A 115,343-nucleotide genomic window follows, 5' to 3' on the forward strand; every position below is an offset into this window, starting at 1 on the left:
CGTCGATGTGACGTAGTCTCTTGGTTGGACCGGACCAGTCCGTACCGCTGGTTCGGCGAGTGACGGAAAGGCCTGCGCAGTGGTGATGCCCGTACATCTGAGGGACAGTCAGGTCCCCAAGCACGAACAGCTTCGCGCAATTCTGTTGCACCGTTGCACGAAGGAGTTGCAACCCGGCGATCTCATGCCCAGCGAGCGAAAGCTGATGGAGGACTACGGCGTCAGCCGCATCACCGTTCGCGAGGCCATCGGTCAACTCGTCAACGACGGACACCTGGTGCGGGTCCGTGGCAAGGGCACGTTCGTGGCCAGTCGCACCGTGCAGTCTCGTTTGCACCTGGCGTCGTTCTCGGAGGAGATGCGGGCGCAAGGATTGACGCCGACGACGGTGGTGCTGTTCGCGCGGCTCGAAAGCCCCTCGGCGGCAACGACTCGCGCTCTCGGACTGGCCGACGAAGAACAGACCTACCACGTCAAGCGTCTTCGGTTGGCCGATGCCGAACCGGTCAGCGTCGACGACGCGTGGTACCGGGCTTCCTTGCTCCCCGGCCTGATCGAACACGACCTGAGCAAGTCCGTGTACGAGGCCGTTCAGATTCACTACGGGTTGACCATCGACCGGGCCGAGCAGACCGTCAAAGCCACTGCGGCCGACAGTGATACGGCCACCCTGCTCGGCACCAAGCGCGGTGCTCCCGTGCTGTACTTCGACCGTGTCTCCTTCAGCGGAGACGAGCCGCTCGAACACACCGAGAGTTGGTACCGCTGCGATCGGTATCAACTGTCGATGGAAGTCGAAGGCGGGCGACGCACCTCGCAGCGTCGGTGAGATCAGGGCAGCTCGAACAACAGGTCGCCCACCGCCACGGTGTTGTCGATGCTGGCACTCGTCACCGAATCCGGCTTCGAGTCCATCAGAACCACGGGAACGACATCCGAGTAGCCTGCCGCCGCGATCGCCGCCGGATCGTAGGTGACGACGAGATCGCCGGCCTCGACTCGATCACCCTCTGCTGCGAAGAGTTCGAAGCCTGCGCCCTTCATCTTCACGGTGTCGATACCGATGTGCACCAATACGCCCGCCTTGTTCTCGGTGAAGACGACGAATGCGTGTGGATGGAGTTTGAGGATCGTGCCCGCGACCGGTGAACGAACCTCGACCGACCCGTCGTTCGGGGCCGGGCGCAGTGCGACACCGGAGCCGACCATCTGCGCCGAGAACACCGGGTCCGGCACGTCTGCAAGCGAAATCACCTGGCCGGCAACAGGGCTGAGGATCGCACCGGCGTCGCTCACAGGATGTCGCCGATGTCTTCTGCGAGCGTGTCCGCTTCGGGGCCGACGATGACCTGAACTGCGGTTCCCTTGTGGAAGACGCCGTGGGCACCTGCTGCTTTGAGTGCTGCCTCGTTCACCAACGACCCATCCTTGACCTCGGTGCGCAGCCGGGTGATGCACGCTTCGATCTCGACGATGTTGTCGGCACCGCCGAGGCCTTGGACGATCGCGTCCGCTTTGGACATGTGGGTTCTCGCTTTCTGTGGGCGTACATCTGTCGGGTGGATCACATGTCCGGGTTGACATGTGCTCGCCACCTGGCCAAACTACAACTGGTAATGACCGGACAGTACCCCTGATGGCATCCGGTCACAACAGCGAAAAGCCCCCGAAGGACCAGCCCTCGAAGAGAAGGTCGCCATGACCCCGAAGAAGACTGACTCGGTCGACACCGAGCCGAAGAAGGAATCTCGATCATTGGCCGGGCTGCAGCGCTTCGGTCGCAGCCTCATGCTCCCGATCGCTGTTCTGCCCGCCGCCGGAATTCTCCTGAGACTCGGGCAGGACGACCTGCTGGGTCGATTCAGCGCACTGGAGACCACCGCCGCGGTCATCTCCGCTGCAGGTCAGGCAGTGTTCACCTGGCTTCCCCTCATCTTCGCAGTCGGTATCGCCATCGGCTGGGCCAAGAAGTCCGACGGTTCGACCGCGCTCGCAGCTGTGGTCGGCTACATGGTGATGAACGGAGTCTTCACGGCCATGTCGCCGGTCGTGCTCGACGGAGAGGTCGACGCCAACGGTGACCCCGCCGTGATCGACTACGGCGTCCTGGCAGGCATCGTCATCGGATTGCTCTCGGCGATTCTCTGGCAGCGTTTCTATCGCCAGAAGCTGCCGGACTATCTCGGCTTCTTCAGTGGCCGTCGTCTGGTACCGATCATGACGGCAATCACCGGTCTCGTTGTCGCCGTGATCATGTCGTTCGTCTATCCGCTCTTCTACAGTGCACTCCAGTGGGTGGGCAACACCGTCGCCGACCACAGTGTGGTGGGCAGCGGCATCTACGGCTTCGCCAATCGCATGCTCATTCCCACTGGGCTGCACCACATTCTGAACTCCGTCGTCTGGTTCCTGGTGGGTGACTACCAGGATGCAGGTGGTCAACTGGTCCGCGGCGATCTGAATCGGTTCTTCGCCGGTGACCCGTCCGCGGGAGTGTTCATGACCGGATTCTTCCCGATCATGATGTTCGCTCTTCCCGCTGCGGCATTCGCGATCTATCGCAACGCGAAGCCGTCACAGAAGAAGCTCGTCGGCGGAATCATGTTGTCCACGGGCCTGACTGCGTTCGTCACCGGTATCACCGAGCCGCTCGAATACTCGTTCATGTTCGTCGCCTGGCCGCTCTACATCATCCACGCGGTGTTGACCGGAACGTCGATGGCCCTGTGCAATGCCCTCGGGATCCACGACGGTTTCTTCTTCTCCGCCGGCGGCATCGACTATCTGCTCAACTACGGAATCGCAACCAAAGCGTGGCTGCTCATCCCGATCGGCCTGGTGTACGCGGTGATCTACTACTTCTTGTTCAGCTTCGTCATCAAGAAATGGAACCTGCGCACCCCCGGACGTGAGGACGACGCAGTGCTCGAACCCGATCGGGCATGACCGCATCCACCACGACCACTCACCGCGGGCGGGTCGTCACGCGCGACCAGGTGATCGAGGACGGCGTCGTCGCATGGACGGGAGACCGGATCTCGTGGGTCGGACCGGCATCGGCATGGCCCGGTCGGGCTGTACCGCAGACCGATTCGACGATCCTCCCTGGTTTGGTCGATCTGCACTGCCACGGCGGGGCGGGGGCCTCTTTCCCGGATTCACCTGCCGTCGACCTCATGACGGCGGTACGGCATCACCGCTGCCGCGGGACCACGACGATGCTCGCATCACTGGTGTCGGCACCGCCGGAACGGCTGATCACGCAGACGTCGCTGTTGGCCGATCTGTACGAGACCGGTGATGTCGCCGGGGTCCATCTCGAGGGGCCGTTCCTGTCGGTCGACCGCTGCGGCGCGCAAGACCCCGCGTCGCTGCGCAGCGGCGATCCCGGACTTCTCCGCGACATACTGAGCGCGGGCCGGGGCGCGGTGCGGTCGATGACCCTTGCACCCGAGATCGACGGCTTCGCCGCTGTCGCAGAGATGTTGCGAGAGAACGGGATACTGCCCAGCATCGGCCACACGGACGCCGATGCGCTCACCACCCGACGCGGAATCGAGTCGCTGGGGGACGGTCCGATCACGGCCACACACCTGTTCAACGGAATGCCAACCTGGCATCATCGGGCGCCGGGCCCGGTGAGCGAGTGTCTGGCCGCTGCGGCGCGCAACGCGATGGTGCTCGAATTGATAGGCGACGGAGTGCATCTCGCCGACGAGACCGTCCGCGCGGTGTTCGATCTCGTCGGTGGTGCACACATCGCGCTGGTCTCCGACGCGATGGCCGCGGCCGGAATGTCGGACGGTCGCTATCGACTCGGACCACTGGATGTGACCGTCCGACACTCGGTAGCGCGGTTGTCCCGCGACACCGACAGCGAGACCGCTCCGATCGCGGGCGGGACCGCAACCGTCCTGGACCTGCTACGCCGCGCCGTGCTGAACGCCGGCGTGCCATTGGTCGAAGCGGTACTGGCCGCGTCGTCGACTCCTGCCGCGTCGATCGGTCTCGACTCCGACGTCGGTCACCTCGAACCAGGCATGCGAGCCGACGTATTGGTGGTCGACGAGGCCTTCGAACCACTGCGGGTGATCAGAGGCGGAACTGCAATCGGAGAGGACAGCTAGATGGAGGTCGTGATCCTCGACGGGGCCGACGCGGTGGACCGAACAGCCGCCGACGTCGTCGAACGAGTCGCACGAGCCGGCTCCACTCCGGTACTGGGACTGGCAACCGGGTCCACCCCGGTGGGCACATATCGCGAATTGGCGCGACGGCATCGGGACGACGGCCTGTCGTTCGCGCGATGCCGCGCCTTCCTGCTCGACGAGTACATCGGACTGGCGAAAACAGCAGAGCAGTCCTATTTCTCGTTCATTCGCGAGAACTTCGTCGACCACGTCGATCTGGACGACACCGCGGTGTTCTCGCCCGACGGCGAAGCGGACGACATAGCTGTGGAGGCGCAGCGGTACGACGCGGCGATCGCCGCCGCAGGCGGCATCGATGTTCAGATACTCGGAATCGGCACAGACGGGCACATCGGTTTCAACGAGCCCGGATCGTCGCTGAGATCTCGAACGCGGGTGAAGACGTTGACCGAACAGACTCGCGTCGACAACGCCCGATTCTTCGATTCGCCCGAGGACGTGCCGCATCACGTACTGACCCAGGGGCTGGGCACCATCGACGAGGCGCGTCACCTGCTGTTGATCGCAACAGGGCAGTCGAAAGCGGACGCGGTGGCGGCGGCCGTGGAAGGACCGTTGTCGGCGCACTGCCCGGCGTCGGCGATCCAATGGCACCCGCACGCAACGGTGCTGCTGGACGAGGCCGCGGCGTCGTCGCTCGCACTCGCGGAGTACTACCGGTACGCCTATGCCAACAAGCCCCGGTGGCAGCACCTGTGAGTCAGCTGCGCGAGAACTCCGATGCGCGCGCGATCTGTTCGTCCGACGGCCGAACTCCGGTGTAGAGAACGAACTGTTCTGCAGCCTGGAGCGCGATGACCTGAGCGCCGGTGATCACGGGCTTGTTCGCCGCCCGAGCGGCAACGATCAGCGGCGTTTCCGACGGCATGGCGACGACGTCGAACACGGCATTCGCTGCATCGATCTGCTGCTCGGTGAACGGTGCCGAATCGGCGTCCGGCCCTCCGGCCATACCCACCGGGGTCACGTTCACGAGCAGGTCTGCGCCCACCGCTTCGGCCGACCAGTCGTAGCCGTAGGTCTCGGCGAGGGCAGGGCCGGTGTTCGCGTTGCGGGCGACGACGGTGCCCCGGGTGTAGCCCGAATCCCGAAGTGCGGCAACGACGGCCTTGGCCATCCCGCCGCTGCCGGTGACGGCCACCGAGTAGTCGGTCGAGAAGCCACTCGCGGCGAGCAGGTTCGCGACGGCCTGGTAGTCGGTGTTGTAGGCGTGGAGGACGCCGTTCTCGTTGACGATCGTGTTGACGGATTCGATGGCGCTTGCCGACTCGTGCATCACGTCGACCAGTTCGATCACGTCTTCCTTGAACGGCATGGAGACGGCGCAGCCTCGGATGCCCAGGGCGCGAACGCCCCCCACTGCGGCGGCGAGATCGGTGGTGGTGAACGCCTTGTAGACGAAGTTCAGGCCCAACTCGTCGTAGAGATAGTTGTGGAAGCGAGTTCCGATGTTGCTCGGTCGGCCGGACAGGGACATGCAGAGCTGCGTCTCACGGTCGAGGACGCTGCGCGGGTGTGCTGTTGCCATCGCTCAGACGTTACGCCGCGCACGTCGAGGCGACCGAAGCGAGAACACCCTGATCGGCCTGGGTGATCGGTAACTCGTACTGCGCAGCGACCGACAGATACTTACCCGCATAGAAGCAGTGGTAGGCCGCGTTCGGTGGCAGCCATTGCGAGGGTGTCTTGTCGCTCTTGCTCTGATTGTCCGCTCCGTTGACTGCGAGCAGATTGAACGCCACGTCGTTGGCGAACCGAACGCGCTTGTCGGGCAGCCACATGTTCGCGCCCATGTCCCATGCAGCGGACAGCGGGTAGACGTGATCGATCTGAATCTTGCCTGCATCGGACTTGGTGAACTGCATGCGCTCGCCCGAATACGGGTCTGCGAGCGAACCCGACAGCACGACGCAGTCGCGGGTGCCTGCGCGGAACTCGACCTCGGTCATCGACAGCGCCAGGACGTTGTCGCGGGTACCGCAGCCGTCGTGACCACCCGGCCCGTCGTAGTCGTCGGTCCACGCCGGGCCGAACACACACCCTTCGCCGCTCTTGCACCCGCGCTCGTAGCCGAGGGCATCGGGCCTGGCCGCGACCACGCGAACCTGGGCGAGCAACTGCTCGATCTGAGTACGCGTGGGACTGCCGGGAGCGGGTTGGGCGGGTGTGAAACCGGGGATGACGGACCGCTCGCACGAGCCGAACACGGCCATCACTGCCGCAGCGAGCACCAGCAGTACCGCGACCCACAGTTTTCTCACGCACGCCCCATCGTCGATCTCAGTACTCGGTCATCGGTCCTCGCGACAGCAGTGTGCCGGAAGGTACCGACAGTGATCCCCGCACCCGTCTCGGTGTCAGCGAACTTCGACGACGACCTTGCCGAGCACGTGTCCGTTCTCCACGAGGGCGAGAGCCTCGCCCGCACGCTCGAGGGGGAAGGCATGGTCGATACGCGGACGAATGACGCCCGACGCGGTCAGGTCCGCCAGCCGCGCGAATGCTGCGGTGGTGCGGTCCCGATCGACTCCGGATCCGTCCCACTGCGCCGCGAGCATCGGGTCTGCGACGCTGACGATCGGTACCCCCGCCGTCAGTGCGGTCGCCGCGGCGCGCAAGGTCTCGCCTCCGACGAGATCGACGATGCCGTTCACCGGTCGCGAGATCGAATCGACGAAGTCGCCGCCGGAGGCGACGAATTCGGCTCCGAGGCTCTCGATCCACTCCTGTTTGCCAGTACTCGCAACTGCGAGAACGTCGATACCGTCGGCTCGCGCGAGTTGCAGAACGGCCGAACCCACGCCGCCACCCGCACCGAGCACCAGGACCGAATCGCCCGCGCCGACGGCCAGTCGGCGCAGCGCGTCGTACGCGGTCCCGGCAGCCACCGGCAGGGTGGCCGCCGCCGCCCACGAGACGGCCTCCGGCTTGTGGGCAGTGCTCGATGCGTTGAGCACCGTGTACTGCGCGTACCCTCCGTGTCCCGAGGCGGTGGCCCCGAACACATGGTCGCCCACCGAGAAATCGGCCACACCCGCGCCGGCCGTCACGACGGTGCCCGATACTTCCCGACCCAGAACCGCGGGCAAGGTGATCTGCACGGTGTCCTTGCGATTGCCCGCCCGCACCTTCCAATCCGCAGGATTGACCCCGGCGGCGTGGACCGCCACGAGAATCTGCCCCGGTCCCGGCTCGGGGACGGGTAGGTCGAGAAGGTACTCGGTGTCGGGTCCGCCGTATTCGCTGAAGCCGTACGCGATCATGCATCCACTGTGCCTCACCGAGCGACTTGCTCGGGAGTGCCTCACCCGAGGTGTGTCGGTGCTTGCTGGTTGGATGGACCGATGCTGCACGGTCTCTGGTCTCCCGGTGCCGGGCTGATGCTGTGGGACGACGAGATCTCCACCGGCGACGAACCCGATCTGCCGCCGACACACGCGCACGTCCTCACCCGACCGTTCCGGCACCGTGCTGCGGTGTCGTTTCCGGCACCCGGGCGCAGTGCCACCGCGCAGGCCCCGGTGCAGGTTCCGGCCATCGCGCTCGCCCCGCACGACGGTGCCGATCTGCTGTTGCGGACGCCGTCCGAGCACGCTTCGATTTCCGGCGATCTCCGGTACCTGGCGCACGTCGCCCGCGGAATCGAACGCTGGGTTCGCGGCGGTCGTGTGGTTCCTGCTCTGAAGTTGATGGACGGGCAGTGGTGGCCACGGTGGCGTCTGGTCGGGGGTGAACGTCAACGGGCCTGGCTGAGCGAACTCGCCGTCGCGATGCCGTCGGTGCAGCGTGCGGGAGAGCGGCCCAAGAAGATCCTCGACGACATGGTGGAGGAGCTCACCGATCCGATCGTCAGATCGGTTCTGGGTAGGCCCGACTCAGAGCATCCGCTGTTGTCCGCTCTGATTCGCGACGACCCGTACGTGGATGGAACCCAACAGATGTCGACGTTGCTCGACAACTGGCGCGCAAGCCTCACCGTCGACGAGCCGTCCCTCGTGCTACGCCTGCTCGAACCCGATGACGACGATGGCGTCGTCGACAGTTCCTCCGAGGAATCAGCGGAGTCGTTCTGGACGCTGCAGGTGTGTCTGCGAGCGGATGGTGAAGCGCCGCGGCCGGTCCCGATGAGCCGTAAGGTCGACGCAACCCTGCTCTCGATCGCCGTGCGCAAGCTCGGTGAGGCCGTGGCGGCGTACCCGAGACTGCGTGATCTGCCGTCTCAGGAAGGCACCCTCGATCTGTTGCTTCCGACGTCGGTGGTCATCGACCTCGTCGAACACGGTGCGACGGCGCTGCAGGCCACCGGAACGACGGTCCTGCTTCCTCGGGCCTGGACGAGGTTGGATCCGTCGATGAGGCTGCGCGTCGATTCGCCTGCGGTGACGAAAGCGGCCGCCGATCGGGCGGTCGGCATGGACGAACTGGTGTCGTACGACTGGCAACTCCAACTCGGCGACATGGTGCTCACCGAGGCGGAGATGAACAGACTCGCCGTCTCGAAGGGCGATCTCGTTCGACTCCGCGGTCAGTGGGTACTGGCCGACGGCGGTCAGCTCGCACGAGCCGCCAAGTACGTCGCCGAGCATCACGGCGACGGGACTGCCCTGAGCACGCTGATGCGCGAGATGACGCTGGCCGACCCGCCGCCGGCTCCGGTCCAGGACATCAGAGCCACCGGATGGGCAGCGACGTTGCTCGAGCCCGGTGCGGTGCCCGAGACGATCCCCGTACCGGCCGGTGTGAACGCAACCCTGCGGCCGTATCAGCAGCGTGGGCTCGATTGGCTCGCGTTCATGAGTCGGCTCGGTCTCGGGGCTGTACTCGCCGACGACATGGGGCTCGGCAAGACGTTGCAGGTGTTGACACTGCTCGCGCACGAGAAGAGTTCGACGCCGACGCTGCTGGTGGCACCGATGTCGGTGGTCGGCAACTGGCAACGTGAGGCGGCGAAATTCACCCCGGCACTGCGAGTTCTGGTGCACCACGGCCCGGCTCGGTCGAAGGGCGACGAGCTGGACCGGGCGATCGCCGAGCACGATCTGATCGTCACCACCTACGCGTTGATGGCCAAGGATCGCGCGCAGCTGTCCGAGCAGACGTGGCGTCGGGTGGTCCTCGACGAGGCGCAGCACATCAAGAACTCGGGCACCGTGCAGGCCAAGGCGGCGCTCGCGATCCCTGCGGATCACAAGTTGGCACTCACCGGAACACCGGTCGAGAATCGTCTGGACGAGCTGAGGTCCATTCTCGACTTCGCCAATCCGGGCATGCTCGGTAGGCCGTCGGACTTTCGGAAGCGATTCTCGGTTCCGATCGAGCGCGAGAACGACGAGAGCGCGGTCTCGCGTCTGCGCGCCATCACCTCGCCGTTCATTCTGCGTCGTGTCAAGACCGATCCGACGGTCATCTCGGATCTGCCCGAGAAGAACGAGATGACCGTGCGCGCCAACCTGACAGCCGAGCAGGCCGCGCTGTACAAGGCGGTCGTCGACGAGATGATGGCGCAGATCGCCGACGCGAAGGGTATGAAGCGCAAAGGTGCGGTGCTGTCCGCGCTCACTCGTCTCAAGCAGGTGTGCAACCATCCCGCCCACTTCCTGTCCGACGGCTCGCCGGTGCTCAAGAGGGGGCAGCATCGCTCGGGCAAGATCGGTCTGGTGGAGGACATGCTCGACTCGATTCTGGGTGACAACGAGAAAGCGTTGCTGTTCACCCAGTTCCGGGAGTTCGGTGAGCTCGTGGCACCGTACTTCGCCGAACGATTCGGGACCGACCTGCCGTTCCTGCACGGCGGCGTGAGCAAGTCCAAGCGCGACGAGATGGTGGAGAAGTTCCAGAGCGGGAACGGTCCGCCGATCATGATGCTCTCGCTCAAGGCCGGCGGTACCGGCTTGAACCTCACAGCCGCCAATCATGTCGTTCATCTGGATCGTTGGTGGAACCCGGCGGTGGAGAACCAGGCGACGGACCGGGCCTTTCGCATCGGGCAGCGCAAGAACGTCGAGGTGCGAAAACTGCTGTGCGTGGGCACCGTCGAGGAACGGATCGACTCGATGCTCGTCTCCAAGCAGGATCTGGCGAATCTGGCGGTGGGCACCGGCGAGAACTGGGTGACCGAGATGGACACCGCGGAGCTGCAGGAACTGTTCCGCCTCAGCGAGGACGCGGTGGGGGAGTGATGGTCGACTTCTCGCAATACGGGAAACGGCGAAAAGCCAAGGGCGGCATCGAGTCCAGGAACAAACGCGGTGCATTCGGGCAGACGTGGTGGGGCAGGCATTTCGTGTCGGCCATGGAAGACCTCGCGGATCCGGGTCGGATAGCGCGTGGCAGAACGTATGCGCGCCAAGGGCAGGTGCTCACTCTCGGTGTCGAGCGCGGGCAGATATACGGCGAGGTGCAGGGCAGTCAGCTCGAGCCGTTCTCGGCCTCGGTCACCGTCGACCCGCTCACGCAGGGTGAGGTTGCCGCGCTCGTCGGCAGGGTGCGATCGAACCCCGGCATGCTGGCCGAGCTGGCCTCCAATGCCATTCCGCAGGCACTGGCGTCGGTATTGCTGCCGCACGACAAGGGGCAGCTCGATTTCGACTGCACCTGCCCCGACGACGGCTGGCCCTGCAAACATGCGGCGGCTCTGATGTACATCGCTGCCGAGCACATCGACGCGTCCGCCGCCACCATCCTGACGCTGCGTGGCGTCGATCTCGATCAACTGATCGAGGGTGTCGGTGACGGGGACGACGAGTTCGACCCCGACGACTGGTTCGCCGATCGCGCATCGTTCCCGGAACTTCCCCAGGTGTCGTTCGCTCCAGCGGTCGACGATCTCGATCCGTTGATCCTGCGCCGGATCTTCCGCGCCGACGGCTCCATCGAGGCCGAGGTCAGTCGTGCCGTCGCCGATCTGAGGCAGTTCTACGACCGGATGTGACCACTCCTGGACTTACGTGGACATCCGACTATAGGATGGGCGTACTTCACTTCCACGCTCGAGGACGGACAAATTCCATGGCTCGCGAACTCACGCACTTCATCGGCGGCAAGCATGTCGCAGGCACCTCCGGAAAATTCGGGGATGTCTTCGATCCCAACACCGGCGAGGTTCAGGCCCGGGTTCCCCTGGCCGACGTATCCGAGGTCGAGGCCGCGATAGCCGACGCCGAACAGGCGCAGCGTGAATGGGCAACCTGGAACCCGCAGCGTCGCGCCCGAGTGTTGATGAAATTCCTCGCGCTGGTCACGCGCGACACCGAAGAGCTCGCTCGTCTGCTCTCCTCCGAGCACGGTAAGACCATCGCCGACGCCAAGGGCGACATTCAGCGCGGCGTCGAGGTCGTCGAGTTCGCCGTCGGTGTCCCACACCTGCTCAAGGGTGAGTACACCGAGGGTGCGGGCGGCGGAATCGACGTCTACTCGATGCGTCAGCCACTCGGCGTCGTAGCCGGAATCACCCCGTTCAATTTTCCCGCGATGATTCCCCTGTGGAAGGCCGGCCCGGCCATCGCCTGCGGAAACGCGTTCATTCTCAAGCCCTCCGAGCGTGACCCGTCCGTTCCGCTCAAGCTCGCCGAACTCTTCCTCGAGGCAGGACTTCCGCCGGGTGTGTTCAACGTCGTCAACGGCGGCAAGGATGCCGTCGACGTGCTCCTCACCGACGACCGCGTCAAGGCGATCGGCTTCGTCGGTTCGACCCCCATCGCGCAGTACATCTACGAGACGGCAGCCCAACACGGCAAGCGAGCGCAGTGCTTCGGTGGAGCCAAGAACCACGCCCTGGTGATGCCCGACGCCGATCTCGACGAGGTCGCCGACGCACTGCTCGGTGCCGCCTACGGTTCTGCAGGTGAGCGTTGCATGGCGATCTCCGTCGCGGTACCGGTCGGGGAGGAGACTGCCGACGCGTTGGTCGCCAAACTGACCGAGCGAGTGGCGAAGCTGAAGATCGGCCGCAGCGACGACGAGAGCGCGGACTTCGGGCCGCTCGTGGGCAGCGATGCGCTGAAGAGGGTCAACGACTACACCCAGATCGGTGTGGACGAGGGTGCCGAACTGGTCGTCGACGGACGCGGTTTCAGCCTCGAAGGCCATGAGAACGGATTCTTCGCCGGCGCAACGCTGTTCGACAAGGTGACCACCGACATGCGGATCTACAAGGAGGAGATCTTCGGACCCGTCCTGATCGTCGTCCGCGCCAAGGACTACGAGGATGCTCTGCGCTTGCCCACCGAGCACGAATACGGCAACGGGGTCTCGATCTTCACCCGTGACGGCGATACTGCCCGCGACTTCTGCTCCCGTGTCCAGGTGGGCATGGTCGGCGTCAACGTACCGATTCCGGTGCCGATCGCCTACCACACCTTCGGTGGTTGGAAGCGTTCGGGATTCGGTGATCTGAACCAGCACGGGCCCGATTCGATTCGCTTCTACACCAAGACCAAGACGGTCACCCAGCGCTGGCCGTCGGGCACCAAAGAAGCAGTTGCACAGAATCACTTCGTCATTCCGAACATGGACTGATCCGGCGATGTTCACCTTGAACGAGGACGAGCGAGCGATCAACGACACCGCTCGCGAATTCGCCGACGAGTTCCTGGCACCGGATGCCATCGAATGGGATCAGCAGAAACACTTTCCGGTGGACGTGCTGCGCAAGGCAGCGGGACTGGGAATGGGCGGCATCTACATTCGCGAGGATGTGGGTGGATCGGGTCTGACCAGAGTCGATTCGGTGCGGATCTTCGAGCAGTTGGCCACTGGTGACCCGTCCATCGCGGCGTACATCTCCATTCACAACATGGTCGCGTGGATGATCGACACCTACGGCAACGACGAGCAACGGCAGCGTTGGCTCCCGGGCCTGTGCGCGATGGATCAGCTGGGGAGCTACTGCCTCACCGAGCCGGGCGCGGGATCCGACGCCGCGATGCTCGGCACCAAAGCTGTGCGTGACGGTGACGAATATGTGCTGGACGGCGTCAAGCAATTCATTTCCGGCGCAGGCACATCCGAGGTGTACGTCGTGATGGCGCGCACCGGTGCACCAGGGCCGCGCGGCATCTCGGCGTTCATCGTGCCGAAGGACTCCGCGGGACTCTCGTTCGGAGCCAACGAGAAGAAGATGGGCTGGAATGCCCAGCCCACCCGGCAGGTCGTTCTCGAAGGAGTCCGCATCCCGGCCGAGAACCTGCTCGGCAACGAGGGCGACGGGTTCCGTATCGCGATGAACGGACTCAACGGAGGGCGCATCAACATCGCGGCATGTTCGATCGGCGGCGCGCAGTCCGCTCTCGACAAGGCCGTTGCCTACCTCGCCGAGCGCAAGGCGTTCGGGGCGCGGTTGCTCGATGCGCAGGCGCTCCAGTTCCGACTCGCCGATTTCAAGACCGAACTCGAAGCCGCCCGCACGTTGCTGTGGCGGGCCGCCGACGCGCTGCAGAACGACGCGCCGGACAAGGTCGAAATGTGCGCCATGGCAAAGCGTTTCGGAACCGACACCGGATTCGAGGTCGCCAACGGAGCGCTGCAACTGCTCGGCGGCTACGGCTATCTCAGCGAGTACGGCGTCGAGAAGATCGTTCGTGACCTTCGGGTGCACCAGATTCTGGAAGGGACAAACGAAATCATGCGGGTGGTTGTCGCTCGGTCGATCGTGGGTGCCGCATGAGCGACGTGATCCTCGAGGTCTCCGGCGGTATAGGTCGAATCACCTTGAACCGCCCCAAAGCCATCAATGCGCTCGACCATGCGATGGTTCGCGAGATCGCACCGGCGTTGGCGCAGTGGGCAACCGACGACACTGTGGACGTCGTCCTGCTGACCGGAGCAGGTGAGCGCGGACTGTGTGCAGGCGGCGACATCGTCTCCATCTACCACGACGCCAAGGACGGCGGCAGTGGTAGCAAGGACTTCTGGCGCGAGGAGTACATCCTCAACGCCGCGATCGCTCGATTCCCCAAGCCGTTCGTGGCCATCATGGACGGCATCGTCATGGGCGGAGGGGTCGGACTCTCGGCACATGCGAACACTCGCATCGTCACCGAACGATCGAAGATCGCCATGCCCGAGGTCGGGATCGGTTTCGTTCCCGATGTGGGTGGCACGTACCTGCTCTCGCGTGCACCGGGCGAGATCGGCACTCACTTCGCGCTCACCACGGCGCGGATGAATGCCGCCGACGCCATTGCGGTCGGCTTCGCCGATCACTACATCCCGTCCGACAAGCTCGAGGACTTCTACTCGGCACTTGAGACGGTCAGCGTCGGAGAGGCCGTCGCGACGTTCAGCGAGCCGGCACCGGAGTCCACGATTGTCGGTCAGCAGGGGTGGATCGACGAGTGCTACGCCGGCGACGACGTTCAGGGCATCGTGGACGCGCTTGCCGCCAGCACAGTGCCCGAGGCGCAGAAGTCGGCGCAGGACATCGCGTCCAAATCACCTGTGTCGCTGGCTGTGACACTGAGATCGCTGCGTCGTGCCGCGACGCTGCCGACGCTGGAGTCGGTACTCGACGAGGAATACCGCGTGTCGGTCGCGTCGCTGAGCAGCCACGACCTCGTCGAGGGAATCCGAGCACAAGTGGTCGAGAAGGACCGCAACCCGCAATGGCAACCGCGTTCGTTGGCAGACGTCACGCCCGAGGACGTCGACCGGTACTTCGCGCCCCTCGGGGACGCGGAGCTGGGCCTGTCGAACGCACACACAGAAGGTGAGCAGTCATGAGCGAGAAGACGATCGGCTTCATCGGCCTCGGCCACATGGGTGGACCGATGGCCGCCAATCTGGTGGCGGCCGGCTACACGGTGCAGGGCTTCGACCTGGTTCCCGCCGCGCTCGAGCAGGCCACGAAGGACGGCGTCACCGTGATGGAATCGGCCGTGGCCGCCGTCGCCGATGCCGACATCGTCATCACGATGCTGCCCAACGGCAGACTGGTACTGGGGTTGTACGCGGACCTGCTGCCCGCTGCCGCGCCGGGTACGTTGTTCATCGATTCCTCGACCATCGACGTCGCCGATGCGCACACCGCCCACAAGCTGGTGCACGAGGCAGGACACCGCAGTCTGGACGCGCCGGTTTCCGGCGGAGTCGGGGGAGCGGCCGCAGGAACACTGACCTTCATGGTCGGCGGTTCCGAGGAGGATTTCGCCTCTGCTGCAGAGGTTCTCGACGTCATGGGTCGCAAGGTGGTGCACTGCGGTGCAGCAGGCAACGGCCAGGCCGCCAAGATCTGCAACAACATGATTCTCGGAGTGTCGATGATCGCCATCAGTGAGGCCTTCGTGCTGGGGGAGAAGCTGGGGCTGAGCAATCAGGCACTGTTCGACGTGGCGTCGACTGCGTCGGGTCAATGTTGGGCACTGACGACGAACTGCCCGGTGCCAGGACCGGTCCCGACGAGCCCTGCCAACAACGAGTACAAGCCCGGCTTCGCGGCGGCTCTCATGGACAAGGACCTGGGTCTGGCTGCCAATGCACTGCGCGACAACGGTGTCGAGGGTGTCCTCGGCCTACGGGCGGCCGAGTTGTACTCTCGGTTCAAGGAAACATCCGGGGGCGGCACCGATGTCGACTTCTCCGGCATCATCAACGACATCCGCGAGCGCTCGAACGGAGCAGGCCAGTGAGTGACTACGAGACGATTCTGCTCGAGCGTCGGGGACGCGTCGGCATCATCACACTCAACCGTCCCAAGGCGCTGAACGCGCTCAACTCCGAGCTGATGCGCGAAGTGGTTTCGGTGGTCGAAGAACTCGACGCCGACTCCGGCATCGGTGCGATCCTGATCACCGGCTCCGAGCGAGCCTTCGCGGCCGGCGCCGACATCAAGGAGATGCAGCCCAAGTCCTACATGGACGTGTACCTCGACGACTTCTTCGCGGCGTGGGATCGACTTGCGTCGGCTCGGACGCCGTTGATCGCAGCGGTCTCCGGTTACGCGCTCGGCGGCGGGTGTGAACTCGCGATGCTGTGCGATGTCCTGATCGCCTCGGACACCGCGGTATTCGGACAACCCGAGATCAAGCTCGGCGTCATCCCGGGAATCGGCGGGTCGCAGCGCCTGACGCGAGCGGTGGGCAAGGCCAAGGCCATGGAGATGTGCTTGACCGGTCGCAACATGAAGGTCGAGGAAGCCGAGCGAGCCGGACTGGTCTCGCGCATCGTGCCGGTTGCCGATCTGCTCGACGACGCCATCGCGACCGCGACCACCATCGCCGAGATGTCGCTACCGGTTGCCCAGATGGCGAAGGAAGCGGTGAACCGATCGTTCGAGTCCAGTCTGCGCGAGGGTGTTCTGTTCGAGCGCCGCGTGTTTCACTCGACTTTCGCCACCGAGGATCAGAAGGAAGGTATGTCGGCCTTCATCGAGAAGCGGACGCCGAACTTCCAGCACCGGTAGCGGCGGGCTCCACTCTCGGTGCCGTCCTACCTGTCGGGGGACAGGAGGGCGGCCCCGCGGGCCGAGACCAGCTCCGGCATCGACGGCACCAGCGTCGTCAGACCGGTACGCAGCTCGAGAGAACGCGCAATCGAGGTGATGTTCGCACCGCCGCCCACCACGACGATGGACTGCGGTCTGGCACCGGACAATTGGATGGTCTGCTCCACCAGCATGCCCGCATACCGCACCGGTCCTGCGATCAGATCGTCGAAGTCGCGCCGAGTGAGCACATGCCGCGCAGTACCGGACGGATCGGTGGTGCTGACGACGGAGTCCACGCTCAACTGCTCCTTGATGGACCGGCTGGCGTCGATTCCGACGCGAACGCCGTTGGACGAGAGCAGCCTGCGAACCGAGTGATCGAGATCGTCGCCGCAGAACGTGGCAGTGCGCCGAGTCATGAGGGTGCGAGTGGATGCGAGATCGATGACAGTGACCGTGGTGCCGGTGCTACCGATATCGCACAACACGGTGACGCCGTGATTGGGTACCAGCCCGATGAAACGCAGATACCGCACTTGCGCAGCAGTTTCCGGCACGAGCGACGCGGTGCGGGCCGTACCTCGGGTGGCGACTGCGCCTGGATCGGTGGCAACTCGATAGGCGATGGCCGAGAACTGCACCGGCAGCGACATCGTCGCTGCGATCGAGTGGATGGCGTCGACACCGGTGGCGATCGTGGTGGACAGCGACTGCCCGGGCGTGCGGCGCACCGTCCGCGACACGATGGGGGTTCGATGGGGACTGTCCAGATACGTCAGAATTGCGCGTGCACCGTGCGCACCCGCCCCGACCCCCAACACCAGCACCCCGCCCCGCCCTTCAGCAGATCGACTCCGCCCTGTTCCCAGTGCAATTGGACCACGAACGGTACGGGTGTGCCATTGTCTTGTGACGAGTCACCATCGAACTCAGAACGATGTGGTTATGTCATCACTGTCGAAATCGCCTGCATCCGAACGCAGTTCCGCCAGGATCCGAACGAGCGCCATCAACTTGTCACGCGCCAGCCCGGGGCGTGCGAACACCAGTGAGTTCAGGCGCTCGGTGGCCTCGACCGCCAACGTGCGTCCCTGCTCGGTGATTTCGACCAGCGTGGTGCGCCGATCGCTCGGATGCGGGATGCGTCGAACGTATCCCACCGACTCGAGGCGATCGACAGCGTTGGTCACGCTCGTGGGATGCACCTGCAGACGTGCGCTTGCCTTCGCCATCGGAAGAGCGCCGTTCTTGGTGAAGGTCAACAACGTCAGCAATTCGTAGCGCGAAAAGGTCAGTCCCGTCGGCTTCAACGCTTCCTCGACCCGTGCCAGCATGATCTGCTGCGCACGCATCAACGACGTCACTGCGGCCATACCGTCGGCGGCCTCGGACCAGCCGTGCTTGGTCCACTGGCGGTGTGCCTCTGCAATGGGATCGAGGGGAAGCGGGGACGGTGCTGGCATACCGACCATCCTCCCACGGTGCCCGCTTCCGGCGTCTACCGAATCACGACGCGAGGTACTGCGAGCGGAACTCGATCCGTGATCGCCACGCGGGCGAGCGAGATCTGCTCTCGGGCTTCGACTGTGCGGGCGGTGTCGGTGTCGCCGGATGCCAGCGCGCGGTCCAGCAGGTCCAGCTGGGTCAGTACGGCATCGACGTTCTCGGAGGACTGTGCCGCGCGACCCACTCGTTCGGCCAGACGTATGCCTGCCTGCACCACCATGGGGCTGCCGGTGCCGTAGATCCGCACGGCATCGAGGGCATGGTCGATCAACGACGGAACGGCAACGCGGCGGGTGATCACCCGCACGGTGCCGTCGGAGCCGCGACGAGCACGATAGGGCATGGGGCGCTGGACGACTGCGACGAGTCCGACCGTGAGATCGTCGATGGCATTGCGTGCCGTGTACGGATCGTTGACCCCCGTCGACAGAGCGCGTACCGCCATTTCGGTCATCTGCTCGACTGCGAAAGCGATGTCGTGTCGGGGTGTTCGACTGGTGCCGATGTCGAACGACCCTCGAACTCGTCCGATCGCGTCCGCCGAGATGTCTGCCGAGCGATCTGCCAGGACGTCGGCGAGCGGTTCACCGGCAACGACATGGTCACCGGGTACTCGATGAATGTCGATCAACGTGTCGGTGTCGGCAGCGATGTCCAACAAGCCGTTTTCGTCGATGTCGATGATCACCCCGGACTCCTCGGCCAACACCGTCGTGTAGACGGGCGGCTTGACGATGCCCTCCGCCGATGCCGCATCGGCGGGCTGCTCGGGTGGGTAGAGCGCGTCGACGGACTCGGACAGTTCGTCCCGGACGCGGGCGGACAGCGTCGCCACCTGGATCGACTGCGCGATGTGATGGATGAAGTAGACGAGCACACCCACGTCGACCACCGCGAGCGCCACCGCGACGTTCACGGCGATGTCCGGCACGAAGACCGACCCGTCGGATTCGATCGAGCGAATCGACCGCAGCACCATCAGCGAGTACAGGAACGTGGCACCGAAGATGCCGAGCACCACCTGGTTCCCGCGATCGGCCATGAAGTTGCGCACCAGGCGGGGGCCGTACGAGGAGCTGGCGGTGGCGAGGACCGAGATGGTGATGGAGAACGACGTCGCCGCCACGCCGAGCATCGACCCGCCGATCGCACCGAGGATGTCGCGGCTACCGCTGGCACCCACGTGATAGAGCAGCGAGCCCGTCAGATCCACGCGGGTGTCCAGCAGGTAGCGATCGAGACTCACCAGTGCCTGCGCGAGCACGAGTGCGACAACTCCGAGGACGGCAGGAATGAACCAGAACGATTCTCGCAGCTTGGCCAAGTGTTCCTTCATGACGCACAGTCTTCCCCTGGGCGTCCGAACCAACCCTCGGGGTTCGAATCACGGCGATCGAAACTGTGGGCTGAGCCCACTCGATACGGCATCGTCATCGGTGATGCGGGTGTGGCCGAGTGGCTAGGCACCGGCCTGCAAAGCCGTTCACACGGGTTCGAATCCCGTCGCTCGCTCTGTTCGATCGAGGCCGACCAGCAATGGTCGGTCTCGATTCGTTTCGCATCAGGCCAGCAGAGCGGGCTTGCGTGCCACGGTGACGGCCCAATCCGCGTCGACGCGCCAGGGCCGCAGATCCCAGGTCGCGAATCTGTGTTCGAGGACGAAGCCGGTCGCCGCCAGATCCGCGTCGAGCATGTCGACGGTGTACTCCCGATCGGTGGCGAATCCGGCGACGAAGACCCCGCCACCGGTCAGGTGTGCCCAGATGCGTTCGAGCGCTGCGCGTTCGGTTCCGGGTTTCATGAAGACCAGTACGTTGCCCGCGGCCACGGCCGCGTCGAAGGTCCGGCCGAGATCCAGCGTCGTCAGATCGGCGACGTGCACGTCGAGTTCGGAATGTGCGCGCGCTGCCTCGGCCAGAACCGGATCGAGATCCACTGCGGTCACCCGGTGTCCGCGTCGGGCCAACTCCGCGCCGAGTCGGCCGGTACCGCATCCGGCATCGAGAATGCTCGACGCGGGGGAGACCACCGCGTCGACCATGCGGGCCTCGCCGTGCAGATCCACGCCACGTTCGGCCAGGCGGTCGAAACGCTCGATGTAGCGTGCGGAATCGTCTGCGGAGTTCTCGGCCTGCCAGCGTGTGGTCACCCCGACAGGGTAGGTCAGCTCAGTTCCTCGAGGGCGGACTGGGCTTCGGCGACGCGAGCGCGGGCCGCCTCGAGTACCTCCGCCGTCGACTCCGCCTGTAGGACACTGGCCTCGTTCGCTTCTCGCGCAGCCTGCGCGGTGGCCCTGGCTGCCTCCAACTGGAACTCGATTCGCTCTACTTCTGCTGCAGCACTGTGTAACTCGGACGCTTTTCGTTCGGTGTCGGACCGGGCGTCCTCGGCTTCGGTTCGTGCGGCATCGAGATCGGATTCGGCCGACTCGAGTTCGGCGAGCAGCCGGTTCCGTTCGGCTTCGTCCGCTTCCTGCCGGTCGTCCTCGATCTCCGAAGACGGCGAGTCGGACTCGTCGGACTCGGCACCGTCATTCTCGTCGGGCGGGTCGGGAACGAGGGAGAGCAGCGCAGGTCCGAAGCCGCTGTACGTTTCGGCCACTACGGTTCGGCCGGCACGCACGCGGTCGCGTATCTCGGCATCGGCCATCGCTGCGTTCAGGGTGTTGGAGATCTCGCGGGCAGCGTTGTCGCCGACGGTGGTCCCGGTCTCGCGTCCCAGCGAGACTGCACGATCGGTCAGGGCGCGTATCGAAGTGCTTCGAGCAGTGGACAATTCACGCAGCCGGGGGCCGTCGCCGCGCTGCTGGGCTCGTTCGAGTTGCTCGCCCAGATCGAACAGTTCGGCCAGAGCCGATTCGTCTCGCCGAGCGAGTGTGTTCACCAACCACGCCACGACCGTGGGCTTGCGGAGGGCACCGATGCGGGTGGCACCGGCTTTGTCGCCTGCCTTCTTGAAGCGGGAAACGTATGCGGTGCGGTGCGAGACGAAATCGGTGGGAGGGAGCGAATACAGATCGTCGACGACGGTGTCGATGTGGGGGAGATCCTCGGACATCGAAGTCCACCGTCTCGTTCGAGCAGCCACCGTACGACAGTGAACTGCGTGAAAGATGTGTGCCCCCGGCAGGATTCGAACCTGCGGCCTTTCGCTCCGGAGGCGAACGCTCTATCCCCTGAGCTACGGGGGCGCACCGGCGAACCGGTGTGCCTGTTGGGCTGTACGAAAGACTAGCGCATCCGGGACGCGAGTCGAAATCACCCCTCGGGCAGCGGCTGCGCACCCTTCTCGGCGAGCATCTGCTTCATCAGCGTCGACTCGCTGGTCTGGGTGGCAACCATGGACTTCGCCAGATTGATCACCGCAGGTGACTGCGCGTGCGTCTGCGCGTACTCCATCATCGCCAGGCCGCCCTCGTGGTGGCGCAACATGAGCTGGAGGAACATCACGTCGACGTCCGAGCCGGTGGCTTGGCGAAGCGCGGCGAGTTCGGCCGAACTGGCCATTCCCGGCATGGCCCGGGTGGGATCAGAGGATCCGGGATCCATGGACATCCCGCCCATCGAGTGACCGTGCGAGTCGTCCTCGGCCATCCAGGTCATGTAGCCGTCGGTCGAGATCGGTGCGCGATCCCACAGGGCCAACCAGCCCTGCATCTGTCCCACCTGGTTCTGCTGCGAGGTCAGCATGTCGAACGCCAGGTTCTTGACGGCCTGATCGGAGGCGTTGGTCAGCGCCACCGCGGCCATCTCGATGGCCTGGTTGTGGTGCACGGTCATGTCCTGAGCAAAGCCGACATCGACCGAGTCCGCGGCCGGTGCACTGTCGTCGCCGCCCAGTGGACTCTGCACCAGGAAGCCCACGGCGAAGCCGATCGCGAGGACGGCGATCAGCGCGAGGGCCACCAGCGCGGTGCGCTGGCTCGGCTTGGTCGCGGACGTGGTGGCCTCCGCATTCTCGGTCGGTGTCGGTGCGGTCATCAGTTCGCGGGGATCTGGAGATCGCTGGGCAGCTGCATCCCGCCGGCGCCACCGGCCTCGCTGGCGTCGGGAGTGATCCCGGCACCGTCCATCGGCACCGCGTCCGCGCCAGGAGCGGAGGCATCGAAGAGTGGCGGGTTGTCGGGATCGAAGCCGTCACCGCTGGTGTTCGGGACGGACGCGCAGCTGGCACCGACCTCCGGGTAGGCGAAGCGATTGAGTCGAAGTGCAGAGATGAACTGTCCGATGCGTTCGTCGTCCACGCTGTCCAGCTTGAGCTGGTGGCCCCACGACTGCAGCGAGACCGGGGAGTCGAGGCCGGGGTACGGCGACATCATCATCTGCGTTTCACCGTCGACGCGATCGGCCAGCGACTGGATCTGGTCCGCGTTCAGGTCGTCGGGGTTGTAGGTGACCCAGACGGCACCGTGCTCGAGGGAGTGCACGGCATTCTCGGTGCGAATGGCTTCGGGATAGACGATTCCCGTGCAGGTTGCCCACACGGCATCGTGCGGTCCACCGAACGGCGGCGACTGGTCGTAGGCGACCCGCTGCGTGCGCCCGACGTGTAGAGCCGCGGGGTACTCCTGCACGGTCACACCCTCGATGCCCGTCGACGGATCCTGATTGGCCTCGCTGGGTGCGAACTTCTGCGCCTCGGCTCGGTCCTGGTACTTCGGATACAGATTGATCCCGAGGCCCGCTACGAGACCGACGACAACGACGACACCGGCAACCGTCAGCCAGGGAATCTGCCTGCCCGTGGCGGTGGGCACACCGCCCTTCTTCTTGCGAGCTGACTTCTTGTTGGCTGCATTGATGGCTTTGTCTGCCTTCGCAGCCGACTTGTTCTGACTGCCTTTGTCGGGACCCGTTGGCATCGCTGTAGTTGCTCTCTCAGTCGAGGAAAGGTGGTGGTCGGTTGCGCTGGTGCTGCGTATCTGCTGGTGACGGCATCATTGGATGAGCGTCGGCGCAGAGCGTCCTCACTGTACGTTCTCTGCCTGAGAGCGTGCTCAGAGCCTGCGCGGACCGCGTCGGCCGAGGCTGCTCGCGGGCAGACGGGCAGTGGATGCGAGGACGCCGCGCACCAGCCAATAGGATAGCTACCTGTGACTCCCGCCGATCTTGCCGAACTGCTTCACGCGACCGCCGCGAAGGTGCTTGCCGACCGCGGCCTGGATGCATCCGTCCTGCCTGCGAAGCTGACCGTCGAGCGTCCCCGAAATCCCGAGCACGGCGACTACGCAACCAACGTGGCACTGCAGGTCGCGAAGAAGGCCGGAGCCAATCCCCGCGACTTCGCCGGCTGGCTCGCCGAGGCTCTCGCCGCCGACGCCGCCATCGCCGATGCCGACGTCGCAGGGCCCGGATTCCTGAACATCAGGCTGGCCGCCGCAGCGCAGGGCGAGATCGTCGCCCGCGTACTCGCCGCAGGTGCGGCATTCGGCAACGGTTCCACGATGGCAGGCAAGAAGGTCAACCTCGAGTTCGTCTCGGCCAACCCGACCGGCCCGGTGCACCTCGGTGGTACCCGGTGGGCCGCCGTCGGCGATGCACTCGGCCGCATCCTGACCGCCCACGGAGCAGAGGTCACCCGCGAGTACTTCTTCAACGATCACGGCGCTCAGATCGCGCGCTTCACTCACTCGCTCATCGCCGCAGCGAAGGGTGAGCCTGCACCCGACAACGGCTATGCGGGTGAGTACATCGCCGACATCGCAGCGCACGTGCTGGCCGAGCGACCCGACGCGCTCGCACTGGACACCGAGGCCAGGGAGGAGGCGTTCCGGTCCATCGGCACCGAGTTGATGTTCGATCGGATCAAGGCGAACCTGCACGAGTTCGGTGTCGACTTCGACGTCTACTTCCACGAGAACTCGCTCTTCGAGTCCGGGGCCGTCGACAAGTCGGTCGAATACCTCAAGACCTCGGGGAGCCTCTACGAGAAGGACGGGGCCTGGTGGCTGCGCTCCACCGACTTCGGTGACGACAAGGATCGCGTCGTCATCAAGAGCGACGGCAACGCCGCCTACATCGCCGGCGACATCGCCTACTTCCAGAACAAGCGGCAGCGCGGCTTCGACCTGTGCATCTACATGCTCGGAGCAGACCACCACGGGTACATCGGACGGCTCAAGGCGGCCGCGGCTGCGTTCGGAGACGACCCCGAGACCGTCGAGGTGCTCATCGGCCAGATGGTCAACCTCGTCCGCGACGGCGTGGCCGTGAAGATGAGCAAGCGTGCCGGAACCGTCATCACCCTCGACGACCTGGTCGAAGCCATCGGCGTCGATGCTTCCCGCTACGTGATGATCCGTTCGTCCGTCGACTCGAGCATCGACATCGACCTCGCGCTGTGGGCGAGCGCGAGCAACGAGAACCCGGTGTACTACGTCCAGTACGCCCACGCCCGCCTTGCCTCGCTCGCACGCAATGCCGCCGAACTGGGAATCAGCGCTCAGCAGCCGGATCTGAGCCTGCTCACCCATGAGCAGGAAGGCGAGTTGATCAGGACGATCGGCGAGTATCCACGAGTGGTGGCCAGCGCCGCCGAACTACGCGAACCACACCGGATCGCCCGCTACCTCGAGGAGCTGGCGGGGGCGTACCACCGCTTCTACGGTGCGTGTCGAGTACTTCCACAAGGAGACGAGGAGCCCGGACCTGTGAACACCGCACGACTGGCGTTGGGGAACGCGACCCGGCAGGTCCTGGCCAACGGCCTCGAACTGCTCGGCGTCAGCGCACCGGAGCGCATGTGAGCGCACATCCGGCAGGACCCAAACATGCCGATTCCCCCGCGAAAGAGTCGATGTCCCATCGCCCGGCCGACGCGTCGGAGATGACGACGCTGCCCGAGCAGGTGTGGCCCCGCAACGCCGAGCGCGGTGAGGACGGCACCGTCCGTCTCGCCGGAGTGTCGGTCACCGAGCTCGCAGAGCAGTACGGCACACCGTTGTTCGTCGTCGACGAAGACGATTTCCGTTCGCGCTGCCGTGAAATGGCGGCAGCGTTCGGGGCACCCGAACGAGTTCACTACGCCTCCAAGGCTTTCCTGTGCGGAGAGATCGCACGTTGGGTGGCCGACGAAGGACTCTCGCTCGACATCTGCTCCGGGGGAGAGTTGGCCATCGCGTTGGCTGCCGGATTCCCGGCCGATCGAATTGCCATGCACGGCAACAACAAATCGGTCGCCGAGCTCGAGGCGGGCGTGCGCGCAGGCGTCGAACATGTGGTACTCGACTCCAACATCGAGATCGATCGACTAGACGACGTCGCCGGAGCGGCCGGTGTGGTGCAGGACGTGCTGATCCGCATCACCGTCGGTGTCGAAGCGCATACGCACGAGTTCATCGCCACCGCGCACGAGGACCAGAAGTTCGGCTTCTCGCTCGCCGACGGCTCGGCGCTCGACGCCGTCCGGCGCGTGTTCGCTGCCGACAACCTTCGCCTCGTGGGACTGCACAGTCACATCGGTTCGCAGATATTCGAGGTCGACGGCTTCGAGCTGGCAGCGCACAAGGTCATCGGGCTGCTCCGAGACATCGTCTCGGAGTTCGGCGTCGACAAGACCTCCCAGATCTCGACGCTGGATCTCGGTGGCGGCATGGGTATTTCGTACGTGCCGACCGACGACCCGCCGCCGGTGGAGCAGCTCGCGGCGAAGTTGACTGCCATCGTGGAGACGGAATCCGCCGCAGTAGGACTGCCTGTCCCGACGATCGCCGTGGAACCCGGCCGCGCCATCGCCGGACCGGGCACCGTCACGCTCTACGAGGTCGGCACCATCAAGGACGTCACCGTCGACAAGACGACGCGCAGGCGCTACATCAGCGTCGACGGCGGCATGAGCGACAACATCCGAACCTCGCTGTACCAGGCCGAATACGATTGCCGGCTGGTCTCGCGCACGAGCGAAGCCGAGGCGCTCGTGGCTCGGGTGGTCGGAAAGCATTGTGAGAGTGGCGACATCGTCATCAAGAACACGTGGATGCCGGCGGACGTCGGCCCGGGTGACCTGCTCGCGGTAGCGGCCACCGGGGCCTACTGCTACTCCATGTCCAGTCGCTACAACCTGCTGACGCGGCCCGCTGTGGTTGCGGTCAAGGACGGGCATTCGCGCCTGATCCTGCGGCGGGAAACCATCGAAGATCTGCTCAGCTTGGAGGTTCAGCCATGACATCGAAGCCGATAGGCGTCGCCGTACTCGGACTCGGAAACGTCGGCAGCGAGGTCGTTCGAATCCTCACCGAGAACGCCGAGGACTTCGAGGCGAGAATCGGTGCGCCACTCGAGATTCGGGGCATCGCTGTGCGTCGGGTCGACGGTGATCGTGGAGTTCCGCCCGAGCTGCTCACCGACGATCCGGCCGAACTCGTCGGCCGCGACGACGTCGACATCGTCGTCGAGGTGCTCGGTGGAATCGACATTCCCCGCAAGCTGGTGCTCTCTGCCCTGGAGAAGGGTAAGTCCGTCATCACGGCCAACAAGGCCTTGCTGGCCGAGTACACCGGAGAACTGGCCGACGCGGCCGAGAAGTCGCGCGCCGACCTGTATTTCGAGGCCGCCGTGGCCGGAGCCATTCCCGTGGTTCGCCCGCTGATGCAGTCCCTCGCAGGTGACCGCGTGAACAAGGTCGCCGGCATCGTCAACGGCACCACCAACTTCATCCTCTCGGCCATGGACGAGACCGGAGCGGACTACGCCGAGACCCTCGCCGAGGCAGGGCGTCTGGGCTACGCCGAGGCCGACCCGACCGCCGACGTCGAAGGCTACGACGCTGCATCGAAGGCCGCGATCCTGGCGTCCATCGCGTTCCACACGCGGGTCACGGCCGGTGACGTCTACCGCGAGGGCATCAGCAAGATCACCGCGGACGATCTCGAGACCGCGAAATCCCTGGACTGCACCATCAAACTGCTGGCCATCTGCGAGCGAATCGTCACGCCCAAGGGCAAGGAGCGAATCTCCGCTCGGGTCTACCCAGCGCTCGTTCCGCTGAACCACCCGTTGGCAGCGGTGAACGGTGCGTTCAACGCCGTGGTCGTCGAAGCGGAGGCGGCCGGCCGCCTGATGTTCTACGGCCAGGGTGCAGGCGGTGCGCCGACCGCGTCCGCGGTACTCGGCGACCTGGTGATGGCCGCTCGCAACAAGTTCTACGGCGGACGGGGTCCACTCGAATCCAAGTACGCCAAGCTCAAGGTGGCCCCCATGGGTGACATCCTCACTCGCTACTACGTCAGCATGCAGGTCGCAGACAAGCCAGGTGTTCTCGCCACGGTGGCGGCCGAGTTCTCCAAGCGCGACGTCAGCATTTCCACGGTGCGTCAGCAGGGCTCGGGTGACGGAGCCAGGCTCGTCGTCGTCACGCACCTCGCGGCCGATTCCGCACTGTCCGACACCGTTGCATCCCTCGAGCAGCTCGACGTCGTCGTCAACGTCGCCAGCGTTCTCCGATTGGAAGGCACCACCGTATGAGCGTCCACACCCCCTGGCCCGGTCTGATCGAGGCATACCGCTCCCGTCTGGCGATCGGCCCGGATTGGAAGACCGTCACGCTGCGCGAGGGCGGAACGCCGTTGTTGCCTGCCGGGCACCTGTCCGAACTGACCGGGTGCACAGTGCATCTGAAGGTCGAGGGACTCAACCCCACCGGTTCCTTCAAGGACCGAGGGATGACCATGGCCGTCACCGACGCGCTCGCCCGAGGCCAGGAAGCCGTTCTCTGCGCCTCGACCGGCAACACCTCGGCCTCCGCGGCAGCGTACGCGGCCAAGGCCGGAATGAGCTGTGCCGTACTGGTTCCGCAGGGCAAGATCGCCATGGGCAAGCTCGCTCAGGCAGTCATGCACGGAGCCAAGATCATCCAGGTGCAGGGCAACTTCGACGATTGCCTCGAACTGGCCCGCAAGACGACGGCCGAGTTCCCGACCATCGGCTTGGTCAACTCCGTCAACCCCGTCCGCATCGAAGGGCAGAAGACCGCAGCCTTCGAGATCTGCGACGCCCTCGGCGACGCACCGGACATCCACGCACTGCCGGTCGGCAACGCGGGAAACATCACCGCGTACTGGCGTGGCTACTCGGAGTACTTCCGTGACGGTCTCACCACGCGCAAGCCGCGGATGCTCGGAGTCCAGGCCGCGGGCGCGGCTCCTCTGGTTCACGGTGCGCCGGTGAAGGATCCGGAAACGATCGCCACCGCAATCCGGATCGGTTCGCCCGCGTCCTGGAACGGTGCCGTCAATGCCAAGGAAGAGTCGAACGGAGCATTCCGCGCAGCGACCGACGAGGAGATCCTCGAGGCGTACCGGTTGATCGCGAAGACCGAAGGTGTGTTCGTCGAGCCCGCCTCCGCGGCCAGTGTCGCCGGACTCCTGGCAGCTCGAAAGGAAGGCTGGCTGGAGCCGGGCCTGACCGTCGTGTGCACGGTCACCGGAAACGGCCTCAAGGATCCCGACACTGCGCTGTCGGGAATGCCTGTCGTAGAGCCGATTTCGGTCGATCCCGTCGCTGTCGCGGCTGCGCTCGAGCTGGCCTGAGTTGACGGAATCTCCGGCCATGACGACGACACTGCCCATCGGGCTGACGGTCACCGCGCGCGTCCCGGCGTCGAGTGCCAACATCGGGCCCGGATTCGACAGTCTCGGAATCGCTTTGGGGCTGTACGACGAGATCGAGGTCAAGACCACCGCGTCGGGACTTCGGATTCACGTCGACGGTGAGGGTTCGGCGGACGTGCCGTGGGGCCCGACGCATCTGGTGGTGCGCGCCATCGAGCGGGGACTCGAAGCGGCCGGAGTGTGGGCCGACGGCCTGGATGTGCACTGCCGCAACGTAATTCCCCATTCGAGGGGGCTCGGATCCTCGGCGTCGGCTGTGGTCGGGGGCCTGGCGGCTGCCAATGCGCTCGCTGCGAAGGTGGATCGGTCGCTCGCGCTGTCGGAGGGCCAGCTCGTCCAGCTGTCGTCGGAATTCGAGGGTCATCCCGACAACGCGTCCGCGAGTTGCCTCGGCGGTGCGGTCGTGTCGTGGAGCGAACCGCCCAATGCCAGTGTGACGGCGCGCAAGTACGCGGCCGTTCGGCTCGAGGTGCACCCGAGCATCAAGGTCGTCGTGCTCGTACCGTCCGAGCGCTCGTCGACATCGCACACCCGGGGACTGTTGCCCGAGTTGGTGCCCCATCGCGACGCGGCCTTCAATGTCAGTCGAAGTGCACTCGCGGTGGTGGCGCTGACCGAGCGTCCGGATCTGTTGATGTCCGCGACGGAGGACCTGCTGCATCAAGGTCAGCGTGCTCAGGCGCTGCCCGACACCACGCGCTGGATCGCCACCTTGCGCGCGCGGTCCATCGCAGCCGTGGTGTCCGGCGCGGGCCCGACGGTCATGGCGCTGTGCACCGACGAGTTTCCGGCCGATCTGCGCGAGGCCGCGTCGGCCGAGGGGTGGCGAGTGCTCGACCTCGACGTGGCCGACGGAGTCACCGTCGCGTGACGAACACCGAGTAGGGTTCTTGCCGAGTGGGGACAACGGCGCTATGGTGAACCCTGTCCGTACATCGTGCGCTTCAGACGCCGGTTTCGTCAGGGCAATCAGGTCGCTGTATTCGGGGGATTCAAACGTCCGAGTGATGTGACGCTCCTGACTCGATCCTCCCCGTGGTTCTCTGCGGTCGAGGATCGATGGTGTCGTCGACGGAGTGCGTCGAACATGAACGGCAATATCCGAGTTCGGCAGAACGCCGAACTGCGGAACGAACCCTCGGCTGCGCATCGAGCGAGCGAGGGAAGGAAAGGACCTCCGTGACCGATACGGAACTTATCTCTGCGCCCGAAACGTCACGCCGACGTGCAGGCCTGTCCGGAATGGTTCTCACCGAGCTGCGCAGCCTCGCTGGTGAACTGGGGATCAAGAGCATTTCCGGCATGCGCAAGGGCGATCTGATCGCTGCGATCTCCGAGCGTCAGTCGGGCAGTGCACCGGCCAAGTCGGACGCGCCGAAATCCGATGCACCGAAGTCCGACGCACCGAGGTCGCGTCGTGCCGCTGCATCCGCGCCTGCCGTCGAAGATCGGCCTGCAGTGGAGGCGGCACCGAAGCAGTCGACTCCCGAAGCGCCGTCCGCGGACGCACCCGCGACGCAATCGGGCGATGCTGCCGATTCCGCCCCCGAGACGGGTCGCCGCACCCGCGGCCGTCGGGCCGCGGGTCGCCGCGCAGGTGCCCCCGATCAACTGCCACTCGACGACAGCAACGATTCGGCCGGATCCGCTCCCGCGGCCGCCGATTCGGCTGCAGCAGCGCCGCAGGCCGAGAAGCCGGACGAGACCGGGGACAACGCCGCCACCGAGCGCCCCCGTCGTAGTCGCGGCGAACGCAACCGCCAGGACGGGTCGGAGCGCGAACCGCGTGACGCCGACGGCAACCGCGACAACGCCAACCGTGACTCCGGAAGCCGGAATCAAGGCGACCGGGACGGCTCCAACCGCGAGAACGGCAACCGAGACAACGGAAACCGCAATCAGGGTGATCGGGACAACTCCAACCGTGACGGCGGCGGGCGCAATCAGGGCGGGCGCAATCGCAATCAGGGCGACGGTCGCAACGACAACCGCAACGAGGATCGCAACAACGGCCCGCGCGACAACCGCGACAACAACCAGGACGACGACGGCGAAGGCCGCGGACGTCGGGGACGTCGGTTCCGCGAACGCCGTCGCGGTCGCGACCGTGGCGACGGCAACGACGGTGGCGGTGGCCGCGAGCGCGACACCGAGATCCGCGAGGACGACGTTCTTCAGCCGGTAGCCGGCATCCTCGACGTTCTCGACAACTACGCGTTCGTCCGGACCTCCGGCTACCTCGCCGGACCGAACGACGTCTACGTCTCGATGAACCTCGTCCGCAAGAACGGCCTTCGACGCGGCGACGCGGTCACCGGTGCGGTTCGCGTGGCACGCGAAGGCGAGCAGTCGAGCCAGCGGCAGAAGTTCAATCCGCTCGTGCGACTGGACACCGTCAACGGGGGAGAGGTCGAGGCCGCGCGCAAGCGTCCGGAATTCGGCAAGCTCACCCCGCTGTACCCCAATCAGCGACTGCGCCTCGAGACGCAGCAGAACATCCTGACCACGCGCATCATCGACCTGGTGATGCCGATCGGCAAGGGCCAGCGCGCACTCATCGTCAGCCCGCCCAAGGCAGGTAAGACGAGCGTTCTGCAAGCCATCGCCAACGCGATCGCGATCAACAACCCCGAGTGCTACCTGATGGTCATCCTCGTCGACGAGCGTCCCGAGGAAGTGACGGACATGCAGCGCTCCGTCAAGGGCGAGGTCATCGCCTCGACGTTCGATCGGCCGCCGGGCGACCACACGGCGGTGGCCGAGTTGGCGATCGAGCGGGCCAAGCGTCTGGTCGAGGCCGGCCAGGACGTGGTGGTTCTGCTCGACTCGATCACTCGTCTGGGGCGTGCGTACAACAACAGCTCGCCCGCATCGGGCCGAATCCTGTCCGGTGGTGTCGACTCGACCGCGCTGTACCCGCCGAAGCGATTCCTCGGTGCGGCTCGAAACATCGAGCACGGCGGATCGTTGACGATCATCGCCACGGCCATGGTCGAAACCGGATCCACCGGTGACACCGTGATCTTCGAGGAGTTCAAGGGCACCGGTAACGCCGAGCTCAAGCTCGATCGCAAGATCGCCGAACGCCGCGTGTTCCCGGCAGTGGACATCAACCCGTCGAGCACCCGCCACGACGAGCTGCTCCTTGCTCCCGACGAGGCTGCCGTCGTGCACAAGCTGCGGCGCGTGCTGTCCGGACTGGACTCGCATCAGGCCATCGACCTGCTGGTCGACCGTTTGAAGAAGAGCAAGAACAACCTCGAGTTCCTGATGGAAGTCTCCAAGACTGCGCCGGGCGGGGCGAACGACTGACGGTTGTTCCCCGGACGTCGCGTCCGGGGAACAAGCCGACAGGTGCGCGCGTTGTAAGGATCTGTCGGCACAGAAGTACCGGCGATTAGCAGGTCAGATGCACGCTCTGGCATAATCAACGGCCGAGTCCGGTTCCGGTTCACGTCTTCGATCGGCGAAGACGACCCGGCGACCACTAGAGAGAACGGTAAGGACACCATGAAGGCAGGAATTCACCCCGACTACACACTGACGACAGTCGTCTGTGGTTGCGGCAATACTTTCGAGACCCGAAGCACCACCGACAAAGAGCGCATCAGCGTCGAGGTCTGCTCGCAGTGCCACCCCTTCTACACCGGCAAGCAGAAGATTCTCGACACCGGCGGCCGCGTCGCTCGCTTCGAGGCTCGCTACGGCAAGCGCGCCGGCAAGAAGGCCGACGCAGACAGCTAGCTGTTTCGCCGACGCCCGTCCTGTGCATCACAGGGCGGGCGTCGGCTTTTTTGTGTCCACATTCAGTTGCACCCGCGTTCGAGAGTGAGTCACCACCATGGCGAGAACAGACAAGCCTTCGGCCATCGACGACATCCTCGCCGAACACTCCGGACTCGAGCAGCAACTCGCCGACCCGGCACTGCACAACGATCCGTCCGCGGCCCGCAGAGCGGGCAAGAGATTCGCCGAACTGGCCCCCATCATGTCCGCGCACACCAAGCTGACCTCCGCGCAGGACGACCTCGAAGCCGCACGGGAGTTGGCAGCCGACGATTCGTCGTTCGCGGCCGAGATTCCCGACCTCGAAGCGACGGTGCTGCAGCTCGAGCAGACTCTGACCGACCTGCTGGCACCGCGCGATCCGCACGACGGCGACGACATCGTGATGGAGGTCAAGTCGGGTGAGGGCGGCGAGGAGTCGGCGCTCTTCGCGGCCGATCTCGCACGGATGTACGTGCGCTACGCCGAACGCCGCGGGTGGCGCGTGGAGGTGCTCGACGCGAACGTCTCCGACCTTGGCGGGTACAAGGACGCGACGTTGTCGATCAAGACCAAGGATCCCCTCGACGGCGTCTGGGCACGGCTGAAGTTCGAGGGCGGAGTCCACCGCGTCCAACGGGTACCGGTGACCGAATCGCAGGGGCGTGTACACACCTCTGCGGCAGGCATCCTGGTGTACCCCGAACCGGACGAAGTCGAAGAGGTCCAGATCGACGAGTCCGACTTGCGTATCGACGTGTACCGCTCGTCGGGCAAGGGTGGACAGGGCGTCAACACCACCGACTCCGCAGTCCGGCTCACGCACCTGCCCACGGGCATCGTGGTCACCTGCCAGAACGAGCGCTCGCAGCTGCAGAACAAGGCGCGCGCGATGCAGGTTCTCGCCGCTCGCCTACAGGCGGCCGCGGAGGAAGCGGCCAACGAAGAGGCCTCGGCCGGTCGAGCCAGCCAGGTGCGTACCGTCGACCGCTCGGAGCGGATCAGAACCTACAACTACCCCGAGAACCGCATCACCGATCACCGCATCGGCTTCAAGGCACACAACCTCGACGCTCTGCTCGACGGGGAAATGGATGCGTTGCTCGACGCGCTCGCCAAGGCAGACCGCGATGCGCGCATGCAGGCAGAGTAGCTGCGGCGCAAAGCTTTACAGATTTCGCCGGGCTGATTCACGGATAGGTGCGTTACCCTGGCGGCCAGGTTCGACCCCGTAACAGCGCCCGAGAGGCACACCAGAGATGAACCAGGCCCTGACCCCTGCAGGCGAGAACGCCGTGTCCGAGCTGTCGGCGCGCTACGGCGTCTCGACCGACGCCGTCCGCACCATGCTCGACGCCGTCAACAACGGCCGCGGCAGCATGGCGCAGTTCAACATTCCCGAGCTCGGCGGCAGTGGGCAATGGATGCGCGGCGGAATGACCATGGTGGGCAACATGTTCGATCACGGACTCAAGAGCCGGGTCGACGGCCTCTGCCGCGATCTGTCTGCGGTGCTCTCGCAGCATCAGGTGTACCCACCCAGAGAGACCGGCAGCGGCTCGTTCGGTGGCAACTCGTTCGGCGGCGGATCGTGGTGGCCGTCGGATCTCGGTACGCCGAGCTCGAGCGGTGGTCAGAACGGCTCGCAGTACGCCGTGTTCCCGGGTTCTCGACGCCTCGCCGTGTCGGTCGGCGGCGAACTGGCCGTGTACGACACTCTCGATCACTCCATCGGCGGGGTTCAGCAACAGCAGGGCGGTGGACCGGGCTCGCTGGAGTTCACCAGCCAGTACGGCACGTTCACCGCCGGCAGCCTGCCTCGCGTCGACCAGCAGTCGAGTGGAACGAACTCGCAGAACCAGCCGGCACCGCAATCCGCCTCGCCGCCCCACGCGCACGCGTCGTCCTCGGAACCGTCCTCGAACCAATCGCTCCGGAGCAACCCGTCGGGTGTTGACATCTCCGACATCACGGCGGCGATCGAGGCGCTGGCGGGTCTGCACGCGAAAGGCTTCCTGACCGACGACGAGTTCCACGCCAAGAAGTCGGAGTTGCTGGGGCGCTTGTGACCGGGCTGTCGGAGCCTCGTGGCAGTCTGTACGAGTGAGCCGCAAGCCGTTACGTCTGGCCATCCTCGAAGCAACATCGATGCTCGATGCTGCCGGTGTGCCGAGCCCACGGGTCGATGCGGAGCTGCTCGCCGCACACCTCGTCGGAGTCGATCGCGGCCGTCTCGGTCTGGTGCCGCTCGTGGAACCCGAGCTCGTCGAGGCGTACTTCCGAACCGTCGAGCAACGCGCGAAACGCATTCCGCTGCAATACATCACGGGAACCACGTCGCTGGGCAACATCGACGTCGAAGTAGGACCGGGCGTGTTCGTGCCCCGACCGGAAACCGAATTGTTGTTGGCCTGGGCTCTGGCGTTCCTCGAAAACGTCGACCACCACCCGCCGGTGATTCTCGATCTGTGCACGGGCTCGGGGGCATTGGCACTGGCGATCGCAAACGCTCGGCCCGACGCCGTCGTCCATGCCGTCGAACTCGACCCGTCGGCATTGGCGTGGGCCCGGCGCAATGCCGATCTGCGCAGTGGCCTCGGTGATTCCCCGATCGCACTGCACCACGGCGACGTCACGACCCGTGACCTGTTGACCGAGCTCGACGGTGCAGTCGACATGATCGTCGCCAACCCGCCCTACATCCCTGAGGGGGCAGAACTCGATCCCGAGGTGATCGACCACGATCCACACATGGCGCTGTTCGGCGGTGCGGACGGACTGTCGGTCATCGAACCGATGATCGCCAACATCGCCCGCTGGCTTCGGATCGGCGGTTGCGTCGCGATCGAACACGACGACTCCAATGGCAGCGAGGTTGCGGCGTTGCTGTCCAGGCGACGAGTGTTCACCGAGGTCACCGCGCATCCGGATCTGGCGGGTAGGCCCCGGTTCGTCGTCGCCGCACGGGCACACCCGGCCTCGGCCTGACGACGGGAACGGCAGGCGGGCGACACCTGACATCACTTCGTTATCGAAGGTGGAAGGATAGGTGCCGTGAGTACCGTCTACGACTGCCGTGAAGCCGACGCGCGCGCTGCCGGATTGACCGCTGCCCGCGGTGCCCTCAAGTCCGGCCGACTCGTCGTGATGCCTACCGACACCCTGTACGGGATCGCCGCCGATGCATTCGACGGCAGCGCCGTCACGGATCTGCTCCGCGCGAAGGGTAGGGGACGCGACATGCCCGTGCCCGTGCTCGTCGGATCGTGGAACACCATCGACGGACTGGTCCAGAGCGTCCGACCACGCACCCGAGATCTCATTCGTGCCTTCTGGCCCGGCGCACTGAGCATCGTCGTGCAGCAGGCTCCATCCCTGGCCTGGGATCTGGGCGACGCCCAGGGCACCGTCATGTTGCGGATGCCGCTGCACCCGGTTGCACTCGAGCTGTTGCGCGAGGTCGGCCCACTCGCGGTGTCCAGCGCCAACATCTCCGGCAGTCCACCCGCCACCACCGTGACGGAGGCACGAGAACAACTGGGCGGCTCGGCCGCTGTCTATCTGGACGGGGGACCGGCCGATCACGCGGTGGCGTCGACCATCATCGATCTGACGAGCGATCGAGCTCGAATTCTGCGGGTCGGTGCAATCCCCACCGAGAAGATTGCCGAGGTTCTCGGTGTCACCGCCGAAAGCCTGGTCCCGGGAGCGTCCTGACATGCCTGTCCGCGCCGCATGAGCGTCGAAATGCTGGCTCAGTCGAACCTGGGTGCAGGTGTTCCGATCCGCGAGCTGCTGCTGGTCTTTCTCACTGCCGCAGTGGTCACGTTCTTCGCCACCGGCGGGGTCCGCGTAGCCGCCGTCAAGTTCGGGGCCGTCGCCGTTCCACGTGATCGTGACGTCCACGTACAGGCGACCCCGAGGCTCGGGGGAGTGGGCATCTACGTGGGCATGCTGGCTGCGCTGCTGTTCGCGTCGCAGCTGCCCGCTCTGGCACGTGGATTCGATGTCGCCTACAACCGCGACATCCCGGCCGCGCTGGTCGCGGGCTTCGTGATCGTGCTCGTCGGCGTCATCGACGACCGATGGGGCCTGGACGCCCTCACCAAGTTCGTCGGCCAGGTAACGGCAGCGGGCGTGCTGGTGATCATGGGTGTCAGTTGGGTCGTCTTGTATCAGCCGTGGGGAGGCGAGCCCGGTCAGCCGGGCAGCACCCTGGTTCTCGATCAACTGCAGGCCGGATTGGTGACGGTTCTGATCACCGTCGTGATCGTCAATGCGATGAACTTCGTCGACGGTCTCGACGGTCTGGCGGCCGGTCTCGGGCTCATTTCCTCGGTGGCCATCTGCATCTTCTCGGTGGGGTTGCTGCAAGAGCAGGGAGGCGACGTCGGCGTCTACCCACCGGCGCTGATCGCAGCGGCGCTGGCGGGCGCGTGCCTGGGGTTCCTGCCGCACAATTTTCAGCCCGCGCGCATCTTCATGGGAGATTCGGGCTCCATGCTCATCGGGCTGACGCTGGCCACGATCTCGACGAGCGCCTCGGGGCGGATCCCGCTGACGGCGTACGGTCCACGAGATCTGTTGGGTTTGCTGTCGCCGCTGCTGCTGGTCGGGGCGGTGATGCTTATTCCGATCCTCGACCTGCTGCTGGCTGTCATCCGCCGCACCCGAGCAGGGCGCAGTCCCTTCAGTCCCGACAAGATGCATTTGCACCATCGGCTGCTCCAGATCGGACATTCGCACCGCCGGGTGGTGCTGGTGATCTATCTGTGGGTCGGTGTCCTCGCTTTCGGGGCGGTGGGGTCGTCCCTGTTGGATCGGCGAATCGTGGTGCTCCTGGTCGCGGCCGGCCTGGTGTTCGCGCTGGTCGTCACCGCTGTACCCACACTGAGGGTGGATCGATCGCATGGGTCGCGGGTACGAAGCGCTCGACGGGGCGGTTGATCCCGTCGGCTGTTCGCGGTCGCGTGCTGGGTACCCTCGACAACTGTGACCTTCACTCCGCAGTCCATGCCCGATCAATTCGCGCCGCTGCGTGCCGCAGTCCGATACGGACTCATCGGACTGGTGGTGCTGACCGTCGTGAGTGTGGGTATATCCGTGGCTGCGGCCGGAACGCCCGGCCTGTGGGGATCGATCATCGGCGTGGCCATCGGCGGAGGCTTCGTCATCACGACGGCGTTGTCGGTTGCTCTGACCACGCGTTTCCCGGCCTCGGCGGTCGGAGCCCTGTTGTTGGGCGGTTGGTTGGTGAAGATGGTGATCGCCCTGATCGTGCTGGTCGCACTCAAGGATGCCGACTTCTACAACCGTTACTCGTTGGGACTGACCATTCTGGGAGCACTCGTCGTCGTTCTCGGTGCGGAGGTCTTCGGGGTCGTCAAGACCAAGGTGGCCTACGTGGACAGCGTCCCCGCCGAGGACAAGACCGACGATCGGTAGTACGACAGCCTGTCGTAATCGGTTAAGCTGAGGGCCGCCTACACAACGTCGTAGTTCTGTTGATAAAGTTTGCATCAAGCGGCGGGCAAGACCGGGACGAAAGAGACTTTTTCCCCGGACTCGACCCCCGCAGGTAGCAGTCAGCGTGAGCTTCCTTACAGTAGGCCCGGAGTCATCGACTTCGGCAACGTAAGGTTCCGCCCTGAGAGTTGCCGAGTCGACGTGAGTCGCCGACACCCGACAGACGCTTGGCCGATGAAGACCGGGCCTCAGCCTCTGACGATTGCGAGCCGATTTTCGTCGACTTGATAGATCGTCATTGTCCGATCGAACCGCAGTCGCTACCCGGCTGCGGCCCGAACACGGGAGAGACCGCTGAGCGTCACCACCCTGGCTGCGGAATACAGTCCGCCGTCACTATCCGATTTCTTTCCTCCCGCGGTGCTGTTCGAGGGGACCCCGTTCGAGCTCGACAGGCTGATGCTCATCCGCATCCTGATGTCGGCGATTCTGATCATCTTCATGGTGGTTGCCCTCCGCAGCCCGAAGATCGTTCCGCGTGGTCTTCAGAACGTCGGAGAGATCGCTCTCGATTTCGTTCGGATCCACGTCGCAGAAGATGTGCTCGGTAAAGAACAGGGTCGTCGGTTCCTGCCCGTCATCATGACCATCTTCTTCACTGTGTTCGCGGTGAACGCGAGCGCCGTCATTCCGTTTCTGAACATCTCGTCGAATGCCCGCATCGGTCTACCGATCGTGCTCGCCGCGGTCGCGTACGTCGCGTTCATCTACGCAGGTGTCAAGAAGTTCGGAGTCGGAAAGTTCGTCAAGGGCACCATCGTCATCCCGGGCATTCCGCCCGCGATGCACGTGCTGCTGATCCCGCTCGAGTTCGTCTCGAACTTCGTACTCCGTCCGTTCACTCTGACGGTGCGTCTGCTCGCCAACATGCTGGCCGGCCACATCATGCTCGTGCTGTTCTTCAGCGCGACCCAGTTCTTCCTCTTCGAGGCGTCGGCCGGGCTGAAGATCTTCGCTGCACCCTCGCTCATCATGGGCTTCTTGTTCACGATGTTCGAGATGCTGGTGATCTTCCTCCAGGCCTACATTTTCGCGCTGCTCACGGCGATCTACATCGATCTGTCGCTGCACGCCGACTCGCACTGACCGACCAACTGACCGAACCAGCTACACCGCCACTTCCGACACCCGGATGTGGACCGAAGAAAGGGAACGGAAAACCCAATGAGCCTTGAAGTTCTGGCCCAGGCGCAGGAAATCACCGCAAGCGGATACGGCGCCATCGGCTACGGCCTCGCAGCGATCGGCGGTGGCATCGGCCTCGGCCTGGTCGTCGCCAAGAACATGGAAGCAACCGCTCGTCAGCCCGAGCTGGCCGGTCAGCTCCGTACCACCATGTTCCTCGGCATCGCATTCACCGAGTCCCTCGCCCTGATCGGCCTCGTCGCCGGCTTCATTCTCTGAGAGCGCGATGACAAACGCGATTACGTTGCTGGCGGCGGAGGGGGAGGAATACAACCCTCTTCTGCCCGCAACCTACGACATCGTTTGGTCGATCGTCTGTGTCGCGGCAATCGGCTTCCTCTTCTGGAAGTACGTGGTGCCGCGCTTCACCAAGGTTCTCGCTGAGCGTTCCGAGCTCATCGAAGGCGGAATCAAGAAGGCCGAAGAGGCACAGGCAGAAGCCAAGGCTGCACTCGAGCAGTACCACGCTCAGCTGGCCGACGCCCGTTCCGAGGCCGCGCAGATCCGTGAGGAAGCGCGCACCCAGGGGCAGGCGATTCTCGCCGAGATGAAGGAAAAGGCGCAGGAAGAAAGCGACCGGATCGTGGCTGCAGGTCACAATCAGCTCGTTGCTCAGCGTCAGCAGATCGTCACCGAACTTCGTGGCGACCTCGGACGCACGGCCGTCGAACTCGCCGAGAAGGTCATCGGAGAGCAGCTGTCCGACGACGCGAAGCGTTCCAGTTCGATCGATCGCTTCCTCAACGAGTTGGATTCCGTCACCGCGGACTCCGCATCCGGAAAGTGAGTCGAACCATGTACGCAACTTCTCGTGAGGCACTCGCTCGCACGCGGTCGGTCGCCCACGAAGCTCTGGGGTCCGCGTCGGCAGGCGAGGCAACAGCCGTCGCTGCTCAGACCGGTGCCGAGTTGTTCGCCGTCGTCGAGACTCTCGACGCGCAGCGCACGTTGCGTACCGCTCTTGCCGACTCGTCGGTCGAGGGCGTTCGGCGAAGCGATCTGGCCGGAGAGGTCTTCTCCGGCCAGGTGTCGAGTGCAACGGCGACGATCGTCAAGGCCGCGGCAGGCGAAAGCTGGTCCAACGCCCGTGACCTGCTGAACTCGCTGGTCGAGCTGGGTCGTGAAGCTCTGCTTCGCGCCGCGGCCGATCAGGATCAGTTGGACACGGTCGAGGACGAACTGTTCCGGCTCGGACGGATCATCGCTGCCAACCCGCAGCTCGAGCAGGCCCTGTCGGATCGCTCGAAGCCTTCGCAGGCCAAGCGCGAACTGCTCGGTCGTCTGCTCTACGGCAAGGTCACCGCGGTCACCGAGGCGCTCGCAGTTCAGGCTGTGACGCGTCCGGGGAAGGCGGCCCCCGCCGACGTACTCAACGGTCTGGCCGATCTGGCCGCCGAACAGCGCGACCGCGCGGTGGCACACGTCCGGAGCGCAGCACCACTGAGCGACAGTCAGCTCGAGAAGCTGACGGCCACCTTGACCCGCACGTACGGCAAGCAGGTCACGGTGCATGTCGAGGTCGATACCGAACTGCTCAGCGGACTTGTCGTTCGTATCGGCGACGAGGTCATCGACGGTAGCGGGGCAGGCCGCCTCGCTGCATTGCGAAAGACGCTCAAATAGTCCGACACGGACACAGTAACGAGAAGAAGCGTCTCGACTTTCGAGACATTTCACCCCGCGATCATTTGAAGGAAGAGCAGGAAACACTATGGCGGAGCTGACGATCTCCTCCGACGAGATCCGTAGCGCGATCGATAACTTCACCGCGAGCTACTCACCGGAGTCTTCCCGCGAGGAGGTCGGCACGGTTACGGACACGAGCGACGGAATCGCTCACGTGTCCGGATTGCCGTCGGCGATGTCCAACGAACTGCTGGAATTCCCCGGCGGAGTCCTCGGTGTCGCGCTGAACCTGGATGCCACCGAAATCGGTGCCGTCATCCTCGGTGACTACGAGCACATCGAAGAAGGCCAGGAAGTCAAGCGCACCGGAGACGTGCTGTCGGTCCCCGTGGGCGACGGCTACCTCGGCCGCGTCGTCGATCCTCTGGGCAAGCCCATCGACGGCCTCGGCGACATCGAGTCCTCCGAGACCCGCGCCCTCGAACTGCAGGCTGCCTCGGTGCTCGAGCGTCAGCCCGTCGAGGAGCCGCTGCAGACCGGCATCAAGGCGATCGACGCCATGACCCCGATCGGCCGCGGCCAGCGTCAGCTCATCATCGGCGACCGCAAGACCGGCAAGACCGCGGTCTGCATCGACGCGATCCTGAACCAGAAGGCCAACTGGGAGAGCGGTGACGAGAAGAAGCAGGTTCGCTGCATCTACGTCGCCATCGGCCAGAAGGGCTCCACGATCGCAGGCGTCAAGGCTGCACTCGAAGAGCAGGGCGCACTCGAATACACGACCATCGTCGCGGCTCCCGCGTCCGATTCGGCCGGCTTCAAGTGGCTCGCCCCTTACACCGGCTCGGCCATCGGCCAGCACTGGATGTACCAGGGCAAGCACGTCCTCATCGTGTTCGACGACCTGACCAAGCAGGCCGAGGCATACCGCGCCATCTCGCTGCTGCTGCGTCGCCCGCCGGGCCGCGAGGCATACCCCGGTGACGTCTTCTACTTGCACTCCCGTCTGCTGGAGCGTTCGGCGAAGCTGTCCGACGAGCTCGGTGGCGGATCGTTGACGGCCCTGCCGATCATCGAGACCAAGGCCAACGACGTCTCGGCGTACATCCCCACCAACGTCATCTCCATCACCGACGGCCAGGTCTTCCTGGAATCGGACCTGTTCAACAAGGGCGTCCGTCCCGCGATCAACGTCGGCATCTCGGTGTCCCGAGTCGGCGGCGCGGCACAGACCAAGGGCATGAAGAAGGTCTCCGGATCTCTTCGCCTCGAGCTCGCTCAGTTCCGCGAGCTGGAAGCCTTCTCGGCGTTCGCTTCCGACCTCGACGCGGCCTCCAAGGCACAGCTCGAGCGCGGCGCACGTCTGGTCGAACTGCTCAAGCAGGATCAGTATGCCCCGGTTGCCGTCGAAGATCAGATCGTCTCGATCTGGCTCGCAGGCCAGGGTACGTACGACTCGGTGCCCGTCGGCGACGTCCGTCGCTTCGAGACCGAGCTGCTCGAGGATCTGCACCGTAACGCCGGCGGCGTCTACGACAGCATTGCCGGCGGCAAGGCCCTCGACGAGGACAACCAGAAGGCACTGACCGAGGCGACCGAGAAGTTCAAGGCCGGATTCGTCGATTCGGACGGCAACCGCGTCGTCAACGAAGCGGAGGCCGACACTCTGAACGCCGATGAGGTCAGCCAGGAGCAGGTCAACGTCACCCGCAAGACAGTCAGCAAGTAGGCCGGCGATGACAGGTGACAAGACGAGTACAGAAGGGAGCGTGAACAGCTAAATGGCAAGCATTCTCGAGCTTCGCTCCCGCATCAAGTCGGTCAACTCGACCAAGAAGATCACCAAAGCACAAGAGTTGATCGCGACATCGCGAATCACCAAGGCTCAGGCTCGCGTTGCCGCATCGAAGCCGTATGCGGAAGAGATCACCAAGGTGCTCTCCGCGTTGGCGAGTGCATCGAGCTCGCTCGATCACCCGCTGCTCAACGAGCGACCCGAGCCCAAGCGTGCTGCGGTTCTGGTCGTGACCAGCGACCGCGGTATGTGCGGCGGCTACAACTCCAACGTGCTCAAGGAAACGGAGGAGCTGTTCCAGCTGCTCCGTTCCGAGGGCAAGGATCCGGTCATCTACGTCCTCGGCGCAAAAGGCCTGGGCTACTACACATTCCGCGAGCGGGATGTGAAGGGTGCCTGGACGGGCTTCTCACAGGAGCCCGGCTATGCCGACGCGGCCAAGGCGAGCAGGCACCTGGTCGAGCTGTTCATGGCCGGCTCGGGCACCGAGGTCGACGCTCCCAACGGTGAAGGCACCGTCGAGGGCGTGGACGAGTTGCACATCGTCTACACCCGCTTCGTGTCGATGCTCACGCAGAAGCCCGAAGTTCGCCGTATGGCACCGCTCGAAATCTCGTACACCGACGAGGAATTCGAGATGGGTGCAGATGCGCTGAGCGACTCGCCGAACGCAGATGTGCAGGCACAGTACGAGTTCGAGCCGGAAGCAGGAACGCTGCTCTCGGCGCTGCTGCCCAAGTACATCAGCACCAGGATCTACGCGTCGTTGCTCGATGCAGCAGCGTCGGAGTCCGCGGCGCGTCGTACCGCCATGAAGGCAGCGACGGACAACGCGAACGAATTGGTCGAGACCCTGAGCCGCCAGGCCAACCAGGCTCGGCAGGCCCAGATCACCCAGGAAATCAGCGAAATCGTCGGTGGCGCCAACGCGTTGGCCGACAGCGCAGGAAGTGACTAAGCAATGACCGCAGCAGTAGCCCAAGAGAACGCGAGCGGAGCGGACACACAGTCCGGCCGTGTCGTTCGGGTCATCGGCCCCGTTGTGGACGTCGAGTTCCCGCGCGGCTCGATTCCCGCACTGTTCAATGCCCTCAACGCAGAGATCACTCTGCCGACCGTGGCCAAGACCCTGACGCTCGAGGTCGCACAGCACCTCGGCGACAACTTGGTTCGCACCATCTCGATGCAGCCCACCGACGGACTCGTCCGCGGCACTGCAGTCGTCGACTCGGGCAAGCCGATCTCGGTTCCCGTCGGTGACGTCGTCAAGGGCCACGTGTTCAACGCCCTCGGTGACTGCCTGGACACCCCCGGACTCGGCCGCGACGGCGAGCAGTGGGGCATCCACCGGAAGCCACCAGCCTTCGATCAGCTCGAGGGCAAGACAGAGATCCTCGAGACCGGCATCAAGGTCATCGACCTTCTGACCCCGTACGTCAAGGGCGGAAAGATCGGATTGTTCGGTGGTGCCGGCGTCGGCAAGACCGTTCTGATCCAGGAAATGATCACTCGTATCGCACGCGAGTTCTCCGGCACCTCGGTGTTCGCAGGAGTCGGCGAGCGCACCCGTGAGGGCACCGACCTTCACCTCGAGATGGAAGAGATGGGCGTCCTCCAGGACACCGCCCTCGTCTTCGGCCAGATGGACGAGCCGCCCGGCACGCGTATGCGCGTGGCGTTGTCGGCACTGACCATGGCGGAGTACTTCCGCGATGTTCAGGGACAGGACGTTCTTCTGTTCATCGACAACATCTTCCGCTTCACCCAGGCCGGTTCGGAGGTGTCGACCCTTCTCGGTCGCATGCCGTCGGCCGTCGGTTACCAGCCCACGCTGGCGGACGAGATGGGTGAGCTCCAGGAGCGCATCACCTCGACCCGTGGACGCTCGATCACCTCGCTGCAGGCGATCTACGTTCCCGCCGACGACTACACCGACCCGGCCCCGGCCACGACGTTCGCGCACCTCGATGCGACCACCGAGCTCTCGCGTCCGATTTCGCAGATGGGTATCTACCCCGCTGTGGACCCGCTGAGCTCCACCTCACGCATCCTCGAGCCCGGCATCGTCGGCGCGGAGCACTTCCGCGTCGCCAACGAGGTCAAGCGGATCCTGCAGAAGTACAAGGAACTGCAGGACATCATCGCCATCCTCGGTATGGACGAGCTTCAGGAAGAGGACAAGGTTCTGGTCGGCCGCGCACGTCGCCTCCAGAAGTTCCTCGGCCAGAACTTCATCGTTGCCGAGAAGTTCACCGGCGAGGCCGGTTCGGTCGTGTCGCTCTCCGACACCATCGAGGCATTCGACAAGGTCACCAAGGGTGAGTACGACCACCTTCCCGAGCAGGCCTTCAACAGCTGTGGCGGTCTCGACGATGTCGAGGCAGCCGCGAAGAAGATGGCCGGAAAGTAGACCGACGTGACTTCTTCCGAGAAGAGCGGCATGGAGGTCTCCCTGGTCGCTGTGGAGCAAAAGCTGTGGTCCGGTACCGCGACCATCGTCAGCGCCCAGACCACCGAAGGTGAGATCGGCATCATGCTGGGCCACGAGCCCGTCCTCGGTCAGTTGATCGAGGGTGGCACGGTGTCGATCACGACCACGGACGGCGAGAAGCTCATCGCGGCCGTCCACGGTGGATTCCTGTCGGTGACGGGCAAGACGGTCACCGTGCTGGCAGAATCGGCCGATTTCGCCGACGACATCGATGTCGAGGCGGCACGGGCTGTAGTGGCAGAGAACGGCGACGACGTCGAGGCCATTGCGGTGGCCAAGGGTCGTATCCGCGCTGTCGAGCGGTCCTAGGTTCACGAGAAGCCGCGACGAGACCTGCGATGCACTACGGATTGATTGTTCTGATCATTCTGGTTGTGCTGCTCGCAGGGCTCGTCGCGGCTTTCGCGTACCGTCTGATGGTTCTTCGCCGCGGTGGAACCGCGGCGATCATGCGGGTGTTGCCGTCGGACGGCGGCGCAGGTTGGCGTCACGGCATCATCCGGTACGGCGACAACACGCTGGTCTTCTTCAAGCTGTCTAGTCTTCGCCCCGGCCCTGATCACCGCCTGGGTCGGCAGGACATTCACGTGGGTGATCGACGAACCCCACGGGACACCGAGTTCGACATCATGACTCCCGACATCGCGGTGTTGGAACTGTCAGACAACGGCAAATATTTCGAGATCGCCCTGGACAGAAGTGCGTTGACCGCTTTCCTGTCCTGGGTCGAGTCTCGGCCCTCCGGCCGCTCGCGTCGTCGCAGGCCTGCGGCCTGATCAGCTCTCGTCGGTAGCCGGTTCACCCGGCGTGCGGCTCGATCCGGGGATCCACTGGACGTCGCCTTCGGGGTTGGCGTAGCGGCTCAGAATGAACAGTAGGTCCGAGAGTCGGTTGAGGTATTTCGCGGGCAAGGCACTCGTTGTCTCCGGGCTTGCGTGCACAGCAGCCCACGCCGACCGCTCCGCGCGTCGGGCCACCGTTCGCGATACGTGAAGCAGCGCTCCCAGCGGCGTTCCGCCGGGCAGGATGAACGACGTCAGGGCGGGAAGATCCTCGTTGAACTCGTCGCACCACCCTTCGAGGCGGTCCACGTAGCTCTGATCGATGCGCAGTGGCGGGTACTGCGGATTCTCGACGACCGGAGTCGACAGATCGGCGCCCGCGTCGAAAAGATCGCTCTGGATCGTGCGGATCACCGAGTGGACCGATTCGGGCGGGTTGCCCAGTGCGAGAACCACACCGAGGCTGGCGTTGGTCTCGTCGCAGTCAGCGTAGGCAATCAGTCGTTCGTCGTTCTTGGACACCCTCGAGAAATCGCTCAGCCCGGTGGTCCCGTCGTCGCCGGTTCTCGTATAGATGCGGGTGAGGTGGACGGCCATGGGCGCTACGGTACCGCGCGGGTGTCGGCCGGTCCCGCTGGCTACGCTGTCGACGTGAGTGAACGCTTTTTGGTCAACGGTGGTAATCGCCTCGTCGGTGAGGTGGCGGTCGGTGGTGCGAAGAACAGCGTCCTCAAATTGATGGCGGCGGCGCTGCTGGCAGAGGGTACGAGCACGATCACCAATTGCCCCGACATCCTGGACGTGCCACTGATGGCAGAGGTGTTGCGTGGGCTCGGCTGTGAGGTCGAGTTGGAGGGATCGGTCGTTCACATCACCACGCCTGCCATGCCGAAGTATCACGCCGATTTCGCGGCAGTTCGCCAGTTCCGAGCGTCGGTGTGCGTGTTGGGACCGCTGGTTGCGCGGTGCAAGCGAGCAGTTGTGGCACTGCCGGGTGGTGACGCGATCGGGTCGCGTCCCCTTGACATGCACCAGTCGGGTCTTCAACTGCTCGGGGCGCGCAGCGAGATTCAGCACGGGTGTGTCGTCGCCGAAGCAGACGAATTGCGCGGCGCGAACATCAGACTGGCTTTTCCGTCCGTCGGTGCCACCGAGAACATCCTGATGGCCGCAGTCCTGGCCACCGGGGAGACGGTCATCGACAACGCCGCGCGTGAGCCGGACATCGTCGACGTGTGCAACATGCTCAACGAGATGGGTGCCGACGTCCGTGGTGCAGGCACGTCGACCTTGACCATCCGTGGTGTGAGCGCGCTGAAGCCGACGACCCATCGGGTGATCGGCGATCGCATCGTTGCTGCGACCTGGGGAATCGCCGCTGCCATGACGCGTGGGGATGTGCGAGTCCGTGGTGTCAATCCCAAGCACCTGTCGTTGGTGTTGGACAAGCTGAGATCTGCCGGTGCCGAGGTCACCAGCGAGCCGGACGGCTTCCGCGTCGTTCAGCGCGAGCGGCCGCGGGCGGTCAATTTCGCGACGCTTCCGTATCCAGGGTTCCCGACCGACCTGCAGCCGATGGCCATCGGGCTTGCCACCGTCGCCGACGGCACGTCGATGATCACCGAGAACGTCTTCGAGGCTCGATTCCGATTCGTCGAGGAGATGATCAGGCTGGGGGCCGACGCGCGTACCAATGGACACCATGCGGTGGTTCGCGGTGTGCCGCAGCTGTCCAGTGCGCCGGTGTGGTCCTCCGATATCCGAGCCGGAGCGGGTCTTGTGCTTGCGGGATTGGTGGCCGACGGCACGACAGAGGTGCACGACGTGTTTCACATCGATCGCGGTTACCCGAGATTCGTGGAGAACCTGAGTGCACTCGGTGGCAGCATCGAGCGGGTCAGCTGAGTAGCGCGGCTTCCAGCGCCTCGACCAATATGCTGATGGCATAATCCAATTCGTCGTCGGAGACGGAGCCGTACCCGACGACGATCCCACCGCGCGCTGTGGGCGAGCGGGTCGAGTGCTCGAGCGTCGGTACGTCCACACCCTTCGTGGCGCAGGACGTAGCGACGGCACGGGCTGCGTCGGAATCGAGTACCAACACCGTGTGCAGTCCGGCTCCTACTCCCCGGAGGTCGCCGAACCTGGCCAGCGCTGCGGCGACCATGCGGTCGCGGGTGCGATAAAGCCGTCGCGCCGTTCGAACGGCTCTGTCCCATTCGCCGTCCCGCAGCATCGACGTCATTGCCTGCTGAACGGGAACCGATGGAAGATCGCCGATTGCGCGGCGCGTTGCCGAGATGCGGTCGACCATCGACCGGGGTGCCACCATCCAGCCGAGACGTATCCCGGCACCGAGGGTCTTGGAGACGGTGCCGAGGTAGACGGTTCGGTCGGGTGCCAATTCGGCCACAGTGGGTAAAGGTGCTGCACCGTAACGGAATTCGGAGTCGTAGTCATCCTCGATGATCATCGAATCGTTGTCGCGGGCCCAGTCTGCCAGGGCGCGCCGGCGGCCGATGGGCATGAAGGCCCCGGTCGGGTACTGGTGCGACGGCGTGACGTACACCGCTGGTGTCCGCGGGGGAGCCGAGCCGAGCTGTTCGACGATCAGGCCGGCACCGTCGACGGAAACGTCGTGTACCGACCATCCGCGGTGCGTCGCAAGCGCAGCAGCGGACTTGTAGCCCGGATTCTCCAGTGCCAGAACATGTTCTATCGACTCGGCAACCGAAAGCGCACCCAGGGCGAGATCGAGACCATGGATGCTGCCCGTCGTGATCACGATCGACGCCGGGGTGGTGTGAAGACCGCGTGCGCGGCGCAGAAGCTCGGCGACGCGAGTTCTGAGCTCGAGCGTGCCGGCCGAATCGGGATAGTCGCCCGGGGGCGGTGTGCTGCCGACGTCGCGCCATGCGCGCTTCCAGGCATCCGACGCTGAGGGTGGAGTCCACGGGATTCCCGGACGGAGAGATATGCGCGGGGGAGTTCGTGATGGTGCTTGTGCGCTCGGCGACACCGCCACCGACCGACCTGCGCGGGGGATACGTCGGACATAGTTGCCCGAACCGCGCCGGGGATCGAGCCATCCTTCCGCGACGAGCTGTTCGTAAGCCTTCTCCACGACCGCACGCGCAATGCCCAGATCGACGGAAAGTGCTCGGGTACTGGGTAATCGAGAATCGGGTTGCAGCTCTCCGTCGTCGATTGCGGATCGGATGCGATCGGCCAACTGGACGGGAAGCGTCCGAGAGTCGGCGCGGTCGATGGTGATCGACAGAGAGATCGGGAGCATGGAGCTTCGGTATCCCTTGGCTTTCTCGACGAAGTGGCCTGAACAAGTTTGCCTTGATTGGACCATGACAGAAGGCCACTTGTCCGGCATCTTGTGAATCATGACAGTCGACGACGTGCCTCTTTCCCCGACAGCGCGAACCGTGGTGATGCGGAGTAGCAACCGTGCCAGCCTCGAACGGGCAACGTTGCTCGACGTCCTATGCTCGGCGCGCATCTGTCATGTCGGCGTGGTCGTGGCTGGATTGCCTCGCGTCGTACCGACGGTGTTCGGTGTGGATCCCAACGGTCCGGACAGCGAGGGCACGCTGTATCTCCACGGGTCAGTGGCATCACGCAGCATGAGCGATGCTCCCGAGCAGGACATCTGCGTCACTACGACCGTCGTCGACGGACTCGTCCTTGCTCGATCGGCATTCCACCATTCGATGAATTACCGAAGTGCCGTCGTGGTCGGCCGGCCCCGCAGAGTGGAGGACGCCGATGAACGGATTCGGGCGCTGGACGCGATAGTCGATCAGGTGGTCCCCGGAAGGAGCGCGCATCTGCGTTCGCATACGAGGAAGGAGCTTGCTGCGACCGCGATACTGGCGCTTCCGATGTACGAGGCGTCGGTGAAATCGCGGGCCGGTGGACCCGCCGACGACGACCACGACATTCGACAGAGCGACGTGTGGGCGGGCGTCGTCCCGGTGTGGGAGGCGATCGGTGACGCCGAACCTGCCGAGAATCTCGCGGAAGAAATACCGGTGCCGGACCATGTAGATGCTCTGGGCCGGAACGCATTTCGGCGGTGAACGCTGTTGCAGGAGAGGCAGATCGGGCTGTGGCTGTCATCACATGCGGCTGTTGCAGCGCGAGGCGGGACCGATGACGTGACGCTACGAGGTCGAGCTGCGTAAATGCCCCAAGACCGTCGGTCGACCTGCCGATTTGCGTTGGTGTGGTTGGTGGCGTAACTTTTGTCGAGTCAGAGCGACGGACACCGACCCGGTCTTCACGGACTGGGTGAACGAGGTTGGACGTGTGGCTCGGCAGGTTGTGTCCCCCAAGAGTCGGGCCTTGTGTCCGAGACCAAGCTGGGATACGCTGGAACAGTTGCCCTCGAGGCCGACGGACTGTGTGTTCGTGGGGTGAGAGTGTGTGCGTGTTCTTTGAGAACTCAACAGTGTGTCGATGAATGTCAGTGCCGAATTTATTTTGGTGAATGCATTCGATGTATCAGCCATCCGCTTGTGGTGGTTGTTGTCGGGTGTTGTTTGAAATGCTAGTTGAGTTTTTTTGCTAGTGATTTGACTTGATGTCTTTGACTGATTCACGGTCCCTTGTGGGGTCCGTTGTTTCGCAGGTCTTTTACGGAGAGTTTGATCCTGGCTCAGGACGAACGCTGGCGGCGTGCTTAACACATGCAAGTCGAGCGGTAAGGCCTTTCGGGGTACACGAGCGGCGAACGGGTGAGTAACACGTGGGTGATCTGCCCTGCACTCTGGGATAAGCTTGGGAAACTGGGTCTAATACCGGATATGACCGCATGCCGCATGGTGTGTGGTGGAAAGATTTATCGGTGCAGGATGGGCCCGCGGCCTATCAGCTTGTTGGTGGGGTAATGGCCTACCAAGGCGACGACGGGTAGCCGACCTGAGAGGGTGACCGGCCACACTGGGACTGAGACACGGCCCAGACTCCTACGGGAGGCAGCAGTGGGGAATATTGCACAATGGGCGGAAGCCTGATGCAGCGACGCCGCGTGAGGGATGAAGGCCTTCGGGTTGTAAACCTCTTTCAGCAGGGACGAAGCGTGAGTGACGGTACCTGCAGAAGAAGCACCGGCTAACTACGTGCCAGCAGCCGCGGTAATACGTAGGGTGCGAGCGTTGTCCGGAATTACTGGGCGTAAAGAGTTCGTAGGCGGTTTGTCGCGTCGTTTGTGAAAACCCGGGGCTCAACTTCGGGCTTGCAGGCGATACGGGCAGACTTGAGTGTTTCAGGGGAGACTGGAATTCCTGGTGTAGCGGTGAAATGCGCAGATATCAGGAGGAACACCGGTGGCGAAGGCGGGTCTCTGGGAAACAACTGACGCTGAGGAACGAAAGCGTGGGTAGCAAACAGGATTAGATACCCTGGTAGTCCACGCCGTAAACGGTGGGCGCTAGGTGTGGGTTCCTTCCACGGGATCTGTGCCGTAGCTAACGCATTAAGCGCCCCGCCTGGGGAGTACGGCCGCAAGGCTAAAACTCAAAGGAATTGACGGGGGCCCGCACAAGCGGCGGAGCATGTGGATTAATTCGATGCAACGCGAAGAACCTTACCTGGGTTTGACATACACCGGAAAACCGTAGAGATACGGTCCCCCTTGTGGTCGGTGTACAGGTGGTGCATGGCTGTCGTCAGCTCGTGTCGTGAGATGTTGGGTTAAGTCCCGCAACGAGCGCAACCCTTGTCTTATGTTGCCAGCGCGTTATGGCGGGGACTCGTAAGAGACTGCCGGGGTCAACTCGGAGGAAGGTGGGGACGACGTCAAGTCATCATGCCCCTTATGTCCAGGGCTTCACACATGCTACAATGGCCAGTACAGAGGGCTGCGAGACCGTGAGGTGGAGCGAATCCCTTAAAGCTGGTCTCAGTTCGGATCGGGGTCTGCAACTCGACCCCGTGAAGTCGGAGTCGCTAGTAATCGCAGATCAGCAACGCTGCGGTGAATACGTTCCCGGGCCTTGTACACACCGCCCGTCACGTCATGAAAGTCGGTAACACCCGAAGCCGGTGGCCTAACCCCTTGTGGGAGGGAGCCGTCGAAGGTGGGATCGGCGATTGGGACGAAGTCGTAACAAGGTAGCCGTACCGGAAGGTGCGGCTGGATCACCTCCTTTCTAAGGAGCATTCTCCAGAACATGTACCAGCACACAGGTGCTCGGATGATGGTCTGGCAGAGCCCGTTTCGTTCCCACACGTGGAACGGCGGGAGCTCACGGGTGGAACACTGACAACGAGATCCTGCAGAACGCGAAACCATGTTTCGCCGGCAGGGACTATATCGATGCACTGTTGGGTCCTGAGAGAACACGTGAGTGTTTCTTTCTAGGCAAGACATATACGGGCAAGAGATTGTGTTTACATCGCATCGCTTCGGTGGTGGCTGGTAGCACGTGTGGTTTCTTGGTTGTGTGTTGTTTGAGAATTGCACAGTGGACGCGAGCATCTTTGTTGTAAGTAATGAAGAGCGTACGGTGGATGCCTTGGCACCAGGAGCCGATGAAGGACGTAGGAGGCTGCGATAAGCCTCGGGGAGCTGTCAACCGAGCTGTGATCCGAGGGTGTCCGAATGGGGAAACCCAGCACGAGTGATGTCGTGTTACCTGCACCTGAATATATAGGGTGTGTGGAGGGAACGTGGGGAAGTGAAACATCTCAGTACCCACAGGAAGAGAAAACAATAGTGATTCCGTGAGTAGTGGCGAGCGAAAGCGGATGAGGCCAAACTTTGTGCGTGTGATACCCGGCAGGGGTTGCGTATGGAGGGTTGTGGGGTTTGCATTGTCGATTCTGCCGGATCGGCCGACAGTGAGAAATTGTGGTGTTAGTCGAAGTGGTCTGGAACGGCCTGTCGTAGAGGGTGAGAGTCCCGTAGACGAAAACATTGCAACTGTCGTTGTGGATACCCAAGTAGCAGCGGGCCCGTGAAATCTGCTGTGAATCTGTCGGGACCACCCGATAAGCCTGAATACTCCCTGGTGACCGATAGCGGACTAGTACCGTGAGGGAAAGGTGAAAAGTACCCCGGGAGGGGAGTGAAATAGTACCTGAAACCGTGCGCTTACAATCCGTCAAAGCCGGTGCATGATTCGTCATGGCTGGTGATGGCGTGCCTTTTGAAGAATGAGCCTGCGAGTTAGTGGCATGTCGCGAGGTTAACCCGTGTGGGGTAGCCGTAGCGAAAGCGAGTCCGAATAGGGCGTATCCACCTTGTGTGGTGTAGTGGCGTGTTCTAGACCCGAAGCGGAGTGATCTACCCATGGCCAGGTTGAAGCGACGGTAAGACGTCGTGGAGGACCGAACCCACTTAGGTTGAAAACTGAGGGGATGAGTTGTGGGTAGGGGTGAAAGGCCAATCAAACTCCGTGATAGCTGGTTCTCCCCGAAATGCATTTAGGTGCAGCGTCACGTGTTTCTCACCGGAGGTAGAGCTACTGGATGGTCTAGGGGGCCTACAAGCTTACCGAAATCAGCCAAACTCCGAATGCCGGTGAGTGAGAGCGTGGCAGTGAGACTGCGGGCGATAAGGTTCGTAGTCGAGAGGGAAACAGCCCAGATCGCCAGCTAAGGTCCCTAAGCGTGTACTAAGTGGAAAAGGATGTGGGGTCGCGAAGACAACCAGGAGGTTGGCTTAGAAGCAGCCACCCTTGAAAGAGTGCGTAATAGCTCACTGGTCAAGTGATCCTGCGCCGACAATGTAGCGGGGCTCAAGTACACCACCGAAGCTGCGGCACTCACACAACAGCCCCATGCAGGTCTGCGGATCTGTGTGCAGGTGTGTGGGTGGGTAGGGGAGCGTCGTGCAGCCATGGAAGCATCGGAGTGATCCAGGTGTGGAGGCTGCGCGAGTGAGAATGCAGGCATGAGTAGCGAAAGACGAGTGAGAAACTCGTCCGCCGAATGACCAAGGGTTCCTGGGCCAGGTTAATCCGCCCAGGGTGAGTCGGGACCTAAGACGAGGCCGACAGGCGTAGCCGATGGACAACGGGTTGATATTCCCGTACCCGTGTAACCGCGCCCATGGTGAATCAGTGATACTAACCACCCTGAATCTCGCTTACTTCACGCCTTCGGGTGTGCGGGGGCGGGTGGATGCGTGGGACCTGATCTGGTAGTAGCCAAGCGATGGGGTGACGCAGGAAGGTAGCTGGGCCAGTCAGTGGTTGTACTGGTGTAAGCCTGTAGGGCGAACGGTAGGCAAATCCGCCGTTCACTAAGCCTGAGAGGTGATGCGTAGCCGATTGAGGCGAATTCAGTGATCCTATGCTGCCGAGAAAAGCCTCTAGTGAGTTGTTACACGGCCCGTACCCCAAACCGACACAGGTGGTCAGGTAGAGAATACTAAGGCGATCGAGATAACTATGGTTAAGGAACTCGGCAAAATGCCCCCGTAACTTCGGGAGAAGGGGGGCCCCTGCCGGTGATCACTCTTGCAGTGTGAGCTGGTGTGGGCCGCAGAGACCAGTGAGAAGCGACTGTTTACTAAAAACACAGGTCCGTGCGAAGTCGTAAGACGATGTATACGGACTGACGCCTGCCCGGTGCTGGAAGGTTAAGAGGACCGGTTAGCCAGTGATGGCGAAGCTGAGAATTTAAGCCCCAGTAAACGGCGGTGGTAACTATAACCATCCTAAGGTAGCGAAATTCCTTGTCGGGTAAGTTCCGACCTGCACGAATGGCGTAACGACTTCTCAGCTGTCTCAACCATAGACTCGGCGAAATTGCATTACGAGTAAAGATGCTCGTTACGCGCGGCAGGACGAAAAGACCCCGGGACCTTCACTACAGCTTGGTATTGGTGTTCGGTTCGGTTTGTGTAGGATAGGTGGGAGACTGTGAAGCGGTGACGCCAGTTACTGTGGAGTCGTTGTTGAAATACCACTCTGATCGTATTGGATACCTCAACCTCGGACCATGATCTGGTTCAGGGACAGTGCCTGGTGGGTAGTTTAACTGGGGCGGTTGCCTCCTAAAATGTAACGGAGGCGCCCAAAGGTTCCCTCAGCCTGGTTGGCAATCAGGTGTCGAGTGCAAGTGCACAAGGGAGCTTGACTGTGAGACTGACAAGTCGAGCAGGGACGAAAGTCGGGACTAGTGATCCGGCACCGGCAAGTGGAAGCGGTGTCGCTCAACGGATAAAAGGTACCCCGGGGATAACAGGCTGATCTTCCCCAAGAGTCCATATCGACGGGATGGTTTGGCACCTCGATGTCGGCTCGTCGCATCCTGGGGCTGGAGTAGGTCCCAAGGGTTGGGCTGTTCGCCCATTAAAGCGGCACGCGAGCTGGGTTTAGAACGTCGTGAGACAGTTCGGTCTCTATCCGCCGCGCGCGTAAGAAACTTGAGGAAGGCTGTCCCTAGTACGAGAGGACCGGGACGGACGAACCTCTGGTGTGCCAGTTGTTCCACCAGGAGCACCGCTGGTTGGCTACGTTCGGAAGGGATAACCGCTGAAAGCATCTAAGCGGGAAGCCTGTTCCAAGATGAGGTTTCTCACCCCCTCGAGGGGGTAAGGCCCCCGGCAGACCACCGGGTTGATAGGCCAGAACTGGAAGCCCAGTAATGGGTGCAGGTGACTGGTACTAATAGGCCGAGGACTTACCACAAAGAAGCTACGCGTCCACTGTGCAATATCTGAAACAACACACGTTTCAGCACAACAATTGAATGAACCCAGTACGTCACCGATCCAGATCCGGTGGCACCGCTGATGTTCCGTGTGTAACTGTTTCGCAGAGTTACGGCGGCCATAGCGGAGGGGAAACGCCCGGTCCCATTCCGAACCCGGAAGCTAAGCCCTCCAGCGCCGATGGTACTGCACTCGACAGGGTGTGGGAGAGTAGGACACCGCCGAACACAATTTCCCAGAACACCCCCAGACCACCCGGTCCGGGGGTGTTCTGCATTTCGAAACCACAACCACAACAACCCATATCCCCGCGACAAACGCGCACGCAAACGCCGTGCGCGCACACAATCGCACCCCGGACACCCACCAATCCCCGCGCACCCGACGAACGCGCGCGCATTCGCGGAATGGCGAGCACCGCACAGCAGCGCGCGCCTACCCGATCTCGACCCAACCACCACCACCACCACCACTGCAGCCGGCATCAGCCCACATCCCCGCGACAAATGCGCGCGCAGTCGCCATCCGTGCGCACAATCGCGGCCCGGACACCCACCATTTCCCGCGCACTCGAGGAACGCGCGCGCATTAGCGGTCCGCCGAGGGTTGAACCCGGGTGCCGCCGTCCGCAGAGCTACCCGTCACTCTGACGAGGCTCAGCGAAATTCCCCAACCGCGCTCACCGAAATTCCCCACTCGTGAGCGAACTTCACTGTAGTGGTTGGCGGGTTCCTGTGGTGGCTTTGCGGAGCTTCTCCGATCTGGCGTTGTGGTCTCGGAGACGGTAGGAATCACCGTCGAGGTTGAGCACGACGGATCGATGCAGAAGCCGGTCGAGCATGGCTGCTGCGACGGTGTTGTCACCGAGCACTTCACCCCACGATCCCACGCCACGGTTGGTGGTCATCACGATCGACGTCTTCATATACCGTTGCGAGACAACCTGAAACAACGCCGACGCTGCCTCGCCGGGCAACGGTAGGTAGCCGAGTTCATCAACGACGAGAAGTGTCGGTCCAGCGTAGAACCGCATCGTCGTAGCCCACCTTCCTTCGAGAGCGGCTCGATGACAGCGGGCAGCGAGATCAGCTGCGGTGGTGAAATACGTTCGATAGCCGGCATGAGCTGCGGCACGCGCCAGCCCGACCGACAGATGCGTTTTGCCGACCCCGGGCGGGCCGATGAGCAGCACATTCGTCGCTGTCTCCAAGTATCGGCAGGTCGCCAACTCCTCGATCAACTTCCTGTCGACACCAGCGGCTGCGTCGTAGTCGAAGTCCTCGAGCGATGCCGGTGTCGGCAGGCACGCGAATCGGAGTCTGCCGTTCAGTCGGCGGGCTTCGGTGGCCTCGACCTCGATCGAGAGCAACCGGTCCAACGCCGCGGTCATCGACAGTTCTTCGGCGGCTGCTTGATCGAGGACCGACGGCAGCGCTTCGGCGGCGTCGTGAAGTTTCAGGACAGCGAGATGCCCCCGCAGGCGTTGGTAAAGGCTGGCTGCAGCGGCGGTGTTCGGGGCCGGTAACCGGTCGGCGTTCGTGGCAGCTTTCTGGTCGGTCATGACAGGGTGTTCCTTCCGTGTGCGGCGCGTTCATAGATCGACAGGTCGTAGATAATCGCTCCTGCGGTATCGGATTCGGTTGCGTGACTGTCGTTTTCCGATCTGTCCGCTGCGTCGGGATATGTTGCACTGGTTGTTGTTCGGAGCTTCTCTGCAGCGGCGAGTGCGTCCGGTCCGGGCGGAATACGTTCCTTGCGGCGGTGCGGACGTCCGGTGTTCGCGCCGGCCATCGCTGCTTGCTCGAGGGCGTAGATGTGGCCGTGATCGCGGACCATCGCCCCGGTCCCATCGGCCGCCAGCCGGTGCCGGGCGATGGCGATACCCGAGGTGGTGACGATGTCGATGACGTCGGTCCCGAGAACGTGGGTGACGGTGACCTGCGCGGACGCGAGCTCGGGCGGCACTGAGTAGCGGTTGCCGCGGTAGGACACCAACGCCTGCCGGGATACGACTCGATGAGTGGACAGGATCGCGGGATACGCGGACGGCGGCATCGGATGCAGTCCTTCGGCGGTGGCGATCGTCGCTACCGAAGTTTTGCCGTCCTTCGTCGGCCGCAAGCGAGTATCGCCGCGCAGACTGCAGAACCGATCGAGGCTCGCTTGGGCTTGCTCGACGCTCAGATCGTCGGAGAGATTTCGCCACCACCGCTGCGCTGCAGTGTGATTGGACTTCTCCACTGCACCTTTGCGGTTGCCGCGCCTCGGTGGGCAGATCGCAACGGAGACACCGTAATGTTTCGCGACGCCGGTGAAGCTGGCGGTGACCCGGCCGGACTCGGGGTGGCAGACTGTGGCCATTCGGTCGAACCGCCAGACTCGGCTGATCCCGCCGAGGCCTCGGCAGATCCGGTCGAGTCCGTCGACGACATGTGGTTGGGTCATGTTCGGTGCGAGGACGCCGCGCCATTTGCCCGAACACGCCAGAGTTCCGACGAACAGGTGGGCCATCGATCCCCAGCCCCACGAGGCGGGTGGGTTGGGTAGATCGACCCAATCCCATTGTGTCTCTTCCCCTGGCGGGTGTTCGATGACCGCGTTGGGTCTTTCGGTGGCCGTCAGGCACGCTTGGCAGATCGGCCGGAGTTTGAGTTCGCGGATCTTGCGGTGCAGCGTTTGATACGACATCAGATAGCCGAGGTCCTCGAGTTCGTCGCAGAGCGTGCGGACCCACAGGTGTGGGTCGTCGATCAGACGTGCAGTGACGTAGGCGAGGAACACCTCGAATGGGTCCGGTGCGCTGCGTTTACGCACCCCGGGAGTGGTGGTGCCGTTCAGGTACGACCTGATGGTCTTGCGGTCGCGGCCGGTGTGACGCGCGATGTCCGCGATCTTCCAGCCTCGTTTGTGCAAGGCGTTGATTTCCACATCTTCCTCCTGTGTAAGCATGAGGAGCGGGTCTCCTTCGGATAGCTGGTGCGTGGTCAGAGACCATCAGCTTCGTTGGAGACCCGCCCTCGTTGGCGGTGCCACACGGGTGGGGAATTTCGATGAGCGCTAGTGGGGAATTTCGATGAGCGCCGTCAACTCCGACGAACGCATGGGTAATCGCCAACCGCGCGCACAATCGCACCCCGGACACCCACCATTTCCCGCGCACCCGACGAACGCGCGCGCATTCGCGACGAGCGGGGTCGCGGCCTGAACTCGGGTGCGGGCAGACGACGCGACTGCGGACCGCGAATACGAGCGCAAAGGCGCGCGCATTCGCCACCTGCGCGCGGAATCGCACCCCGACCAGCCCCATTTCCCGCGCACCTGACGAACGCGCGCGCATTTGCGGAATGCGGTACCGACGCGACGGGCTGCGGCAACTGCAAGGACCGGTAATGCGAGTCAGGCGTGCACGGCAACAGGCTCGTCGGCGGTGACTTTCACATCCTTGGGGTTCGCGAGTACCGTCTCGGCGGATCGTCCTCGGAGCGTCACGCGATCGCCGAATTCCCAACGCTGCGCTTCGTCGTCCGAGGCGCCGTCCACGGCGGTCTTCGATGCAAGGATCGCTCCGGGGGAATTTTTCGCCAGCTCGGACAGGCGAGCGGCCTCGTTCACCGGGTCTCCGATGACCGTGTACTCGAATCGGGACTTCGCACCGACATTGCCGGCGACAGCGCGTCCCGCCGCGACGCCGACTGCGGCGCTGCATTCGGGAACTTCGACCACGAGTCGTCGGGCAATTGCTCGTGCCGCAGCCAGCGCCGAGCCACAGTGGTCGGGAATTTCGTTGGGGGCTCCGAAGATGGCCAGAGCCGCGTCGCCCTCGAACTTGTTGATGAAGCCGCCGTGCTCGTCTACCTCGTCGACCACCACGGCGAAGAACCGGTTGAGCAGGTCCACGACCTCGGTAGGGGGTCGCGATGCTGCCAGCTCCGTCGATCCCACGAGGTCGATGAAGAACACGGCGATATCGCGTTCCTGTCCGCCGAGCTCGCTCTCGGATTGCAGGGCCTTCTCGGCGACCTCGTGTCCTACGTGTCTGCCGAAGAGGTCTCGAATCTTCTCCCGATCGCGCACTCCGTCGGCCATGCGGTTGAACCCACTCTGCAGCTCGCCGAGCTCGGTGCCGTCGTACACCGCAAGGCGGACATCCATGTTGCCCTTCTCCACCTCGGCCATGCCCGCCCGCACGTTGTTGATCGGGGACGTCGTCGCGAAACCACCGAGCACGGTCAGCGCAAGGCCGAAAACGATGGTGATTCCTCCGAGGGACAGGATGCAGACCGCGAGCTGTGTCGCTGTCGTTTCGGGGTTGATGAAGCGGAAGATGGCGATGATCATCAATCCGCTGACCGGCACGCCGGTGCCCAACAGCCACGACAGAATCGATCGGCCCATGACTCCGGCAATACGGATTCGGCGAGGATCCCCGGCTTCGAGGGCCCGAGCGGCAGCGGGACGAAGCGCAAATTCACTGAGTAGGTAGCTGAACGCGCAGACGACGGTGCCACCTGCCGCGATCGTGAACGCAACCTTGGGAATCGACGCCGCGTCGATGATGCCGTCGATCGTGGTGAGCAGCAGCAAGGCTCCTATCCAGAGCAGAATCTGGATTCGAGTCAGACGCCACGGCATTGCGAGGGTCGCGACCTGCTCCTCGCGGCTGGGTTGACGGTCCTCGATTGCCCACCGCAGGCTTCGCAGAGCGTGCGTGGTGCCCCAGACAGCACCGACGACGAAAGCCACGAACACGTATACCGGGACGACGATGAAATTCACCCACCAGTACTGATCCGTTCGCAGAACGTCCGGTCCGGGCACCACTACGCTGATCAGAACCCCCACGATGACTGCACCGATCAGGTTCGACAGGATCAGAAACACCGTCAGCAACAGCTGGATTCGGATCCGTCGTCGACGCGGCGACTCGGAGGTGTCGCCGAGCAGGCGGGAACCCAGGGGAGCGGCAGATCGTCTCAATTGCGGCATGGTCGTCACAGACTAACGGGGCTCCTGCCTTAAGGTGGTCGAGTGCGTCTAGTTATTGCTCGTTGCCAAGTCGACTACGTCGGCCGCCTCACCGCACATCTCCCGTCCGCTCGTCGCCTGCTTCTCGTCAAGTCCGACGGATCGGTCAGCGTGCATGCGGACGACAGGGCCTACAAGCCGCTGAACTGGATGTCGCCGCCCTGCTGGACGGTAGAAACCACCGAGGGCGAGACGATCAAGTGGGTCGTCACCAACAAGGCCGGCGAAGAACTTCGTATCACCATCGATGACGTCGAACTCGACTCGAGCCACGAGTTGGGCATCGATCCCGGATTGGTGAAAGACGGTGTGGAGGCCCATCTTCAGGAGCTGCTGGCCGAGCATGTCAGTACCTTGGGTGACGGTTACACGCTCGTGCGGCGCGAGTACATGACGGCTATCGGACCGGTGGATCTGCTGTGCCGCAACGCTGATGGCGGAACCGTGGCGGTCGAGATCAAGCGACGTGGCGAGATCGACGGCGTCGAGCAGTTGACCCGGTACTTGGAGCTTCTCAACCGTGATCCGCTGCTGGCTCCGGTGAGCGGTGTCTTCGCTGCCCAGGTGATCAAGCCTCAGGCGAAGACGCTGGCCACCGATCGCGGCATTCGTTGTCTCACACTCGACTACGACGTCCTGCGCGGAACCGACAGCACCGAGTTCAGGCTTTTCTGACGACCGTCCGTGTCCGCCGGCGTGTTCTCTACACTGGACGGGTGCCCCGTCGTAATCAGCCCCGCAGAGCGAATCGGAGCGGCCCGAGTGTTCTCGGCCCGCCGACCGATTCCGTGCTGGGCGGCAATCGGGTCGAGGTCGGTCCGGACGGAGACACGTACACGACTCGGATGATCCCCGGTGCCAAGGCGGTCAAGACGTATCGCTGCCCCGGCTGCGATCACGAGGTGCGGCCGGGCGTCGCACACATCGTGGCGTGGCCGTCGGACGATTTCGGCGGTGCCGACAATCGTCGGCATTGGCACACCGGGTGTTGGTCCGGGCGAAACACGCGAGGCCTCACCCGTAGATGGTCGTAGCGGGGGAGGCCAGGCGCAGGATCAGCCGAATCAGGACGAGGAGTCGGCCGATTCCTTCTGTTCCTCGGCCTTCGCGGCCGCTTTCTCTTCTTCCTTCTTCAGGATGGCCGTCGGGTCGGGGTTGTCGAGCAGCTCGCTTTCGCGATTGACCGAGGCGAGCATCGCCGGAACCGAATCGAGCTGGCCCCGGATTCCGAGCAGCTGGGCCAGTACGCGGCTGCGCAGCACACGCAGCTCCTCGGCCAGTTCCTTGGAGTGCGCGATCCGCCTTTCGGCCTGTTCACTGGCGGACTGAAGCCGTCGAGCAGCCTCGGTCGTCGCCTCTTCGATGCGTCGGGCGGCATCGGCCTTGCTGGACGCCTCTAGTTCCTCGAGGGCGGTGAGCACCTTGGTTCGGCGCTCGGCCATCGTGATCTCGAAGTCTTCCTGAACCTTGGCGCGCTTGGCCTCGGATTCGGCGGCCAACTTGTCGCGCTCGGCCTGCGCGGCCTCGACCACTCGGGCCGCCTCCGTGCGCGCCTGAGCCATGGTCTGCTCATGTTCGGCTTCGAGTGCCGTTCGGCGCTCTTCGAGTTCGGCCACCAGTGACTCGTGCCGTCCGCGCAGTCGGGCACTCTCCTGCTGCGCAACGGAGATCATTTCCTCGGACTCCGAGTGCGCCTTGGCGCGTACCTCGGATGCCTCGTCCGAGGCCAACCGCAGCATGCGTGAGATTCGATCGCTCATCCCCTCCGCCGTGGTGGGCGGAACCGACAGGCGATCGATGTCCTTGCGCAGTTCGTCGATCTCGTCGCGAGCGTCGTCGAGCTGCTTGGCCAGATCACGAGCCTGCGCTGCGGCCGCATCACGATCTGCGGTCGTCAGCCGTAGTTCGGCGTCGAATCGCTCGAAGTAGTTGGTGACTTCGTCGCGATCGAACCCTTTCCGGACGATGGAAAAGGGAAGTTGCACCGTGGAAGTGCGCTCATGATCGATGGCCATGGCCGTCAATTTACCGGTGAGTCAAGTAGAGGGCCATACGGTTCGCTCACCGAGTTCGCTCAGTGCGAATTGTGATCGGGTTCGACGAGTTCGATGAGCACTCCACCGGCGTCCTTGGGATGGACGAAGTTGATCCGAGAATCGGCGGTGCCGCGGCGCGGGGCGTCGTACAGCAACCGAACTCCGCGAGCGCGCAACTCGGTCGAGATCTCTTCGATGTCGGTGACGCGGTAGGCCAACTGCTGCAGTCCCGGGCCGTTGCGGCCGATGAACTTGGCGATGGTGGACGACTCGTCGATCGGTGCCAGCAACTGCAGTGCAGCGGACTTCTCCGTCGCTCCGGGGAAGGAGAGCATCGCCTCGCGGACACCCTGTTCCTCGTTGATCTCCTCGTGCACGGCAATCATGCCGAGGTGGTCTGTGTACCAGGCGATCGCGGCATCGAGATCGGGCACCGCGACACCCACGTGGTCGATAGCCGTCACCAGGTCGGAGCGCAGCGGGGCTCCCGTGTAAGACTGCGTGCTGGAGGTCATGGCCATGACGTTAGCGCCAGCTGCGTTTCGGTGTTCCGCCCGGCCGGTATCGGAAGGGAGCGTCGGAGCGTTGATCTCGACAAGGCCGTCTTCATACTTTCGGAGGAAATCGTGACCACAACAGTCATCGTCGCCGGTGCTCGTACGCCCGTCGGGCGCTTCTCGGGTGCACTCAAGGACTTCTCGGGATCGGACCTCGGCGGTATCGCCATCAAGGGCGCACTCGAGAAGGCCGGTGTTGCTCCGGATCAGGTCGACTACGTCATCATGGGCCAGGTTCTCACCGCCGGTGCGGGCCAGATTCCAGCCCGTCAGGCTGCGGTTGCTGCTGGTATTCCGATGACCGTGCCTGCCCTGACGATCAACAAGGTGTGCCTGTCCGGAGTCGACGCCATCGCATTGGCCGACCAGCTGATTCGTGCCGGTGAATTCGAGATTGTCGTCGCCGGTGGCCAGGAGTCGATGACCCAGGCACCGCACATGCTCGAGAAGTCGCGCGCCGGGTTCAAGTACGGCGATGTCACCATGCGTGACCACCTCGCGTACGACGGTCTGTACGACATCTTCACCGATCAGGCCATGGGTGCGCTGACCGAGCAGCGCAACCAGAGCACCGAGGTCATCACTCGCGAGGAGCAGGACACCTTCGCCGCCGCGTCGCATCAGAAAGCCGCAGCGGCCTGGAAGAACGGCGTCTTCGACGACGAAGTGGTTTCGGTCTCGATCCCGCAGCGCAAGGGTGAGCCGATTGAATTCACCGCAGACGAAGGCATCCGCGCCGACACCACCGTCGACTCCCTCGGCAAGCTTCGCCCCGCATTCGACAAGGTCGGCACCGTGACCGCCGGATCGGCGTCACAGATTTCCGACGGTGCCGCCGCCGTCGTGTTGATGAGCAAGGAGAAGGCGGAGTCGCTCGGTCTGACCTGGCTCGCCGAGATCGGTGCCCACGGAGTGGTCGCCGGTCCCGACTCCACACTGCAGTCACAGCCGGCTCGCGCGATCGTCAAGGCATGCGAGAAGGACGGCATCGACCCGAAGGATCTCGACGTCGTCGAGATCAACGAGGCGTTCGCAGCGGTCGGAATCGCGTCGACGCGTGAGCTGGGCATCGATCCCGAGATCGTGAATGTCAACGGCGGAGCGATCTCGATCGGGCATCCTCTCGGCATGTCGGGAGCTCGCATCGCCTTGCATCTGGCTCTCGAGCTGCAGCGACGCGGCGGCGGAGTGGGCGCGGCCGCCCTGTGCGGCGGCGGTGGACAGGGCGACGCCCTCATCGTTCGAGTCCCGAAGCAGTAGGCGCGTGGTGGCTCTGGCGCGGGACTGAGACCAGAGCCACTACGTTCCGTCGTAGCAAACCGGGCACAATAGCGGGTATGACCAACTTCTTCGACCTGAGCAGTACAGCCAAACGCTTCCGCTTCGTCGCTGTGCTCGAAGCGTTCACCTGGCTGGGTCTGCTGATCGGAATGGCGTTCAAGTACATCCCTGCCGATGGCAACGAAATCGGCGTGAAGATCTTCGGGCCCATCCACGGCGGCGTGTTCGTCGTGTATCTGGTCGTCGCCGTGTTGACGGCGGTCAAGCTCAAATGGGACATCAAGGCGACCCTGCTGGCGCTCGTCGCGGCGTTCCCCCCGTTCGGCACCGTGATCTTCGAGATCTGGGCCGCGCGCACCGGCCGTCTCGCCGAGTTGAGCACCGGCAGGCCCGCAGCCGATGCCAAGGTTCTGTCCTGACCGACCTGCACCGCCCGCCAGTGGATGACGCATCGCGTTAGTGACAAACTGTAGGGCGTGACTCGACCCGGTTCCCGTCCTCCCGTCCGCCCGTCAGCTGTTGTTCCCGCATCCATTGCCGGTGCCGTCGACCTGTCCGTTCTCAAGGACCGTCCGGCACCTGCACCCGCGGCCGAATCCGCAGGCGACGCGGGAGGACTGGCACCGATCGTGGACGTGACCGCGGCTACGTTCGAGGCCGAAGTTCTGCAACGGTCCACGCAGGTTCCGGTGATCGTCGACCTGGGGTCTGCTCGTTCGCCGCAGTCCCAGGCGTTGACGCGTCAGCTCGGACAGCTGGCCGTCGAGGCCGCGGGAACGTGGGTGCTCGCGCGGGTCGACGTGGACTCCAGCCCGCAGATCGCGCAGGCATTCGGCGTTCAGGCCATTCCGACGGTCGTTGCCGTGGCAGCGGGCCAGCCTCTGGCCGACTTCCAGGGCACCCAGTCGGACGAGCAGTTGCGTCAGTGGCTGCAGGCAGTGGAGCAGGCCACGGCCGGCAAGCTCAGTGGTCCGCCCGGAGTCGCGGCTGCCGAGCCGGAACCCGAGATCGAGGATCCGCGGATCGTCGCAGCCGAAGAGGCCATCGACGAGGGTGATTTCGTGAAGGCAGAAGCTGCCTACCAGGCGATCATCGACGCCGAACCGAAGAACACCGAGGCCGTCGCCGCACTGCGTCAGGTCAAATTCCTTGCGCGTGTGCAGAATCTGGCACCGGACGCGATTGCACTCGCCGACGCCGACGCCGGAAACGTTCAGGCTCGGATCGATGCCGCAGACGCCGAGATGGCCGGTCAACAACCGGAGCAGGCTTTTGCGCGGTTGATCGACGGTATCAAGATCAGCGCCGGCGACGACCGAACTGCGCTGCGCACCCGTCTGCTCGAGCTGTTCGAGTTGTTCGATTCGGCCGATCCGCTGGTGGTTTCTGCGCGACGCAAGCTTGCGTCGGCCCTGTACTGACAGCGGTACTCAGCTGTAGCGTGCGTCGCACCGTTCCTTGCCGCCGAGAACTCCCGAACGGAAGGCATCGACTCGGGAGAAGCCGGACGGCAGGGTCGTACCGTTGACGTCGCTGGCGGCGAGGCCGTCACTGAGCAGTCCGGACACGGCCTCGTCGAGATCGCCGGGGGAGAGCCAGACTTCGAGGTCCGTCGTTCCGCTCTCGAGGCTCATCGCCGAGGTGATCACTCCGGACAGACAGGCCGATCGCAGGGCGGCCTGCGGATCGTCGAGCGACTGGCCTGCTTCCCTCTGCACCGCGAGCGTGTAGCGCGAGGCGAACAGCACGTAGGCGCTGTAGTCGCCGGAAACGTTGAGCGGCAGGATATCTCCGCGTCGGGGTGTCTCGGGCTGTCCGACTTCGGCCAGGTCCTCGACGTCGACACCGATGGTGTTGGTCGCCGGGCAGTAGGACACCGGCGCGGTGGGCTCGGCGTCGGAGCACCCGGTATCCGAACCGGAATAGTCGATGTTCGGTGGAACGGCGACGGGCAGCACCGCTTCGAAGGACCGAGTGAAGGCTCCGAGGGTGTCCTCGGTGACCGGTAGCTCACCGGAGTCGTCCGGGTCGCTGAACTTCTGCGGCAACGATGCTCGACGCGAATCGATCTCGGCCTCGTCGATACCGGTGCAGATTGCCGCGCCGTCGGTGAAGCCGAGCTGCACTGCGGTGACGCGCTCGAAGGCAGAGCCGTGTACCGATTCCGGATCGTTGGGGTCGACATCGCGCACGGCGACTGTCGCGGCGAGAACTCCGTTGAGTCCGTCCGAGGTGTTGATGGTGAAGTGCGGTGCATCGTCTTCGGCGACGTGGCGGATGAACGCGCCGGCGAAGCAGTCGGCCTGTTGCTCGGCAACGATGGTCGGAGTGTCGTCGCCGACGAGGCCCGATTGATGCTGAATGGCGTGGCCGTATTCGTGGGCGATCACCATCACCACCGACATCGGTCCGAACGCGTCGACGAGAGCCGGGAGCAGAATGGTGCGATCCCACCCGATCGAGTCGTCGCGAGTGCAGTAGGCGGCGTTGGGAATACCGCCGGTGCGGTCTCCGCAGAATCTGATGCCCGATCCCTCGTCCTCGGACGCGTCCCACGAGACGACCTTCGAGACCGGGGTGAACGAGCCCTTGAACAAGTCGGGGTACTGCTCGGCCCAGAACTGCTGGATGTCGTCGATCGCGTTCGTGCCGAGAATGTCCGAGTCGGTGCCCTCGGCGTTCTCCACGGTGATCGTCGAATCGGGGACACCGGGACGGGGCCCGCTCGGCCCGTTCGTGACCGGAAGTCCGGCGACGGTGAACGGGTTCTCGTAGATCGATACCGCGTTTCCGCTGACGGTCTGTGCGCACGAGGTCAGCAGGAGCAGCCCTGCAGTGGCGGCCGCGGCCAGAAGTCGGGGTGTGCGGCCGCCACTCATCTATCGCTCCAGTTTTATCCAGATCGCCCCGTTGGCAGGAAGGGCGACCTGGCCTGACGCCGGTCGACCGTGCCACGAGTGCGATGTAGCCGTCACTTCACCCAGGTTGCCCACGCCGGAGCCCCCGTACTCCGTTGCATCGGTGTTGAGAATCTCGATCCAGCGGCCGGGTTCCGGTAGTCCCACACGATAGCTGCCGTGCTCGTTTCCGGAGAAGTTGAAAATACACGCGATGACCGAACCGTCGGATCCGTACCGCAGAAAGCTCAGCACGTTGTTCTCGGTGTCGTTGGCATCGATCCACGAGTATCCACTCGGCGAGGTGTCGAGTGTCCACAGCGCCGGATGGGTCTTGTACGTCGAGTTCAGATCGGACACAAGGGTTTTCACGCCGTTGTGCAGAGGTTCCTCGTCGATCTGATACCAGTCGAGACCGCGTTCCTCGGACCACTCACGGGTCTGCCCGAACTCCTGTCCCATGAACAGCAGTTGCTTACCGGGGTGCGCCCACATGTAGGCGAGCATTCCGCGCAGCCCTGCTGCCTTGGCGTAGTCGTCTCCGGGCATCCGAGTCCACAGAGTGCCCTTGCCGTGTACCACCTCGTCGTGGCTGATGGGGAGCAGGTAGTTCTCACTCCACGCATAGACCAGGGAGAAGGTGATCTCGTGGTGGTGGTAGCTGCGATGGATGGGGTCACGCCCGAGGAAGCCAAGGGTGTCGTGCATCCAGCCCATGTTCCACTTCATGTTGAACCCGAGTCCGCCGACGTTCGTCGGGCGGGTGACGCCGGGCCATGCGGTCGACTCCTCTGCCACCGTGACGACACCGCGGTGCTTCTTGTGCACCGTCGCGTTCATCTCCTGCAGGAAGGTCACGGCCTCGAGGTTCTCGCGGCCGCCGTAGATGTTCGGCGACCAGCCGCCCTCGGGACGGGAGTAGTCCAGGTACAGCATCGACGCCACGGCGTCGACGCGCAGTCCGTCGATGTGGAACTCGTCGATCCAGTACAGCGCGTTCGCGACCAGGAAGTTGCGCACCTCGCGCCGCCCGAAGTCGAAGACCAAAGTGCCCCAGTCGAGTTGCTCGCCGCGCTGCGGGTCACCGTGCTCGTAGAGCGGGCCGCCGTCGAACCGAGCCAGGGCCCATTCGTCCTTGGGGAAGTGGGCGGGAACCCAGTCGACGATGACACCGATTCCGGCACTGTGGAGGTGGTCGACGAAGTAGCGGAAATCGTCGGGGCTGCCGAAGCGAGAGGTCGGTGCGTAGTACGAGGTCACCTGGTATCCCCAGGACCCGCCGAACGGGTGCTCGGCGACCGGGAGCAGCTCCACGTGGGTGAAGCCGGTTTCGGTGACGTATTCGGCCAACTGCTCGGCGAGTTCGCGGTACCCCAGTCCCGGCCGCCAGGACGCCAGGTGGATCTCGTAGACGCTCATCGGTGCCTGCGTCGGCTCGATGCCGGCCCTCGTATCGAGCCAGGACTCGTCGTTCCAGGTGTACGAGGATGCAGTCACCACCGAGGCCGTCGACGGTGGAACCTCTGTGGCGAAGGCCATCGGGTCGGCCTTGTCCTTCACCGAGCCGTCGGAGCCGTGGACGCGGAACTTGTACAGCGCGCCCGGCGCGATGTCGGGCGCGAAGATCTCCCACACTCCGGTCGAGCCCAGTACGCGCATCGGCCATGTGCGGCCGGTCCAGCCGTCGAAATCGCCGACCAGCGTGACGCCCTGGGCTGCGGGTGCCCAGACCGCGAACGACGTGCCGGTGACGGGGCCGTCGGGTGTCGCGTACGACTGTTGGTGCGCGCCCAGAATGTCCCACAGACGCTCGTGTCTGCCCTCACCGAACAGGTGCAGATCGAGTTCGCCGAGAGTGGGCAGGAAGCGGTATCCGTCGGCGGATTCGGAGACGTGTCCACCGGGCCACGTCACCACGAGGCGGTAGTCGATCAGGTCCTCGAACGGGAGAAGGGCAGAGAAGACTCCGTGCGCGACGTGGGTCAGCTCGTGGTCGACGCCACCGATGCGGGCGACGACCTTCTCGGCGTCGGGCTTGAGGGCCCGGATCGCGGTTCCGCCCGGCACCGGGTGGGCACCGAGGACGGAATGCGGGTTGTAGTGCCGCCCTGCAGCGATGAGTTCGAGATCGTTGTCGGGCGGGGCTGCGACGGTGTCTTCGGGCGTCGTCGGATTCTCGGTCACGTTGAATCCCTTCACTTTCGGTTGCCGCGGTAGGCCAGTTCGATTCGTGCCGGGTACGGGATGTGGGGGAGCGTGAAGATGTGCGCCACCGACGTCCAGGGCTCGAGCCGAACGAAATTGGTGTGGCCCCAGTCGTAGTGAACGCCGCTCACTTCGTCCTTGATCGTGAGGGTGTCCTGCCAGTCGTGACCGAGGGCGGGCATGTCCAGGTGGATCGTGCCTTCCTCGGCTCCGAAGGGATTGAGGTTGATCACCACCAGGATCGAGTCACCGGTCTGCGGGTCGAACTTGGAGTATCCGATCAGCGCCTCGTTGTCGATGGTGTGGAAGTGGATGTTGCGGAGCTGCTGCAGCGCCGGATGCGCACGCCTGATCGCGTTCAGCGTGGTGATCCAGGGCTCGAGCGACTCGCCGCGGGCGAGTGCACCCTCGAAGTCGCGCGGACGCAGCTGGTACTTCTCCGAGTCCAGGTACTCCTCGCTGCCCTCTCGCACGGCTTGGTGCTCGAACAGCTCGTAGCCCGAGTAGACGCCCCAGGTGGGAGCCATCGTCGCCGCGAGAGCTGCTCGGAGAGCGAACATTCCGGGCCCGCCGTGCTGCAGGCTCTCGTGCAGGATGTCCGGGGTGTTGACGAACAGGTTCGGCCGCGCGTCGTCGGCGCGTCGAGCGTGTTCCTCGGCGAACTCGGTGAGTTCCCATTTCGCGGTACGCCACGTGAAGTAGGTGTACGACTGCGTGAAACCGCGCTGCGCCAACCCGTACATACGCACCGGGCGGGTGAACGCCTCGGCGAGGAACAGTACGTCCGGGTCGGTCTTCTTCACCTCGGCGATCAGCCATTCCCAGAAGTCCGGCGGCTTGGTGTGTGGATTGTCGACTCGGAAGACCTTGACGCCCAGCGAAATCCAGTATCGGACGACGCGGAGCACCTCTTCGTAGATGCCGCGTCGGTCGTTGTCGAAGTTGACCGGGTAGATGTCCTGGTACTTCTTCGGAGGGTTCTCGGCGTAGGCGATGGTGCCGTCCGGAAGGACGGTGAACCACTCGGAATGTGTTGCAGCCCAGGGATGATCGGGAGCAGCCTGGAGAGCGAGATCGAGCGCCACTTCGAGGTTGTGTTCCTGCGCGGCGGCGACGAACGCGCGGAAGTCGTCCTCGGTGCCCAGTTCGGGATGGATGGCGTCGTGCCCGCCGTCCTTCGAGCCGATGGCCCACGGCGACCCGACGTCCTCGGGGCCGGGCGTCAACGTGTTGTTCGGGCCCTTGCGGTTGATGGTGCCGATCGGGTGGATGGGCGGCAGGTAGACGATGTCGAATCCCATCCGCTCGATGCGGGGCAACTGCTCGATCGACGTCGCGAACGTGCCGTGCCGAGGCGAACCGTCCTCGTTCCACCCACCGGTCGACCGGGGGAAGAACTCGTACCACGCACCGTTGAGCGCGAGATTGCGATCGACCCACACGTTGACCGCACGAGATCGAGTCACCAATTCGCGCAGCGGATGCGCGAACAGCAGTTCGGCGACCGCCGGCGCGAACGCCGAGGACACGCGAGCCGGCAGCGGGCGGTCGGTATCGCGCAGCGCGGCGGCGACATCGGCCAGCATCTGCCTGCTCTCGGCCGGAACTCCGGTGGCGGCCCGCAGGAACAACCGGGCCCCGATCTCGAGGTCGTTGGCGAGTTCGTGGGCACTCTGGCCCACTCCGAGCTTGGCTTCGACGGCGTGACGCCAGGTGCTGATCGGATCGCTCCACGCTTCGATGCGGCAGATCCAGTAACCCGGCCGAGAGGGGACGAACACCGCGTCGAACGTGTCGGGTTCGCGGCCCGGTGTCATCGGGATGCGTTCGAGTTTGCCTCCAGGCCCGCGCACCGACAGTGTCGCGGCCACCGCATCGTGACCCTCGCGCCAGACGTCGGCGGAGACTGGAAACGTCTCGCCCACCACCGCTTTCGCGGGGTACTTCCCGGTCGTCGTATCTGGAAGGACATTGTCGATACCAAGTCGACCTGTCACTTCACACTCCATTCTTCGCTAGAGGTATGGCTGCGCGGGCGCAACCTCTGATCGAACCGATATTGGTGTGCTTCTACTCGTCAACCGTAGTGCAGCAATGCAGATGGCGCGTGCGCCGACGCATACTGCCCGCGGTGGGCACTACATCTCGGATTTCGTCCAAGCCGCCCATCGACACAGGTGTGCGTGGGTAGGGTTCGACCCTGTGAAAGCTTTGCGTCGATTCACCGTCCGAGCCCACCTTCCCGCCCGCCTGAATGCCCTCGCCGAGCTCTCGACAAACCTCAGGTGGTCGTGGCACCCGTCGACGCAGGATCTGTTCGAGCACATCGATCCACTGTTGTGGACCGAGCTCGAGCGCGATCCGGTGGCCGTACTGGGAGCCGTCGCACCTGCGCGTCTCGAGGAACTCGCGGCCGACGAGCACTTCCTGGCCGAGTTGGACGCCGCCGAGGCCGATCTGCACGACTACCTCGCCCGACCGCTCTGGTACCAGAACGAGCTGGCCGAGGGGCGTGCTCTGCCGTCGGGCATCGGGTACTTCTCGATGGAGTTCGGTGTCACCGAGGTCCTGCCGAACTACTCCGGCGGGCTCGGAATCCTCGCCGGCGACCACCTCAAGGCTGCCTCGGACCTGGGACTGCCGTTGATCGGTGTCGGGCTGCTCTACCGCTCGGGCTACTTCCGTCAGTCGCTGACGGCCGACGGCTGGCAGGCCGAACGCTATCCGTCCCTCGACCCGCACGGTCTGCCACTGCGGTTGCTCACCGACGACGGCGACTCTCCGGTGCTGATCCACGTCTCGATGCCCGGATCTCGGGTGCTGCGAGCGCGGGTGTGGATCGCCCAGGTCGGACGCGTCCCGCTGCTGCTGCTCGATTCCGATATCGCCGACAACGACCCGGAGCTGCGCGGGGTCACCGACCGGTTGTACGGCGGCGACCAGGATCACCGCATCAAGCAGGAGATACTCGCCGGTATCGGCGGAGTCAGGGCGATCCGGGCCTACACCCGTGCGCACGGACTGCCCGATCCCGAGGTCTTCCACATGAACGAGGGCCACGCCGGATTCCTCGGCGTCGAACGCATACGCGAACTCGTCACCTCGGGAACACTGGACTTCGATGCGGCGCTGGCGGCGGTTCGAGCGGGTACCGTCTTCACCACCCACACCCCGGTCCCCGCCGGAATCGACCGGTTTCCGGCCGATCTGGTGCGGCACTACTTCGCAAGTGCGGACGGCGGCGCGGACTCGGCGCTGCTGCCGGGGTTGCCGATGGATCGAATTCTCGCCCTCGGCGGCGAAGCCGACGCCTCGGTGTTCAACATGGCGCACATGGGACTGCGTCTGGGGCAACGTGCCAACGGGGTGTCGAAGTTGCACGGCATCGTCAGCCGCGAGATGTTCAACGACCTGTGGCCGGGATTCGACGCATCCGAGGTGCCGATCGGATCGGTCACCAACGGCGTTCATGCTCCGACGTGGTCTGCCCGGGAATGGGCGGAGTCGGGGCCGATGTCCTCGGACGAGGTGTGGTCCACGCGCAACGCTCTGCGGGCGCAATTGGTGGACGAGGTGCGGCGTCGGGTGCGGCGCTCGGCCCTCGAACGTGGCTCGACCGAGGCCGAGATCAGTTGGACAGCAAACGTTTTCGATCCCAATGTCCTCACCGTCGGATTTGCTCGACGAGTGCCGACGTACAAGCGCCTGACCCTGATGCTCCGCGAACCCGAGCGACTTCGCGCCATGTTGCTCGACCCGGTTCGCCCGGTCCAGTTGGTGGTCGCAGGCAAGTCGCACCCCGCCGACGACGGCGGAAAGGCGCTCATCCAGCAGATCGTCAGATTCGCCGACCAGGCCGACGTACGGCACCGCATCGTGTTCCTGCCCGACTACGACATGTCCATGGCTCGATTCCTGTACTGGGGATGCGACGTGTGGCTGAACAATCCGTTGCGACCGCTCGAAGCCTGCGGTACCTCGGGCATGAAGTCCGCGCTCAACGGCGGCCTGAACCTGTCGATCCGCGACGGGTGGTGGGACGAGATGTACGACGGGGAGAACGGCTGGGCGATCCCCACCGCGGACGGCGTCACCGACGACAATCGGCGGGACGATCTCGAAGCCGCTGCTCTGTACGAACTGCTCGAACAGGCGGTACTACCCAAGTTCTACGACCGCGGTGACGACGGGGTACCGAGTCGCTGGATCGAAATGGTGCGGCACACCCTCGAGCAGCTGGGCCCGAAAGTGCTGGCGTCGAGAATGGTTCAGGACTACACGCTGGGTTACTACGCCCCCGCTGCCGAGTCCGCCCGCGCGGCTTCGGCCGAGAACAACCGCGGTGCCTCGGATGTCGCGTCGTACCGCCGGCGCGTCGAACAGGCATGGAGCGCAGTGAAAGTCACCCGGGTCGACAGTGACGGTCTGCCGGACACCCCGGTGATCGGCGCGGATCTCTCGCTGCGCGCCGACGTCGATCTCGGCGGACTCGACCCGTCGGACGTCGTGGTGCAGGCGGTCGTGGGACGCGTCGACGAGGAGGAGAACCTCACCGACATCCGCACGACGGCCATGACGCACGTGGGTACCGAGGGTGGTGAGCACATCTACGCGGGCGAGACGCTGCTGCCGCACAGCGGCGCAGTGGGATACACGGTGCGGGTGCTACCTCACCACCACGGTCTCGCCTCGGATGCCGAGCTCGGTCTGGTGGCGACTCCGTAGCCGGGCGCGTTACTTTCCGGCCAGCCGGGTGAGCGCCTTGCGCACTACCTCCGGATCCGAGGTCTCCCAGAACGGCGGCAGCGAGGCGCGCAGGTAGCCGCCGTAGCGGGCAGTGGCAAGTCGTGAATCGAGAACGGCGACAACACCTTTGTCGTCGACGCTGCGGAGCAGTCGGCCGACGCCCTGCGCCAGGAGCAGGGCTGCGTGGTTGGCGGCGACCGCGAGAAAGCCGTTGCCGCCCCGGGATTCGACGGCCTGCTGCCGGGCGACCAACAGCGGATCGTCGGGCCGCGGGAACGGAATGCGGTCCAGGATCACCAGGCTCAGCGATGGGCCGGGGACGTCGACGCCCTGCCACAGCGACAGCGTCCCGAACAGGGACGTGGCCTCGTCGTCGGCGAACTTCTGCACCAGTGCGCCGGTGGAGTCGTCGCCCTGGCACAGAATCGGGGTGTCGAGGCGCTCGCGCATCTCCTCGGCGGCGGCTTTCGCGGCCCGCATGGACGAGAAGAGTCCGAGCGTGCGACCACCGGCGGCGCTGACCAGCGACTCGATCTCGTCCAGAGAGGACTTCGAGAGGCCGTCGCGTCCGGGCGGAGACAGATGCTTGGCGATGTACATGATGCCTGCCCGGGCATGGTCGAACGGCGAGCCGACGTCGAGCGAATTCCACCGGATCGACCCGGTGTCGGACGGCGGTTCCACACCCGACGCCATCGCGGTGTCACTGCGCGAGGGCTTCTCTGCAGGCAGGCCCCAGTTGACGGCCAACCCGTCGAACGATCCGCCGACGGTCAAGGTCGCGGAGGTGAGCACCACGGTGGACTCGGCGAACAGGCGAGCCCGCAGCAGTCCGCCCACCGACAGCGGCGCGATGCGGACCGTGCGTTTGACGTTGCCGCGGAAGTCGTCGACGGCATGCCAGACGACGTCCTTGCGCTTGGCCGGATCTGGTTCGTCGAACGCCGTGAGGACACGAACCGCGCTGTCGTGAACCTCGTCGACCGCGACCAGAGCCGCGCTGCGAGCTGCGGCAGCCTCGGGATCGCTCGCTGCCATGCCCTGTTTGTTGGGGCCGATCGCGGTGCGCACTGCCCAGGCGGCATCACGAATCGAAGCGAGTGCTGGGCCGACGCCGTCGGGTAGGGACTGCCACCGGCTCGGCGGAAGCTCGTCCAGAATCGCGGCCCAGTTCTCGGCGGCACCCTCGAGCTGATCGACCGTCTCCTCTTCGATCAACTTGGCGCTCCGGCGAGCCGCGGCGGTGACGGTTGCGGCCGACAGCTCCTCCGTGGCCACACCGGTCACCCGGTCGACCAGTTCGTGGGCCTCGTCGACGACCACGACGTCGTGCTCGGGCAGGATCTGGATTCCGGTGATCGCGTCGATCGCGAGCAGCGCGTGATTGGTCACCACGACGTCGACCTGGGCGGCCTCGGTGCGGGCGCGTTCGGCGAAGCAATCTTCGCCGACGGGGCAGCGGGACTTGCCCAGGCATTCGCGGGCGGTGACGCTGACCTGCCGCCAGGCCTGATCGCTGACCCCGGGCACGACGTCGTCGCGGTCGCCGGTCTCGGTCTCGGACGACCACTTGGTCAGCCGTACCACCTCGCGGCCCATGCGTGAGACGGCGAAGGGGTCGAACAGTTCCGCATCCGGGGCCTCCTGCGCAGCACCGGTGTGGATCTTGTTCATGCACAGATAGTTGTTGCGGCCCTTGAGGATTGCGAACTTCGGTCGACGGCCGACAGCCTCGGTCAGGGCGTCGGACAGGCGCGGGAGATCGCGGTCGACCAGCTGCCGTTGCAGTGCGATGGTGGCCGTGGAGACGATGACGGTCCTGCCCGATTCCACAGCGTGCCGGATGCTGGGAACGAGGTAGGCGAGAGACTTGCCGGTTCCGGTGCCTGCCTGCACCGCCAGATGCTCACCGGTGTCGATCGAGTGCGCCACCGCCGAGGCCATCGTCAGCTGATTGCTGCGCTCCTTGCCGCCGAGCGAGTGCACCGCGACCTGCAGGAGAGCGGGAACGGTTGGCAACTCGGTCTTCGACGGCACCGAAGCAGACTACTGCCGATCGCCCACTCGCTTCGGTACCGACACCGCTGTCACCCCTCGACGAAGCGCGTGGGTATGGCCGGTTCGCCCTGAGACAGTTTCAGACCCTCCCACGGGAGGCTGACGAGGCGTCGGGCCAGCAGGTCACGGCCGTCGGCGAGCGTGGGGAGGTCGGCGACTCGTTCTCCGCCGCGGACCAACGGCGTGGTCAACGTCTCCACCGTCAGATCGCTCTCGACGGTCGGCGGAGCGTCGAACGGGTGGACGATCTCCTCGACTGCGGTGCCGGTGCTCCGCGCGGTGCGCAGCGCCGCTTTGGTACCGCCACGCGATTCCTTGTGACTGCTGCGCTTGGCGACGGGGATTCCGTCGACGGTGACCAGTTTGTAGACCATGCCCGCAGTCGGGGCACCGGAACCGGTCACCAGAGACGTTCCGACGCCGTAGGAGTCGACCGGCTCGGCCCGCAGCGCGGCGATGGCGTACTCGTCGAGGTCGCCCGAGACGACGATCCTGGTCTTCGGCGCTCCCAGGGCGTCCAGTTGGTCGCGGACCTGGCGCGCGAGCACGCCGAGGTCGCCGGAGTCGATGCGCACACCGCCGAGTTCGGGCCCGGCGACCTCGATGGCGTTGGCGACACCCTGGGTGATGTCGTAGGTGTCCACGAGCAGGGTGGTGGCCACTCCGAGAGCGCGGATCTGAGCCGCGAATGCAGACCGTTCGTCCGGGCCGTCGGCGGTGGTGTGCAACAACGTGAAGGCATGCGCCGACGTGCCCGCGCCTGGAACGCCGTGCCTGCGGACGGCTTCGAGGTTGGACGTTGCAGTGAATCCCGCGAGGTACGCCGCGCGCGAGGCGGCGACGGCGGCTTCCTCGTGGGTGCGACGCGATCCCATCTCGATGATCGGACGGGACTTCGCGGACGCCACCATCCGTGCTGCCGCGGATGCGATCGCACTGTCGTGATTGAGGATGGAGAGCACGAGCGTTTCGAGGACGACGCACTCGGCGAAGGTTCCGCGAACGGTCAGAACGGGGGAGCCAGGGAAGTACAGCTCACCCTCGCGGTAGCCGTCGATGTCGCCGGTGAAGCGGTAGTTGCGCAGCCATTCGACGGTCTCGGCGTCGAGGAATTCGGCGACGATCCGCAACTCCTCCTGGCCGAAGCGGAAACGTGCAATCGCATCGAGGATGCGTCCGGTGCCCGCGACGACTCCGTATCGGCGACCGCCGGGCAACCTGCGCGCGAACACCTCGAAGCTGCAGATTCGATCTGCGTAACCGCTGGCCAGGGCCGCCGACAGCATCGTGTACTCGTACTGATCGGTCAGCAGTGCTGTGCTGGCACCGTCGCCGGGATTCGCGTGATCTGTGGTCGCATCGTTGCTCACCTCGCCCACACTACGAGCGAAGGGGCGAGCGTGGGACGCTGGCCCGATACGCCGTACCCTGTTGGGCATGCCTTGGTTGACGGTGGATGGATCGCTTCTGCCCGTGGACGGCTTCTCGGCAGGGGACGTCGTCGCCGCGTCTCCGCAAGCGGTCCCGGCACAGACCGAGGCCGTCGCGGCCGACGAAGCGCATGACACCCCCTGGGTCACCATCGTCTGGGACGATCCGGTCAACCTGATGCACTACGTGACCTACGTGTTCCAGAAGCTCTTCGGCTACAGCAAGGCCAAGGCCACCGAGCTGATGATGCAGGTGCACTCCGAGGGCAAGGCCGTGGTGTCGAGCGGAGAGCGCGACGCGATGGAGAACGATGTTCGACGGCTGCACGCGGCCGGTCTGTGGGCCACCATGCAGCAGGACAAGTAACCAGCTCACCACCTCTTCGTCAGTGAAGGACATCAGCAACAGTGCGCACGTGGACGAGACGGAATTCGTTGTCCGGGGTCAAGATAAAATCCGAGATCGATGCGCGTGAGGCTGCCGTGCTTCGGTCTCTCGTCGGCTCGGTTCTCGGCTTGCTGCGTGACCGTTCCGCCGCCGCTCCCACCGACGAGCTCGCAGCGCTGACCGGTCTGCGGACCGGCCACAACAGTCCGCCCGAGGATGCCGCGCTGGCCCGGCTGCTGCCGGACTTCCATCGCGCCGATCCCGACCGCGACGAGGAGGATCCGACCGATCTCAACGGGGCTCTCCGAGGACTTCACGAGCCCGAGATCATCGACGAGAAATTGGCTGCCGGATCGATGATCCTGGCCACTGTTCCCGAGTCGGGTGGCAAGATCGTGCTGACCCAGGAGCAGGCGGACGCATGGTTGACCGGCCTCAACGACGTGAGGCTGGCGCTCGGCACGACGCTGGGGATCAGCGCGGACACGCCCGACGTCCTCGACGAGGGTGATCCTCGAGCTCCGCATCTCGACGTGTATCACTGGCTGACCTGGATGCAGGATTCTCTCGTGCAGGTCCTCATTCCCTAGGACGCGCGCGTGACCGCTGCATTCCAGACACCCGGACCACGGGACAGCCTGACCGATGTGACAGGTCTGTTGGTCGGCCATCATCACGACCTCGACGACGACGCCACGATGGGGTCCGGTTCGGCGACCGGCTGCACCGTCGTACGTGCTCTCGGAGGTGCCACGGCCGCGGTCGACGTTCGCGGCGGGGGGCCGGGAACGCGCGAGACCGATCTGCTCGATCCGAGCCATTCCGTGCAGCACGTCAACGCGATTCTGCTGACCGCGGGCAGTGCCTACGGGCTGGCGGCCGCGGACGGCGTCATGCGATGGCTGGAAGAGCACGGCCAGGGCATTCCGATGGGCAGTCCCGATCATGTCGTTCCGATCGTGCCGGCCGCAGTGATCTTCGATCTTCCGGTAGGCGACTGGGCGGCGCGTCCGACGGCGGAGTTCGGTTACCTCGCTGCCGCCGCAGCAGCAACCGAATTCGAGACCGGATCGGTCGGAGCAGGAGTCGGTGCTCGCGCCGGAGTGCTCAAGGGCGGCGTCGGTACCGCCAGCACGGTGATCGAGGGTGGCCCTGCCGACGGAGTCACCGTGGCGGCACTGATGGTGGCCAATCCGGTGGGGGCCGTGTTCGATCCGCGCACGGGGCTGTTGTGGGGAACCGGCACGCTCGGACCCTCAGCATTCGGTATGCGCAAGCCCGATGTGAACCAGCTGTGGGCCGCGCTCGCCCTCGAACCCAAGGGCACCGCGCTCAACACCACGATCGGTGTTGTCGCCACCGATGCTGCGCTGTCGTCGGCGTCGTGCAAGAGGATTGCCGTCGCCGGTCACGACGGTCTGGCGCGTGCCGTTCGACCGGCACATTCCCCACTCGACGGCGACACGATCTTCGCCGTGTCCACCGGCACCAGACCCGTCGGCCCGGAGTCCTCGGTACCCGCCGCGTTCTCGGTGGAACTCCCGATACTGGCCGCGGTCACCGAGGCCGCGGCGATCGTCGTCGAGCGCGCCATCGTCCGGGCCCTGCTCGACGCCTCCTCGGTGGCCGGCATTCCTACGTATCGCCAGATCTTCACGTCCGCGTTCGGTGGCTCGGGAGTCTGAGGGACTCGGGCGTGTCACCTCTGCCCGGTACCGTGGTGGGACCGAATTCGGAGGCGATCATGAGCGAGATCAGTAACCGTCCTGCCCAGCGTGGGCGGCCGGTCTGGATGCAGGCCGCCATGCTGGTGGGAGCATTCACGGTGCTGCTGTGGGTCATCGAGTTCGTCGATGTGGCCAGCGGATCGAGAGTCGAACGCAACGGCATCGAGCCGCGCTCGGTCGAGGGGTTGTGGGGCATTCTGTTCGCGCCCGTGCTGCACGACGACTGGCAGCATCTGATCGCCAACACCGTGCCCATCGTCGTACTCGGGTTTCTGGTGCTGCTGTCCGGACTGACGCGTGGGCTGGCGGCCACCGGGATCATCTGGGTGGTCGGTGGCTTCGGTACCTGGCTCACAGCCGGAGCCGGAAACACTATCGGAGCGTCGATTCTGATTTTCGGCTTCATCGCCTACCTGCTCGTCCGCGGCTTCTTCACCCGCAGACTCGGCCAACTCGCGATCGGCGTCGTGGTGTTCGTCCTGTACGGCAGCGCCCTGTGGGGCATCCTTCCGAGCGAGCCGAACGTCTCGTGGCAGGGACATCTGTTCGGCGCGGTGGGCGGAGTGGTTGCCGCTCGATTGTTGTCCGCCGATGCGCGGGCCGAGCGGGCGCGGATGAAGTCGCTCGACCGGCCCACTCCGTAGGCGCTGGGTAACTACGGACACAGCTGTCGCCTGCGGTGAATTTCGCCGACTCGCGCTGTGAATACTGCCCGAACGTTTCGAGCGATGCGCTCGGCGTGGCAGCATGGCTTTCATGCGAATTACCGTCCTGGGATGTTCGGGCAGTGTGTCCGGACCCGATTCGCCCGCGTCGGGCTACTTGCTGGAAGAAGAGGAGACCTCCCCGGTCGTCCTCGACTTCGGTCCCGGCATCCTCGGGGCATTGCAGCGCTACGCCGATCCGGGAGATGTGAGTGTTCTGCTCTCACATCTGCATGCCGATCACTGCCTCGACGTTCCGGGGCTGCTGGTGTGGCGGCGCTACCATCCCACTCCGCCGGAGGGACGAGCGATCGTCTACGGACCGAAGGACACGGCGTTCCGGCTCGGCGTCGCCTCGGCCGAGTGCGGTGGGCAGATCGACGACATGTCGGACACCATCGACCTGCGTCGCTGGGTGGACGGCCGCACCGTGGAGTTCGGAAAGTTGTCGATTCTGGCTCGGCAGGTGTTCCATCCGCCGGAGTCCTACGGCATGCGCGTCACCACCGCGCAAGGCCGCACGTTCGCGTACAGCGGAGACACGGGAATGTGCCAGGCGGTGCGAGAACTGGCGGACGGAGCCGACGTGTTCCTGTGCGAGGCGTCCTGGACCGACAGTCCCGAGCGGCCGGAGGGAGTGCACCTGTCCGGAACTGAGGCCGGCCGAATCGCGCGAGATGCAGGGGTGGGGGAGCTGCTGCTCACGCATATTCCGCCGTGGACCTCACGGGAGGATGTCATCGCCGAGGCGAAGGCAGAGTTCAGCGGACCGGTGCACGCGGTACTGCCAGGGGACGTCTTCACCGTCTGACGACGCGCTAGGCTTCGAGTCGTGTCCAGACGAGAAGACGGCAGGGCGGACGACGAGCTCCGCACCATCAAGATCACCCGCGGATTCACCAGCCACCCGGCAGGGTCGGTGCTGGTCGAGTTCGGCAACACCAGGGTGATGTGCACGGCCAGTGTCGAGGAGGGTGTGCCGCGCTGGCGAAAGGGATCCGGTCTCGGCTGGCTCACCGCCGAATACGCGATGCTCCCCGCTGCAACCCACACCCGTAACGGCCGCGAGTCCGTCAAGGGCAAGGTCGGCGGCCGCACCCAGGAAATCTCTCGATTGGTCGGACGCTCACTGCGAGCATGCATCGATCTCGCTGCGATCGGCGAGAACACCATCGCCCTCGACTGCGATGTCCTCCAAGCCGACGGTGGTACCCGCACCGCGGCTGTGACCGGCGCGTTCGTCGCTCTCAACGACGCAGTCACCTATCTGCGCGCCGCGGGACGACTGGCCGATCCGCAGCCGATCTCGTGCATGATCGCCGCGGTCAGCGTCGGCGTCGTCGACGGCCGAGTGCGCCTCGATCTGCCCTACGAAGAAGATTCGCGCGCCGAGGTCGACATGAACGTCGTCGCCACCGACACCGGCACGCTGGTGGAAATCCAGGGAACCGGGGAGGGCGCGACGTTCCCGCGCACCACACTCGACAAGTTGCTCGACTCCGCATTCGTCGGTATCGAGAAATTGTTCGAGGTGCAGAAGGAAGCCTTGGCGTTGCCGTATCCCGGCGAACTGCCCGAGCCTGCAGCCGCGGAATCGAAGAAGAAGTTCGGTGCCTGACTCGAAGCTTCTGGTAGCGAGCCGGAACGCGAAGAAATTGCGCGAACTCCGGCGGGTGCTCGACGCCGCCGGAGTGGCCGGAATCGAACTGGTGGGCCTGGACGAGGTGCCGCCGTTCCCGGAGGCTCCCGAGACCGGAGCGACCTTCGAGGAGAATGCGCTCGCCAAGGCGCGTGACGGCGCGGCGGCCACCGGAATGCCTTGTGTGGCAGACGATTCCGGGATCGAGATCGATGCCCTGAACGCGATGCCTGGGGTGCTCTCGGCGCGCTGGTCCGGTACGCACGGGCAGGACGAGGCCAACACTGCACTGGTTCTGGCGCAGTTGAGTGACACCCCGGACGAGCGTCGCGGAGCCGCATTCGTCTCGGCGTGTGCCCTGGTGATTCCGGGCGGCACCGAGACGGTGGTCCGGGGCGAATGGCGCGGGGTAGTGGGCCGAGAGCCAATGGGGGAGAACGGCTTCGGCTACGACCCCATCTTCGTGCCCGAGGGCGACGGCCGCAGCGCCGCGCAGCTGAGCCCGGAGGAGAAGGACGCCGCCTCGCATCGTGGTCGCGCGCTTCGCATGCTCGTTCCGAGCCTCGGCGAGCTGGCGGGGCGGTAGCTCGTGGCGATGCGAACCGTTTCGATGCGGACATCGGTTGTGTTCGCCGCCGCAGCCGCACTGTGCCTGGCGGGCACCCCGGCCGACGCGGCACCCGCGGCCGGCTCCTTCGCCGAGGCCCTCGCCTATTCGATCGCGCACCCAGGCGTGACGCCTCCGGGCGCGAACGATTTCTCGTGTGTTCCGAGCGCGCAACATCCCGAGCCGGTGGTGCTGGTGCACGGATTCCTGGAGAATTCCTACGACAACTGGGCATCGCTGTCGCCGACGCTGGCCGAGGCCGGATACTGCGTGTTCGCCATCGACTACGGCAACACCGGGCCGGTTCGGGCGTTCGGTGCGCTCGAACCCATTCCGGAGAGTGCCGCGGAACTGTCGATGTTCGTCGATTCCGTACTGGAGTCGACGGGCGCGCAGAAGGTGTCGATCGTGGGGCACTCGAAGGGCGGCACCGTGCCGCGCTACTACGCCCGCTTCCTCGGCGGAGACCACACGGTGGCACGGATCGTGGCGTTGTCTCCACCGAACCACCCGACGGCGGGCCCGCCGACGCAGGACGACGTGCTCGAGCGTCTGAACGAGGGCAGCGACACCGTCTCGGGTATCGACTACACCACCATCGTCACCCGGTACGACCAGATCGTCGTTCCGTACACGGCGTCACTGCTCAGCGGCGCGGGCAACACGAACGTGGTGTTGCAGGACCTGTGCCCGGCCAACGTCGTCGAGCACACAGGAATCTCGTACGATCCGCTGGCTCAGCGGCTGGTGCAGAACGCATTGGATCCGGAGAACGCGCAGCCGGTCGACTGCTGACGTCAGACGCCGAAGTCGGCTTTGACCTGCTTGGTGCGCTTGTGCTCGACGTAGAAGGACAGGAACGGGATGGTCCCGGCGAGCAGTGTGCCGATCGTGCGGGCGGCGGGCCACCGCACCTTGATGGCGAGATCCACCGTGAGCACGAGGTACACGAGGTAGACCCAACCGTGCACGACGGCAATCCAATTGGGCACGTTCTCGACCTTGAAAACGTACTTCGCGACCATCTCGGTCACGAGAACGAGCAGCCAGATTCCCGTGGCGTAGGCCAGAACGCGATAGCGCAGCAACGCGGAAGCGATCTTCTGGGTCTTGTTCGCAGACGCCTGCGTCTTGTCCGGTGCCGAACTCACGTGGTGCTCCTGTCGGTCCCGCGGGATTCGTTCAGCTCCGCGAGGTAGCTGTTGTATTCGAGCAGTTGCCTGGCTTCGGGATCGTCGAGGTCCCTGGCGTCGGCCGCCGGGGCCTGCCGCTGGGGGAGCAGGTCGAGGGGCACCTCGGTGGGTCCGTCGGGCCGCACTGCAGCCGCCTCGTCGGAGTCCTCGTCCTCGAGGCGGACGAACTTGCGGTAGGCGTAGACCACGAACACTGCGAACAGGGGCCATTGGAACGCGTATCCGAGGTTCTGACCGTTGCCGCCTACTGCCTCGAAGCGTTCCCACTGCCACCAGCCGAGTCCCAGGCACACCGCCGCGGACACGATGACCAGCGCAATCAGTGCTGGCCGACGGTTCGGGCGGGAGGAAGTCACCCTTCGACGGTACCGGAGGTACTACTACTGGAGGTAGTCGCGTGCTGCGGCCCGGCGGTGATTCTCACCATGGACGGCTCGGATGCGACTCATGCCCGACGACGGTTGGCCCGTGCCTGGGCGAGTTGCTCGGCCCCTGGCCCGGCCACGTCGGCGAGAGCGCTGCTGCGTCCGGTCAGAACCAGTGCCAGGGTGCCGGCCGTTCCTTCGATGACCGGGCCCTCGCCACGGCTCCAGTCGAGATCGGTCGCGCGCCATTGCAGCCGAAGTTCGGGGCCTTTGAACGGTGCCGCGCCGGTTGCGGGTACCAGGGAGTCGAGCATGGTGATCATGCGTCGCTCGGGGACGTGGTGTTCGATGCCCAGCGGCCTGCACACGTCGAGTCCGTGCACGATGACGTCGGACAAGGGGGCGAGCGGACCGTGGCCGGGCGGGGTGAATTTCTTGTCTGCGTGAGCGGTGAGCAAGGCGGGCAAGTCGTCCTCGTGCTCGCGACGAACGCGCGTGGTCATCAGTTGATTGGCGCGGTCGAAGTTGCCGCGCGTACGCATCATGACCAGTCCGAACTGCCAGAGCGGGACGATCAGCGGCACCACCAGATGGGCGGCGACGTCGCGGACCGTCCAGGCCTCGCACAGCGAGGGTGTGTCCCATTGTTCGGGAGTGAGCGTCTCGAGAGTCGTTGCGAGAGAACGTCGTTCATCGGAAATCTCGGCGAAGATCGCGTCGTCGTCGGGGTTGCTGGACATTCGAGCCGCCTTCACACGTCGGAACCTGCAGAAGTCTCGAGAAAATCCGGGTCGAACGACCGTCGTGCGCGAGGGGGGACTTGAACCCCCACGTCCGAAGACACTGGAACCTAAATCCAGCGCGTCTGCCAATTCCGCCACTCGCGCGTGCCGATGAAGTCTACAACCTGGGCGGTCACCGTCGCCGGTGCGGGCGAACGTTGCAGGTGTACACCGTACGGCGCCCGCTACACTCGGCGAGTGGCATCGAAAAAGGACGTCCCCTTCGACCCGGCCCGGACCCTCGGGCTGCTGTGGCGAGTCGACGCCAAGCCGAGTCGCACCGGACTGAGCGTGGATGCGATCGTCGACGCCGCCATCGAACTGGCCGATGCGAACGGCCTCGAGTCGGTATCGATGCGGAACGTGGCCGAGCATCTCGGGGTCGGCGCGATGTCGCTCTACACGCATGTGCCGGGTCGGGAGGACCTGGCCGACCTGATGATCGATCGAGCGCTTGCAGGTCTCTACTCTCGCGTCGACGAGCCGTCCTCCGTAGCCGGCGGATGGCGTCCCGCGATGCACTTCGTCGCCGAGCGCAATTGGACTCTGTACCAACGGCATTCGTGGCTCCTCGAAGCGGAGGGTGCACGCCCCGTGCTCGGTCCGCACACCAACGACAAATACGAGGCCGAGTTGCGTCCCCTGGTCGGCATCGGCCTGAGCGACGTCGAGATCGACTCCGTTCTCACGCTGGTACTCACTCACGTCTCCGGAACCGCGCGAGCCCTCGCCGGCGTGGCGCGTGTCAAGGAACAGTCGGGCATGTCCGACGCCCAGTGGTGGGCGGCTACCGCGCCGATCCTCGAACGGGTCATGGAGCGCGAACGATTTCCGGTGTCGTCTCGGGTCGGGACGGCCGCGGCGACGTCGTACGACGCCGCCAGCGACCCCGTGCACGCCTACCGGTTCGGGTTGGAGTGCATTCTCGACGGCGTGGAGGCACTGGTGTCTCGCAGTCAGGCTGCCGATCGCAGTTCCGCTTCGGAGTGACGCTGCTTCGGCTTGCGTGATTTGTGCTGGTATCGCCAGACGGCATGCTCGAGCGAGGCGAGATCGGTGCCGAGTGCGTTCGCTGCCGCTGTAAGGATCACGGGGGAGCGGTCCTCGGCGATTCCGGCGGCGAGGTTCCGGTGGAGGGGTTCGAGAGCGTCGGCGACGAACGAGTTCGAATGGGCGGTCGCCTTGTCGGTACGCACGCCGAGATTGACGAGCATGCACTCCCAGGTGGTCTCGCCGAGACCGGGGATCGCGCGGAACGCCTCGAATTGTTCTTTCGTGTGCTGCTCGAAGTCGGTCGAACAGCTCAACCCCACCGAGATCAACGTCTGTGCCGCCACGGCTGCAGCAGCTGCCTTGGTTCGACTGTTTCCCGGAACCAGTTGACGGTTGGACAGAATCTCCACGGGTAGATCCGGAGTAGTGGTCAGTTCGGCGAGGGTTGTCAAGTCGTCGAGTCGGTTATCGCCGCGATGCGATCTCCATCGTTGGACCACCGCGCGGACCCCGCTGGTCGGGCCCCCGTACGCAGCCCGTGCGGAGAAGATCGCATCCAGCAACGCAGCCTCGCTCTCGCCGCGCCATCCCGGTGTCCAGTGCGGCGAAAGCGATTGCGGCACATATGATTCGATGTGCAGAATCATCGCATCGAGTTCGTCCTCGGTGCAGATGTCCGTTACCGATGAATACATGAATTCCCCCCGGAGTTCGTCGACCGCTCTCGGCGATGAGCGGCTCGTTCGCACAAGGTAGAGGACCGCACCGACAAAGTCGCGTGGCGCTCGTCTGTGCTCGAGATCACATCACGAAAAGATAACGAAAAATCCGAGGCTTTCCTCATGTTCTGACGTCGCGCCCGATGCTCTCGCCAGCGTGGATGTGGGTTACCGACGAGTCGGGTAAACAAAAAGTAAAGCCGGTTCGAGCGACGTACTCGCTGGTAGCACTCGGACGTCCGAGCAAACCTGAGGATTTCCTCATGATTTTGTGTCAACCTTGAGCAGCGCGGAGAAGACCTGTCGACGAGGACCGGCTCACCGCTTCGACCCTGTTGCCCACGACGCGCCAGGGCAGTCATCACAGCGAACGCCCCGACCCCCGAGGCGTCCACGAGAGGAATCTTCAGCCTTGACGATCAACGAGAGCACACCATCACACGGACGAGGTTCGCGAAGCACCGGCAACGCAGACAAATCCCCTAGAAGCAATGGCGGCTCTCGGACTCTGGCAGATCGTTTCGCCGCGGGCGAGCCGTACGCACTGGCCTTCGGTGGCCAGGGTGCACCGTGGCTCAGCTCCCTCGAAGAACTGGCTCGCGACTCCGCGCTCGAACCCGAACTGACCGATCTCGTCAACGAGGCTGCAGTCACTCTCGCACCCGTTGCCGACGAGCTGCTGGTCGTACGCTCGGTCGGCTTCGACCCGATCGGCTGGATGCTCGAACAGGACCTCGCCGACGACGACACCGCCGGCTCGTACGGACCCTCCGAGGCTGCACTGACCTCCGCTGCCGTCTCGCTGCCCGGAGTGTTCCTCACTCAGGTCGCGGCACTGCGCGCACTGAAGTTGCAGGGACTCGATCCCGCCCAGACCCCGCCGGTCAAGGTCGTCGGACACTCGCAGGGCCTCATCGCCGCCGAATCCGTCGCAGCGGACGGCGCGAAGGACGCGAGCTTCCTCGCGATCGCCCAGCTCGTGGGTGCCGCTGCAGGTCTCGTCGGCCGCCGCCGCGGCATCATCGGTGCCGGAGACCGCGCCCCGATGGTCTCGGTTGCCAACGTCGAACCCGCACGACTGCAGTCGATCATCGCCGAACTCGCGATCGCCGGAGCGCCGGAGCGATCCGCAGCCCTCGCCATCCGCAACGGCCGCCGTCGCGTCGTGCTCTCGGGACCTCCCGCCCAGCTGGCCCGCGTGCAGGAGAAGTGCGAGCAGATCGCTGCCGAGGAAGAGCGCGACCGCGACGCCAAGAAGCGTGGCGGTGCCGTGTTCGCCCCGGTGTTCGAGCAGCTTCCCGTCGAGATCGGCTTCCATCATCCCGCCCTGGCAGACGCTGTCGAACTCGTCAGCGCCTGGGCACAGCGTTGTGGACTCGATGTCGAGCTCGCACGCGACCTCGCGCAGAAGATCCTCGTGGACTCCGTCGATTGGGTCGACGCCATCGACGGTGTCGTCGACGCCGGTGCCGACTGGATTCTCGATCTCGGCCCAGGCGACCTGCTCACCCGCATGACCACTCCGGCACTGCGCGGACAGGGCGTCGGCATCATCGCCGCGTCCTCACGCGGAGGCCACCGCAACCTGCTCACCCCGGGAGCTGCTCCCGAGGTCCAGCCCGCATGGTCTGCCTACGCCCCCACGCCGGTCACGCTGCCCGACGGCCGAGTCGTGGTCGAGACCTCCTTCACCAAGATGACCGGACGTTCGCCGATCCTGCTCGCAGGCATGACGCCGACGACGGTCGACGCGAAGATCGTTGCCGCAGCTGCCAATGCAGGCCACTGGGCCGAGCTGGCCGGTGGCGGCCAGGTCACCGAGGACATCTTCACCGATCGTGTCGCCGAGCTCTCCACCCTCCTCGAGCCCGGCCGCGCCATCCAGTTCAACTCTCTCTTCCTCGACCCGTACCTGTGGAAGCTGCAGCTCGGCGGACGCCGCATCGTGCAGCGCGCTCGCGCAGCGGGTGCGGCCATCGACGGCGTCGTCGTCACCGCAGGCATCCCTGAGCTCGACGAGGCCGTGGCTCTCATCGAAGAGCTGTCCGAGGCCGGAATCAGCTACGTCTCGTTCAAGCCCGGCACCGTCGCGCAGATTCGCGCCGTCATCCGCATCGCCAACGAGGTTCCGTCCTACCAGGTCAACGTTCACATCGAGGGTGGCCGCGCAGGCGGACACCACTCGTGGGAGGACCTCGACGACCTGCTGCTGACCACCTACGCCGAGCTGCGGTCACGGCCCAACCTCGTCGTCTGCGTCGGCGGCGGCATCGGCACCCCCGAGCGGGCAGCGGAATACCTCACCGGTACCTGGTCGGCCGTGCACGGCTACCCGAAGATGCCGCTCGACGGAATCCTCGTCGGCACCGCAGCGATGGCGACCCTGGAGGCCACGACGGCTCCCGAGGTCAAGCAGCTTCTGGTCGACACCCCCGGAACCCCCGACTGGGTCGGTGCCGGTACCGCCACCGGCGGAATGGCCTCGGGCCGAAGCCAGCTCGGTGCCGACATCCACGAGATCGACAATGCGGCATCTCGGTGCGGCCGACTGCTCGACGAGGTCGCCGGCAACGCCGACGCCGTGGCCGAGCGTCGTGACGAGATCATCGCCGCACTCGACGGCACCGCAAAGCCCTTCTTCGGTGACGTCGCCGACATGACGTACCAGCAGTGGCTCGTTCGCTACCTCGACCTGGCCGTCGGAACCGACTCGCGCAGCGAATTCGACTGCGGCGGCGAGTTCACCGATGCCGTGACCGAGGCACGCGAATCCGTGTGGCTCGACATCACCTGGCGGACACGCTTCCTGGAGATGCTGCAGCGTGCCGAGGCTCGCCTGCATCCGGTCGATCGCGGACCCATCCCCACCCTGTTCGCCGACGCCGAGGTTCTCGAACGCCCACGCGCGGCACTGAAGTCACTGCTCGCACAATTCCCCGACGCCGCCGACGTGGTTCTGCACCCGGCCGACATCACCTTCTTCACCTCGCTGTGCCGCATGCCCGGCAAGCCGGTCAACTTCGTCCCCGTCGTCGACGGCGATGTGCGTCGTTGGTGGCGCAGTGACTCGCTGTGGCAGGCACACGACGCCCGCTACTCGGCCGATCAGGTCTGCATCATCCCCGGTACCGTCGCCGTCGCGGGCATCACTCGCGTCGACGAGCCCGTGGGCGAGCTGCTCGATCGCTTCGAGAAGGCCACCGCAGATCAGCTGCTTGCCGAGGGCATCGAGCCCACGGCCGTCGCCAGCCGTCGCCACGCCGAGATCGCACCCGGACTGCTGGGTATCGTGCTGGCTGCTCCCGACGTCACCTGGGCCTCTCGCATGACGCAGAACCCCGTTGCACGCCTGGGTGATCCGGCCGACTGGACCGTGGAATCCGAGACCGTCGCGGCGCACCCGCAGACCGGCTCGTCGCTCACCGTGCTCGATTCCGAGCACGTGGAGCTGCTGGTTCCGCTCGCTCCGGGCAAGGAAGTTCGCATCCGCCTGACGGTTCCGGCCTCGACGATCGACGGCGGCGCGCCCGTCGTCACCGCACAGGACGCCCAGCAGGCCATGTCGGCTCTGCTCGGAGTTGCTGCAGGCCAGGAACTTCCGGCTGTGAAGAGCGGCGTTGCCCGGCTGAACATCGCGTGGATCCCCGATCTGATCGCCGACCACGCAGGCGTCACCGGATCCGGACTGCCGGACTCGCTGACCGTCAGTGGCAAGGCCGTTCCCGACGTCCTCGTCGGTGCCTGCTGGCCCGCCGTCTTCGCCGTCCTGGGTGCCACTCGCAACGCCGAAGGCATCGACGTCATCGAAGGCATGCTCGACCTGGTGCACCTCGATCACAGCGTCGCCCTGGTCGGCGAATTGCCCACCGACACCTCCATTCTCGTGGTCAAGGCCGCCGCCGGAGAGGTGCTCGACACCGATCTCGGCCGCGTCGTCGAGGTCACCGTCGAGATCGGTGCCATGCTCGGTGAGGGGCTCGACGCTCCCGCCGTCGCAACTCTGGTGGAGCGCTTCGCCATTCGCGGACGCACCGGCAAGGGCGAGCTCGTCGACCCGGCTCGCGCCGGTGGCTCGGTGAGCGCCGACGCACGGGACACCCCGCGTCGTCGCCGTCGTCAGGCCACCATCGTCGCCCCTCGCAACATGGCCGCGTTCGCTCAGGTCTCGGGCGACCACAACCCGATTCACACCTCCGACGCCGCGGCTCTGCTCGCCGGTCTCGGCAGCCCGATCGTGCACGGCATGTGGCTCTCGGCCGCTGCCCAGCAGACGGTCACCGCAGTCGACCACGCGGACACCAAGACTCCGCCGCGTCGCCTCACCGCATGGACCGCACGCTTCCTCGGCATGGTTCGACCCGGAGCCGAGATCGACGTTCGCGTCGACCGCACCGGATTCGATCAGGGTGCCGAACTGATCGAGGTCTCCTGCCGTGTCGCAGGAGAACTGGTCATGGTCGCCACCGCGCGCACCGCGCCGCCGAAGACCGTCTACGCCTTCCCGGGCCAGGGCATCCAGCGTGCGGGAATGGGCCTGGACGCACGGTCCCGCTCGAAGGCCGCACGCGAGGTGTGGGAGCGTGCCGACAAGCACACCCGCAGCGCGCTCGGCTTCTCCATTCTCGCTGTGGTGCGAGACAACCCGACGTCGCTCAAGGCGCGGGGCGTCACGCACAAGCATCCCGACGGTGTGCTGCACCTGACCCAGTTCACCCAGGTCGCGATGGCCGTTCTCGGCGTCGCACAGGTGGCCGAACTGCGTGAATCCGGTGCGTTCGTGGAGAACTCGATCCTCGCCGGCCACTCCGTCGGTGAGTACAACGCCCTCGCAGCCGTAGCCGGCGTGCTCCCGCTCGAAGCCGTCCTCGAGGTCGTCTTCCAGCGTGGATCGGCCATGCACGCGCTCGTTCCGCGTGATGCCAGCGGCCGCAGCGACTACCGCATGGCAGCGATCCGCCCGTCGCAGATCGGCCTGGCCGACGAGGACGTCCAGGGCTTCGTCGCCGGTGTCGCGGCAGAATCCGGTGAATTCCTCGAGATCGTCAACCTCAACCTGCGCGGCTCGCAGTACGCCATCGCAGGCACGGTTGCCGGCCTCGGCGAGCTGGAGAAGAAGATCGCGATCCGCCGTGCCGAGTTCGGTGGCAAGGCCGCCTACATCATGGTTCCCGGCATCGACGTGCCGTTCCACTCCACGGTGCTGCGTGGCGGAGTCGACGACTTCCGCAATCGCCTCCAGACTCTGCTCCCCGAGCAGATCGATCCGGCGATCCTGGTGGGTCGCTACATCCCGAACCTGGTGCCCAAGCCGTTCTCGCTCGAGCGCGAGTTCGTTCAGGAGATCGCCGATCTGGTTCCGTCCGAGCCGCTGAACGCCGTTCTCGCGGAGTTCGATTCGTGGGCTGCTCGGCCGAGCGACCTGTGCCGCGTGATTCTGACCGAGCTGCTTGCTTGGCAGTTCGCCAGCCCGGTGCGCTGGATCGAGACCCAGGACCTGCTGTTCGCAGACGAGTCCGACGGTGGCATGGGTGTCGAGCGCTTCGTCGAGATCGGCCTCGGTGCAACTCCGACCGTGGCGAACCTCGCGTCGCAGACCCTCAAGCTGCCGGGCCGCTTCGGCCACCCGGTCGAGGTGCTGAACCTCGAGCGCGAGGCTGCGATCATCTACGGCACCGACACCGACCCGGCTCCGGCCGACGAGGAAGAGTCGGCACCGGTGGAGGCCGCTGCTCCGGCAGCAGCTTCGGCCCCTGCCGCGGCACCCGCGCCCGCTCCGGCCGCAGCACCGTCCGGCGGACCTCGTCCGGACGACATCGCGTTCGTCGCGGCCGATGCGACCAAGATCCTCATCGGTCTGTGGACCAAGCTGCAGCTCGATCAGATCGGGCCCGCCGACACCATCGAGGCACTGTGCGACGGCGTGTCCTCGCGTCGTAACCAGCTGCTCGTCGACCTCGGTTCCGAGCTCTCGCTCGGTGCCATCGACGGCGCAGCCGATGCCGACATGGGTGCGCTCTCGGGCACGGTGAACAAGCTGGCTCGTACCTACAAGCCGTTCGGTCCGGTGCTCAGCGACTCCATCAACGACCACCTCCGCAAGGTCTTCGGCCCCTCGGGTCGACGCCCGGCCTCGATCGCCGATCGCGTCAAGAAGACCTGGGAACTGGGCGACGGCTGGGCGCACCACGTCACCGCCGAGGTCGCTCTCGGTACCCGTGACGGTGCCTCGGTTCGTGGTGGCGCACTCGGCGGCCTGGCCGACGGCGCTCTCGCCGACGGCAACGCAGTCGACAACGTCATCGACGCGGCCGTAGCCGCGGTGGCCGCACGCCGCGGCGTCGCAGTCTCGATGCCGCAGGCAGGTGGCGGGGCCGGCGGAACCGTCGACGCTGCTGCTCTCGGTGAGTTCACCGAGCACATCACCGGCCGCGACGGCGTCCTCGCCTCCGCAGCCCGGCTGGTGCTCGAGCAGCTCGGACTCGCCGATGCTCCCAACGCAGTGCTGGCCGAGGATCCCGATGCCGCTCTGGTCGAGCTGGTCTCGGCCGAGCTGGGATCCGACTGGCCTCGCCTCGTGGCCCCGGCGTTCGACGCCAAGCGCGCCGTCCTGATCGACGACCGATGGGCAACCGCCCGTGAGGATCTGGCCCGGTTGTGGCTCGGTACCGCAGGCGATGTCGCCGTCGAGTCCTTTGCGGGCGCAGGCAATGCCGTTGCAGCTCAGGCGCAGTGGTGGAAGGCCAAGGCCGACCACGAGAACAAGACCGTGCTCGCCGAGACCTTCGGACGCATCTCCGGCATCGCGGTCGCATCCGAGGACAAGGGCCAGTGGTCCGACGAGGTCGCGGTCGTCACCGGTGGCAGCAAGGGATCCATCGCAGCAGCGGTGACAGCCAAGCTGCTGGCCGGGGGAGCGACGGTCTTCGTCACCACCTCCAGGCTCGACGACGAGCGACTCGGCTTCTACCGCAGCCTCTACCGCGACAACGCACGCAGCGGAGCATCGCTGTGGGTGGTTCCGGCCAACATCGCGTCGTACACCGACGTCGATGCGCTCATCGAGTGGATCGGCAGCGACTTCGTCGACACTGCCGGTGGCGCGAAGACCCTGGTCAAGGCCGCAGCGACGCCGACGATGCTGTTCCCGTTCGCCGCACCGCGGGTCATGGGCGAGATGTCCGACGCCGGAGCTCGCGCCGAGATGGAAATGCGCGTGCTGCTCTGGTCGGTCGAACGGTTGATCGGCGGACTGTCCAAGGTCGGTCACGACACCGACATCGACACCCACCTGCACGTGGTGCTGCCGGGATCGCCGAACCGCGGAATGTTCGGTGGCGACGGTGCCTACGGTGAGTCGAAGGCTGCACTCGATGCAGTTGTCGCCAAGTGGGGTTCGGAGAAGAACTGGGCCGAGCGGGTGTCCATCGCCCACGCACATATCGGGTGGGTGCGCGGCACCGGCCTGATGGGTGGCAACGATCCCATCGTCGAGGCCGTCGAGGCCGAGGGTGTGCGCACCTGGTCGACCGACGAGATGGCGACCGAGCTGCTCGAACTGTGCACGCCTGCCGCTCGCCGACAGGCTGCGCAGGAGCCGATCGTCGCCGATCTCACGGGCGGGCTGGCCAACACCAAGCTCAACCTCGTCGAACTCGCTCGAGACGCAGCTGCGTCCGTGGCCGAGAAGACCGAAGAGGTCGTTAACAGTTCGGTTATCGCGGCACTGCCCGCACCGCCGCGGCTGTCGACGACGACCACCGCTCCGGCGTGGCCGACACTCGATGTCGACCCGAAGGACCTCGTCGTCATCGTCGGTGCGGGCGAGCTCGGACCGTACGGTTCGGCACGTACCCGCTTCGAGATGGAGGTCGACGAGCAGCTCTCTGCCGCAGGCGTTCTCGAACTCGCGTGGAACACCGGCCTGATCGCCTGGGAGAACGATCCCAAGCCGGGTTGGTACGACATCGAGTCCGGTGACCTGGTGCCCGAGGAGGACATCGCCGACAAGTACCACGACATCGTGGTCGAGAAGTGCGGCATCCGCACCTACGGCGACGACGGCGCGATGGTCGGCAACACCGCTCCGCTGATGACCTCGATCTTCCTCGACAACGACCTGACATTCGTGGTCGGAACCGAGATCGATGCCCGGTCGTTCGCAGCAGCGGATCCCGAGCACACGCTGATCACGCCGGTCCCGGATTCGAGCGACTGGCAGGTCACCCGCAAGGCGGGCACCGAGATTCGCGTCCCGCGCAAAATGAAGCTCACTCGCACCGTGGGTGGGCAGATTCCGACCGGATTCGATCCGACCAAGTGGGGCATCTCGCCCGACATGGCCAGCTCGGTCGACCGAGTCGCACTGTGGAACATCGTCACCACGGTCGACGCGTTCATCTCCTCGGGCTTCAACCCGTCGGAATTGATGCGCTGGGTGCACCCCACGCTGGTGGCCAACACACAGGGCACCGGCATGGGCGGCATGGAGTCCATGCGCTCGCTGTACATCGACACCCTGCTCGGTGATGCTCGTGCGAACGACATCCTGCAGGAGGCTCTGCCGAATGTCGTTGCTGCGCACGTGGTCCAGTCGTACATCGGTAGCTACGGCGCGATGGTTCACCCCGTCGCCGCCTGCGCCACAGCGGCCGTCTCCGTCGAAGAAGGCGTCGACAAGATCAAGCTGGGCAAGGCGCAGCTCGTGGTCGCCGGCGGCTTCGACGACCTGAGCAACGAAGGCATCATCGGCTTCGGTGACATGTCGGCCACGGCAGACTCGGCAGCGATGACCGCCAAGGGCATCAGCGATCGGCGGTTCTCGCGGGCGAACGACCGCAGGCGCGGTGGATTCGTCGAATCCCACGGCGGCGGAACGATTCTGCTCGCTCGCGGCGACCTGGCACTCGAGATGGGCCTGCCGGTCCTCGGAGTGGTGGCCTACGCACAGTCGTACGGCGACGGAGTGCACACCTCCATCCCGGCTCCGGGACTCGGTGCGCTCAGTGCCGGTCGCGGCGGGAAGGATTCGGCGCTCGCACTCTCGCTCAACGCACTCGGCGTCAGCGCAGACGACGTGGCCGTGATCTCCAAGCACGACACCTCCACCGCAGCCAACGACCCCAACGAGGCGGAATTGCACACCCGCCTCGCCAAGGCCATCGGCCGTTCGGACGGCGCTCCGCTGTTTGTCGTCTCGCAGAAGAGCCTCACCGGACACTCGAAGGGTGGAGCGGCTGCCTGGCAGCTGATCGGCCTGTGCCAGGTGCTGGCCAACGGCGTCATTCCGCCGAACCGCAGCCTCGACTGCGTCGACGACAAGATGACCGCGTTCGAGCATCTGGTGTGGGCACGGGAGCCGCTGCGCTTCGGTGACTCGGTGCCGCTCAAGGCAGGTCTGCTCACCTCGCTCGGATTCGGTCACGTGTCCGGACTCATCGCCCTGGTGCACCCGCAGGCATTCGTCGAGGCCGTTCCGGCGGACCGGCGTGCGGAGTACATCGCGAAGGCGAACGAGCGCCGGATCGCCGGTCAGCGCAGGCTGATCTCCGCGATGGTGGGGGGAGACTCCCTCTACGAGCGGCCCGACGATCGACGGCTCGGACATGACGGGACGCCGGCCAAGACGTCACGTGAACTGGAGGCGAACGTGTTGCTCAACGAGTCCGCTCGCCTCGGCGAGGACGACGTCTACTCCTCCGGTCTGCCGGGTGCCATCTGATGGCGATCCTGGGAGTGGGTTTCGACCTGGTGACGGTGTCCGACTTCGCCGAGCAGATGGAGAAGGTCGGCACGACGATGATCCGCGACAGCTTCACCGCGGGCGAGCGCCGTCATGCCGCGACTAAGAGTTCCGATCCGACCCGCCACTACGCAGCACGGTGGGCGGCCAAGGAAGCAGTGCTGAAGGCATGGGCGACATCGCGATTCGCTCGGCCGCCGCAGATCGGTGACAACCCGTATCCGCTGATCGAGGTCGTCAACGATGCGTGGGGCCGGCCGTCCATCAAGTTGCACGGGATGGCGCAGGAGTTCCTGCCGACGGTGAAGATTCATCTGTCGCTGACGCACGACGGTGACATCGCCGCTGCCGTGGCAATTCTGGAGGAGTGAGTTCGCTCCGACAACGAGTCAGGCCCGTCCGATCCAGGTGATCGGGCGGGCCTTTCGTCTGTGCGGGCTCGGGTTGCTCAGGCTTGCTCGGTGTCGCTCGCCGAGCCGCCGGAGCGCCTGCTCTCCTTCTCGGCGACGAGCAGGTACGCCATCATGATGCGTTTGAGCTCGGCGACGGCGTCCTCGTGGCTCTGGCCGTCCTGCACGGAGAAGTTGAGCATCGAGTAGACGATGTGCACCAGCACCTGAGCCATGAGGTTGCGGCGATGCCGAGGCGTGCGCGGAGTGAGCGGTCCGAGCATGCGCGAGACCTGCTCGGCGAACTCCCGCTCGTGGATCACCCCGGTTGCGCGGGTCGACGGTGTCGACTGCATGGCGAGCCACACTTCGCGGCGCGACGGATCGGTCATCCACATGCCGGCCATGTGGTCGACGAAGTTGTTGAGGAAGCGCACCCAGTCCAGGGACGGCACCTCGCCGTCGAACTCGGCGAGCTCCTGTTGCACCCCGACGAGGTCCTGGCGGTTGAGCTCGCAGACGATGACGTACTTGTTGGCGAAGAACTGGTACAGGGTGCCGATCGGTAGTTCGGCGCGCGACGCGACTTCCTCGCAGGTGAACGACTCGAAACCGACGTCACTGAGCAACTCGCGTGAGGCTTGCAGCAGCGCGTCGAACTTGCGCTGGCTGCGTTCCTGGGTAGGACGCCGTCGCGGCATGAGCTCCTGAGTCTGTGCCGTCGACTCGAGCGCGGCGTCGAGACGGCGCGAGGACTGGGCACGAGCAGAGGATTCCACCCGGTCAGGCTATCCGGCGCGGGTGCTCGATATCCACAACGGTCCGCGAGGTCACGCCCGCAGGCTGCGCATCTGGCTCGAATAGGCGAGTTCCAGCCTAGGGTTTCGAAGAATCCTGGGGTCGATTACAAACGCCGGATCCTCATACTGTGACAAACTCCAAGACCGATCGGGGCCAATTTAACCGTCAACAGGTATGGTTTAGGTAACAGAATCAAATTCCGTGCAGGGTGATCGTCGTTCGGAACCGCTGAACGACGTTCATGGTCGGGTGCCTCCACCCTGAGCACAGGGAGACTGCCATGGCAATTATTGGTATAGCGATCGAATCTGGCTCGATGCAGACAGTGCTGTTGGAGCCGACCTCGGGCGAGGTTCTCGCCGACCGGACGACCCCGCTCGATCCCGACGCCGCCTCGGTTCTCACCGCCGCGATCGAGACGATGCGCAGCGAGGCGGCGACGCTCGACGAAGACGTGGACGCAGTGGCAGTGGTGTATCGAACCGAGGAGGAACGCGCGGAGTTCGCGGATGCCCTCGGCGACGAACCCGCAGTGCTGTCGTCGGTGACCGAGTCGTTCCTCGGCTGGCTGGCAACCTCGGAAGAATTCGCCGACGCGAAGACAGTGCTTCTGTACTACATGGGCGACACGGGCGTCTCCATTTCTCTCGCCGACGCAGCCGACGCCTCGATCACGCCGGCGAAGACTGCTGCGCTGGACTCGATGTCGCCCGAGCGCATCGGCAGCACCATCCCCTTGGCGTGGGAAGTGGTCGATCAATCCGGCAAGAAGCCCGAGTTCGTTGCGTTGTTCGGCGACCGGTCCAGTAGTCGAGACCTGGTCGACATCCTGTCCCTCGGACTCGGCGTTCCCGTCGCGCGCGTGGGTGATGCGGACCAGGTCGCAGCGCGGGGAGCTGCGCTGCTGGCGCATCAGGAGGAGCCGACAGCAGTGGCCGCACCGCCGGTGGCGACCGAGGAGCCGGAGCAGGTCGAGGCCGTCGAGACCGAGGTCGTGGAAGCGGACGAGATCGACGCCCGGATCGCCTTAGTCGAGGCCGCGGAGTCCGATCCAGAGGTAGCGGCGGACGCGGATGTCGACAGGGTGGTAGCGCCGCTTCCGGTGCCTGCCGTGTCGTCGGTCGTCGGGGCCGAGCCGGCCCGGTCGGCAGGCTCCGGGCGCAAGCTCGTGTTCGCCGCAGTGCTGCTGGCCGGGGTGCTCTCCGCAGGTGTCGCGGTCGCTGCGACGTTGCCGGATGAATCGGAGACGACTGCCGAACAGAGTGTCGATCGACGCGACGCCGGTACGGATCTGGTGGGAGCGACTCGGCAGGCGGACCCCACCGCGTCCGACCCGGTTGCGGTCGTCGTTCCACCGGCACCGGATATTGCGCCCCCGACCGAGGCGATTCCCCCGACAGTGGACCCGTGGGCGGTTGTCGAGCCCGCACCGACCACTGAGCCTTGGGTGACACAGGATCCGCCACGTCAGGCCGTGGCGGCTCCGCAGCCGGCAACGACCACGGTGGCCCCTCCGCAATTCACCGTTCCCGTTCCCATTCCGGAGCCGGGTAAGTCGCCCGAACAGCTCGAACAGGAAGCGTGGGATCGGCACTGGCAGCAAACCGGTGAGTGGATTCATCAGGAGCTCTCCGGCGGCTGACGGTGAACGGTTCGTATGACGAGTGATGACAGACTGGCTACGGCCCGTCTGTCATTTTCTCGTTTGGAGGATTCATGCCCGCCGATTCGCGACCCGTCGACGTTCGATCTGCAATCGCGTCGCAGATGCCCCGAGCGAAATCGGAGCTGGCAGAGTTGGTCCGGTTCGCCTCGGTGCACGATCCTCGGCAGTTTCCGGTCGAGGAATGCACCGGTGCGGCGCAGTGGGTGCAACGGGCATTCGTCGACGCGGGAATTCCCGACGTCCAACTGATCGAGACGGTCGACGGCTCACTGGCGGTCGTCGGTTCGCGGCCGGCTCGCGCGGGAGCGCCGACCGTTCTGCTGTACTCGCACTACGACGTTCAACCTCCGGGTGACCGAACACTGTGGAACAGTGAACCTTTCGAGCTGACCGAACGGGACGGCCGTTGGTACGGGCGGGGTTCGGCGGACTGCAAGGGCAACGTGATCATGCATTTGCTGGCGCTACGGGCACTGGGGGAGTCACTCGACGTCGGCGTGCGCATCATCTGCGAGGGTTCGGAAGAGATGGGCACGGGCGGGTTGGAAGCGCTCGTGGAGCAGCGACCCGAACTGTTCGTCGCAGACATGGTCGTCATCGGCGATACCGGGAACACGAAGGTGGGATCGCCGACGGTGACGACCACGCTTCGCGGTATCGCGAATGTAGTAGTGCACGTGGAAACGCTTGCAGGAGAAGTGCATTCCGGAATGTACGGCGGTCCTGCTCCCGATGCGCTCGCAGCCTTGGTGCAGGTGCTCTCCACGTTGCGGAACGAGCAGGGAGACACCGTCGTCGATGGTCTGGACGGAACGCAGACCTGGGACGGGGTCCCGTACGACGCCGAGCAGTTCCGTGCCGATGCCGGGGTGCTCGACGGCGTCGGGCTGGCCGGCTCGGGCTCGGTCGCGGAGGCGGTGTGGGCGCGGCCCGCTCTGACGATCCTGGGGATCGACTGTCCACCGGTGGTGGGGTCTGCTGCTGCGATCTCGCCTCGTGCGTCGGCACGGCTCAATCTGCGGGTACCGCCTGGAACGGATCCGCAGCGGGCTCAGGATGCCCTGGTGGCTCATCTGGAGGCGCGTACGCCGTGGAATGCGCGCGTCACCGTCGAGCGTGAAGCGATCGGATCGCCGTTTCGAGCCGGGACCGACGGGCCGGGATATGCGGCGCTGTCCGAGGCGTTGGCGGAGGCATTCGGGCATCCCATGGGGACGGCTGGCCAAGGTGGGTCGATTCCGCTGTGCAACGCGCTGGCTCAGGTGTTGCCGGACGCCGAGATCGTGCTGATGGGCGTCGAGGAACCTCGGTGTCGGATCCACGCTCCCAACGAGAGCGTGGATCCGTCGGAAATCGAGAAGATGGCCGTCGCCGAGGCGTTGTTCCTGCAGCGACTGGCCGGGTCCGGCAGTGAGGACTCAGACAGCTAGATCGCGGCGAAGCTTGGCGACGTGGCCGGTGGCCCGGACGTTGTACTGCGCCACCTCGATCTTGCCTGCCTCGTCGACGAGGAACGTGGAGCGAATGACGCCCTCGTAGACCTTGCCGTAGTTCTTCTTCTCCCCGAATGCGCCCCACGCCTGCAACGTCGTCTTCTCCTCGTCGGAGAGCAGGGGGAACGTCAGCTCTTCCTTGTCGCGGAACTTGGCGAGCTTGGCTGGCTTATCGGGGGAGATGCCGATGACTTCCAGGCCTTCTCCGTTGAGCTCGGCAAGGCTGTCCCGGAAGTCGCAGGCCTGCTTGGTGCAGCCGGGGGTGCTCGCGGCGGGGTAGAAGTACACGATCACCTTCTTGCCTGCATAGTCGGCGAGAGAGACGTCGTTGCCGTCGGCATCGGGCAGGGTGAACGCCGGAGCGGTGTCGCCCGGCTCGAGCTTGATGTATTCGGTCACCGCACGAGACTATCGAAATGTCGTCGTGCTCTAGGCTCGACTGCGACCGAGACTATTTGCAACAAGTTGGAGGACACGTGGCCAAGGACACCGACCGGATCGAGCGCGAGATCGAGGCCGCTCGCAATCAGCTCGCCAGCACCCTGGACGAGCTGAGCGTCCGTGCCAGCCCAAAGAACATCGTCGCCAATACCAAGCAGTCCGTGGTGGCCAAGCTCAACGAGCCGGCAGTGAAGTTCACTCTCCTCGGAGTCGGCGCAGTGGTGGCAGTTCTCGTGGTTCGCCGGATCTTCAACTGAGTCAGCAGGCGCTCCGACCAGCCGATTTCACATCTGGCGGTATCTGCTGTTAATGTTTCTCCCGCACCGCAGAGAACACGCGGTGCGGATCGGCGCCATTAGCTCAGTTGGTTAGAGCAGCTGACTCTTAATCAGCGGGTCCGGGGTTCGAATCCCTGATGGCGCACAACAGATGCCCTTGCCAGTGATTTCACTGGCAAGGGCACTTTTGTTTTGTTTCTCGCCTCGAACCGCTGGTCGCGGCCAGACACAGAATGTGGCATGAACAACTCCGCGCCGAAGGCACCCTTCCACGACGTTCGGGCTGGATCTCCGCGCTCGATGGGAATCATTCGCCCGTGAAGAGCTCATCGGGCAATTCTGTTCCGACCTCGAGGTCGATGAACTCGATGGTCTGGAACGTCGTGTGCCGTCTCAGCGCGATCCCGGTCTCGGAATCGAAGGCCACTGAACTCGGAAGACCTTGCCAGCCGGACGGTAGATCGAATTGCCAAGCCGGTCGCCCGCCGACTTCGACAGCGACACCCTCCGTCTCCTCGGCAAGCAGCGTGCTGAGTTCGACATCCCAATTTTTCTGCAGGTCGACCAGCGAATCAGGATGAACCCTCAGGCCCATCGGTGGCGCGTCCTTCACCAGAACTCCATCGACTCGTGACCAGATGTTCTGACGGTAGTCGCTGACGAACCGAACTCCGTACTCGTCTTCGAGTAGGTACGAGCGAAGCGGGCGATACCAGAAGCGAACCTCCGCTACTTGACCCTCCGTCGTCTCACTCGCTCGCCCATGCCGCGACAGTCGGTACGACTTTTGGTAGCGGTCGACGACAGCAGCCCAGGATGATTCGGACTCGAATGTTCTGGGTTGAGCGGGCGGCAGGGCGGGACCTGTCCGAACCACCACGACACCGAATATCCCCGTCGCCAGTACCTCACGGCTGACCCGCGACTGAGTCAGATGATCCGCCAACGCGAAAGACCCGGCCACGGCGGGAAAACCCTTGTTTCGGGGCGGCGGACCATCGATTCCTACTCCGCCGATGGTGCGCGCGGCATCGATTACCGACTTCGGTGCTACCGCTTCCTCGAGGTCGTAGTGATACGGATCGAAGTCGGCCACGATCTGCCCATTCGACCACCAAACAAACCGCTCTCCTGAACCAAGACTGCTGTGCGACACTATGTCTCGGCCTCGAAACAGTGGTTCCAAGTACGTCCCAGTCGCTGCTACGTACTGGGAATTCTGTTGGACGAGCAGAACGTTGTTGCCACCGAGATCGATGACGCCGACGAGTTGTGTGTTCAGGCCATCTGTCTTTCGAGCCGCGTCCAGATCCCATTCGGCAAACACGAGATCCTTGACGCCCGATGCCGTGACACGCTCACTGTCGTCGGCCTGAAGCGCCTGGATGGCTTCCGATGGCGACGCCGCGCACACTATCGTCGAGACGTATCCGCTTCCGATCCAGCCCTCGTACTGGGCAGGAATGAACATGTAATCCTGGAACGATCGCATACCACACGGTCTCATGTTGACGTTTTCAGACAATCCGAATGGAGCTCCGCGTCTGTCCTGATCAAGCGGGGATGTGGACTCTTGCGCACGATGAAGTGAAGTCGAGCGCGGCGAAGACAATCCCGGGTGGGGCTGTCGAATGTCCTTGCCACGCAGACGAGGAGTGCTGACGAGACTGGTCGAACGGGTACCTTGCACATGTCGCAGTCGGCTGCGGCTACCCGCATCGCAGATGCACTCGGGCGCACTACGGCAACAGTTTCCGGTATGGCGAACCGAATATTTTCTTCGTCCTGCGGCTGCCAGTAGCGTGCCCAGTCCGTCACGGATCCGCACCATCGTCGATTGTCCGACCCATGCTGCATGATCGCCGTGAACCGCAACTGATGGTCAGTCGAAAGGAAGCTCTCCATGGCAGCCGAAACCGCCGTCCTGTCCGGTGTCACCGTCATCGTCTCTCACAAGACCCTGCCGAACCAGCGCGACGCCGTCCGAGCCCTCTGGGAAAAGCACATGGCACCGGCCGTCCTCGACAACCCCGGACATCTCGCCTACTACTACGGTCTCGACGTCGACGATCCCGATGGCATCACAGCCTTCCAGCACTACCGCACCGCCGAAGACGCGCTCACGTTTCTCCAGCAACCCGCTTACCGGGCGTACGAACGTGAGGTGGCACCGTTGTTGGCCGGCGCACCACAGGTGCGCAGCCTCGTCCCGACGTGGATCAAGTAGGTAAGTAGCGCCATGATCGTGATGGCGATCCGTGCACGCGGCCACCGCACTTGTTGCGGCGGAGCAGCGAATGCGGATTGGTGCGCAGCGCCGCATACTTGCTCGTGAGATGAAACTCCCATGGGTCACCTTCGCTTCGTTCGCCCTTGCCGGGGCGCTCGTCATGTCGGCTGCACCCGTCTCGGCGGCTCCCGTCGCTGCCGATTTCTACGGAGCGCCCGTCGTCGGCCTGGAGGCGTATGCACCCGGGTCCATCGTGCGCCGAGAATCAGTGCCGCAGCTCGACCTCCTGGGAGCACGCACCGAACGCATTCTGTATCGATCGGCCGATCCCCGCGATCGTGCGGTGGCGGTGTCGGGGCTTCTGGTGACACCGACTCGGGCGTGGGACGGTGCCGGACCCCGGCCCGTGATCGCCTATGCGCCAGGAAGTTACGGGGTTGCCGATCGTTGCTCGGGGTCGACCGAGCAGGGACTGACAACCACGATGCCGGCACTGCTCCCACTGCTGGCGCAGGGGTACCAGGTGGTCACGACGGACTACCAAGGGCTCGGAACCCCGGGTGAGTACGAGTTCCTGGGCCGGGTCGCCGGCGCCCGTGCACTGCTGGACGCGGCACGGGCCGCAGCACATGAGACCGGCGCGCCCGTCGTGCTCTACGGATACTCGGCGGGCGGCGTCGCATCGGCCGCCGCCGCAGAGCTCGCATCCACCTACGCGCCCGAGTTGTCCGTGGTCGGGGCCTTCGTCGGTGCCGCTCCGACCGATCCGGTGGTCCGCGTCGAAGGCCAGGACGGCTCCGCATGGGCCGCGACGATGCTGTACACGATCGACGGTCTGATCGGCGCACACCCCGACCTCGCCGACCGGATCCGCGCCCTCTTCAACGATCGCGGACGTGCGGCACTCGATGCGGCACAGGACTTCTGTACCACCGACGCGCTCGCGTACGGACCGCTGCGATCCGAGGATCTGACTGCTGACGGCTCGTCCCTGGGAGAATTGATGACCGGGCCCGTGCTGGGGCCACTGACCGTGGCGAACACCGTCGGGTTCACCGCGCCCGTCGCGCCCGTGATGATCGTGCACGGCGTCCACGACGCGTCCGTCGAGATCGAGCAGAGCCGACTGCTCGCGCAGCGTTGGCGCGCCGCGGGTGCCGTGGACATCACCGTCCGCGAGTTCGATTTCGGAACCGAGCTCGTTCCGGAGTTCGACCACACGGCCACGAACGTCGCTGCCTACCCCGAGGTGATCGGATGGATCGATCGACTTGTCGCGCAGGCGTGATGCGACGCGCAACAGGTAGTAAGTGATGTAGATCACCCGTGACCGATGTGCGCTTGCTCGCCTTCGATTCGACTCACTTTCGACAGCTACCAGGTGCAAGGCGTACCGGAAAGCCTGCTGCTTCCGATAGCGGACCGACAGAACATGATTACCACTGGAAACGAGGCCACACCATGAGCAACCGCAGAAGTCTCTCCAGCCGACTCTTCGAGGGTCTAGGCCGCATCACTTGGGGCTACGGCAAGCGAAAGCTGGAGGAACGGCGCGCACGCAAGCGCGGACAGCGATAGGCCGAACGGTGGGTGTCCGATTTCGGCACCCTCGGTCGGTACGGTGCAGGGATGGACGGATTCGAGGTAGGCGACGGAGTCACACCGCTGATCGGGCCCATGGCAGGTATGTACGGAACCGTGGTCTGGTTCTACGAGGACAAGCAACAGTTGCTCGTTCGCTTCGGCGCTTCCCAGCAGATGTACTACGCGGAGGACGAGCTGAAACGATGGGGTGAGTAGTCGCCGGCTCGACCCAGATCGGAATAATTGAATCTTCACCGATGCTGATGGAGTCGACCAACCCGAATCGAAAGGTCCCACCATGCATCTGGGCGTAGACAGCTTCGTCTCTTCCGTGACCGATCCGACCGACGGCCGGGTGATCGCTCCCGAGGAGCGAATGGGTCACCTGCTGGAAGAGATCGCCCTCGCGGATCAGGTCGGGCTCTACTCGTTCGGCATCGGCGAGCATCACCGCAGCGAGTACTACGATTCGGCTCCGTCGATCATTCTTGCCGCAGCAGCCGCGCGCACCGAGAACATCCGACTCGGCAGCGCAGTCAAGGTGCTCAGCGCAGACGATCCGGTACGGGTGTTCCAGGAGTTCGCCACCCTGGATCTGATCTCCAAGGGCCGGATCGACCTGGTCGTGGGACGTGGATCCTTCACCGAATCCTTCCCTCTGTTCGGCCTCGACCTGGCCGATTACGACTCGCTCTTCGCCGAGAAGCTCGACCTCCTGCTGCAGATCCGCGACAACGTCGAGGTCACCTGGTCCGGTCGGCACCGCCCGGCACTGACCCGCCAGGGCATCTACCCGCGTCCGCTGCAGGATCCGTTGCCGATCTGGGTCGGCGTCGGTGGTACGCCTGAATCCTTCGCTCGCGCAGGGCTTCTCGGGCTCCCTCTGATGATTGCCATCATCGGCGGAGAACCTCGACAGTTCGCCCCGCTCGTCGATCTGTACCGTCGCGCCGGAGCGCAGGCGGGCCACCCGCCGGAGCAGCTGAAGGTGGGTCTGCACGTGTTCGGCTTCGTCGCCGAGACCACGACGGCCGCAGCCGACACCATCTACCCCGGCTGGAACGAGATGTTCACCAAGATCTCTCGGGAACGTGGATTCGCTCGGCCCAGCCGGCAACAGTTCGATGCCACCTCCGGTCCCAACGGTGCGTTCTTCATGGGAGATCCGAAGACGGTGGCGGACAAGATCCTGCGAGTGAGCGATCAACTGGGAGGTGTGGACCGGCTGTCGTTGCAGATGACCAATCCGCGACTGGCGCACAGTGACCTGTTGCGCGGGATCGAACTCCTCGGCACCGAGGTCGCTCCTCTGGTCGCAGGTAGTTAGCGCTGCGCTGGCGGCTCGGTCAGTTCGAGGCCCATTCCATTTCGTCGACGCCTGCGACAGGCGTCAGCAGAGAACGGATCTCGGCCGAGTACATGGTGCGTTTGATCTCGCCCAGGACGTCACCGCGGGTGCCGGCCAACTCGGCTGCGCGCGCGATGGCGTCCTCGCGTACCCGCTCCTGCGTCGAGACCGCGTCGACCAGGCCGAGCGCCATGGCGTCGCCACCGCCGTACCGGCGGCCGGTCGTCAAAGCCTCGTGGAACGCATGTGGAGCCAACCTGGCACGCACCATGTCGACGGTTCCCGGGCTGTACGTCGCACCGATGTTCACGCCGGGGAAGCAGAGAAATCCGCGATCGGATCGCATGATCCGGTAGTCGTGCGCCATCACGAAGAACGCGGCACCACCGTAGGTGTGTCCCTGCATGGCCGCGACGGTCTGCATCGGAAATGTCAGGAAGCGCACCAACATCTCCTGCACCGTCCCGATGAATCGGTTGATCTGGTCGAGGTTCTCGGCACCCCAGGACAGATCGACTCCCGTGGAGAAGAACTTTCCCGTCGCCGTCGTGACCAGCGCAGCAGGACCCGTTCCGGTCTCGATTTCGTCCAGAAGCGCGTTGATCTCGGCAACCCAGTTCGGGCTGATGCGGTTCTCGGTATCGTCCACACCTCGACTGCCGAGGTTCAGCACGAATACGTCGTCGAATCGTTCCAGGTATGGCATATCCCGAACGTACCCATTTTCTGTTGTTCTAGCTCACAACGAGGGAAGCGTCCGTGTTTGCCCGAGGGCGAAGCGGGTAGCTGTACGAGCACTATCGACGGAACGGAGGGCCGGTATGCCGACCAACGACGATCAACCACAGCTCAAGGACCAGGATCTCTACGAGAAATTGCGCGAGGACGGAAACTCGAAGGAGAAAGCCGCCCGCATCTCGAATGCCGCAGCGAAGAAGGGGCGAGACCAGGTCGGCAAGAAGGGCGGAGAATCCGGATCCTACGAGGACTGGACGGTCGACGAATTGACCGACCGAGCCAAGGAATTGGGTCTCGAGGGCTACTCGAAGCTGAACAAGGAAGAGCTCATCGACGCGCTACGCAGTCACTGATTCACTGCGGGCGAAGCGACGCGTAGTACTCCTGCAGCGACGGGTAGTAGTCGTCGAAACTCGGCAGCGGGGCGTCGTCCCTGGATGCGACGAGCATATCCAGGTAGTACTCCCAGCCGGGACCGATGTCGCCCAGACCGTCCGTGCTCTCGCAACTGTGCACCAGAACGACGACCGTCGAGCCGTCCCTGTCGTCGAGGCGAACCTCGAGCGGCCACTGCATCACGTCGAGCGTTCGCACAGCCAGCCGGCTGGGCGGCTCACACGCTTCGATCGCCATGTCCGATGCAGGCTCGCCCTCCTCGAACCGCATCGTGACGCGAACGGTGTTCTCCGAGATGCGCTCCCACGGCCCGAACCACCTTGCCGTTCGCGACGATTCGGTGATGCTGGCCCACACGTCCTCGCGCGGAGCGGCGATGGTCCTGGTCAGCTCGAGAGCGAAGCCGGTGTCGGTGCTGCGCAGCGTGCCCGTGGGCGTCGGTTCCATCGACTGATTATGCGACTGCGGTGTCGCTGCCGTCGAGCACCATCATCATTGCGGTCGCGCGGGCACGGTGTTCGATCGAATCGACCGGGTACCCCACTGCTTCGGAAACCTTCGCAAGTCGGTGCGCCACGCTGCTGTGGTGCAGGTGCGTTCGGTCTGCTGTCGCCCGAAGGCTTCCGGATCCCAGGTACGCGCGAAGCGTGCCGAGCAACTCCCGGCCGTGAGGCGTGGCGCGCAGTTCGTTCGCGCGCACGAGGTCGGGAACGTCGCTGAGGGTCAACGAACTTTCCCTGTCCAGCAGGTTCAGTGCACCGAGCCGATCGGCGATCACGACGGGTCGGTACTCACTTGCCTGCGCCAGGGCGAATCGAGCATTGCCGAGGTGTCGATGGAGATCGTCGGCGCGCAGGGCGAGGGAGACACCCAGATGGCAGCAGCCGACCGGCGGTGCGGGCGGTTCGTTCGTCAGGAGGTAGAGGACGTGGTCGTCGACCGTGATCGGTACCGACCGACCGGCCGTCGGCGAGGCAGGTCCCGGCGGTGAGTCCGCGGCTGCCATGGCCACTCTCACGCGGTCGGTCGGTTCGATGTGCAAGGCGGTCAGCGAGCTCAGCAGTGCGATGTCGTCGACAGGGAACAACACCGAACGGGTGTGTTCGGCAGCGGACGGACTGTGCCGTGGTACCAGAATGACGGCTGCGGTCAGGGCCATTCGATCGACGAGCATGTCGTCGAGAGCGAGCGCGGGGCCCACTCGCTCGATCCACACCGAGCCCATCACGACGTCGTCGACGACAACGTCTTTGGCTGCCGACCGCTCGCCCGCGGCCTGAGTCAGCCAGCGGCCCTTCGGATCGCACCGCGCACGCTGGCGGTGTCCGCCGGACGTGCCGACGACGTCTATTCCGACCACGCAATCGGCGAGAGCAGCGCTGGCGCGGAGCATCGCGGTGGTGTCGGCACCATGTCTGATCAGTGCGTCGAAATAGTCGATCACGCGCACCAGACCCGCGGAGTCGGCATCGAGCTCCGCGAGCCGGTACATCAGTCCTTGCATGAAGCGACGCTACGAGGCGGGTACGCGAAGGCGCAAGCCCCTACGCAGGGCGTCCAACGCTTCTGCATGTCCGCGCTTGCTCACCTCTGCTGTCGCCAGTAGCGCGGATCCGTGGAAGGTGCCGGGGAACGAATGCAATTCGACGCTCACGCCTGCCTGCAGCAACCGGACCGCGTAGTCGATGCCCTCGTCACGAAGCGGATCGAGCTCCATGGTCGAGACGTACGACGGTGGGAGTCCGGCCAGATCGGTGGCACGAGCGGGAGCGGCGTAGATCGAGACGTTCGGGTCGTCCGGTCCGCTGTACGACTCGCCCAGGTAGTACTGCCACGACAGAATCGCGTTGGGCCGGTGCCACATCGGTGTGTCGACGAATTCCGTCATCGACACGGTGTGCAGTCGGTCGTCGAGTTCGGGAATCTCGAGCAATTGGAACGCCACCGGCACCACGCCCTCGTCTCGAGCCCGCAGCACCGTTCCTGCCGCCAGGCCGCCACCGGCGCTCTGACCGCCCACCGCGATTCTGTCCGGGTCCACGCCCAGTTCGTCCACATGAGAGTGGATGTACGCCAGCGCGGCGTAGCAGTCGTCGAGCGGCCCGGGGAACGGCGTCTCGGGGGCGAGCCGGTACTCGACGTTGGCTACTGCGAAACCGAGCTCACGGACGACGTCCACGCAGTAGGGATCGCTGGACGCGGCTGTCCCGATGGCGAATCCGCCGCCGTGGATCCACACCAGCACGGGTAACGGTCCGTCGGCGTGCTCCGGTGTGAAGAATCGAACGACGACGTCCGGTGCACCGTCGAGTCCAGGGACGGCGAGCTCGCGCAGGGAAACTCCGTCCATGGACAGGTCGGCGAGCATGGCGTCGACAAGTGTGGTGAAGGTCGATCGTGCTGCGGGAAGGTCGCCGAAATCGACACTCGGAAGCATCGTGACGGCAGCAGCGAGTTCGGGGTCGAGAGTGGGGAAATTGGTCATGAACCCATAGTCGGCACAATTGTGTCCTGTGTCACTTGTCGTATGGAGGAAGTGCAAGCGGTGCCGTCCGACGGGTGTCGGACGCCCGCCGTCGATCAACTCGGGGTGTAGAGCCTCTCGACCAAGCCGAGGGTCCACAGCGCGGTCAGCGGACCCCCGTCGTTGGTGAACTTGTCCGTCCGGACGATGCGGTCGCCGCGAACAGCCGGTAATCCGGTCCAGAGCGGGTTGGCGTTCATTGCCTGCAAGTCCTCTTCGGACGTGATGGCGGCAATCATTGCCACTGCGTCGGATGCGGCGGTGACGTTCTCAGGTCCGTACTCGATCTCCGGAGCGGCTGCGCTCCACGCGGAGCCGAAGCGGGCTCCCACATCCTCGAGCGCGATCGACGTCACCCGGTCACGTCCTATCGAGATCCCACCTTCCTCCGATGTACTGATCGGCAGGACGGTGGTGTCGGCGATGGCATCGGCGTACTGCGTCGTGAGTTCGTCTACGCGAGTGGTGTATTCGTCGACAACTGCTCGGGCTCGGTCCTGCAGATTCAGTGCCGCGCCGATCGCTGCCACGTCCTGCTGCCAGCTGACTCCGGTTCCGGTGGAGCCCACCGGCAACACCGGCGCGATAGCACTCAACTGGTCGTAGATTTCTTCGATCACCTCGTCGCGGCCGATGATCAGGTCGGGATCGACGCGTGCGACGGCCTCGAGGTCGACGGTGTTTCGCGGATACAGCTCGGGCACTCCGTCGGCGAGCAGCATCCTGGTGGGCTCGGTCAGCGGGCCGGGAATTTCAGGTGGAGCCTCGGTTTCCACCGGCATCCCGACGATGGGTAGGTCGAACGCCAGGGCGATGTCCAGGTCGCGTCGTCCGTCGATCACGACGACCGATTCGATTCGATCCGGTACCTCGACGGTGCCGAACTGCGTGGTGACCGAATGGGTCGCCGAGTCCGACGTCGCCGGTTCGGTGTCGACACCGCAGGACGAGAGCAGGGATGCAACAAGGACCGCGCCGAGGACGACGTGCAAGCGGGGGAGTGTCTTCACAACTTAAGTAAACCAAACCTAAGTCAATGGTGAAGAGTCGGTCAATCGTCGTACTCGACTCGCACCGACACCGGGTCGGTCTGGAGTGCTCGGAAGCCCGCGCCGATGAGGCGTCCGAGCACCGGATTGTTCGAGAAGGATCGCGCTCGGAGCGCGACGTCGTCGTCGGGAACGAACGTTGCTGTGCCGGTACGCCATCGGCTGCCCACACGAATTCTGATTCTGGGTTCGTCGGTGATGTTGGCTCCCCAACCGGATCGGGTTCCGTGCTGGGAGATCAGCCAGGCTCCGGTCTCGTCGAACACTGCCGACACCGGTACCTGCCTGCGCAGGCCGGACTTGCGGCCGACGGTCTCGATATCGGTGACCAGGGAGGTCCGGACGCCGATCGACGTGAGTCCGTTGACGACCGGATTCGCGATGTGCTTGCCGATCCAGCGCTCGCGGCGAAACTTCGTCGCGGAGGCAGATGTCTCGACCCGAGCGGAGCCCCGGCGATTGCGGAACGCGTCCCAGCCGTTGCGCTGCATCATCGTAGCCGCAGTCTTCCATGCCGGACGGCTCGAATTCGGTTGCCGCCCAGCACCGATGAGCTGTAACTGGTCGGTGTGCCACTGCAGATCGAGAGCGCCGTTGATCTGCTTGAACGCACTGGATTTCGACGGAACGCGCAGAGCCACGCGCGGCGATTCGACCCGGTCGAGAGTGCCGTCGACCAGAGAGTTCGCGACGGCAGGGGTGAGGGCGGTCGGACGGCCGAGGCCCACCATGTCGCACTCACCCGATTGCACTGCCGCATTCATCACCGAGCGGGTACGGAAGCCGCCGGTGACTGCCAGTGGCACGCTTGCGGCCGCGTCTCGCACCGTCCGCGCGTACTCCAGGAAGTACGCCTCGCGATCGCGGGTGCTCGCGGTGCCCATCATCGCCGGTGATTCATAACTGCCACCGCTGATTTCGATGAGATCTATGGATTCCCGAACGAGATGCTCGACGGTGATGCGTGATTCTTCCTCGCTGAACCCGCCGCGTTGGAAGTCCGCCGAATTCAGCTTGATTCCCACTGCGAAACTCGGCGACACCGCCGCTCTGATTGCGCGGACGACTTCGAGCACGAATCGCATCCGTCCGTCGAGGTCGCCGCCCCAGGCGTCGTCGCGTCGATTGGACAGCGGCGACAGGAACTGCGACACCAGGTAGCCGTGCGCCCCGTGGATCTGGACGCCGTCGAAGCCGGCCGTCTCGGCCACAGCCGCCGCGGTGGCGAATCGACCGATGATGTCGTGGATCTCGTTCTCGCTCAACGCCCGAGGTGCCGGAATCCCCGGGATGTTGGGTGCGATGGCAGATGGCGCAACGGGCTTGGTGCGGGTGACGAGCGGATTGGCCTGTCGACCGGGGTGATTGAGCTGCATCCAGATGGGTGCACCGCCGTCGGACGTCGCTTTCGCCCAGCGGGCCAGCGCATCGCGGTCGCGGTCGTCTTCGATGACGACATTGCCCGGTTCGCCGAGATGGGACCGGTCGACCATCACGTTGCCGGTCACCACCAGGCCGTAGCCGCCGGCACCCCACCGGCGGTACAGCGTTTCGAGGCGCGAGTCCGGGCCGTGCTCGGCGGTGGACAGTCCTTCGCTGAGAGCTGCCTTCATCACGCGATTCGGCAGGATCTGCCCGCAGGCGAGGGTGAGCGGGCTGCTCAGGTCGATCACGTCGGTGTCAGGGGACATGGCGTTGCTCCGGTTCCTGGACTGCGGCTCCAGCTATGATGGACAACATAGCTACAGAGGGACTGTAGATGTAACGAGTCGTCACGTCAATCATTGTGGCGTCCTCGGGAGGGGTTGGGATGGCGAATCGAAGCAGTGCTCGGGACGACATGTTGCGCAGCGCCGCACACCTGTTTCGTCGACGCGGTGTCGACGCGACCTCGCTGGCGGACGTCATCGATCACGCGGGCGCACCGCGCGGCTCGATCTATCACCACTTTCCGGGCGGCAAACCTCAGTTGGTGGAAGAGGCGACCCGTACTGCGGGCGCCGCGATGAGCGCCATGATCTCGGCCGGCCTGGCTTCGGCCGGTCCGTCTGCGACCGTGCGGGCGATTCTGGACGGATTCCGCGGCGAACTGCTGGCCACGGATTTCGTGGCGGGCTGTCCTGTCGCGCCTGCTGCGCTCGAGGGGTTGCATGCGCCGCAGGCGGTGGCCGCGGCAGGTGAGTCCTTCTCGTCCTGGGAGGACGTGATCGCGGCGTCGCTGTGGCAGCGCGGATTGACTCGCGAGCGGTCGTACTCGTTGGCGACATTCGCGATCGCCGCCATCGAAGGTGCGCTGATCATGGCCAAGGCGCAGCGCTCCACGGCGGCGTTGGATCGGACCGAGGGGGAGCTGTCGGCCCTGCTGGAGGCGGTACTGGAGGCGTCGGCCGGCCGCTGACGTCGGTCAGGATGGGCTGCCGGTATTGCTATAACTGACAGTTACAGCTAACTTTCCTTCAATAACTATGCCGAACGTCATAGTGGAAGGAAGCTCCGATGTCGTCACCCACTACCTCCCGTCATCTGGCGGATGTGCCGCAATTTCGACGGCGATACCTCGCGCTGATCGTCATCTGCGCGGCCGAGCTGCTCGTCGTGCTGGACAACACCGTCGTCAATGTCGCCCTGCCCTCGATGGGGCTGCAGCTGCGTGCCGACATCAGTGGGTTGCAGTGGGTGGTCGACGCCTACACGCTCACGTTCGCGGGATTGCTGCTTGCGTTCGGTCATCTCGGTGATCGCTACGGTCGGAAGAAGATCATGGTGGTCGGGCTGGCCGGTATCGCGGTGATGTCGGTGGGCGGTGCCGTGGCCGCCGATCTCGGGCAGGTGGTCGCGGCCCGAGCAGCTATGGGTGTGTGTGCGGCCGCGGTGTTTCCGGCGACCCTTGCCCTGATCATCAACATCTTCACCGACGCCAAGGAGCGAGCGCTGGCCATCGCGGCCTGGACTGCCATGGCCGGGTTCGCCATCGCCATTGGCCCGACGGCGGGCGGATTCCTGCTAGAGCATTTCTCGTGGCACTCGGTGTTCTGGATCAATGTCCCTGTGGCACTGCTCGTTCTGGTGGCTGCGCTGGCTTGCGTGCCGGAGTCGAAAGCAGAGCACGTCGGTAAGTACGATCCTCTGGGCATCGCGCTGTCGTTGGCGGGCATCACGGTGTTGGTCTGGGCGATCATCGAAGCGCCACACAACGGTTGGTTGTCTGCTACGAGCATCGGAGCCTACCTGGCAGGATCGGCTGCCATCGTCGCATTCGTCTGGTGGGAGCTGCGAACACCGTCTCCGGTGCTGGATCTGAACCTGTTTCGGAACCGGCGATTCTCACTGCCCGCCTTGGCAATTGCCGTGGCGTACTTCAGTATGTTCGGCTTCCTGTTCATGATCACCCAGTATTTCCAGGGTGTGATGGAGTTGACCCCACTGCAGTTCGGTGTCCACTCGCTGCCCTTCGCGATATCCATCGCAATCGGTGCGCCGCTGGCGACGATCATCGCCCAACGCATCGGAACCACGGCCGTGATCGTCTTCGGTTTGGTGGTGATGAGCATCGGCATGTTCATCGCAGGGCAGGTGAAGGTCGAAACGCCCTATCTGGGGCCGGTTCTCGTCTCGATGGTTCTGATGGGCCTCGGCTTGGCGATCGTGCAGGGCCCTGCCACCGAGTCGATCATGTCCTCGGTGACGCTCGACGAGGCAGGTGCAGGATCCGCGGTGAACGACAC

General features: G+C 64.7%; 99 protein-coding genes, 4 tRNA genes and 3 rRNA genes (1 of these 106 running past the window's edge). 67 read left to right on the forward strand and 39 right to left on the reverse strand.

What is annotated here, in order from left to right; genetic code table 11:
• Nucleotides 1-82 precede the first annotated feature (82 nt).
• Nucleotides 83-829 (forward strand): GntR family transcriptional regulator, encoded by a 747-nt coding sequence (locus NY08_RS01040; RefSeq protein ID WP_032393533.1) that lies wholly within the window; start codon nucleotides 83-85, stop codon nucleotides 827-829.
• A 2-nt stretch (nucleotides 830-831) separates the two neighbouring features.
• Here the strand turns inward: NY08_RS01040 and NY08_RS01045 are convergent, their stop codons facing one another.
• The gene (locus NY08_RS01045; protein ID WP_045194427.1) at nucleotides 832-1,296 is read right to left on the reverse strand and encodes a PTS sugar transporter subunit IIA; all 465 of its coding nucleotides are present in this window, start codon (nucleotides 1,294-1,296) and stop codon (nucleotides 832-834) included.
• The gene (locus NY08_RS01050; RefSeq protein WP_045194429.1) at nucleotides 1,293-1,523 is read right to left on the reverse strand and encodes a glucose PTS transporter subunit EIIB; all 231 of its coding nucleotides are present in this window, start codon (nucleotides 1,521-1,523) and stop codon (nucleotides 1,293-1,295) included. Before NY08_RS01050 ends, NY08_RS01045 begins: the two co-directional genes overlap by 4 nt.
• Nucleotides 1,524-1,698: 175 nt before the next feature.
• Here NY08_RS01050 and NY08_RS01055 point away from each other — a divergent pair, with 175 nt between their 5' ends.
• Genes NY08_RS01055 through nagB form a run of 3 tightly spaced genes read left to right on the forward strand, consistent with a single transcriptional unit; the run spans nucleotide 1,699 to nucleotide 4,910 of the window.
• Entirely contained in the window at nucleotides 1,699-2,946 is a 1,248-nt protein-coding gene (locus NY08_RS01055; protein WP_045194431.1) for a PTS transporter subunit EIIC, read from the forward strand.
• Nucleotides 2,943-4,127: an N-acetylglucosamine-6-phosphate deacetylase gene (locus tag NY08_RS01060; RefSeq protein WP_045194433.1), complete on the forward strand. Its 1,185-nt coding sequence runs from the start codon at nucleotides 2,943-2,945 to the stop codon at nucleotides 4,125-4,127. The genes NY08_RS01055 and NY08_RS01060 overlap by 4 nt, the downstream gene beginning before the upstream one ends.
• The gene (gene nagB, locus NY08_RS01065; RefSeq protein WP_032393493.1) at nucleotides 4,128-4,910 is read left to right on the forward strand and encodes a glucosamine-6-phosphate deaminase; all 783 of its coding nucleotides are present in this window, start codon (nucleotides 4,128-4,130) and stop codon (nucleotides 4,908-4,910) included. It abuts the gene before it with no gap.
• A 1-nt stretch (nucleotide 4,911) separates the two neighbouring features.
• Here the strand turns inward: nagB and NY08_RS01070 are convergent, their stop codons facing one another.
• The 3 genes from NY08_RS01070 to NY08_RS01080 all read right to left on the reverse strand — a co-directional run bounded on the left by NY08_RS01070 (nucleotide 4,912) and on the right by NY08_RS01080 (nucleotide 7,474).
• Nucleotides 4,912-5,739, reverse strand: a complete 828-nt coding sequence (locus NY08_RS01070) for a shikimate 5-dehydrogenase (protein WP_032393494.1) — start codon at nucleotides 5,737-5,739, stop codon at nucleotides 4,912-4,914.
• A gap of 10 nt (nucleotides 5,740-5,749) precedes the next feature.
• Complete coding sequence (locus tag NY08_RS01075) at nucleotides 5,750-6,472, reverse strand: HNH endonuclease family protein (RefSeq protein ID WP_045194437.1); 723 nt, start codon at nucleotides 6,470-6,472, stop codon at nucleotides 5,750-5,752.
• Between the two features lie 96 nt (nucleotides 6,473-6,568).
• Nucleotides 6,569-7,474 (reverse strand): NADP-dependent oxidoreductase, encoded by a 906-nt coding sequence (locus tag NY08_RS01080; RefSeq protein ID WP_045194439.1) that lies wholly within the window; start codon nucleotides 7,472-7,474, stop codon nucleotides 6,569-6,571.
• 81 nt (nucleotides 7,475-7,555) lie between these two features.
• On the opposite strand from NY08_RS01080, the gene NY08_RS01085 reads away from it, so the two are divergent.
• The 7 genes from NY08_RS01085 to NY08_RS01115 all read left to right on the forward strand — a co-directional run bounded on the left by NY08_RS01085 (nucleotide 7,556) and on the right by NY08_RS01115 (nucleotide 16,608).
• Nucleotides 7,556-10,390, forward strand: a complete 2,835-nt coding sequence (locus NY08_RS01085) for a DEAD/DEAH box helicase (protein ID WP_045194440.1) — start codon at nucleotides 7,556-7,558, stop codon at nucleotides 10,388-10,390.
• Nucleotides 10,390-11,142, forward strand: coding sequence for an SWIM zinc finger family protein (locus NY08_RS01090; protein ID WP_045194442.1), 753 nt, complete (start codon nucleotides 10,390-10,392; stop codon nucleotides 11,140-11,142). The genes NY08_RS01085 and NY08_RS01090 overlap by 1 nt, the downstream gene beginning before the upstream one ends.
• A gap of 77 nt (nucleotides 11,143-11,219) precedes the next feature.
• Entirely contained in the window at nucleotides 11,220-12,728 is a 1,509-nt protein-coding gene (locus NY08_RS01095; RefSeq protein ID WP_032393499.1) for a CoA-acylating methylmalonate-semialdehyde dehydrogenase, read from the forward strand.
• 7 nt (nucleotides 12,729-12,735) lie between these two features.
• Nucleotides 12,736-13,875, forward strand: a complete 1,140-nt coding sequence (locus tag NY08_RS01100) for an isobutyryl-CoA dehydrogenase (protein WP_045194444.1) — start codon at nucleotides 12,736-12,738, stop codon at nucleotides 13,873-13,875.
• Complete coding sequence (locus NY08_RS01105; protein ID WP_045194446.1) at nucleotides 13,872-14,930, forward strand: enoyl-CoA hydratase/isomerase family protein; 1,059 nt, start codon at nucleotides 13,872-13,874, stop codon at nucleotides 14,928-14,930. Before NY08_RS01100 ends, NY08_RS01105 begins: the two co-directional genes overlap by 4 nt.
• The gene (gene mmsB, locus NY08_RS01110; RefSeq protein ID WP_045194448.1) at nucleotides 14,927-15,835 is read left to right on the forward strand and encodes a 3-hydroxyisobutyrate dehydrogenase; all 909 of its coding nucleotides are present in this window, start codon (nucleotides 14,927-14,929) and stop codon (nucleotides 15,833-15,835) included. The genes NY08_RS01105 and mmsB overlap by 4 nt, the downstream gene beginning before the upstream one ends.
• Nucleotides 15,832-16,608 carry an enoyl-CoA hydratase gene (locus tag NY08_RS01115; protein ID WP_045194450.1) on the forward strand — a complete coding sequence of 259 codons (777 nt, stop codon included), beginning with the start codon at nucleotides 15,832-15,834 and terminating at the stop codon, nucleotides 16,606-16,608. Before mmsB ends, NY08_RS01115 begins: the two co-directional genes overlap by 4 nt.
• A 26-nt stretch (nucleotides 16,609-16,634) precedes the next feature.
• Here the strand turns inward: NY08_RS01115 and NY08_RS01120 are convergent, their stop codons facing one another.
• The 3 genes from NY08_RS01120 to NY08_RS01130 form a co-directional block, all read right to left on the reverse strand.
• On the reverse strand, nucleotides 16,635-17,459 hold the full coding sequence (locus NY08_RS01120; RefSeq protein WP_032393504.1) for a hypothetical protein: 825 nt from the start codon (nucleotides 17,457-17,459) through the stop codon (nucleotides 16,635-16,637).
• 102 nt (nucleotides 17,460-17,561) lie between these two features.
• The gene (locus NY08_RS01125) at nucleotides 17,562-18,095 is read right to left on the reverse strand and encodes a MarR family winged helix-turn-helix transcriptional regulator (protein ID WP_032393535.1); all 534 of its coding nucleotides are present in this window, start codon (nucleotides 18,093-18,095) and stop codon (nucleotides 17,562-17,564) included.
• Nucleotides 18,096-18,130: 35 nt separating this feature from the next.
• On the reverse strand, nucleotides 18,131-19,474 hold the full coding sequence (locus NY08_RS01130) for a DUF2254 domain-containing protein (RefSeq protein WP_045194452.1): 1,344 nt from the start codon (nucleotides 19,472-19,474) through the stop codon (nucleotides 18,131-18,133).
• Between the two features lie 105 nt (nucleotides 19,475-19,579).
• Between NY08_RS01130 and NY08_RS01135 the strand changes: the two genes are divergently transcribed.
• Nucleotides 19,580-19,650, forward strand: a tRNA-Cys gene (locus tag NY08_RS01135).
• 49 nt (nucleotides 19,651-19,699) lie between these two features.
• Here NY08_RS01135 and NY08_RS01140 read toward each other — a convergent pair.
• The 5 genes from NY08_RS01140 to NY08_RS01160 all read right to left on the reverse strand — a co-directional run bounded on the left by NY08_RS01140 (nucleotide 19,700) and on the right by NY08_RS01160 (nucleotide 22,999).
• A complete protein-coding gene (locus NY08_RS01140; protein WP_045194455.1) occupies nucleotides 19,700-20,287 on the reverse strand; it encodes a class I SAM-dependent DNA methyltransferase in 588 nt (195 codons plus the stop codon).
• A 14-nt stretch (nucleotides 20,288-20,301) separates the two neighbouring features.
• A complete protein-coding gene (locus NY08_RS01145; protein WP_052683693.1) occupies nucleotides 20,302-21,195 on the reverse strand; it encodes a hypothetical protein in 894 nt (297 codons plus the stop codon).
• A 60-nt stretch (nucleotides 21,196-21,255) separates the two neighbouring features.
• Nucleotides 21,256-21,328 (reverse strand) — tRNA-Arg (locus NY08_RS01150).
• A 67-nt stretch (nucleotides 21,329-21,395) separates the two neighbouring features.
• Complete coding sequence (locus tag NY08_RS01155) at nucleotides 21,396-22,118, reverse strand: DUF305 domain-containing protein (protein WP_045194457.1); 723 nt, start codon at nucleotides 22,116-22,118, stop codon at nucleotides 21,396-21,398.
• Nucleotides 22,118-22,999, reverse strand: a complete 882-nt coding sequence (locus NY08_RS01160; RefSeq protein WP_032393508.1) for a DUF3105 domain-containing protein — start codon at nucleotides 22,997-22,999, stop codon at nucleotides 22,118-22,120. The genes NY08_RS01155 and NY08_RS01160 overlap by 1 nt, the downstream gene beginning before the upstream one ends.
• A 231-nt stretch (nucleotides 23,000-23,230) precedes the next feature.
• Here NY08_RS01160 and argS point away from each other — a divergent pair, with 231 nt between their 5' ends.
• The 22 genes from argS to NY08_RS01270 all read left to right on the forward strand — a co-directional run bounded on the left by argS (nucleotide 23,231) and on the right by NY08_RS01270 (nucleotide 45,908).
• Entirely contained in the window at nucleotides 23,231-24,883 is a 1,653-nt protein-coding gene (gene argS, locus NY08_RS01165) for an arginine--tRNA ligase (RefSeq protein ID WP_045194459.1), read from the forward strand.
• Nucleotides 24,880-26,301 carry a diaminopimelate decarboxylase gene (lysA, locus tag NY08_RS01170; RefSeq protein ID WP_045194461.1) on the forward strand — a complete coding sequence of 474 codons (1,422 nt, stop codon included), beginning with the start codon at nucleotides 24,880-24,882 and terminating at the stop codon, nucleotides 26,299-26,301. The genes argS and lysA overlap by 4 nt, the downstream gene beginning before the upstream one ends.
• Entirely contained in the window at nucleotides 26,298-27,599 is a 1,302-nt protein-coding gene (locus NY08_RS01175) for a homoserine dehydrogenase (protein ID WP_032393511.1), read from the forward strand. The genes lysA and NY08_RS01175 overlap by 4 nt, the downstream gene beginning before the upstream one ends.
• Nucleotides 27,596-28,663 carry a threonine synthase gene (gene thrC, locus NY08_RS01180; protein ID WP_027497914.1) on the forward strand — a complete coding sequence of 356 codons (1,068 nt, stop codon included), beginning with the start codon at nucleotides 27,596-27,598 and terminating at the stop codon, nucleotides 28,661-28,663. Before NY08_RS01175 ends, thrC begins: the two co-directional genes overlap by 4 nt.
• A gap of 19 nt (nucleotides 28,664-28,682) precedes the next feature.
• A complete protein-coding gene (gene thrB, locus NY08_RS01185; RefSeq protein WP_045194465.1) occupies nucleotides 28,683-29,615 on the forward strand; it encodes a homoserine kinase in 933 nt (310 codons plus the stop codon).
• A 371-nt stretch (nucleotides 29,616-29,986) separates the two neighbouring features.
• Complete coding sequence (rho, locus tag NY08_RS01190; RefSeq protein ID WP_045194467.1) at nucleotides 29,987-32,056, forward strand: transcription termination factor Rho; 2,070 nt, start codon at nucleotides 29,987-29,989, stop codon at nucleotides 32,054-32,056.
• 198 nt (nucleotides 32,057-32,254) lie between these two features.
• Entirely contained in the window at nucleotides 32,255-32,488 is a 234-nt protein-coding gene (gene rpmE / locus NY08_RS01195) for a 50S ribosomal protein L31 (RefSeq protein ID WP_008715081.1), read from the forward strand.
• A gap of 97 nt (nucleotides 32,489-32,585) precedes the next feature.
• Nucleotides 32,586-33,662, forward strand: coding sequence for a peptide chain release factor 1 (prfA, locus tag NY08_RS01200; RefSeq protein ID WP_032393514.1), 1,077 nt, complete (start codon nucleotides 32,586-32,588; stop codon nucleotides 33,660-33,662).
• 106 nt (nucleotides 33,663-33,768) lie between these two features.
• The gene (locus tag NY08_RS01205) at nucleotides 33,769-34,578 is read left to right on the forward strand and encodes an SHOCT domain-containing protein (protein WP_045194472.1); all 810 of its coding nucleotides are present in this window, start codon (nucleotides 33,769-33,771) and stop codon (nucleotides 34,576-34,578) included.
• A 34-nt stretch (nucleotides 34,579-34,612) separates the two neighbouring features.
• Nucleotides 34,613-35,497: a peptide chain release factor N(5)-glutamine methyltransferase gene (gene prmC / locus NY08_RS01210; protein ID WP_045194474.1), complete on the forward strand. Its 885-nt coding sequence runs from the start codon at nucleotides 34,613-34,615 to the stop codon at nucleotides 35,495-35,497.
• 66 nt (nucleotides 35,498-35,563) lie between these two features.
• Nucleotides 35,564-36,226 carry an L-threonylcarbamoyladenylate synthase gene (locus tag NY08_RS01215; protein WP_045194476.1) on the forward strand — a complete coding sequence of 221 codons (663 nt, stop codon included), beginning with the start codon at nucleotides 35,564-35,566 and terminating at the stop codon, nucleotides 36,224-36,226.
• Between the two features lie 18 nt (nucleotides 36,227-36,244).
• Nucleotides 36,245-37,456, forward strand: a complete 1,212-nt coding sequence (locus tag NY08_RS01220) for a glycosyltransferase family 4 protein (protein WP_045194478.1) — start codon at nucleotides 36,245-36,247, stop codon at nucleotides 37,454-37,456.
• A gap of 66 nt (nucleotides 37,457-37,522) precedes the next feature.
• Nucleotides 37,523-37,954: a hypothetical protein gene (locus tag NY08_RS01225; protein ID WP_045199492.1), complete on the forward strand. Its 432-nt coding sequence runs from the start codon at nucleotides 37,523-37,525 to the stop codon at nucleotides 37,952-37,954.
• 441 nt (nucleotides 37,955-38,395) lie between these two features.
• A complete protein-coding gene (gene atpB, locus NY08_RS01230) occupies nucleotides 38,396-39,121 on the forward strand; it encodes a F0F1 ATP synthase subunit A (protein WP_032393520.1) in 726 nt (241 codons plus the stop codon).
• 78 nt (nucleotides 39,122-39,199) lie between these two features.
• The gene (locus tag NY08_RS01235) at nucleotides 39,200-39,439 is read left to right on the forward strand and encodes an ATP synthase F0 subunit C (RefSeq protein ID WP_008715092.1); all 240 of its coding nucleotides are present in this window, start codon (nucleotides 39,200-39,202) and stop codon (nucleotides 39,437-39,439) included.
• A gap of 7 nt (nucleotides 39,440-39,446) precedes the next feature.
• Nucleotides 39,447-40,007 carry a F0F1 ATP synthase subunit B gene (locus NY08_RS01240; protein WP_032393521.1) on the forward strand — a complete coding sequence of 187 codons (561 nt, stop codon included), beginning with the start codon at nucleotides 39,447-39,449 and terminating at the stop codon, nucleotides 40,005-40,007.
• A gap of 8 nt (nucleotides 40,008-40,015) precedes the next feature.
• Nucleotides 40,016-40,843: a F0F1 ATP synthase subunit delta gene (locus NY08_RS01245; RefSeq protein ID WP_045194484.1), complete on the forward strand. Its 828-nt coding sequence runs from the start codon at nucleotides 40,016-40,018 to the stop codon at nucleotides 40,841-40,843.
• A gap of 88 nt (nucleotides 40,844-40,931) precedes the next feature.
• The gene (gene atpA / locus NY08_RS01250; RefSeq protein WP_032393523.1) at nucleotides 40,932-42,575 is read left to right on the forward strand and encodes a F0F1 ATP synthase subunit alpha; all 1,644 of its coding nucleotides are present in this window, start codon (nucleotides 40,932-40,934) and stop codon (nucleotides 42,573-42,575) included.
• 52 nt (nucleotides 42,576-42,627) lie between these two features.
• Nucleotides 42,628-43,599, forward strand: coding sequence for a F0F1 ATP synthase subunit gamma (locus NY08_RS01255; RefSeq protein ID WP_045194485.1), 972 nt, complete (start codon nucleotides 42,628-42,630; stop codon nucleotides 43,597-43,599).
• A gap of 3 nt (nucleotides 43,600-43,602) precedes the next feature.
• On the forward strand, nucleotides 43,603-45,051 hold the full coding sequence (gene atpD, locus NY08_RS01260) for a F0F1 ATP synthase subunit beta (protein ID WP_027497899.1): 1,449 nt from the start codon (nucleotides 43,603-43,605) through the stop codon (nucleotides 45,049-45,051).
• Between the two features lie 30 nt (nucleotides 45,052-45,081).
• Nucleotides 45,082-45,441 carry a F0F1 ATP synthase subunit epsilon gene (locus tag NY08_RS01265; protein WP_032393525.1) on the forward strand — a complete coding sequence of 120 codons (360 nt, stop codon included), beginning with the start codon at nucleotides 45,082-45,084 and terminating at the stop codon, nucleotides 45,439-45,441.
• Between the two features lie 29 nt (nucleotides 45,442-45,470).
• Entirely contained in the window at nucleotides 45,471-45,908 is a 438-nt protein-coding gene (locus NY08_RS01270; RefSeq protein ID WP_045194488.1) for a DUF2550 domain-containing protein, read from the forward strand.
• On the opposite strand, the gene NY08_RS01275 is transcribed toward NY08_RS01270, so the two are convergent.
• Complete coding sequence (locus tag NY08_RS01275; RefSeq protein WP_045194489.1) at nucleotides 45,909-46,511, reverse strand: cob(I)yrinic acid a,c-diamide adenosyltransferase; 603 nt, start codon at nucleotides 46,509-46,511, stop codon at nucleotides 45,909-45,911.
• Between the two features lie 54 nt (nucleotides 46,512-46,565).
• On the opposite strand from NY08_RS01275, the gene murA reads away from it, so the two are divergent.
• Nucleotides 46,566-47,819 (forward strand): UDP-N-acetylglucosamine 1-carboxyvinyltransferase, encoded by a 1,254-nt coding sequence (murA, locus tag NY08_RS01280; RefSeq protein WP_045199494.1) that lies wholly within the window; start codon nucleotides 46,566-46,568, stop codon nucleotides 47,817-47,819.
• On the opposite strand, the gene pdxR is transcribed toward murA, so the two are convergent.
• Complete coding sequence (pdxR, locus tag NY08_RS01285; protein ID WP_045194491.1) at nucleotides 47,812-49,209, reverse strand: MocR-like pyridoxine biosynthesis transcription factor PdxR; 1,398 nt, start codon at nucleotides 49,207-49,209, stop codon at nucleotides 47,812-47,814. The genes murA and pdxR overlap by 8 nt on opposite strands.
• A 148-nt stretch (nucleotides 49,210-49,357) precedes the next feature.
• Here pdxR and NY08_RS01290 point away from each other — a divergent pair, with 148 nt between their 5' ends.
• From NY08_RS01290 to rrf, 4 genes are all read left to right on the forward strand, one after another.
• A complete protein-coding gene (locus NY08_RS01290; RefSeq protein WP_442970832.1) occupies nucleotides 49,358-50,005 on the forward strand; it encodes a pyridoxamine 5'-phosphate oxidase family protein in 648 nt (215 codons plus the stop codon).
• 555 nt (nucleotides 50,006-50,560) lie between these two features.
• A 16S ribosomal RNA gene (locus tag NY08_RS01295) occupies nucleotides 50,561-52,078 on the forward strand.
• A gap of 334 nt (nucleotides 52,079-52,412) precedes the next feature.
• A 23S ribosomal RNA gene (locus tag NY08_RS01300) occupies nucleotides 52,413-55,567 on the forward strand.
• 133 nt (nucleotides 55,568-55,700) lie between these two features.
• Nucleotides 55,701-55,817 (forward strand): 5S ribosomal RNA (gene rrf / locus NY08_RS01305).
• The 16S, 23S and 5S rRNA genes sit together here, the layout of an rRNA operon.
• A gap of 482 nt (nucleotides 55,818-56,299) precedes the next feature.
• Here the strand turns inward: rrf and istB are convergent.
• The 3 genes from istB to NY08_RS01320 form a co-directional block, all read right to left on the reverse strand.
• The gene (gene istB / locus NY08_RS01310) at nucleotides 56,300-57,151 is read right to left on the reverse strand and encodes an IS21-like element helper ATPase IstB (RefSeq protein WP_045194497.1); all 852 of its coding nucleotides are present in this window, start codon (nucleotides 57,149-57,151) and stop codon (nucleotides 56,300-56,302) included.
• Complete coding sequence (locus NY08_RS01315) at nucleotides 57,148-58,539, reverse strand: Mu transposase domain-containing protein (protein ID WP_045194499.1); 1,392 nt, start codon at nucleotides 58,537-58,539, stop codon at nucleotides 57,148-57,150. Before NY08_RS01315 ends, istB begins: the two co-directional genes overlap by 4 nt.
• Nucleotides 58,540-58,986: 447 nt before the next feature.
• Nucleotides 58,987-60,576 carry an adenylate/guanylate cyclase domain-containing protein gene (locus NY08_RS01320; protein ID WP_045199496.1) on the reverse strand — a complete coding sequence of 530 codons (1,590 nt, stop codon included), beginning with the start codon at nucleotides 60,574-60,576 and terminating at the stop codon, nucleotides 58,987-58,989.
• 42 nt (nucleotides 60,577-60,618) lie between these two features.
• Here NY08_RS01320 and nucS point away from each other — a divergent pair, with 42 nt between their 5' ends.
• Both nucS and NY08_RS01330 read left to right on the forward strand, forming a co-directional pair.
• Nucleotides 60,619-61,290 (forward strand): endonuclease NucS, encoded by a 672-nt coding sequence (nucS, locus tag NY08_RS01325; protein WP_032394670.1) that lies wholly within the window; start codon nucleotides 60,619-60,621, stop codon nucleotides 61,288-61,290.
• Nucleotides 61,291-61,331: 41 nt separating this feature from the next.
• On the forward strand, nucleotides 61,332-61,649 hold the full coding sequence (locus NY08_RS01330; protein WP_045194504.1) for a hypothetical protein: 318 nt from the start codon (nucleotides 61,332-61,334) through the stop codon (nucleotides 61,647-61,649).
• Between the two features lie 30 nt (nucleotides 61,650-61,679).
• Here NY08_RS01330 and NY08_RS01335 read toward each other — a convergent pair whose 3' ends face one another.
• The gene (locus tag NY08_RS01335) at nucleotides 61,680-62,630 is read right to left on the reverse strand and encodes a hypothetical protein (protein WP_032394669.1); all 951 of its coding nucleotides are present in this window, start codon (nucleotides 62,628-62,630) and stop codon (nucleotides 61,680-61,682) included.
• A 59-nt stretch (nucleotides 62,631-62,689) separates the two neighbouring features.
• Nucleotides 62,690-63,172, reverse strand: a complete 483-nt coding sequence (gene mce / locus NY08_RS01340) for a methylmalonyl-CoA epimerase (RefSeq protein WP_373453929.1) — start codon at nucleotides 63,170-63,172, stop codon at nucleotides 62,690-62,692.
• A gap of 105 nt (nucleotides 63,173-63,277) precedes the next feature.
• Between mce and NY08_RS01345 the strand changes: the two genes are divergently transcribed.
• From NY08_RS01345 to NY08_RS01355, 3 genes are all read left to right on the forward strand, one after another.
• Nucleotides 63,278-64,468, forward strand: a complete 1,191-nt coding sequence (locus NY08_RS01345; protein ID WP_045199500.1) for an acetyl-CoA C-acetyltransferase — start codon at nucleotides 63,278-63,280, stop codon at nucleotides 64,466-64,468.
• Between the two features lie 68 nt (nucleotides 64,469-64,536).
• Nucleotides 64,537-64,908 (forward strand): DUF3817 domain-containing protein, encoded by a 372-nt coding sequence (locus tag NY08_RS01350; protein WP_200893193.1) that lies wholly within the window; start codon nucleotides 64,537-64,539, stop codon nucleotides 64,906-64,908.
• A gap of 114 nt (nucleotides 64,909-65,022) precedes the next feature.
• Nucleotides 65,023-65,910 (forward strand): tetratricopeptide repeat protein, encoded by an 888-nt coding sequence (locus tag NY08_RS01355; protein ID WP_045199502.1) that lies wholly within the window; start codon nucleotides 65,023-65,025, stop codon nucleotides 65,908-65,910.
• 9 nt (nucleotides 65,911-65,919) lie between these two features.
• On the opposite strand, the gene NY08_RS01360 is transcribed toward NY08_RS01355, so the two are convergent.
• The 3 genes from NY08_RS01360 to NY08_RS01370 are packed head-to-tail and all read right to left on the reverse strand — an operon-like array spanning nucleotide 65,920 to nucleotide 71,588.
• The gene (locus NY08_RS01360; RefSeq protein WP_045194508.1) at nucleotides 65,920-67,368 is read right to left on the reverse strand and encodes a metallopeptidase; all 1,449 of its coding nucleotides are present in this window, start codon (nucleotides 67,366-67,368) and stop codon (nucleotides 65,920-65,922) included.
• A complete protein-coding gene (gene glgB / locus NY08_RS01365) occupies nucleotides 67,369-69,570 on the reverse strand; it encodes a 1,4-alpha-glucan branching protein GlgB (protein ID WP_032394811.1) in 2,202 nt (733 codons plus the stop codon).
• Between the two features lie 11 nt (nucleotides 69,571-69,581).
• On the reverse strand, nucleotides 69,582-71,588 hold the full coding sequence (locus NY08_RS01370; RefSeq protein WP_032394666.1) for an alpha-1,4-glucan--maltose-1-phosphate maltosyltransferase: 2,007 nt from the start codon (nucleotides 71,586-71,588) through the stop codon (nucleotides 69,582-69,584).
• 205 nt (nucleotides 71,589-71,793) lie between these two features.
• Here NY08_RS01370 and glgP point away from each other — a divergent pair, with 205 nt between their 5' ends.
• Nucleotides 71,794-74,316 carry an alpha-glucan family phosphorylase gene (gene glgP, locus NY08_RS01375; protein ID WP_032394665.1) on the forward strand — a complete coding sequence of 841 codons (2,523 nt, stop codon included), beginning with the start codon at nucleotides 71,794-71,796 and terminating at the stop codon, nucleotides 74,314-74,316.
• Nucleotides 74,317-74,325: 9 nt separating this feature from the next.
• Here the strand turns inward: glgP and NY08_RS01380 are convergent, their stop codons facing one another.
• Entirely contained in the window at nucleotides 74,326-76,374 is a 2,049-nt protein-coding gene (locus NY08_RS01380; RefSeq protein WP_032394664.1) for an ATP-dependent DNA helicase, read from the reverse strand.
• Nucleotides 76,375-76,424: 50 nt separating this feature from the next.
• Nucleotides 76,425-77,774 (reverse strand): nicotinate phosphoribosyltransferase, encoded by a 1,350-nt coding sequence (locus NY08_RS01385; RefSeq protein ID WP_045194510.1) that lies wholly within the window; start codon nucleotides 77,772-77,774, stop codon nucleotides 76,425-76,427.
• 58 nt (nucleotides 77,775-77,832) lie between these two features.
• On the opposite strand from NY08_RS01385, the gene clpS reads away from it, so the two are divergent.
• The 8 genes from clpS to NY08_RS01425 all read left to right on the forward strand — a co-directional run bounded on the left by clpS (nucleotide 77,833) and on the right by NY08_RS01425 (nucleotide 83,685).
• On the forward strand, nucleotides 77,833-78,192 hold the full coding sequence (clpS, locus tag NY08_RS01390; protein WP_176459275.1) for an ATP-dependent Clp protease adapter ClpS: 360 nt from the start codon (nucleotides 77,833-77,835) through the stop codon (nucleotides 78,190-78,192).
• Between the two features lie 41 nt (nucleotides 78,193-78,233).
• On the forward strand, nucleotides 78,234-78,803 hold the full coding sequence (gene aosR / locus NY08_RS01395) for an oxidative stress transcriptional regulator AosR (protein ID WP_032394662.1): 570 nt from the start codon (nucleotides 78,234-78,236) through the stop codon (nucleotides 78,801-78,803).
• Between the two features lie 9 nt (nucleotides 78,804-78,812).
• On the forward strand, nucleotides 78,813-79,898 hold the full coding sequence (locus NY08_RS01400; protein WP_045194512.1) for a P1 family peptidase: 1,086 nt from the start codon (nucleotides 78,813-78,815) through the stop codon (nucleotides 79,896-79,898).
• Nucleotides 79,899-79,957: 59 nt separating this feature from the next.
• Nucleotides 79,958-80,584 (forward strand): rhomboid family intramembrane serine protease, encoded by a 627-nt coding sequence (locus tag NY08_RS01405; protein WP_045199506.1) that lies wholly within the window; start codon nucleotides 79,958-79,960, stop codon nucleotides 80,582-80,584.
• A gap of 112 nt (nucleotides 80,585-80,696) precedes the next feature.
• Entirely contained in the window at nucleotides 80,697-81,455 is a 759-nt protein-coding gene (locus NY08_RS01410; RefSeq protein ID WP_176459274.1) for a cyclic nucleotide-degrading phosphodiesterase, read from the forward strand.
• Between the two features lie 21 nt (nucleotides 81,456-81,476).
• Nucleotides 81,477-82,262 carry a ribonuclease PH gene (rph, locus tag NY08_RS01415; protein ID WP_045194515.1) on the forward strand — a complete coding sequence of 262 codons (786 nt, stop codon included), beginning with the start codon at nucleotides 81,477-81,479 and terminating at the stop codon, nucleotides 82,260-82,262.
• Nucleotides 82,255-82,869: an RdgB/HAM1 family non-canonical purine NTP pyrophosphatase gene (gene rdgB, locus NY08_RS01420; RefSeq protein ID WP_032394659.1), complete on the forward strand. Its 615-nt coding sequence runs from the start codon at nucleotides 82,255-82,257 to the stop codon at nucleotides 82,867-82,869. Before rph ends, rdgB begins: the two co-directional genes overlap by 8 nt.
• Before the next feature lie 9 nt (nucleotides 82,870-82,878).
• Nucleotides 82,879-83,685 (forward strand): esterase/lipase family protein, encoded by an 807-nt coding sequence (locus NY08_RS01425; protein WP_045199507.1) that lies wholly within the window; start codon nucleotides 82,879-82,881, stop codon nucleotides 83,683-83,685.
• A gap of 2 nt (nucleotides 83,686-83,687) precedes the next feature.
• Here the strand turns inward: NY08_RS01425 and NY08_RS01430 are convergent, their stop codons facing one another.
• The 4 genes from NY08_RS01430 to NY08_RS01445 form a co-directional block, all read right to left on the reverse strand.
• Nucleotides 83,688-84,041 (reverse strand): DUF3817 domain-containing protein, encoded by a 354-nt coding sequence (locus NY08_RS01430; RefSeq protein WP_032394657.1) that lies wholly within the window; start codon nucleotides 84,039-84,041, stop codon nucleotides 83,688-83,690.
• Nucleotides 84,038-84,439, reverse strand: coding sequence for a glucitol operon activator (locus tag NY08_RS01435; protein ID WP_032394656.1), 402 nt, complete (start codon nucleotides 84,437-84,439; stop codon nucleotides 84,038-84,040). Before NY08_RS01435 ends, NY08_RS01430 begins: the two co-directional genes overlap by 4 nt.
• Nucleotides 84,440-84,528: 89 nt before the next feature.
• A complete protein-coding gene (locus NY08_RS01440) occupies nucleotides 84,529-85,188 on the reverse strand; it encodes a maleylpyruvate isomerase family mycothiol-dependent enzyme (RefSeq protein WP_045199509.1) in 660 nt (219 codons plus the stop codon).
• A 65-nt stretch (nucleotides 85,189-85,253) separates the two neighbouring features.
• Nucleotides 85,254-85,335: transfer RNA gene (locus NY08_RS01445), tRNA-Leu, on the reverse strand.
• Nucleotides 85,336-85,428: 93 nt separating this feature from the next.
• Between NY08_RS01445 and NY08_RS01450 the strand changes: the two genes are divergently transcribed.
• Nucleotides 85,429-86,220, forward strand: a complete 792-nt coding sequence (locus tag NY08_RS01450) for a TetR/AcrR family transcriptional regulator (RefSeq protein WP_045199511.1) — start codon at nucleotides 85,429-85,431, stop codon at nucleotides 86,218-86,220.
• Here the strand turns inward: NY08_RS01450 and NY08_RS01455 are convergent.
• A complete protein-coding gene (locus tag NY08_RS01455; RefSeq protein WP_045194518.1) occupies nucleotides 86,187-86,918 on the reverse strand; it encodes a hypothetical protein in 732 nt (243 codons plus the stop codon). The genes NY08_RS01450 and NY08_RS01455 overlap by 34 nt on opposite strands.
• 436 nt (nucleotides 86,919-87,354) lie before the next feature.
• Here NY08_RS01455 and NY08_RS01460 point away from each other — a divergent pair, with 436 nt between their 5' ends.
• Nucleotides 87,355-96,660, forward strand: a complete 9,306-nt coding sequence (locus NY08_RS01460; RefSeq protein ID WP_045194520.1) for a type I polyketide synthase — start codon at nucleotides 87,355-87,357, stop codon at nucleotides 96,658-96,660.
• Nucleotides 96,660-97,052, forward strand: a complete 393-nt coding sequence (gene acpS, locus NY08_RS01465) for a holo-ACP synthase AcpS (protein WP_008715184.1) — start codon at nucleotides 96,660-96,662, stop codon at nucleotides 97,050-97,052. Before NY08_RS01460 ends, acpS begins: the two co-directional genes overlap by 1 nt.
• 77 nt (nucleotides 97,053-97,129) lie before the next feature.
• Here acpS and NY08_RS01470 read toward each other — a convergent pair whose 3' ends face one another.
• A complete protein-coding gene (locus NY08_RS01470; RefSeq protein ID WP_371828362.1) occupies nucleotides 97,130-97,771 on the reverse strand; it encodes a TetR/AcrR family transcriptional regulator in 642 nt (213 codons plus the stop codon).
• A gap of 416 nt (nucleotides 97,772-98,187) precedes the next feature.
• Here NY08_RS01470 and NY08_RS01475 point away from each other — a divergent pair, with 416 nt between their 5' ends.
• Both NY08_RS01475 and NY08_RS01480 read left to right on the forward strand, forming a co-directional pair.
• On the forward strand, nucleotides 98,188-99,513 hold the full coding sequence (locus tag NY08_RS01475) for a hypothetical protein (RefSeq protein ID WP_045194522.1): 1,326 nt from the start codon (nucleotides 98,188-98,190) through the stop codon (nucleotides 99,511-99,513).
• 74 nt (nucleotides 99,514-99,587) lie between these two features.
• Nucleotides 99,588-100,967: a dipeptidase gene (locus NY08_RS01480; protein ID WP_045194523.1), complete on the forward strand. Its 1,380-nt coding sequence runs from the start codon at nucleotides 99,588-99,590 to the stop codon at nucleotides 100,965-100,967.
• On the opposite strand, the gene bcp is transcribed toward NY08_RS01480, so the two are convergent.
• Entirely contained in the window at nucleotides 100,956-101,429 is a 474-nt protein-coding gene (gene bcp / locus NY08_RS01485) for a thioredoxin-dependent thiol peroxidase (RefSeq protein ID WP_045194524.1), read from the reverse strand. The genes NY08_RS01480 and bcp overlap by 12 nt on opposite strands.
• A gap of 77 nt (nucleotides 101,430-101,506) precedes the next feature.
• Here bcp and NY08_RS01490 point away from each other — a divergent pair, with 77 nt between their 5' ends.
• The gene (locus tag NY08_RS01490; RefSeq protein ID WP_032375974.1) at nucleotides 101,507-101,728 is read left to right on the forward strand and encodes a DUF3618 domain-containing protein; all 222 of its coding nucleotides are present in this window, start codon (nucleotides 101,507-101,509) and stop codon (nucleotides 101,726-101,728) included.
• A 92-nt stretch (nucleotides 101,729-101,820) separates the two neighbouring features.
• Nucleotides 101,821-101,894 (forward strand) — tRNA-Lys (locus NY08_RS01495).
• 162 nt (nucleotides 101,895-102,056) lie between these two features.
• On the opposite strand, the gene NY08_RS01500 is transcribed toward NY08_RS01495, so the two are convergent.
• On the reverse strand, nucleotides 102,057-103,580 hold the full coding sequence (locus tag NY08_RS01500; protein ID WP_442970782.1) for a DUF6461 domain-containing protein: 1,524 nt from the start codon (nucleotides 103,578-103,580) through the stop codon (nucleotides 102,057-102,059).
• A 72-nt stretch (nucleotides 103,581-103,652) separates the two neighbouring features.
• Here NY08_RS01500 and NY08_RS01505 point away from each other — a divergent pair, with 72 nt between their 5' ends.
• From NY08_RS01505 to NY08_RS01520, 4 genes are all read left to right on the forward strand, one after another.
• Complete coding sequence (locus tag NY08_RS01505; protein WP_200893158.1) at nucleotides 103,653-103,976, forward strand: putative quinol monooxygenase; 324 nt, start codon at nucleotides 103,653-103,655, stop codon at nucleotides 103,974-103,976.
• Nucleotides 103,977-104,085: 109 nt separating this feature from the next.
• Nucleotides 104,086-105,267, forward strand: a complete 1,182-nt coding sequence (locus NY08_RS01510; RefSeq protein WP_045194526.1) for a lipase family protein — start codon at nucleotides 104,086-104,088, stop codon at nucleotides 105,265-105,267.
• A 341-nt stretch (nucleotides 105,268-105,608) separates the two neighbouring features.
• Nucleotides 105,609-105,779, forward strand: a complete 171-nt coding sequence (locus NY08_RS25970; protein WP_158462494.1) for a hypothetical protein — start codon at nucleotides 105,609-105,611, stop codon at nucleotides 105,777-105,779.
• Between the two features lie 82 nt (nucleotides 105,780-105,861).
• Nucleotides 105,862-106,890 (forward strand): LLM class flavin-dependent oxidoreductase, encoded by a 1,029-nt coding sequence (locus tag NY08_RS01520; protein ID WP_032394649.1) that lies wholly within the window; start codon nucleotides 105,862-105,864, stop codon nucleotides 106,888-106,890.
• A gap of 19 nt (nucleotides 106,891-106,909) precedes the next feature.
• Here the strand turns inward: NY08_RS01520 and NY08_RS01525 are convergent, their stop codons facing one another.
• Nucleotides 106,910-107,617: an enoyl-CoA hydratase-related protein gene (locus tag NY08_RS01525; protein WP_045194528.1), complete on the reverse strand. Its 708-nt coding sequence runs from the start codon at nucleotides 107,615-107,617 to the stop codon at nucleotides 106,910-106,912.
• A gap of 115 nt (nucleotides 107,618-107,732) precedes the next feature.
• Between NY08_RS01525 and NY08_RS01530 the strand changes: the two genes are divergently transcribed.
• Nucleotides 107,733-108,002: a DUF7218 family protein gene (locus NY08_RS01530; RefSeq protein ID WP_045194529.1), complete on the forward strand. Its 270-nt coding sequence runs from the start codon at nucleotides 107,733-107,735 to the stop codon at nucleotides 108,000-108,002.
• 1 nt (nucleotide 108,003) lies between these two features.
• Here NY08_RS01530 and NY08_RS01535 read toward each other — a convergent pair whose 3' ends face one another.
• The 5 genes from NY08_RS01535 to NY08_RS01555 all read right to left on the reverse strand — a co-directional run bounded on the left by NY08_RS01535 (nucleotide 108,004) and on the right by NY08_RS01555 (nucleotide 113,309).
• Entirely contained in the window at nucleotides 108,004-108,492 is a 489-nt protein-coding gene (locus tag NY08_RS01535) for an SRPBCC domain-containing protein (RefSeq protein WP_045194530.1), read from the reverse strand.
• A gap of 7 nt (nucleotides 108,493-108,499) precedes the next feature.
• Nucleotides 108,500-109,549, reverse strand: coding sequence for a helix-turn-helix domain-containing protein (locus NY08_RS01540; protein WP_235387058.1), 1,050 nt, complete (start codon nucleotides 109,547-109,549; stop codon nucleotides 108,500-108,502).
• A 9-nt stretch (nucleotides 109,550-109,558) separates the two neighbouring features.
• Complete coding sequence (locus tag NY08_RS01545; protein WP_045194531.1) at nucleotides 109,559-110,530, reverse strand: alpha/beta hydrolase; 972 nt, start codon at nucleotides 110,528-110,530, stop codon at nucleotides 109,559-109,561.
• Nucleotides 110,531-110,625: 95 nt separating this feature from the next.
• Complete coding sequence (locus tag NY08_RS01550) at nucleotides 110,626-111,579, reverse strand: ABC transporter substrate-binding protein (RefSeq protein WP_235387059.1); 954 nt, start codon at nucleotides 111,577-111,579, stop codon at nucleotides 110,626-110,628.
• 41 nt (nucleotides 111,580-111,620) lie between these two features.
• Nucleotides 111,621-113,309, reverse strand: a complete 1,689-nt coding sequence (locus NY08_RS01555; protein WP_045194533.1) for a nitroreductase family deazaflavin-dependent oxidoreductase — start codon at nucleotides 113,307-113,309, stop codon at nucleotides 111,621-111,623.
• Nucleotides 113,310-113,428: 119 nt separating this feature from the next.
• Between NY08_RS01555 and NY08_RS01560 the strand changes: the two genes are divergently transcribed.
• Together NY08_RS01560 and NY08_RS01565 are read left to right on the forward strand one after the other, a co-directional pair.
• The gene (locus NY08_RS01560) at nucleotides 113,429-114,016 is read left to right on the forward strand and encodes a TetR/AcrR family transcriptional regulator (RefSeq protein WP_230596667.1); all 588 of its coding nucleotides are present in this window, start codon (nucleotides 113,429-113,431) and stop codon (nucleotides 114,014-114,016) included.
• Nucleotides 114,017-114,114: 98 nt separating this feature from the next.
• Nucleotides 114,115-115,343: the 5' portion of an MFS transporter gene (locus NY08_RS01565; RefSeq protein WP_045194534.1), read on the forward strand. It continues 391 nt past the right edge of the window; the window shows 1,229 of its 1,620 coding nt (coding positions 1-1,229); its start codon is at nucleotides 114,115-114,117; its stop codon lies off the right edge, out of view.

This window comes from Rhodococcus sp. B7740 (assembly GCF_000954115.1).
GTDB lineage: Bacteria > Actinomycetota > Actinomycetes > Mycobacteriales > Mycobacteriaceae > Rhodococcoides.

What these genes read in the sequence shown, in the direction of transcription:
- NY08_RS01050 (WP_045194429.1), bottom strand. Translation starts at nt 1,523, where the DNA reads ATGTCCAAAGCGGACGCGATCGTCCAAGGCCTCGGCGGTGCCGACAAC.
- NY08_RS01055 (WP_045194431.1), top strand. Translation starts at nt 1,699, where the DNA reads ATGACCCCGAAGAAGACTGACTCGGTCGACACCGAGCCGAAGAAGGAA.
- NY08_RS01060 (WP_045194433.1), top strand. Translation starts at nt 2,943, where the DNA reads ATGACCGCATCCACCACGACCACTCACCGCGGGCGGGTCGTCACGCGC.
- nagB (WP_032393493.1), top strand. Translation starts at nt 4,128, where the DNA reads ATGGAGGTCGTGATCCTCGACGGGGCCGACGCGGTGGACCGAACAGCC.
- NY08_RS01070 (WP_032393494.1), bottom strand. Translation starts at nt 5,739, where the DNA reads ATGGCAACAGCACACCCGCGCAGCGTCCTCGACCGTGAGACGCAGCTC.
- NY08_RS01080 (WP_045194439.1), bottom strand. Translation starts at nt 7,474, where the DNA reads ATGATCGCGTACGGCTTCAGCGAATACGGCGGACCCGACACCGAGTAC.
- NY08_RS01085 (WP_045194440.1), top strand. Translation starts at nt 7,556, where the DNA reads ATGCTGCACGGTCTCTGGTCTCCCGGTGCCGGGCTGATGCTGTGGGAC.
- NY08_RS01090 (WP_045194442.1), top strand. Translation starts at nt 10,390, where the DNA reads ATGGTCGACTTCTCGCAATACGGGAAACGGCGAAAAGCCAAGGGCGGC.
- NY08_RS01095 (WP_032393499.1), top strand. Translation starts at nt 11,220, where the DNA reads ATGGCTCGCGAACTCACGCACTTCATCGGCGGCAAGCATGTCGCAGGC.
- NY08_RS01100 (WP_045194444.1), top strand. Translation starts at nt 12,736, where the DNA reads ATGTTCACCTTGAACGAGGACGAGCGAGCGATCAACGACACCGCTCGC.
- NY08_RS01105 (WP_045194446.1), top strand. Translation starts at nt 13,872, where the DNA reads ATGAGCGACGTGATCCTCGAGGTCTCCGGCGGTATAGGTCGAATCACC.
- mmsB (WP_045194448.1), top strand. Translation starts at nt 14,927, where the DNA reads ATGAGCGAGAAGACGATCGGCTTCATCGGCCTCGGCCACATGGGTGGA.
- NY08_RS01125 (WP_032393535.1), bottom strand. Translation starts at nt 18,095, where the DNA reads ATGCCAGCACCGTCCCCGCTTCCCCTCGATCCCATTGCAGAGGCACAC.
- NY08_RS01130 (WP_045194452.1), bottom strand. Translation starts at nt 19,474, where the DNA reads ATGAAGGAACACTTGGCCAAGCTGCGAGAATCGTTCTGGTTCATTCCT.
- NY08_RS01145 (WP_052683693.1), bottom strand. Translation starts at nt 21,195, where the DNA reads ATGTCCGAGGATCTCCCCCACATCGACACCGTCGTCGACGATCTGTAT.
- NY08_RS01155 (WP_045194457.1), bottom strand. Translation starts at nt 22,118, where the DNA reads ATGACCGCACCGACACCGACCGAGAATGCGGAGGCCACCACGTCCGCG.
- NY08_RS01160 (WP_032393508.1), bottom strand. Translation starts at nt 22,999, where the DNA reads ATGCCAACGGGTCCCGACAAAGGCAGTCAGAACAAGTCGGCTGCGAAG.
- NY08_RS01175 (WP_032393511.1), top strand. Translation starts at nt 26,298, where the DNA reads ATGACATCGAAGCCGATAGGCGTCGCCGTACTCGGACTCGGAAACGTC.
- thrC (WP_027497914.1), top strand. Translation starts at nt 27,596, where the DNA reads ATGAGCGTCCACACCCCCTGGCCCGGTCTGATCGAGGCATACCGCTCC.
- thrB (WP_045194465.1), top strand. Translation starts at nt 28,683, where the DNA reads ATGACGACGACACTGCCCATCGGGCTGACGGTCACCGCGCGCGTCCCG.
- rho (WP_045194467.1), top strand. Translation starts at nt 29,987, where the DNA reads ATGGTTCTCACCGAGCTGCGCAGCCTCGCTGGTGAACTGGGGATCAAG.
- rpmE (WP_008715081.1), top strand. Translation starts at nt 32,255, where the DNA reads ATGAAGGCAGGAATTCACCCCGACTACACACTGACGACAGTCGTCTGT.
- prfA (WP_032393514.1), top strand. Translation starts at nt 32,586, where the DNA reads ATGGCGAGAACAGACAAGCCTTCGGCCATCGACGACATCCTCGCCGAA.
- NY08_RS01205 (WP_045194472.1), top strand. Translation starts at nt 33,769, where the DNA reads ATGAACCAGGCCCTGACCCCTGCAGGCGAGAACGCCGTGTCCGAGCTG.
- NY08_RS01220 (WP_045194478.1), top strand. Translation starts at nt 36,245, where the DNA reads ATGAGCGTCGAAATGCTGGCTCAGTCGAACCTGGGTGCAGGTGTTCCG.
- NY08_RS01225 (WP_045199492.1), top strand. Translation starts at nt 37,523, where the DNA reads ATGCCCGATCAATTCGCGCCGCTGCGTGCCGCAGTCCGATACGGACTC.
- NY08_RS01235 (WP_008715092.1), top strand. Translation starts at nt 39,200, where the DNA reads ATGAGCCTTGAAGTTCTGGCCCAGGCGCAGGAAATCACCGCAAGCGGA.
- NY08_RS01240 (WP_032393521.1), top strand. Translation starts at nt 39,447, where the DNA reads ATGACAAACGCGATTACGTTGCTGGCGGCGGAGGGGGAGGAATACAAC.
- NY08_RS01245 (WP_045194484.1), top strand. Translation starts at nt 40,016, where the DNA reads ATGTACGCAACTTCTCGTGAGGCACTCGCTCGCACGCGGTCGGTCGCC.
- atpA (WP_032393523.1), top strand. Translation starts at nt 40,932, where the DNA reads ATGGCGGAGCTGACGATCTCCTCCGACGAGATCCGTAGCGCGATCGAT.
- NY08_RS01255 (WP_045194485.1), top strand. Translation starts at nt 42,628, where the DNA reads ATGGCAAGCATTCTCGAGCTTCGCTCCCGCATCAAGTCGGTCAACTCG.
- atpD (WP_027497899.1), top strand. Translation starts at nt 43,603, where the DNA reads ATGACCGCAGCAGTAGCCCAAGAGAACGCGAGCGGAGCGGACACACAG.
- NY08_RS01265 (WP_032393525.1), top strand. Translation starts at nt 45,082, where the DNA reads ATGGAGGTCTCCCTGGTCGCTGTGGAGCAAAAGCTGTGGTCCGGTACC.
- NY08_RS01270 (WP_045194488.1), top strand. Translation starts at nt 45,471, where the DNA reads ATGCACTACGGATTGATTGTTCTGATCATTCTGGTTGTGCTGCTCGCA.
- NY08_RS01275 (WP_045194489.1), bottom strand. Translation starts at nt 46,511, where the DNA reads ATGGCCGTCCACCTCACCCGCATCTATACGAGAACCGGCGACGACGGG.
- pdxR (WP_045194491.1), bottom strand. Translation starts at nt 49,209, where the DNA reads ATGCTCCCGATCTCTCTGTCGATCACCATCGACCGCGCCGACTCTCGG.
- NY08_RS01290 (WP_442970832.1), top strand. Translation starts at nt 49,358, where the DNA reads ATGCGGAGTAGCAACCGTGCCAGCCTCGAACGGGCAACGTTGCTCGAC.
- istB (WP_045194497.1), bottom strand. Translation starts at nt 57,151, where the DNA reads ATGACCGACCAGAAAGCTGCCACGAACGCCGACCGGTTACCGGCCCCG.
- NY08_RS01315 (WP_045194499.1), bottom strand. Translation starts at nt 58,539, where the DNA reads ATGCTTACACAGGAGGAAGATGTGGAAATCAACGCCTTGCACAAACGA.
- NY08_RS01320 (WP_045199496.1), bottom strand. Translation starts at nt 60,576, where the DNA reads ATGCCGCAATTGAGACGATCTGCCGCTCCCCTGGGTTCCCGCCTGCTC.
- NY08_RS01335 (WP_032394669.1), bottom strand. Translation starts at nt 62,630, where the DNA reads ATGGCCATCGATCATGAGCGCACTTCCACGGTGCAACTTCCCTTTTCC.
- mce (WP_373453929.1), bottom strand. Translation starts at nt 63,172, where the DNA reads ATGGCCATGACCTCCAGCACGCAGTCTTACACGGGAGCCCCGCTGCGC.
- NY08_RS01360 (WP_045194508.1), bottom strand. Translation starts at nt 67,368, where the DNA reads ATGAGTGGCGGCCGCACACCCCGACTTCTGGCCGCGGCCGCCACTGCA.
- clpS (WP_176459275.1), top strand. Translation starts at nt 77,833, where the DNA reads ATGCCTTGGTTGACGGTGGATGGATCGCTTCTGCCCGTGGACGGCTTC.
- NY08_RS01405 (WP_045199506.1), top strand. Translation starts at nt 79,958, where the DNA reads ATGAGCGAGATCAGTAACCGTCCTGCCCAGCGTGGGCGGCCGGTCTGG.
- NY08_RS01410 (WP_176459274.1), top strand. Translation starts at nt 80,697, where the DNA reads ATGCGAATTACCGTCCTGGGATGTTCGGGCAGTGTGTCCGGACCCGAT.
- NY08_RS01425 (WP_045199507.1), top strand. Translation starts at nt 82,879, where the DNA reads ATGCGAACCGTTTCGATGCGGACATCGGTTGTGTTCGCCGCCGCAGCC.
- NY08_RS01440 (WP_045199509.1), bottom strand. Translation starts at nt 85,188, where the DNA reads ATGTCCAGCAACCCCGACGACGACGCGATCTTCGCCGAGATTTCCGAT.
- NY08_RS01455 (WP_045194518.1), bottom strand. Translation starts at nt 86,918, where the DNA reads ATGTATTCATCGGTAACGGACATCTGCACCGAGGACGAACTCGATGCG.
- acpS (WP_008715184.1), top strand. Translation starts at nt 96,660, where the DNA reads ATGGCGATCCTGGGAGTGGGTTTCGACCTGGTGACGGTGTCCGACTTC.
- NY08_RS01470 (WP_371828362.1), bottom strand. Translation starts at nt 97,771, where the DNA reads ATGCCGCGACGGCGTCCTACCCAGGAACGCAGCCAGCGCAAGTTCGAC.
- NY08_RS01475 (WP_045194522.1), top strand. Translation starts at nt 98,188, where the DNA reads ATGCAGACAGTGCTGTTGGAGCCGACCTCGGGCGAGGTTCTCGCCGAC.
- NY08_RS01480 (WP_045194523.1), top strand. Translation starts at nt 99,588, where the DNA reads ATGCCCGCCGATTCGCGACCCGTCGACGTTCGATCTGCAATCGCGTCG.
- NY08_RS01500 (WP_442970782.1), bottom strand. Translation starts at nt 103,580, where the DNA reads ATGGTGCGGATCCGTGACGGACTGGGCACGCTACTGGCAGCCGCAGGA.
- NY08_RS01505 (WP_200893158.1), top strand. Translation starts at nt 103,653, where the DNA reads ATGGCAGCCGAAACCGCCGTCCTGTCCGGTGTCACCGTCATCGTCTCT.
- NY08_RS01510 (WP_045194526.1), top strand. Translation starts at nt 104,086, where the DNA reads ATGAAACTCCCATGGGTCACCTTCGCTTCGTTCGCCCTTGCCGGGGCG.
- NY08_RS25970 (WP_158462494.1), top strand. Translation starts at nt 105,609, where the DNA reads ATGGACGGATTCGAGGTAGGCGACGGAGTCACACCGCTGATCGGGCCC.
- NY08_RS01520 (WP_032394649.1), top strand. Translation starts at nt 105,862, where the DNA reads ATGCATCTGGGCGTAGACAGCTTCGTCTCTTCCGTGACCGATCCGACC.
- NY08_RS01525 (WP_045194528.1), bottom strand. Translation starts at nt 107,617, where the DNA reads ATGCCATACCTGGAACGATTCGACGACGTATTCGTGCTGAACCTCGGC.
- NY08_RS01530 (WP_045194529.1), top strand. Translation starts at nt 107,733, where the DNA reads ATGCCGACCAACGACGATCAACCACAGCTCAAGGACCAGGATCTCTAC.
- NY08_RS01535 (WP_045194530.1), bottom strand. Translation starts at nt 108,492, where the DNA reads ATGGAACCGACGCCCACGGGCACGCTGCGCAGCACCGACACCGGCTTC.
- NY08_RS01540 (WP_235387058.1), bottom strand. Translation starts at nt 109,549, where the DNA reads ATGCAAGGACTGATGTACCGGCTCGCGGAGCTCGATGCCGACTCCGCG.
- NY08_RS01545 (WP_045194531.1), bottom strand. Translation starts at nt 110,530, where the DNA reads ATGACCAATTTCCCCACTCTCGACCCCGAACTCGCTGCTGCCGTCACG.
- NY08_RS01555 (WP_045194533.1), bottom strand. Translation starts at nt 113,309, where the DNA reads ATGTCCCCTGACACCGACGTGATCGACCTGAGCAGCCCGCTCACCCTC.
- NY08_RS01560 (WP_230596667.1), top strand. Translation starts at nt 113,429, where the DNA reads ATGGCGAATCGAAGCAGTGCTCGGGACGACATGTTGCGCAGCGCCGCA.